Below are 111,551 nucleotides of genomic sequence, written 5' to 3'. Positions count from 1 at the left end.
GGGGTGTCGCGTCACTATTCACGGCCGTGAGCCGACTGTGCAAGTGCAGGCGGGAGAATCCGCGTACGGGGGTGTATAGACGGGAATATGTTTCATTACTGCCCGGCGAGCTGCTGGGAGTTCGGCATGAGGGAGTGAGTTATGGCAGAGGAATATGCCAACGGTGTGCCGGCGCGGTTGATCGATGGGGTCGTCTGGCGCAAGAGCGGTGCGAGCAGTGCCCTGGGCAATTGCGTGGAGCTTGCGGCGTTGGCTGGCGGGGGAGCGGCCTTCCGTAACTCGCGCGACCCGCACGGGCCAGCCCTGGTCTACACGCCGGAGGAGTTCGCCGCGTTCGTGGACGGGGTCAAAAAGGGGGAATTCGACGACCTGCTGTGAGCGCTCCGCGAGTTGTGCGACTCTGAGTGTCTGCCATGTCCCGATGCGGTGACCTGCATGGGGGCTGTTGAGTCTCACGACCCCAAGGAGTACGAGGAATGGTTTCCGAGCCAGCCAGGATCGTGTCGATGGCCGGTCTGCTGGAGCAGGCGACCAGCACGCCGACCGTGCTCAGGATGGGACTGGGTCTCATGCTGCGCGGCAGACGTGAGCAGAAGGGAGTGCCGGCGAGGGCGGCTGCCCGGCATCTGGGCTGCTCGGTGACCAAGATCAGCCGTCTGGAGACGGGGCGGGGCCGCTTCCAGCTCTCGGGGCAGGAAGTGGCCAAGCTCCTGGCCTTCTACGGCGAGGGCGATCCGCGAATGCTGGCCGATGTCCAGGAGTTGGTCTGGCGTGCCAATCAGCGGGGCTGGTGGCTGGCCTACCAGGACCTGGTGCCCGGGTGGTTCGAGCTGTTCGTGGGGCTGGAGTCCTCGGCGTCGATAGTGCGTGTCTTCGAGGCCTTCCACATGCCCGGACTGCTGCAGACTGAAGGGTATGCGCGCGCCCTGATGCAGGCTGGGGTGCCGCTGGCCCAGAACGAGGAAATCGGTCGGCGGATCACGTTCCGCAAGACACGGCAGGAGGCGCTGACGCGCCCACACGGCGCGCTAAAGCTGTGGGTGGTGATCGACGAATCCGTGCTGTGGCGCAGGGTTGGCGGCAAGAAGGTGATGATTGAGCAGCTGGAGCACGTGCTCACCATGATGAAGCGGCCCAACGTCATCGTGCAGGTCCTGCCGTTCGACGCGGACATCCCTGCCCATGCGGGAGTCCCGATCACCATGCTGCGCTTCCAGGCGCCAGACCTGCCAGACGTTGTCTACCTCGAGCGGACGGATAGTGCGGAGTACCTCGACGAAGCCTCCCGCACTGAGACGCACATGCGGATCCTGGACAATCTGAGCGCGGTGGCCATGACGAAACGTGACAGCCGTGCCCTGATCGAGAGCGCGATTGCACGCTTCCGCACCTGATGCCGAGCAGTATGCCGGGACCAGGGTCCTCGGGGCTTCCTGGGCTGCGAATCATGTCCCGCATCGCCCGTGGAGTGTGCTCTGAGGGCGGGTGCCGCTGGGGTACGAAGGACGGAGCCGCGGGCCGTGCGGGGCGCCGCCGGTCAGCGGATCTCCGCGACGCCGCCGTACTCCATCCACTGACCGCCCGTCGCCGCAGGCGGCGACAGCAGCGGATCCGGATGCCAGCCGCAGACATCCACCACGCCGGGCGGAAGCACATGAAGCGGCTGGAACAGCGTTTCGACCTCCCGCCGGGTCCTGACTCGCCCCCAACGGCCGCCGGTGCATCCCAGCATGAGGTCGGTGACCTGAGCGCGCACGGTGTCGACATCGCTGACTAGGTGGCTGATCACCATGGCGCTGCCGGGGGCCAGGCGGCTGGCGATATCCCTGACCATGCGGGCCGGGTCGTCGTCATCGGGGATGCGGTGCAGCACGGACACCAGCAGTACGGCGATGGGCTTTCGGGGATCGATAAGCGGGCGCACATCGGGATGTTCCAGGACCGCATCGAGGTCGCCGAGACGGGCACGCACCACGACTGCGTGCTCGTCCGGTTCCATGCGTGCCCGGCCGTGGGCGGCGATCACCGGATCATCGTCCACGTAGACCGTTCGCACGTCATCTGCCGCCCGCCGGGCGGCATCGTGGGTGTTGTCCAAGTCCGGCAGGCCACAGCCGAAGTCGATGAACTGGCGCAGGTCCCGCTCTGCGGCGAGCATGCGCACGGCACGCCGCAGGAAGTGCCGGCAGGCCGTGGCTGCCGCGCGGGCGGCCGGGGCCAGAGCCAGGAGACGCCAGCACGCCTGCCGGTCGATCTGGTAGTGATCCTTGCCGCCGAGGAGATAGTTCTCCATACGGGCGATACTGGGCACAGCGCTACGAGGGGCGGAAACGGGCAGGGCAGTGTGATCCATGCAGGGGTCGGGCCTCCGTCTGGTTCGCCGTGTGTGAACGGTACGCGGAACGCCCATGCTAGGGCGGCGACAGCCGAGTTGACGGGGAAAAGGGCGAAACCAGCGCGATGCCCGGAAGCACGCGGGTACACTGCGGAGCCAGCCGGGTGTGCGCCTGCCACGGCGCACACCCCGGCGGCTGCCCGGGACGGTGGGCACGAGCCCGGCAACACTAGGGAGCAGGCGTACCGGCAGGGAGGCGCTTTTGCGCCGCCAGCAGGTGCCAGAGCACGTCCTGCACGCCCAGCCCGGTCACGTCGGCCGTCTCCGGGACACTGAGCCCCAGCCACCGGTGCAGCAGCACCACATCGGCCTGCGGCGCAGGCAGCAGCCGGTGCACGGGATCCAGACGGCCGGCCGAGCGGGCTGCGGAGGTGACCCGCTCGTTGAGCAGACGCCAGCCCACCGCGGCCGGTGAACTGGACAACGCCGACCCCCAACACATCGCCAGCTCACCCAGCGTGCCCTCCAGTACCACACATGCCAAGTCCGTATCGCCCAACCGGACCTGGCAGTAGCGCAGATAGCGCTCGCGGTGCAGCTGGCAGAAGGCGGCGAAGTCCACCGGCAGCCGCAGCCGTACCCCCGGAACACCTGCCGCGACGTGGGGAACCAACCGCCCGCCGCAGGAGGAGAGTCCGACACGTGACGACGGCATGCCTATCCTTTCTCGACAGTCGGGAGAGGAATGAACGTCACGCTCACCGTCTGCTGCGCTCCGGCCCGCCGGGGCGTCGGCCGCGCCGCGCCCGCCGACTCGTCACCGGCATGACCGCCCCGGTGCTGCCGCCACCGTCGCTGGCGATCAGGACGTTGTAATCGACGTCCTGCCACAGCCCTGCGAAATCTTCCGGATGGCCGTTGAGAGCCTTGATCAATACCGACACGGTCTCCCAGTCCGGCACCTCCCGGCCCGACAGCATCCGCTCGATCAGATCCTCGGCCAGCGCAACATCTGCCCGCTGCCTGATGACCGCCACAGCAGGCCGGCCGGCGGCAATGTGCAGCCCGCGCAGCACCGAGTGCAGCCGGGTCATCGCCTCCTCCCGTGGCCAGCGTCTGGGCGGCGTGAAGCCTTTGGCGACTTCCCACAGCACCCGCAGGTCGGCCGGCTCGCCTCCCAGCGTCTCCACCAGCGTGCACAGCAGCCGCCAGTCCGGCAGACGCTCACCACTGAAAATCCTGGACACGTACGACGTCGAGACCTCCAGAACCTGCGACAAGTCAGACTGGGGAGTTCCCTTGACCTCGTGCAACTGAGCCAAAGCCCTGCGCACCCCCTCCCGCGCGCGTGCCGCAGCGTCTGCTCCGCTCGCCGTCCCGTCCAGCCCCGCGCTTTCCTTGTGCCCCCGGTCTGGAGTCCGGGGGAGGTCCATCTCCGCCTCCCACTTCTTCAGCCGACGCGTGACGTCGCCTGCCGGCCAGCGGGCGCGAGCCGTCGCTGAGCCGAGAGCCGCCGCCTGAGCCACATCACCCCAGGTGGCACCCTCGTCGCGAGCGTCCTGCACCGCCGCCGCCTGGAAGGCCTCCACGCCCCGGGACAGACTCCGCGCCAGTTTCAGCAGGTCGTTCAGATCCCGCTCTTCTTCCTCAGCTGCTGATAGGCGCAGGGCGAGCACCACCAGATCGCGGGCGACCGACTTCCCCAGGCGCATACCCGGCAATGGCTCCTTTTCGTTGATTTGTCCCCGTTTCCGTGCGGCGCGCCTTCGGCATACCGCATCGCAGTACAGCTTCGGTCTGCCACGCATGTTCTGGGGCACCGGCTTCCTGCATGACCGGCACTTCCTCTCGGCAGGCATTTCGGCCGCCGTCAAAGTCCCTCCCGTGTTTTTATTCTCGGCACGTGCTCATGCTCACGACACCCGACGGGACGAAAAGTGTTGTTCCCGGCGTGTCTCCAGCCCGCGCCGACGGGAATCTTCCGTCGGCGCGGACCGTGAAGGTGTCGCGTCGGCGATGGCGCCGGTCAGAACCGGCGGACCCGCCGGTATGAGAAATATGCAGGTCGGAGGCTACCTGCGACCCCGCTGACCAGACACCAGGCGAGAGGGTCCCGCCAGGCCCCGGTGGCCACGACGACGGCGATCAGAGGGAGTGTCATCGCTCCTGCCGGCACGCTGCAGTACGTCGCAAGCAGTTCCATCCCATCGCGGGATCCGCTGCTAACGTCACGGGATGAGTCAGGCCCCACGGGGCCGGGCTCGGAATTACGTTCGAGCACTAGGTTTCTCTTTCGGTCTCGAATGAACTGGCAGGGCCCCGGTCAAGGCTGACTACCGCCGGGGCCCTGCGTATGGGCACCGTAGCGCCTTGCGCTGGTCACCGTGTAATCACACGAGCCGAAATGCAGAATCCGGCCACCCAGGCAGAAAGAATCGCGGTACAGGCGCGCCCGCAGTGCTCGATGCTCCTGGGCGACCAGATTCGGGCGCTCGATCAAATCCGATCAGATCACGGGCGGAAGAGAACGTGACGGCGTATCCCGATGTGGGTCGCGTCTGCCAGATGCAGTCGTCCAAGTCCGTCGCACCAGACGGTTGGTGACCGAGACGGACAGGCAGTCGCCTCCAAGCTTGGGCAGTTGCCCTGGACCGGTCATCACTGCGGGCAAATGGGGGCCTCGGGTTCCACCATCCATGCCCCTCGCTGGCGCCGCTCTGTGCCGCCCACAGCGAGTCAGGTCGGCACGGGATTGTCGAACTGCGTGATGGGCACCGCGAAGCCGGTCCGGCTCGATCCGGCTCAGCCCCGGGCCAGTTCGGCAGCGAAAGCTGCAGGACGTGGTCGTTGGGGAGTCCGCGGCCCAGCGGTGACCGGCTCCGGTCAGCGGCTGAACGGGAGCGGAAGGGACCGTCAGCTATAGGGCCTGACGCGCGTGCCTTTGCGCGGGTGCGTGCCAGCCCGGGTCGCGCCCCGCCGCGCGCCTCCAGGGCCCGTGCGGATCAGCTCTGGAGCGGCGGGGGCGGGGGCGGTTTTTTTCCGCCCCGCCGGGGGGGGGGGGCCTGCCGGGGGGGGGGGGGGCGTCTTTTTTCCTATTCCCCGCCCCACCGCCAGGAGGACACATCGTGTGGAGCTTTTTTTCGGGGGCGGTGGACGGGCCGGGGGCGTGCGCGGGCGGCGAAGCGGGCTAGGAGGGCCAGGCGGGCGGGGTCGGCGTCGACGGCCGTGAGCCGGCCGGCGCGCAGCGCGCCGGCCCACAGCAGAGATTCGGACCCGGAGCCGAGATCGGCCCACGAGGCGGCCGGGGGCAGGTGGGTGAGGGCGGCGAGGATGTCTTCGGTGCCCTCGCCGAAGCGGAAGGCTCCGGCGTAGTGGCGCTGCCAGTAGGCGTCCGCGGCGGGCGCGGTGGCCGGACGGGTCATGGCGTGGGGCCCGTGGCGGTGGCCAGGATTTCCGTCATCCGGCCTCCGGAGCCGGGCAGCACCCGCCGGGCGCGGAATCCCGCGGTGCGCAGGGCGGCGCCCAGGGCATCGGCGGGGATCAGGCGCAGCTCGATGCTGGTGGTGTGCAAGGGCGTTCCTGCAGCGTCCAGGTAGGCGAAGTCGATGCCCACCACACCGGCGCCGGTGTGGTGCTGTCGGCGCTGCCGCCACAGCGCGCCGGCCGCCTTGGCGGGGTCCAGGCGGCGGTCGGCACGCCAGGTACCGTCCGGCCAGGCGGAGTCGTAGAAGGCGCAGGCGTCCGCCGTCGGGCCGGGGCGGGTACACAGGGCCTGGATGAGCAGCCGGGCCCCGTCGGGCAGAAGGGCGCGCAGGGTGGCGAGGGTCTGCGTCAGGCTGCTTTGCGCGGCGAGCTGGTTGACCGCGGCGTTGGGCACCACCAGGCCGTCGACGCCCTCCAGCGGCTGCAGGTCCTGCAGGAGGGCGTGGTGCAGGTGGAGGGCCCGGGGCGGCAGCCCGCTGTCGGCAGCGCGTTGCGCGGCGGCGGTGAGCATGGCCTGGCAGGCGTCGACGAGCGTGACCTGCGCTCCGGCGCGGGTGTAGGCGGGCAGGAAGTGCCCCGCTCCGGCGGGGGCTTCGGCGACGTGGCGGATGGCGGACAGCAGGTGCGGCAGCAATGCGGGCGGTGGCGGGGGCGGCTCGGCGCGGGCGAACGCGGCCCGCTGGGTGTAGCCGGCGGTCACCTGGCGGGCGGACGCCGGGCTCATGCCGGGACCTCCATCCGGTAGAAGCCGGCGTGCTGCCGGCACACCGGGTGGACCAGCGCGCCGTCCCGCACGATGACCGCGCTCTCGGCTGCCGGGTCGGGGCGGCGGTGCAGCGCATGGCGGGCGATCCGCACCAGATACGGCGCGGCGGCGGTGGTGTAGGCGTGGGCCGCGGTCACCGGCACGAGCGCGGGCAGGGCGTCGAGCTTCACGTGCAGCACGCCGCCGACGATGCGGGGCGGGTCGCCCGGCTGTTGCGCGGGGCCGGCGGTGGGCAGGTAGCCGGGGCCGTAGCCGCAGGTGGCGTCCACGATCACCGCCCCGGGACGCATCCGCGCCACCTCGGCTTCGGTGATCATGGGCGGGGTGTCGTAGGTCGAGACCAGGATCGCGCCGATCACCAGATCGGCTGTCGGCAGCAACTGGGCCAGCGCGCTGGGGGGGTTGACCATGACGTCGACACCGTGGGGGGCGCGGGCGCGGTAGGCGGCGGCCGAGGCGGGGATGTGGGCCAGGACGGTGACGCGCGCCTCCAGCGCAGCGGCGGTCCGGGCGGCGGCCATGCCGACGTTTCCCGAGCCGATCACCACCACATGTGCCCGCTCGGCGCCGGGCACGCCGCCCAGCAGCACGCCGCGGCCGGCCGGGTGCTGCAGCGCGGATACTCCGGCGTGCACTGCCTGGATCCCCGCGATGACCCCGCCGGCCGTCGCGAGGGGGAAACGGCCGTGCTCGGCAAGGAACTCGAAACTGTAGGCGGTCACTTTCGCGCACGTCAGCGCGGCCAGCAGCGCGGGGTCGCCCTCGGCGTGGAAGAGCGCGGCGATCGCCTGCCCTGGCACCAGACGCCGGACATCCCCCGGGTCGGGGCTCTTGTAGCGCAGCAGCAGCCGCGCGCTCCATACGTCCCCGGCGGGGGCGAACCGCACGCCGGCCGCGGCCAGGTCGGCGTCACGGCAGCCGATCCCGGCGCCGATTCCCTGCTCGGCGATCGGCGTCATGCCGGCCGCCGTCAGCGCCCGGGCGGTGGTCGGCGTCAGCAGGGTGCGGCGCTCGGCGGGGCACGATTCGCGGGGGAAACCGATCAGGTTCAGGGAACGGGACGGACGCACAACCCTTACCTCCTGACAACAGGTAGCCGGTGATGCACTCAGGGTCCCGGCTTGGGTGGTGGTCGGCCCAGCTCACTGGTTGCGCACGGGAGTTGCGCATCGCGTTGCCATCCCTTGTTCACCGGCCGCCGCACACGGCGGGCAGGCGCCCGCCGGTAATCTCCCGCTACATTTGGTCACCGCACAACCCGTCACAGCGACCGGCGGACGGGCCGCAGACCCGATGCGAAGGAGCCCAGTGGACGCACTGTTCGACGCCCCTCAAGCGCCGCCCGAGCCGGTGCTGATGTCGCTCAATCCCCAGTACTACGACCTGATCTGGCAAGGGCTGAAACGCCATGAGTTCCGCCGCCGGTTCCTGACCGGCCGGGCGGTGACCTGGTATGTGTACCTGACCGCCCCGGTCTCCCGCCTCGCGGCGGTCATCGACCTCGACCCGGCCGTCGTCGACTCCCCCGAGCGGATCGCCGCCATCGCCGAGCAGGCCCGGCCCGGCAACGGCGACTCCGTCCTGGACTACCTCAAGGACCTGCCGCGCGGCTCCGCCCTGCCGACCCGCGGCGTCCGCGAGCACGAAGGCCTCACCGCCGCCCGGCTCCCCGACATCCTCGGCGCCTTCCACCCGCCCCAGGGCTACACCCTGATCTCCCGCAGTCCCCAGTGGACCCGCGTCTGCCGCCAGATGGCCGCTGGGCCCCTCCTGCGGCAGATGACACTCCCGCAGCCGGCACCGGTCGGCTGACCCTGTCGCAGCTGCCGACCGCAGCCAGGTGCACGCCAGGGGAAGGGGAGCCGCGCGCTGCCGTCCACCCGCCGCACCAGCACGACCGACAGCCCGCTCCGGCGCGCCCGCCTGGCCATCCCCGCCACCCTCGAACAGGTCTGCGCCGACCTTGACCGCACCTCCCCGGGCGGCTCCAGCGGCGTCACCCCCAGCATGCTCTCCGGCTGGGAACGCGGCCGGCACACAACCAGCATCCGCTACCGCACCCTGCTGTCCCACTACTACAGCCAGCCGCCCGACGTGCTCTTCGCCCATCAGGACCTCCCGCTGACCGCAGCCGGCCAGGCACCCACCCTCCTGGCCGGCCACCGAGAACTGCGGCAGGCGATGGTCGCCGTCGTCCGCGGCGCCCAGCAGTACCTGGCCATCACGGGCTCGCGTTCCCGCGACGCCACCTACCTCCAGACCATCGAGACCGTCCTGGCCGAACGGCCCGAGCTGATCCATTACCGCATCCTCTTCGGCCCGCCCCGCCACGCCGAACTCACCGCGCACCTTGCCCGTCTGCTGGCCCTGCGCGACCCCGGTGACCGCAGCTTGGGCCTGAAAACCCTTCACCTCGGCGTGATCCCCGCCGACCGCGACACCCCTGAGCGGTTCTTCGTCGCCTCCGAGAACGCCGCCGTCGCGCCGATCCCTTCCCTGACCTCCGCCTACGCCTTCGACTCCGGAGTCCTGCTCGCCCCCCACGCGGCCGGGCGCCTCAGCGACCCCGCCCGCCAGTGCTACGCCGCCGCCCAGCGGATCGAAACCCCCCACGCCCTCACCCGGCTCGCCTCCTCACTCCCCGGCCAGCGAAAGCAGGACACGCCATGAGCCACACCGCCCCCCTTCCCGACCCCGCGCTGGTGCTGACCTGGGCCAAAGAAGACCACGACAGCGTCCTGGAACTCACCCAGGCCCTCGTGCGCATCCCCAGCCGCGCCGGCATCGACCCCTACGAGGCGATCATCACCGCGCTCAGCACCTGGATGCGCGGCCACCACCTCACCCCCCGCATCCTGCACGACGCCTCCGGCGCTCCCGTCGCCATCACCGCCGACATCACCGGCACCCGCCCCGGCCCGCGATGGGTCCTGGACGCATGCCTGGACACCGCCCCCTACGGCGACGAGACCGCCTGGACCCACCCCCCTGCCTCCGGCCATCTCCAAGACGGCTGGCTGTGGGGACGCGGCAGCTCGGACTCCAAGGCCGCCGTCGCCGTCTTCTGCCACATCGCCGCCCGCCTCACCCACCACGCCGAACACCTCCACGGCACCCTGACCCTGCTGTTCGACCTCGACGAGCACACCGGCGGCTTCGGCGGCGCCAAACGCTACTTCCACAGCCCCGACGCCCCCACCGACGTCGCGGGCGTCATGATCGGATATCCCGGCACCGACCACCTCGTCATCGGCGGCCGTGGCGTCCACCGCGCCCAAGTCCACGTGCGCGGCCACTCCTCCCACTCCGGCGGCAGCAAGACCACCCCCAACGCCATCGACAAGGCCGCCCACCTCATCCGCGAACTCCACGCCGAACGCCTCCCCGACCCCGGCGACGACTTCCCCCTGCCCGGCAAAGTGACCGTCACCGCCATCACCGCCGGCCAGGGCTACTCCGTCACACCCGACCTGTGCACCCTCAACATCGACATCCGCACCACCCCCGCCTTCGACGACACCGCCGCGGCCGAACTGCGGATCCGCCCGCGCTGCCCCGAGTGCCGACTGATGGACAAAGCCGCCACCGACCTGCGCATCACTGCCGACGACCACGCCATCCACCTCGACTCCGCCTGCCCCCACCACGGCACCTACCGCGAGACGATCGACATCCACGGCACCGGCGGCTGGTACGACGCCAACACCCCCATCCGCTCCATCCAGAAGGGCTACCTGCTGGCCGCCGAACGCGACACCCACCACGCCTGTCCCATCTCCATCGACGGAGCCGACTGGGGCGGCGCCTGGCACGCCCACGTCCTCGCCCCCGCCCTGGCCCTGCTCGGCATCCCGCCGCACCGCTGGCCGGTCAGCATCTTCACCCCGATGATCCTGGACCGCACCGGCGGCAAACTCTCCAAAACCCTCTACGTGCGCTACGGCCGCGACTACACCGACCTGCCCGGCGCTTTCCTGGACCTCGACCTCCTGCTCGACCACCACGGCGACCATGCCCTGACCACCCTGTGGAACGAAGCCCGCCGCTGGGCCGCCGAACCCGCACGCCTCCACCGCTCCTACACCACCGACTACCTCACCACCCTGCTGTCCGGCGCCCCCCGTCACGCCGGCGTACCGGCATGACGACCATGATTTGCGTCGCCTACGACCTGCTCGACTGCGCCCGCCCCGATCCCGGCCCCGACGAGCTCATCACCGCCATGCGGAAAGCCGCCGACCTGCTCGGCACCCACATCCGCGGCGAACTTGCCGTCCCCTTCCGCCCCCACGGCACCACATGCGTCCTCGTCCTGGCCGAATCCCACCTCATCACCTCCACCTGGCCCGAACACCGCCTCACTCACATCGACCTCACCACCTGCCGCGCAGACACTCCACCCCGCCAAGAGGTGGGACGGGTCGGGGCTGGTGGCTGGTGTGGGCCTGGCCGAGGGGGTTGAGCGGGGCCGGGCTCTGGAGTAGCTGGTAAAGGTCGGTCATGCTCTCGTTCCATCTCCTGTCAGCGCCGACGTGCTTCATGCCGATCCGTCCTGGATCACCGACGCACCGCACCTGCCCGGCGTCCTGCACCTGGGTGGCCCGAGCTGCGGACCTTCACCCGCCGGGCACCTACCTGCTGGACACCACCGCCTACTGAATCGCGGCCGAGACGATCGGCGTCGCATCCTGGCCGTGCTCACCCTGGACCCACCCGCCGTGCGGATGATTGTCTCGGCCCACATCATCGGCCGCGACGGCACCGCCTGACAGACCACCTATCGGCAGGTCACCGCCGCCTGGCAGACCGCCAGCATCACCCGTTGACCTTCCGGCCGGGTTAGCCGCGATGGCGGGCCGCGTAGCGCTCCTGTCCAGGCCGCCACCCCGGTCAGGAGTAGCTTCCCTTCTCGGTCCTAGCGTACTGGCCCACCATCCTGCGCGGAGGCTCGATCAGCGATAGCCGTACCGCGCGCCGGTTGGTGGGATGCTCAGCCGATGAAGACGAGATTGACCTTCGAAGAGCACGTTGAGATGGGCCGGGCCCTCGCGTCGGTGCGTGACGAACTCCTCCACCGGAGCACCCGGCTCGCCAACGCCTACCGCCGCTCGGGGCGGCTAGCGATCCCGGCGAAGAAGCTGGAAGCAGCGGTCAACGCGATCGACTCTGCCCGGACCGTACTGGAGGACGAGCTGTTTCGGGAGTATCCCGAGGTGGCGCAGGTATCGGTGTACTACCCGCTACCTGAGGAGCGGCTCGCATTCCCGGACCGGCGAGGGGAGTAACAGCCAAGGGCCTGGCCCCAACCGGGAGCTACCTGCGGGTTACCTGTTCCCTGGTGTCCGAGCTAGGAGTCCCGGGACGATCAGGGCGTAGCCGGTGGTCCGGGCCCGCACCCGGGGATCGGTCCCGGTGGCGTGGAGGTTGCCCGGGAGGACCCACCGGTGGTGGCCGGTGGCCACGTCGGCGAGGAGAACCCGGCCGCCGCAGCGCGGCACGAGGAGGACGCGGAAGCGCGTGCTGGTCCCGGGACGGCAGGCCCGGTAGATCTGATCAGGCCGGACCCGGTGTCGCTGGGTCAACACGGCTCCCTCAGGATGCCTGCCTACCGTGGGGGCGTGAAAGACGAGAACGTGACCGGTCCGATGGTCGAGGCGGAGCCGCCGGACGGGCGTGCAGGGGTATGGGCAGTTGGGCCGACACACGCAATGCACTCACACTGACCTCGAGCAGAACCTTCAGCGGGGACATGCCCTCGGCGGCGCAGCCACCATCCCGGCCGCGACCGCCGTGTTCAACACCCACCGCGGCGATGTCCCCGGCACACCTCGCCCGCGAAGCGGCCTCCGGTCTGCTGCTTCTGGTCCTCGTCGTCGGCCCCGCCCTTGAGGGCGAGGTGCTCGACGTGGTTGCGGGGCACGGTGAGGAGTCCTTCGCGGGCGAGGTGCTGGCGGGCGGCGGGCAGGCGTGCGGCGGCCCAGTCATAGGCACGCGGTCCCTTCGCACCGTGGCCGCAGGAAAGGCGTTCCCAGGCGTCCTCGGGTGCCTGGGCGATGGTGAAGTCGATGCGGCCGAAGGGGGCATAAAGCTGCTGGGATTTCGGCACCGCCAGGACGTAGCCCACGCCGGTCCCTTCCAGCATGCGGCGGAGGCGCCACTCCTGGCCGTAGGCAGAATCCGCGGCGCCCGGGCGATCGGCAGGGGTGAGGCTGGCGCCCGGGCCACCATTGCCTTGGCCAGACCGCCGCCCTTGGTGTCGAACTCCCGCCCGACGGGGATCTTCGCCGCCGCGCATCGGCTGGCGTCCCGGGTCCCGGACTTCGGCAGGGACAGCTCCCGGTCCACGAGTGCACGTCCCCTGGTTGAGGAGTAGGCGGAGAAGACGCCGATCTGTACCCCCTCCGGGGGATTCTCCGTGCGGCTGGCGGTGCCGGAGTGCTGGCGCTGTACCCCGGCCGAGGTGGTGCCCTTCTTGATGAAGCCTGTGTCGTCGGTGATCGGCACTGCGCCTGGGGCCCCGAGCCTCGCCGTTACGTATTCCCGCAGGTCAGCATGTATCGGGTGTGTACGCCCTGATCTGTTCTCGCAGATCAGCGATGTCGATGCCCAGTCGCTCGGCCGTCTCGGGAAGCCGGATGCCGGGGACTGCTGCGGCGAGGCGGAGTGCGTCCTCGTGTAGTGCGCACTCCAGCCGGGAGGCGTCCCGCAGGTGTGCCCGGGCCTGTGACGCGGCGTCGCTGATGAGTGTGTGGATCTGCTCTGGATCGGGTGCAGGTGCGGGAGGAGCTGCGGGAGCCGGGAGGCCGGGCACTGGTTCGTCGGTCAGCTCGGGTGTGTAGGTGGGCAGCAGGGGCGGTTCGGCGCATTCGCGGTACCACGCCCATGCGTGGTGGGCGGGGATGTGGATCTTTCCGCCGGGCGTTGTGCGGGTTGCGGTGACCGGCTGGTCCGTGCCGGGCGTGGGGGGCTGGGTGGGGTGTTCGGGAAGTCCGCGCAGCGTGGCGAAGTCGGCGGGGCGGCTGGTCAGGCGTGCCGTGACGGCGTGGGTGAGGGCGGCGATGTGGCGACATGGTGAGCTTCCACAGTCGCAGCTCAAGGTGATCTCTTCGGATGCGGGCCGGGCGGGAACGCCGCCGGTGTGGTCCGGGTTCGTCAGGCAGTCGGGGAGCTTGCCGGTGCGGATGGCTTGGTGGTGGCCGCAGTTGGGTGAGGCTGCGTGCCAGGCTGTGATCTGGTGGTCGGTGAGGGCCGGGAAGGTGATCGTCGGGTGGGCTGGTGTGGTGTGGTGGCGGTCGGTGGCGGTGGCGCTGACTCGGCCGGGTTCGAGGGTGAGGTGGGTGAGGCCGCCTGCGGACAGGTCGTTGTGGCCGGCGAGCCAGAGGGTCTCGTCGTTGATGGTGGCGCGCAGGACGGTCTCCCAGGTGTGGGCCCATGCGTTCGGGGTCATCGTTGTGCTCCCAGGGCGATGAGGTCGATGATCTGGTCGTCGGTGAGTTCGGTGAGGGCGGAGTAGCCGTCGGCGAGTACGGCGTCGGCGAGGGCCCGCTTGTGCTTGAGAAGCTCGTCGACGCGGTCCTCCAGGGTGTTCTCCGTGATGAGCGGGTGCACGGTGACGGTGCGTTGTTGGCCCAGGCGATGGGCGCGGTCGATGGCCTGGCTCTCCTTGGCCGGGTTCCAGGGGCGGTCGAAGAGCACGACGTGGTTGGCCTGGGTGAGGGTGAGGCCGGTGCCGCCGGCTTTGACGGTCATCACCATGAGCTGGCCGGAGCGGGCCTGGAAGGTGTCGATGATGCGCTGGCGTTCGCGTACGGAGGGGATGTCGCCGCTGTAGTAGAGCGGGTCATGGCCGTGGCTGCGCAGGTGTCGTAGGAGGAGCTTGGCCATGGTCCGGTACCGGGTGAAGATCAGTGCGGATTCGTTGGGCGCTGTCAAAGCGGGCAGCAGGTCGTCGAGTGCGCCGATCTTGCCGGACCGGGATGCCGCCTGCGCGGGGTCGTATTCCTCTTCGAGGGGGTCCTTGTGGTACTGGGCAGGCGAGTTGCAGATTTGCTGCAGCTTGTTGAACAACTCCAGCAGCAGGCCTTTGCGGTGCACTCCCTGGGCGTCGCGGATCGCCTGGAACGTGTCGTCGGCGGTCTGTTGGTAGAGCTCGATCTGTTCATGGGTGAGGCTGACGACGCGTGGCCGGATGTCCTTGGGCGGCAGTTCGCTCAGGATGCCCGGGTCGCTTTTGCGGCGGCGCAGCATGAACGCGCTCATGAGGCCGGACAGCCGTGCGGTCCGCTCGGTATCGGCGATGTTGTCCTCGATGGGGCGGGCGAACTGGTCGCGGAAGACGCGCTGTGTGCCGAACAGTCCGGGGTTGAGCCAGTCCATGAGGGCCCACGCCTCGGTGAGGTTGTTCTCGACCGGGGTGCCGGTCAGCGCCACCCGGACGGTGGCCTTGATGCGGCGCAGGGCGCGGGCGGTGGCGGTTCGGTGGTTCTTGACCATCTGTGCTTCGTCGGCGACGGCTAGGTCGAAGGACATGAGGGCCAGCAGGTCGATGTCGCGGCGGAGCGTCTCGTAGCTGGTGATGACGATCGTGCGGGCGGTGGCGTCTTCGAGGGTGCGGTCGGCTCCCAGGTAGCGCAGGGTGGGCACGGTGGGGGCGAAGCGGTGGACTTCGCGTTCCCAGTTGATGACGACAGAGGCCGGGCAGACGATCAGGGTGGCCCCCGTGGCGGTGGACGTGGTTTCCCTGCGGTGAAGGTGCAGCGCCAGGGCGGTTAGGGTCTTGCCCAGGCCCATGTCGTCGGCGAGCATCGCGCCGAAGCCAGCGCCTGTGGTGTTCGCCAGCCAGGCCAGGCCGAGCTGTTGGTAGTCGCGCAGGGTTGCCTGCAGGGCTCCCGGCTCGGGGACGGGTGTCGTGCGGGAGCCGGTGCGCAGGAAGTCCACGAGGTCGGCGAGAGCGGCAGTCGGCTCGCAGGGCATGTCCTGCCCGTCGATGTTGATGGCTCCGGTCAGGGACGCGCGGAGGGCCCGGTCTGACGAGATCGGACCGATGTGACGGTCAGCCGCACGGCGGGCAGTGTCTTCGTCGACCATCACCCACTGGTCGCGGACCTTGGTCAGCGGCCGTGGTGCCTGGCCGATGTCGTCCATCTCCTGGTCGGAGAGGTCGGCGTCGCCGAGCGACATCTGCCACCGGCCGTCCAGCACGTCGTCGAGGGAAAACCGCGGCCGGGGCACAGCCGCGGACGAGTCGCTCGCTGCCCCGACCACGACTCGTGTGCGCAGCAGGTGGGTCCACTGCTGGGGCCAGTGCACGCTCAGGCCGGCCCGTTCGAGTTCGTCCCGTGTGGCGCCGAGCAGCAGGACGGCCTCGCTGGCGAGCAGCGTGAACCGGTCAGGTACCGGGCATTCCAGAAGCCGCCCCGCGGGTGCCCACACCTCGGCGATGCGCCGCAGCCGTCGGCGGATGTGCCCCACCAGGGCCTCGTCTCCGGCTACCTTGGCGGCCTGCTGGAACAGCTGCTGCTGATGGTTGTGGGCGGTGGGCTGGGCGACCAGCAGCTCGGCCCACAGCAGTTCCGTGTCGTCGGGGCTTGCCTTCTTCGGGGCGTGTACGGACAGTTTCAAGTCCACCGGCGGTACCTCGGCGCGATCGTCCTCGGCGCGATCGGCCCACTGGTGCAGTGCGGTGCTGCGCTGCTGCCGCGGAATGGGGTTGGCGAAGGGCGTGTTCCCCAGGACCGCTGACGTGCCGGGGCCGCGCAGTATCGCTTCGGCGACGGCGTCGAGCCCGGCTCGGATCGCGACGCGCGGTGCCCACAGTTGAAAGGGCCGGGTGTCGGTTGCTGCTCCGCAGTGTGCGGCGGGCCCTATGGCCTGACGCAACTGCCGAGCGCGGTTGCGTTCGTGCTCGTTGAGCGGGCCCAGGCGCCACACGTCGGCACCATGGCTGTCCAGCGTCGGATACACCCGGCCGTCGGCCACCACGGCCAGCCCCAGATGGATCGCCTGACGCCACAGCTGGACGGATGGGGCCATCCTGTCGCTGTCGGATGTCCGGGCCAAGGCGTTGGCCAGCAGCCGTACGGGCACCTGCCAGCACTCCACCGGGCGGGGACCGACCGCGATGCCCTCGCCGGGCAGGACGAGTCCGGCCGTGCAGCATCTGATCGGCTTGTGGCAGGAGGCTTCCAACGGGGTTCCGTCGACCCGGTAGAGCAGGAAACGGCCGGCGCCGTCCTGCAGATCAATGGTGATGTCCACGCCGCGCCGCAGTAGCTCGACCAGCGCGTCCTCGGCGGCTGCCGCCTCATCGCGGCCAGCGAGGGGGCCGGACGGATTCCGGTGGGCGCCCACAGCGCCGGTTGCAGCCGCGGTCCCCGGCTCCGGAGCCGTGGGAGCACCGCGGTCACAACTCTGGCCCTCCGCCGGAGTGGCCAGCAATTCGATCATCGCCTCGGCGGCTTGGCGCTGCGCGTCGCGCTTGCTGGGGCCGTGACCGACGGTCTCCAGCCACTCCGCGTAGACCTTGCAGGTGATCTGTGCGACGAATCCTGCGGAATCCTTGGCGGGGTCCGCGATGCTCAATTCGCTGATCTTGCCGGTCTGTTTGAGTTCGTTCAGCAGCATCAGCGGGTTCTTGCCGCCGAGTTCGGGCACCGGGATGCGGCCGAGGCGCAGGCCTCGCCCTGCCTTCACGGCACGCTGAACGGTCTCCAGCAGTTGGCCCGCAGCCGTCAGCCGTGTGCTGGAACGGCCCAGCCCCCGCCCGGTGGCGGTGAGCAGTTCACCCCGGTGCACGCAGGCGGCAACGCACACGAACAGCGGCTCCAGCCCCGTGATGCCGGGCGCGCTCTTGTAGACGAGCTCGCTGATCAATCCGGATTCGGCCAGTATCTTCAGCTGCTCCTGCGGGTTCTTCCCCTGCGCGGGCCCGTTGCCCGTCACGGCGCGGGGTCCGTTGCGCTGAACCGGTAGCGGTGCCTGCACCGGCAGGTCGGCCAGCTGGGCCAGCAGCCGGAGTACGGCAGCTCCGCGCGCCTGCCGCTTGTTGTTGCGCCATGGCCCGAGTTCGCTGATCTCCTCCCCGTCGAGAACGCAGGTCGCGCGCATCCTGAACAGCGATGGACCGGACTCGCTCTTGCGTACCTCTTCCATGTAGGAAGGCGGCGGCCCGTAGCGCAGTGACTGATGCAGCGTCAGCAGCGCCACGGCGACAGCGGGATCGTGAGCCGCCGCCAGGGCTGCCTCGCGAGCGGGCTGCCATGCTGCTGCCCGTGCGGTGAACAAAACGGCGTGCAGGTCGCGCGGGATCAGCTCGCCTGCGTTGATCCGCAGCACGATCTCGGCTACCTCTGCGGGCGCGATCTGGGGGCGGTCCAGTGCCTCCTGCAGGCGGGTCGGGAAGGACACGTCCCGGGCCTGGGCTGGTGGCGAGGACGATGAGAATCGGCCCGCCGGCACCCATCCGGACAGGGTGCTGTCCTGCTCGACCGGCTCGGTTCCGCAGAGGTGTCCCAGCAGGCTCACCGCAGCGCCCTGATGGGCGGCCTTGCGGCTGGGGCGGGTCACAACGGCGCCATGGGCGTTCACACCAGGCTGCCGCCACCCGGCTTGAGCGCTGAACAGATGCGGGTTCGAACCGGGCACCTCGCGGATCACGAAGGCCGACGGGATGCCGATGTCCTGGCAGTGGGTGTGGAGAACGGAGGCGGCCAGCTCGGGGTGTGCCGAGACGATCGCCCACGCACCGGAGACGGCCGCCTGGGCGGAGGGGAGCGAAGCGGCCCGCATCAACAGCATGCGCAGATCCTTGATGCCGAGGCGTCCGGAGCCTCCACGTGCGGCGGCCTCGGCGGCGAGTTCGGCAGGCACATGGCGGTTTTCCCATGCTGCCTCCAACAGCCGGGAGAACACATGCGGATCCACCGATTCAAGAGCAACACGGGAACCGGACGCGGGATGTGGCACGCGAACGGTGGAACTGGACGGGCTCGGCGGTACGGAGGCCATCTCAACCCTCACGGAGAAATACGAGGAAATGGGGCGGCCGATAGCAAAGCACCTTCGACGTGACCGGTCCCCGGAAGTCAAGATCCGCTGCGGTGTGGAACGGGACGCCGTTGACCAGCATGTTCTTGCACACGGCGGCCAGCCGGGGAACCAGAGCATGCCTCCAGCGACCAACTCTTTCGGGGGACGGAGCATCAGGGCTGTACCGTTCACCTGTCAGGAGGACGGCGCACTGGCGCGTCCTTACTCATGCCCCTGCTCCGGCAGCAGTCAGCGCACGCCGAAGGACGCCGCTCGACCGCTCACAGGCGCAGCCACTCGATCATGTCGGCCAGTTCTTGCTGCTCTGGTGAGCCCTGGACGGCGTTGACGCGCTTTCTGTGGAATGCGACCGCTTGGCCCTTCCTGTTCGTGCAGCTCTCGCCCGAGGCGACATCGCAGTAGTCGCATCCCAGAGTCAATGGCAGCTGTTCGAGTTGACTCCGGAGGCTGGCGAGTCGCGCATACTGATGGGTGTGACACGCGAAGACTCCCTCCGCGGTCGTACAGGTGGCGCCGCCGTCCACGGGGTAGCCGCACAGTTCACCATCGCGCGGATCGTGATGTGCGCACCGTTCGCTTCCCCTGCGTCGCTCGAACGGGCAGCGCAGCCCACCGGAGTACCGCACCCAGCGGGAGTCCTCAAGTTCCTCGTCCAACGTCACGGTGCACCGCTTTGGGAAGGGATCCGGGACGTCGGCGGGCAGCGGCCACTGGTGCTCGGCGCAACGCTGGTTCGGCGCGCTGACGAACACCCCGCACGGCCCCCATGCCGGATAGCTGGAGTGGCGTACCGTGCGCGACGATGCCCACAAGCACACCGGCCGGAGAACGGCAGCGAACTTGTCGCGTAGCTGACGGGCCTCAGGACCGGGCACGTACTGCAGGAGCCGGAAGGCTTCCTCGACTTCCTGGGCGGAGATCTCGACGCGCCGAGCGGCACCGTTGCGCCTGCGTGCGATCACGCGTGCCGGCTGGGGCGGAGTGGGCGTAGTCCTCGACATGGAGGCGATTTGTACCGCAGCGCGGCGATGCCGGCACGATGTACACGCCGACACCGCCCACGCTGCAAAAAATCAGCGCCTGAGCGCTGCAAGTGCATCTTAGCCGTAATCCTCCTCAATCCAAGGGAAGGAGAGCGTGTCAGGCCGGCGGATGGGCTGACACGGGTGCTGGAACAGTCGAAAGCCATGCTCGACGCAGAGGGCAACACCGTCTGGTGATTCGGGTCAGAGATTCGTTGGCGGTAGGCGGCGACTTTGTCGAGGATCTCGTCTGCTGTCTTCGTCCAGGCGAACAGTCTGGGGTGTGCGTTCCAGTCGGTGAGCCAGGCCCGGATGTCGCGTTCGAGAGACTGGACGGATCGGTGGACTCCGCGCTTGAGCTTCTTCTGCGTGAGTTCGGCGAACCACCGCTCGATCAGGTTCAGCCAGGACGCGCTGGTCGGTGTGAAGTGCAGGTAGAACCGGGGGTGGGCCGGGCCAGCAGCCACTTCTTGATGGCGGGTGTCTTGTGTGGGTCGCGTAGTTGTCCAGGATGAGAGGGACTTCGAAGCCCGCGGGGACTTCCTTGTCGAGTTTGGTGAGGGACTTCTTGGACTGCGCTGCCCGGTGACGGCGGTGGAGGGAGCCGATGACCTTGCCGGTGGCGACTTCGAGGGCGGCGAAGAGGGTCGTGGTGCTGGTCCGGTCGCCGGTGGCGTTCAGGGTTTCCGTCACCATCGCGGCGACCCGCCGCTTCCTCGACGCCGCACCGCGGCCATCCGGCCACCAGCGCAATCTGCCCGCAGTTCATGGCCGTTCCGCAGGGCCGCACCCGCGATGAGTGGCTGCGGTGCCACGACGAACTCGCCGTGATACCCGGCATCGACCTGATCGGCCTGAGCAAGCTGTCCGTGCCCCGCTGCTTCCAAGCTCCCGCCGCCGAAGCCCGCCTCGCCTGCACCGCCCACCTCCTCGCCCACGGCACCTCCAAGCCGCTCCACCTCCTGGGCGGCGACCGCTCCCTGCCGTGGGAGCTGGCCGAACACCGCCGCCTCGGCCACGACCAACCCGGCGCCGGCCCCAGGGTGCGCAGCAACGACTCCTCCTTCGCCTACTGGTACGCCGCCACCGGTATCCCCATGGACGCCGCGACCGGCCGCGCCGAACGCGAGGCCCCTGCCAAGCCGGACCTGACGGCCGCCCCGCTCGACCGCGCGGTCCTGGCCACCGCGCTCACGCACGTGGCCCTCCTGCGGCACGCCGCCGGACTCCCCACTGCTCCGTCCCCTGCCGACGCGCCCGCCGACGAGAAGGAGGCACCATGCCGCTGAGCCGCTTTGTCCGCCTCACCACGCAGGCCGAGGGCCTCCACCGCTGGCCCGAGGCCCCCGAGCCCGAGAACTACCTGCGCACGCCCCATCGGCACCTCTTCGTCGCCGAAGTCGACATCGAGGTCTTCCATGACGACCGCGAGATCGAGATCCCGCTGCCCGCTGGCTCGACACCCTTCTCCCAGGCTTCGCCGACCAGGCGCTCGCCGCCGAGGGCGGTCCGCTGGACTTCGGCACGCGCAGCTGCGAGCAGCTCGCCACCGGCATCACCACAGCCATCCATGAACGCTACGGCGCCCACCGGGCGATCCGCTGCGCGGTCCTGGAAGACGGCCGCCTCGGCGGCGGCATCGCCTGGCAGCCCGATCCGACACCGTGACCGGCGGCCCCCGTCGCCGCCTACCTTCTGCCAGCCGACCCCAGCGGCGCGGCGAGCCCGGCCGCGGGGAAGCACGTCATGGTGATTCCGTCCCGGGCCAGCCCGGCGTCGACGTCCGCCTCCGGGTAGCCGGCGACCCCGGCGTCGTTGAGGATCCGCATGTCCGTCGGATGCGGACGCATCTCATTCCAACGTGCCTGCCGCACCTCGGTGACGTGGTGCCCGGCGAACCCCTCGGGCACCACAGCCGGCTCATCCGCCAGGAACACATACATCAGAAAGTGGTACGGCCCCTTCGCCCACGACCCACGCATCTCGTACAAGCCCACACCGGACAACGAACCGACCACACAGCCCGCCTCCTCGACCGCCTCCCGCCGTGCCGCATCCTCCAGCGCCTCCCCGAACTCCACCTTCCCGCCCGGCAACAGCCACGACCCCGCGTACGGCCCGCGCTCCTGACGCACGAACGTGACGGTCCCCCGAGGACCGGGCACCACCACCAGCGCACCCGTCGTGACCTTGGCGAATGAACTCAACAACGACCCCCAACGAGACGCAACTCCGCCGATGACATCGCCCGCGCCGCGCCCGTGCTAGCCGGACCGGCCCAGCGGCGAGGAGCCACACGCTACCGCCCCCCTCCGCCACCACCGCGCAACTGCCCCACGACCCCGCCGCCGACACCGAGACGCATACGCTCCGCCGGGTTCACCCTCCAGCGAACGGCTCATCTTCGGGGACATCCGCCTCTCGAACGGAACCTGGCCGGCCACCCATGGCTGACCCACATCACTCTCGCATCCGATACTTCAGTCACTTCCGTCCCCCGGTGAGCCGGTGCCGGGACGGCCCTCCCGGGTCGCCGATGCCGGTGCCGGCGTTACCGGGGCTGTGACCGACGGCGCCGAGGACAGATTCCCTGACTCGTTGACCAACAAGTGGGCGTCCACCCGGAGCTCACGCAGGCGGCCGGTTCGCCCGGCCTCTCCGTTCAGCCAAGGCGTGGTTGGGCCCCGATAACGGGTTCTCACCCGTGGCCTCCCGAGCTACCCCACTGCCGTCCAGCCCCAGGGGCGTTCACCGTGCTGGCCCCGGAGACAGGCGAGTCGAAAGCGGGCCTGCTCGGCGGCGGCCGGGTCGTCGTCGGCGATCTGCAGTGCGAAAGTGGCCTTCCGGAGTTCACGGATGTCCCGCAGGGTGCGGTAGCCGGGCCACGTCGTCACGTCGTACCCGTAGGCGTCGCAGAACTCCTGGTACTCCGTCCGGGAGAGGGAGCCGAAAGTCTCGTGCTCGACGGCGATGGACGCCAGGTCCCACTCCGGGGGTCCTTGGGCGGTGCGCTCGAAGTCCAGAAGTACGGCTCCCTGCGAGGTGATGGCGCAGTTGCCGCCCCAGGCGTCTCCGTGGACCACGCACTCCGGGCGGCGACCGGGAAGGTTCCGCCACTGCGTGTGCAGGTCGTTGAGCCTGTTCAGCAGCCATCGCCGGTCTCTGTCGCTGACGGAACGGGTCGCCGCGAGCCGGTCACCGAGGCGAACGAAGGGGTCCAGCTTGCCGATGGCGAAGGGCGGGAGCGGGAGGTAATGGAGCCGCCGGAGCAGAGGGGCGAGGTCGGCCGGAGTGCCGTCGCGGTGTTCGGGCAGCTCTTCCCAGAAGGTGGCGGCCCGGCCGCCGGCGTGGACGGGCTGCTCGACGGGCAGGGGACGTACGGCGGGGATGCCGTGCTTGTCCAGCCACCGCGCGACCGCGACTTCGCGGGTGGCTGCGGCTTCCTGGCCGCCTCGCGCGATGCGCACCACGACGTTGCCGGGCAGGCGCCACAGGTCGTTCTCGGCGAGCCGGATGGGCTGTGCCCCCGTAAAGGAGAGACCAGCGGCGGCGGCCACCTTTTCCAGGACGGCGCGTGACTGCTCGGTGCGTGTCTTCATTGCGGGATGAGCGTCTTGATCCGCTCGCGCAGTCCGGCCACTTCTGGCTTCCGGGCGTGCTTCGCTGAGGCTCGTGCGAGGTCCTGGACATCGGTGATGGCGCGCTTGGAGCGCAGGTGACCGACCTCATCCAGCGCCCGGTGTGCGATGGCCACGGCTTCCTGCGGGTCTCCGGTGACCATGGTCAGCGTGGCGAGCTTGGTGCCGGAGAAGGCGCGCGAACGTACGTAGGCGTCGCTGTGGTTGTCGATCGCCGTCCTTAGCCGATCGCTCGCGAGTTGCGGTGACTGTCCCGGAAGGAGGGCGATGTCGAAGGCGGCATGGCCGGTGTCCCCGTGATGCTGGGCGTAATCGTGGTACGCCATCCAGGGGGCGTCCTCGCCGTCCGTGGCTCGGCTGAAGGCGTCATCTGCCTGGCCAATGGCGGTGAGGGTTTCCTGGTGGGCTCCCATCTTTGCCCAGGCTCGGGCGCGGGCGATGTGCAGCGTCGCCTGCTCTCGGGGCGTGAGACGGTCGGCCCGCACCAGGCCGGTGTCGGCGTGGGTCAGGCCGGCATCGGGATGTCCGCACCAGATGGCCTGCCGGGCCCGCCAGCTGTAGGCGAGCGCGCGAAGGTGCCAGTTCCCGGCGTGTTCAGCGCATTGAGTCCCGAATTCCCATAGCTGGACGGCCCGTTGATGGTCGTGGGCGTCGAACGCCGAGGCGCCCATCACGATGGCCAGGTGGCCCACCGCGGTGAACAGCTCGGCCTCCAACTGGGGCGGACACGTGAGGTCGAGCAGGTTCCTGGCCCAGATGAGCTGGCCGATCGCCGCTGTCCGGACCATCCCGCCGCCGCCGTACAGGTTGTCCCACCTGGCATGGTCCTGGGCGGCTGAGCGGACCTGTTGCACATCGTCGGGGCGCACGACCGGGCCGAGGTCGGCCGGGCCGATCTGCGGGAGCAGCTCCCCCAGTGGCGTGGGGGTGAGGGCTGCTAAGCCTCCGGCAGCGAGGAATGCTCGTCGTTCCACAGGTGACATCTCCTCGAATGAGGTGGGGTCCCTTCGGAGCATTCCCGTTGCCGGGACGCCGAAGCGGTCAGCAGAGGGGCTGCGGGAGGTGTTGTCCGTATCGGTCTGCTGCTTGTCCGCATCCTCTTCGACCCTGCGCCACAGCCTCTTGAGCGCCCCGCCGGCTTGCAGCACGTCGTCGAACTTGGCCGCGAGGTCTGCGGTGCACGGCCGTTCGGCCTTTTCGATCCGCTCCACGGCGGTGCCGCTGAGGTGAACTGCCCGGCCCAGCGCGGCTGTGGACATGCGCCGGGTGTTCCGCCAGTTGCGTAGCTCGACACCGAACCAGGCGCGCAGGGAGACGGTGTCGTCCAGCGCCTTGGGTTTCTGCGGCATGGCCTTTCCTCTCGGTGTTCTGATGCGGACAGCGGACACCAGCGCTTGTGTCCGCATCACCGGGCTGGTTCCACCGGATGTCGGTGGACTGACTGGGGTCCTACCCGCACGTCGTGCGGGACAACGAAGCGGAGGACGACGGATTCGGCATGGTGTGCCGCACGGCGGCGCGCCCGCCTGTGGCCGCTGCGGTCGTGAGGGCGGCGTGAGTTGGCCCGGAGCCCTCGGGGAGGGTTCCGGGCCGACTTCCGGCGGTATCGACTTGTCAGAGCACCGGAAGGGTGTTGGCGCGAAGCGCCTTGGTGAACTGACCCCATGCCTGGGGGGAGATGCTGAAGTGCGGGCCCTCGGGATCCTTGGAGTCGCGGACCAGGACGTGGTGCAGCGTACTCGCGCACTCCACGCACTCATTGTTCGGCGTGCCGCTGTAAGAACTTTTGAACCACTCGGGCTGGCGCTTGTCGGCCACGGATGTCCTCGCTAGTTAACGGTTCTGCATGTGCATCTTGCTGGCCTCGGCGATCAGTTCCGCCGAAGAATCGGTGTCCAGCGCCTGTTCGCGCAGGAACGCGATAGCGCTGGCGTACTGCTCCCGAGCCCCGGATTCCTCCAGGAACAGAGAGCCTGCCAGTGTCTCGATGAAAATGACGTCCAGGGATGGGTCCGGTCCGCCATAAACAATGAAACTGTTGAGTGCGGCGCTGTACGCACCGGCCGTGTAGGGCAGCACCTGAAGGTTGATGTGCGGCTCCCGGCCTCGCTGAAGCAGGTGGTCGAGCTGAGCGGCCATGACGTTCGGCCCGCCGACGCTACGGCGGATGACAGCCTCGTCCAGCACCACCTGATACGTCGGTGGGCCCTGGCGGTTGAGGACCTGTTGCCGTTGCATCCTCACGGCCAGGTACTCGTCGACATCCTGCGGCGGGAGGGCGCTGGCGGGCGTTGCCTTGATGGCCCGTGCGTACTCCATGGTTTGCAGGAGGCCGGGAACCACGCTCCCGGTGTACTGGCTGATGCGCGGAGCTTCGTTCTCCATGGCGAGCAACAGCCGCATGGGACCGGGCAGCTTGCCTTGGTAGGGGATCCACCAGCCGTCGGTGACCTTGGAGTTCTTCGCCAGCTCGACCAGAGCCGCTCGTTCCTCGTCGGCCGCTCCGTAAACTCTGCAGAGCTGGTCGACCTGATTCCATCGCACATTGCTCTTGGCGCGCTCGTATCTACTGACGGTGGCTTTCGACATTCCGGCCGCTTCGCCGGCGGCCTCGGCTGTCATGCCGACTGCTTCGCGCAGCGCCAGCAGACGGATTCCCAGTTGTCGGCGCCGCGCCGTGGGCCCTGCCTCGTCGGCCGTCTCATCCGACCTGTCCGTCATTGCGTGCTCCCTTGGACGAGCGCGACCAGTGTCATCGCCAGTGTGCAGCCATAGGGAAGTTACACGGCGGAACAAGCCTGGGGCGATAGCGAGCGGAGATCAACCTCGGAAACGGCCATGCGGACACTTGCGCTGTGAGCGTTACACGGAGAGAGGGTCGAGTGCCATACTCCGATCAGTTGCAACTCAAGGAACTCGCAAGATCACGCTGAGTTCCTGAGCGCGCTCCGCGTCTCCGCATCGATGACGAGGACCACCGCTATGTCCCTACATCACGGCTCCGGGCCGACCACCTCCCAAAGACCGGCGGCCCCCCGCGTCACAAGCCACCGGCCGGACGGTGCACCCATCACAGGGAGCCTCAGCAGTCCGCGAGCACGCCACGGAGCTCCCGCTTCGTCTCCAACCCGCCGCTCCGCGCATTCAGGTGAGACCACGCCGCAACTCGGTGGTCGCGACACCCGGCCGGGCTCATCCGGCGTGCGGGGCGGGAGGCCGCCGTGGCCCGGCTCGTCAACTCCCGTACCGGGGCCGCGGGGAACGGCGCCGCAAGCAACGGCCTCCCGCCCCGCAGAAGGCAGCAGCGGCGCTCCCTCTCCCGATCGCACAGGCACCAGCCCCATCTCTATTACGCAGGAAGGTAAAGAGCAGGTGCACACCGAAGAGGACTTCACCGACCCTCCGCGACGGCGCCTCGGAGCGCTCGCCCTGTTTCGCAACCCGATTGGCGACATTCTGCTGGTGGAGAAGAGCTACCGGTCCGGCCGCGCGCGGTGGGGGCTGCCGGGGGGCTGTGCCAAGCAGAACGAACCGGTCCCGGTCGCGTGTCAGCGAGAGGTTTTGGAGGAGACCGGATTGCACGTCGTGCCCGGCCGCGTGCTGGTTCTTCATCATGTACCCGCCAACGGCACGTCGGCGGAAGGGATCAACGCCGTCTTCGACGGTGGCGTCCTCGATGACGGGACCTCGATCACGCTGAGCGCGGAACTCACCTCCTACCGCTGGGTCCCTCCCGCGTCGCTGGACGGCATGGTCGCGCCGTACACCGCCTGGCGCATCACGAGCGCCCTGCGCTCGCTCACCTCGGAAGAGCCGGGCGTACCGCTCCTCGTCGGCCACGGCCCCGGCGCCCCCTAGCCTGCCGTCCTCCCGCGAAGGCATCAGCCATCCCCCTGTTTCTTCCGGCTCGACCCTGCGTGCCGCTCACCCCGAGCTGCCCCGCCTCGGCAGCGAATCAGACAGCGAGATGACGATGGGCCACACCACAGCAGCCCCCGGTGGTGGTGGGCGGGGCGATGGCCGCGCTGATCCTGGCCGGTGTCCTGGCCTGGGGCCTGCTGGCCGATCTGCTGCCCGTCCCGGCCCTGGCCGATCAGCAGGCCCACTTGGGGTTCGCCTCGGATGCCGAGCGGCTGGCCGTCTACCTGTGGACGTCCGTGGTGGAGGAGCTGGTGTGCGCTGCGGCGGTGGTGGTGCTGCTGAGCGCGGCCCGCCGCCCGCTGTGGGAGGCGCTGGTGGTCGCCGCCGTCGTCCGGGGGGTGTGCCACCTGTATCTCGGCGTCGGCGCGGGCCTGGGCGTCACGATCGTGGGCGCCGGCGCGGCCTGGCTGTTCGCGCGCTACGGCCGCGTCATGCCGCTGATCCTGGTCCATCTGGTCTACGACGCCCGGGGCGGCGACGCGCTGGTGTCGCTGGGCGTCACGGACCGGCCCCGGGAGGCGGCGGTGACCGCGCTCGCCGTGGTGATGGCCGCCGCCGCGCTGCGGCGGCTGGAGACCACCCGGCGTCCTGTTCCCGGCGGGCCGGACCCCCGCGCCGACGCCGAGGCCGCGGCGACCGGCGACCAGCCTGATGCCGGGGGCGGTGAAGCCGCCGTCGCATCCGCCGGGCGCGACGGCGGGCGTGAGGGGGCCGGCCGGTGAGCCGCGCCTTCTCGCGGCGGGTGGCGGTAGCCGCTGTGCTGGCCGGGCTCGTGATGGCCGGCGGGCTGGCGGCGGCATGCCCGAACAGCGGCGACGCCCGGGTCCGCGCCCCCGCCCTGCCGCCCGGCAGCCGCCCGTGCGACCCAGGCCCGGCCGCGTACCTCTACGCCTCGCCCGTGTCGTGGGGCGCGTGATGCCGCCTCACCACGTGCGGGTCGCCGGCCGCCAGCGGCACGTCCCGGCCCGGGGTCCGTGTCGTCCTCCGGGGGTTCCGGCGGCCTCCTCCCTTTTCCCTTCGTTCCCGCGGGCTGTTGCGCGGGGTGTGTGGAGTTGTCGAAAGTGACTGAATCCCTGGCCACGCCGATGTGCGTGGTGCCGTGGCGGGCCCAGGAGGTGTATCAGCGGCTGGGTGTGCTGCCCGACGGTGTGTGGGACCGGTGGGACGTCGCGGCGGTGTGCGGGCGGTATGTCCAGGACACCGGCCGGCTGCTGGAGCGGCTGGCCGGGGCGGGGCTGGTCGCGCAGTCCGGGGAGGTGTACGCGATCCCGCTCGGGTTGCGGGGGCACGCCCGGGACTGGGCGGGGAAGCTGCCGCCCGGGGAGCGGGAGGTGGTGCTGCGGCGGTGGCTGGACTGGCTGCTGATGAACGCGACAGCGGCGCAACACCGGCTGTCGCCGGAGCCGGAGGTGTTTGGTCTACCGCGGGAGTACCGGCATGTGCCGCCGGTCGAGCCGCGGATCGGCACGCCGTGGTCGGCGACGGTGTGGCTGGCGGCACACCGTGCGGCGCTGGCCGATGCGGTCCACGCGGCGCACGCCGCCGGGCTGCCGCAGGTGGTGTGGCAACTGGTCGACGCCTTGGGGCCGCTGGCGCTGTCCTGGGCGGAGCCGGAAGTGTGGGCGCAGATCCACGACTTGGCCGTGGAGGCGGCCGGGGCGTGCGGGCAGCAGCGGGCGGCACGGGTGCTGCTGGTGCGGCGCGGTATCGGCCTCGCGGCCACCGACCACCCCCCGGCGCCGACGCTGCCCGCGCCTCACGGCGCCCCCGACCTGGACGTGATGGCGGGGCTGGAGGACCTGCACGAGGCGCTGGACCAGGCGCGCGCCGCGCGGGACGTGCCGGTCCAGGCCGCGGCCCTGCGCGGGCTGGGCCTGGCCTACCAACAGGCTGGCGAAGCCAATGAGGCCGCCCGGTTCTTCCGCCGCGCGGTGGCGCTGTGGGAGCAGGACCCGCATCAGCCGCAGGCCCGCGACATGAAGGCGTGGGCGTGGGCCGCGGCCCGGACCCGCGCAGACCTGGGCATCGCGCTGCTGACCGCTGGCGCCAAGGAGGATGCCCTGGCGGAACTGGGCCAGGCGTGCCCGGCGTTTGGCGGGCCGGTGATCTGCGGGGCGAGGCTACGGCGCTGGTGACCCTGGCGTTTGCCCTGTCCTGGGCAGACAAGCGGGAGCTGTCCGATGACGCACTGGCGCGGGCGAAGCGACGGTTCTCCGAACTCGGGGACGCCTCCGCTTTCACTCACTGCGCGGGTCTGGGGCGTGCCTTGCGGGCTGCCCCGGGGAGTACGGAAGCGGCACGGGCCTGGCTGAGCACGCGGTCGCTGTCTGCCGCTACCCGCGTCCTGTGACCCGCCCCTTGTATTGCCGGACGTCCCCGAACTTTGTGTTGACTGGAGAGTTGCGCATGCTGACTGTGCCCGAGGCGATCACCTGGCTGGACGCGGATTCCCGCCGCGTCCTGGAGGCGGTGAGTGTTCTGCATTCCCCGTGGGACCGCACGGACATGGAGGTGGGGGCCGGGGATGGTGCGTGGCGGTCGCTGCACTGCCTGGAGGGGGGCTGTCTCTTTTAGACCTCTCCGAAACCACGGGGCCAGCAGGAGCGAGATGACGATGGGCCACACCACAGCAGCCCCCGCCCGGCGGCACGTACCCCGTACCAGCCCCCTTCCCAGCAGCATCACCCTGGAGTTCCCGCCGGAGCCGCACCGCGTGAAGCAGGCGCGTCACCTGGGCGTCGCGGCGCTCAGGGAGTGGGGGCTGGGGCGTTTGGTCGACACGGTGGAGATGCTGATCAGCGAACTGGTCACGAACGCCGTCCGGCACGGGCAGGGCGAGCAGGTCGGGGTGCTGCTCGCCTACGGCGACGGCGAGTTGTTCCTCGCGGTGGACGACGGGACTCCCTCGCGGGCGTACGTCAGACAGGTGGGCCCGGAAGCGGAGGGCGGGCGGGGGATGGTCATCGTCCAGGCGCTGTCCGGCTCCTGGGGGACGGACGGACCACGCACCTGGTGCACGGTCCCCGTGCCGGACGCGACCGATCCCCGCGCTCAGCGCGGTACGGATCCCGCCGGAGCGTGACCGCGACAACGAACGCCCGGCCGTCTCCTTGAACAGGCCGCCGGAACGGTGCCCCGCCTGCCCCGGAGGAGGGCCGGATACCGAAGTCGAGCCCCCGGGGCCCCTCGTCTTCCCTCTCTTTCCGTGCGGTGTCGCGTCCCGCACGGCCTTCTTTCCTACGTTGCTGATTGGGAGTACGTCATCTTTCCCCCGACGATGTTTTCCGCGCGTGGTGGCCCGGCGGCGCCGGGCAGGCGCCCGCGTCGCGCGGCGCGCCTGGCTCTGCTGAGCGGGTCCGTGCTGATGGTGCTGTATGTGGTGTGCGGCGTGCTGGTTCTGGCTTTCGCCGCTGTCGGGCGGGTGATGCACCCGTGACGACTCCACCCACAACGGCCGTTGCAGTGTTGACTGGGCGACGCGCGTATGCCGAGGTACTGGCGCTGCTGGCGGTGGGCGCCGGCCCGCCGGCGTTCTCCTCGGCCATCCACCTGGCCGAACTGCACGGTGCGCGGCCCGGGGAGTGGACCGGCACCGTTGGCACGGTGCTGGGCCTGGCCGCGCCGCTGGCCGCCGTGGTGTGGCTGCTGGCGCTGGTGTGGCGGCGCAGCGGCGGTCCGGGCCGTGCCGCGAGTGCGGGGATCGCGCTGGCCGCGGGCGCCGGGGCGCTGACGGCGGACACGGTCCTTGAGGGCAGCAGCCTGGGCCGGGGCCTGGACGCGGCGGCGACGGCGCTGCTGTTGTTCGGGCTGGCCGCCGAGGTGTTGCTGCGGCGCGGTGTCGATCTGGACCAGCCCGGCACCAGCCCGGACCTGTGTCTTATACGCCTCTGACGCTGCCGCCGACGAGGGTTGCGGCGGGGGATGCTGCCGGAGGTGATCCGTGAGGCGGCCGGCGCGGGCGAGTACCTGCTCGCGGCGCGTCTGGCGGAGGCGGCCGGGCCGCCGCTGCTGGAGTACTGGCGGGACTACTCCGTCTGGACGGGGTTGTTCGAGCTGGGGCTCGAACAGGCCCGCGCTGCCGGTGATACCGAGGGGGCGCAGGTCCTCGCGCTGGGCCTGGGTGCCGCGCTGGCCGGGGCCGGCCACACCGAACGGTCGCTTGGCGTGCTGATGCGGGCCCGCTGCGGGCATGACGGGCGGGAGCGCGCCGCGGCGGAAGCGGCCGGGCGGCCGGGGCTGTTGCGCGCGCCGCGGTTGCGGGTGCGGGCTCTGGCTGTGACCGGCCGCGCGTTCCGCACCACTGACCCCGGGCTGGCGGTGGACCTGTCGGTCACGGCAGTACGGCTGGCGGACAACGGTGGTGGTCCGCGTGATGCGGCGCGGGTGCGGGTGGAGGCCGGGCTGAGTGCGCTCGCCGCCGGCGACGCGGATAAGGCGGTGGTGTGGCTGACCCGGGCCCGTGCCGGGCTGGCTCATCAGGGGGGCGGTCCGGCGGCGGCGTGGGCGCTGGCCCACCTCGGTTACGCCCGTGCCGTCAGCGGATTCCGCCGCGAGGGCGACGTCCTCCTCCGGGAAGCGGAGCAGGAGTTCACCTCCCTGCACCATCCGTGGGGCCGGATCGCGTGCCGGGCGGTGCGCGGTGCCGCGGCTGCCGCTGCCGGGCACCCGGGTGTAGCGCGGCAGCGGCTGACCGAGGCCCTGCGGCTGCGCCGGGACACGACCCTGCCCGGCTACGAACAGCTCCACGACGCCCTCACCGCCCTGCGCGCCCACGGTGAACAGGCCGTCACCGGGAAGACCGTTACCGGCGGCCTGTTCCCGCTGCCCGCGTGTGAGCAGTGGTGACCGCGCACGGCGCGCCCGGCGGGGCGGCCAATGAGGTCGGTGGTCACGCGGCCATCGGCGCGGTGGTGCAGGCCGGGGCCATCCATGGCGATGTCCACCTGCACCCGGCGCCGCGGGCGCGTTCGGTGCCCAGGCAGCTCGATGCGCCGCCGGTGCCGTGGGTGGACCGCGACAGTGCCCTGGCGGAGCTGGAACGGGTGCGTGCCGCCCGCCACGCGGCGGGTGTGCGGTGTCTGGTGATGGTGCACGGTCCGGCCGGCAGCGGGAAGAGTGGTCTGGTGGCCCGCTGGCTGGGCGGGATCGCCGGCCACTATCCCGACGGTCAGCTCGCCGCTGCGCGAAGCGCTCAGCATCCGCACCGGCATCGGCTACCGGCGCGGCGCGGCCCTGACCGGCATCCTGCTGGGCCAGGTCGCCGAAGCGAACAAGGACTGGCTCAACGCCCGCCTGTACTACCGGCAGGCCCGGACCGAACTGCTCGGTGTGGGTGATGCCCACGACGCCGCCCGCCAGGGAAACCCGGACGGGGCGATCGAACTGCTGCGCCAGGCCCTGGCCTGCCACACCGCCAGCGCCACCGACACCACCCGCGTCGAACAACAGATCCGAGACCTGGGCGGGCCCACTCCCTGACCCCGGCGCCGAACCCCCCACCGCACCGAGGAGGAACTGTTGTGTCCGCACACCGCACCGCGAGCGGCCTGCCCGACCACCACCCCCTTGCGCGCCGCCCCCACGTCCCGGCGGTCCGCTGCCCGCGCGCACCCACCGCGCTGAACAGCCCGCCCGCGGACTTCCCGCCCAGGACACGCGGCCCCCTTCTCCCCGAGGGGGGTCCCCGGCGGGGCCCTTCCTCCCGGGTCCCGTCCGTGGGGCCCCGGCCGGCACGCATCCCGCCCCGGTCGGCCGAACGCGCTCCGGCCGCCCGGCTGGACGCGGATGCCGGTGAGCCAACCGGCCTTTCCTCCATGCTCCCGTCCGGGATCCAGGGGAGCCCCGCCCGGCGGGGCGATCCCGGGCGGGCCCCCTTTCCCGTGTCCGTTCCAGGAGCGACCGAAGGCGACCATGAGTGCCACCCCCACACCCGCCGTCCCCCAGGACGTCCTCGCCGAGCTGCGGAGCGCCGGCTATGCGCCGGCCGGGCCGTTCCCGGGCGCGTCCAGGCCGTGGGACGTCCGCTGCCTGGTGTGCGGAGGGCTGCGGAGGGTGGTGCTGTCCCAGATACGTGCCGGGAAGCGGCGCTGCCGCCACCGCGCACGCCCGCCCCGGCCGCCGGTCAGCCACGGACAGGCCGTCAAAGAACTCAAGGCCGCAGGCTTCCGGCATCTGGAGCCCTACCCGGGCAACGTCACCGTGCCCTGGCGGGTCCGCTGCACCAGCCCCGGCTGCCCCGCCGGGGAACGGAACATCCCCCTGACCGAGATCCGGCGCGGTACTCGCTGCGCCCACCGCCCCAGACCCCCCGCTCTTATACCCCTCTGTCGCGCCCGACCAAGAGCCTAACCCCGGACCAGGCCGCCGAGGAGATGCGCCGAGCCGGGCTGGAACCTTGCGACCCCTACCCGGGCAACGTCACCGCGCCCTGGCGCTCCCGCTGCACCCAGCCCGGCTGCCGCCGGAGGCGCCTGACCTCCCTGGCCGCCGTACGCCACGGCACGCGGTGCGGCCACCAGCACCCCGACCAGTGGACGGCATGACCGCCCCGCACAGCACCGGCCAGGCGGCGGACCCCGGAGAACTCCTCGTCCCCTATGTCACCCGCTGGAGCGAGGAACTGGCGCCGTGGGACACCCAGTTGGCCGTGCGTGCCGACGGCAGCGGTCTGTGCTGGCGCGACGAGGTCCCCCAGGACCGCGACGACCGCGGAGTGCTGTGGGGACGCCTCCAGCCCGGCCAGGGCCAGGGCCGGCCGGAGTTCGCGATGCTGCATCCCCGGCGGCAACGCGAGGCCATGCGGCAGATGCTGTGCCAGGTCTGCGCCCGGCCCGCCAGCCGCACCTCCCGCGGCCACCTGTTCCTGATGAGCCAGGAGTCCGCCGGGCAGCTCGCCCACACCGGCGACCTGTACAGCCAGCCGCCGCTGTGCCTGCCCTGCGCGGCTACCGCCCGCGACCGCTGCCCCCACCTGCGCGGCAGCACCGTCGCGATCCGGGCCAAGAAGATCTGCCCCCGCGGCGTCGAGGGCGTTCTCTACGCGCCCCGCCGGCACGGCGACACCCCCCGGCCGATCCCCGGCAGCGGACAGTACTACCCCTACGGCGATGTACGCCGCATGCGCTGGGTCCTCGCCTCCCAGCTCGTCGTCCAGCTCGACCGCGTCACGATCACCGACCTCGACGACGAGTTGACGCACGCGGGTGTCCCGTCCCGCTGAACCCGGAACGCCGCGCTCCGGCGGGCGGATCACGGCTCACCCTCTCGTCGTGTCGTTGCCCCTGCCCGGTGAACGGGAGGGCGGGAAGCAAGTCAGGCAGAGCGGCCAGCGTGCGGAGCAACACGGCCGCATCCGGCACCGGTCCGGCAGGGCGGGTCGCGCTGGCGCGGCTGAGGTAGGCCGCGTGACAGCCCGCGTCCAGCGCTCCGCGACATCCGAGTCGAGCGTGTCCCCGACGTGCAGCAGCTCGTGCGGAGCCAGCCCGGCGATGGTCTCGGCGGCGGCGAACGCCGCCCGCTCGGGTTCGACCGCTCCGGAGTCGGCCGAGGAGACGACCGCGTCGAGGTCAGGCGGTGCTGGTCTGGCTGTCAAGGGTCCAGTGGAGGTTGTCGTCGTTGGGCACCCAGGTGTTGCCTGGGCCCAGGTACAGGTCGACTTCGCTGGGCTGGCTGACGTCGGAGATCAGAAGGGTTGTGCACTGGGTGATCTCTGCGCCGACGGGGAGTTCGGCCAGAGGATCGGCGCCGTCCTCGGGGCAGCCGCCTTCCAGGTCCAGCGCAGTGACGCTCAGGACGGGAGTGGCCGGTTCGCCGTCGGCGGTGAATACGGTGAGGGTGGCGCCGATGTAGCTGTAGGGGAGGGGGTCGCCGCTGAGGTGGCGGACCCGTACGTGGACGGACGCCGGCCGGAGGTCTGCGATGTCCTCCGGGTCGAAGAACCCTTCGAGCTGGTCATGCTGTCCGACCTCGACGCGTTCGACCGTCAGTTCCACCATGGCCTGGGCCTCGTCGACTTTGTAAGCGACCGGGTCGCTCGTCTCGCCCAGCATGTAGGTCAGCGTCTGGTCTTCAGCCGGTTGGGACGGGGTCTCGTTCCCGGTGTTCTGCTGAGCCGGCTCCGGGCCGGTCTCGTGGGCGCTGTCGCCCGAGGTGTCCGTCGAGCCGCAGGCTGCCAGGAGGCTTGCCAGCATGGCAGTAGTGGCCCCTGTTAACAGGTGGATTCTCCTGTGCGCCATGTCACCCTTTCCTGTTCCGTGGTAGTGCGGTGATCAGACAGCACCCTACGCATCTCGGCAGCGGTGAAAGAGACCGATCGCGCCTCCAGAACTGTCGTTTCCCGTGTTTCCCGCGTTACCCGACAGGGCAACGGTGGTCATGGCGCCGGTAGATGACGAAGGTTGTATTCGCGAGGTTTAGGGGAACCGGCCGGTCTGCGGTCCAGACCTCGGGGAAGGCCAGCAGCCGGAACGGCTGCTCACGTCGAGGTGCTGTCTTTCGGGGGCCGTTCGGCAGGCAGGAACTGCCCTCGACAGGCTGGCGATCATGGCGACCGCGCAACGCCGCCGAAGACACTGGCGGGCATGGGTATACCCGGGTGCGATATTCCCTCGCGGGAATCGGCTGCATGGCCCCGCGAGCCTAGGCGAGTGTCCCGGCTGAAGTTTCCTATTCAACGACGAGCTGCTGCTTTCTTTCCCTGGCGGGTCGACTGAGCGGGCTCGACGGCTGCGTGACGCCGTTTGTGGATCAAGGGATCCGGGTGGGGAGGTCCGCGAGCGGCTGCCGTCGGCCAGTCCAGCGGGGCGGCTTCCGAGTTCGTGCCGCGCCGGGTGCTCCGGACGGACGCTGGTGGACGGATTCGACCTCGGGGGCGGGGTCGGTAACTGCAGCACCGGCCGGGAGCAGCCGTTCACTGGCGAGGGCGCCAAGCCCACTGCCGGGATTCAGAGAAGCGCGGATTTCATGTGCGAGTCGTGGAGCCGGTCCCGTAATCTCCCGTGTCTCATAGGGGAGTAGTCATATGCTTCAGACACGTTCAGGATAGTGGCCGGCGGGGGCCGGGGGACGTTGGACGGGGCGCGCTATGGCCGTTGCTCCGCTGCCCTGGTTGCTGATCGCGACTGCGGGCCACGGATGAAGCGGGGATGCGGAGCGGATGCGGGTTTCCAGTTCGGGGGAGTTGTCGTTGTTCGGACAGTTATTACGCCGGTGGCGGGAGGAACGGGGCCTGTCGTTGCGGCAGTTGGCCGCGCAGGTGAACTACAGCCCTGGGTGGCTGAGCAAGATCGAGACGGGTGCGGGGGAGCCGACCGTCGAGCTGGCGCGTGCGTGTGACAAGGCACTGGACGCGGGTGGCGACCTGATCGCGCTGGCGCAGGCGCGCGCGCAGGGTATCGGCCGGGACGGAGTGCCGCAGCCGGTGCAGGTGCCGCCTGGCGCCGGGGCGGGCTTCGTGGGCCGCGAGCCGGAACTGGCAGCGCTGGACGGGTTACTGGAAGCGGCGCGGAGCGCGGGCACGGTGATGACCGTGGCCATCGACGGGCCCCCGGGCGTGGGCAAGACCGCGCTGGCCATCCGCTGGGCCCACCGTGTGGCCGGACAGTTCCCCGATGGGGTGCTCTTCACGGACCTTCACGGATTCGCGCCCCAGGCCAGGCGGACCGAGCCGGCGCATGTGCTGGAGGGGTTCCTGGCGGCGCTGGGCGTTCCGGCGGACGCGATCCCGCCGGACACCGAGCAGCGCGCGGCGATGATGCGCAGCATCGTGGCCGGCCGCCGGGTGCTGGTCGTGGCGGACAACGCCGCCGACAGCGCGCAGGTGGAGCCGCTGGTGCTCGGAGCGGCCGGCTGCGCGGTACTCGTCACCAGCCGTCGGCGGCTGACCGGTCTGGCCCTTCGGCACGGTGCGGCCCAGGTCGCCCTGGGCCCGATGCCGCCGCCGGACTCGGTCGCGCTGGTGACGGCGGTGATCGGGGAACGGGCAGCGGCAGAACCTGAAGCGGGGCGCCTGCTGACCCAGCGCTGCGCGCATCTGCCGCTGGCGCTGCGCATCGCCGCCGAACGGGGGGCCGCCCGCCCGCGTCACCGCGTCGCGGAACTGGCCGCGGACCTGACGGCGGACGCGCAGCGGCTGGATGTACTGGAGGCGGGGGAGGACGACTCCCTGGCCGTGCAGGCCGCCTTCTCCTGGTCCTACCGCCAGATCGACAGGGCATCGGCCCGGATGTACCGCCTGCTGGGTCTCCACCCCGGGCCGCGTATCGGCGTCCGGGCGGCGGCGGCACTGGCCGGGCTGCCGGTGGCGCAGACACGCCGGCTGATGCAGCGGCTGGAGAGCGTGCACCTGGTGGAGGCTTCTGTGCCCGACGCCTGGAGCATGCACGACCTGCTGCGCCTGTATGCCGCCCGCCAGGCGCACGAGGAGGAACTGGGTCCCGAACGCGAGGCGGCGGTGCGGCGGCTGACCGAGTGGTACCTGCTCACCGCCGATGCCGCGCACCGGGCGCTGGCCCCGCACTGGCACCTCCCACCCCTGGACCAGGCGTCGGCGGCCGAGCCGACGGTGACCCCGGTGACCTTTTCCGGCGCCGCCGTGGCGCGGCAGTGGTTCGACACCGAGATGGACGCGTTCGCCGCGGTGATCCGGCTGGCGGGCGAACACGGGCTGCGCGCCGCCTGGGAACTGCCGGTGCGGCTGTGGGCCTGGCTGGAGCAGCGCAAGGCGTGGGCGGTGTGGCGCGTCACCCATGAAGCCGGGCTGCGCGCGGCGCGTGCCGCGGGTGAGCGGGAGGCCGAGGCGTGGATCGCGGGAAACCTCGCCCACGCCTACCGTCAACTCGGTGAGGACGCACAGGCCAAGTCCCTGTTCGAGCGGGCGCGGGCCATCCAGGAAGAGGCCGGCTACGAGCACGGCCTGGCGTTCGCGCTGATCGGGCTGGGATGCCTGGACATTGAGCAGGGACGGGCCGACCAGGGGTGCCGGCACGTTGCCCGTGCTCTGGAGTGCTTTGAGCGTCGTGGTGACCGGTTCGGGCAGGCACTGGCCTGGGCCGGATTGGGTGAGTCCTATGGCCGGCTGCACCAGTTCGCAGAAGCAGAACGGTACTTGGGGAAGGCGCTGGACAGCTTCACCGTGCTGGACGACCACTACGGACAGGGCTACGCCCTCCTGTTGTGGGCAACGCTGGCGCACAACAGCGGGGACACGGCCGGGGCTTCGGCGTTCGTCGAGCGAGCCCTGGCTGCCCGCCGTGCCGCCGCGGACACCTGGGGAGAGGCCGAGGCCCTCGAACAGCAGGGCCAGTTCGCTCTGGCTGCGGGACGGCATCAGGACGCACAGGCGGCGTGGCGCATGGCCCTGACACTGTACGAGAGGCTGGGCGATCCGCGGGCCGCGAAGGTCCGTCAGCGGCTCCGCTCCCTGCGGGAGAGCCGGTAGCAGCCGTGCGGATGCGCGGGCCGCGTCGCGTCCGGTCACCCTGATCATCACACAGGCCCGCTGAGACCCCGGCGCTCCGGGCCAGGTGCTCGACACCCCGTCATGGCGCCTACGGCTGAGCCGAATTAGCGCAGTAATTGCCTGATAGCCCATCGGATAATCTGTCCGGAGCCCGCACGCGCTCCGTGAACTACGCGGGACAGGTAATCTCCTGCCGTGATCATCGACCGCACGGCACGGGTGGTGCCGACCAAGTTCCGGGACAAGATGCTGCGTGAGTGGATGGGGGACTGGATCGGCAAAGCCGGTCCAGACGAATTGCTTGCGAGCTTCCTCTGGTGCCTGGAAGGGTATGCCGCGCGCTCTATATGCCAGGACGCCGCAAGACTGGAAAAGAAGGCATCCCTCATGCGAGAGAAGGGCAGCGGGCGCCTCGCGTCGATCAGAGAAGGCCATCCCCTGCCCTACGCCGCAGCCGAGTGCCTTGCCGCTGGCGAGAAAGCTGTCGCCAGGACAGGTGCCGCCGCAGAGAAAATTCGCAGCCTCTGCAAGGATCTTGACGTCCTCTTCCGCAGTCTTCAGGACGAGTTCGGCTCGGATCTGGTCGAGACCCGGCACGGCGAAGCAGGCGGATACATATCGCCGCTCGATGAGATGATGCAGAAGTGGGATCAGGTAATCGATCTTGACCTGGAGATCGAGGAGGCCTGGGAGCAGTTCGCGAGAGATTTCGATGAGGCAGGGTCCCTCCACGGGCGAAGGGAGGAATACATCAAGAATGAGCACAGCTTCCCGCTGGAGAAAATCGACTCATTCGACGCGGGCAACTTCGAGATTTTGATTTCCTGGCTGGCTTTTCGGGACGGGCTGAAGGTCATCAGGGAGAAGGGCGGGGCAGGAGACCTGGGAGCAGATGTCATCGCGAAGGTGCCGGACGGGCGGACAGTCGTGTTCCAGTGCAAGCACACACGGGGCGGCCGGGCCGTCGGTTCCGGGGCGTTGCAGAAACTCAACGGGACGGCGCGCCAAGTGCACGGCGCCGACATCGTGGTGATGGTGGCCAGCGGCGGGTACTCGGACCCAGCCGTGGAGTTCGCGCACTCCCAGGAGATCCACCTTGTCGACCGGCAGGCACTGCAACGGTGGGCGGAGTACGGAGACCCGGTGTACTCGGTTCTGGGAGTGCCACCGCCCGCCGCCGGGACGCTCTGAACTGGTGCTGCCGGGCCTGTTTCGGCTGTTTCCCGCGTTGAGCGACCCGGCAACTCTGGCTTTGCCGAGCGCATGCGCCAAGAGTGATGCGGGTGGAGCTGACAAGCGATTTCTTGGACAGCCGACACCGTTTCCGGTTACGGCTGCTGTACGGCGGACTGTGGGGCGTCATGACGGGCGCCGTGCTGCTGCTGGCGTCCTGTAGTGGTGCCTCCTCACCGGCAGGTGACGAATCGCCTGCCGCGGAAAGCCCGACCGAGGCGCCGCCGGGGGAGCCGTCGGAAACCTCCTCTTCCGAGACTGCCCCGACCGTGCTGGCCGCCGCTGCGGCAGTCGAGGCGTACCTGGGAATGTGGCGGGACATGGCCGAGGCCGCGGTGACGTCGGACTGGCAGTCGCCGTCGCTGGCCCGGCACGCGACAGGTGATGCCCTGTCGGCGATCTCCCGGGGCATGTACGCCGACCGTCTCAACGGCCTGGTGACATTGGGCGAGCCGGTGAACGACCCGCAGGTGACGTCGGTCGACCCGCCCAAGGACCCGACGACGGTACTGATCTCCGACTGCGGCGATTCCTCGAACTGGCTGAAGTACGTGGACGAGACGGGCGAGCTTGCGGACGAGGAGCCGGGAGGCCGCCAGGCCATCACCGCGGAAGTGCAGGAACAGCCGGACGGGGCCTGGCGGGTGACAAGGTTCGCGGTCGAGGGAGTCGGCTCATGCTGAGGCGCGCCGCGGCGGTGGCGGGTCTGACGCTTGCGGTGCTGGCAGCCGGCGCGCTGCCGGCCCGCGCCGAGGGCGGCTGGGGGTCGGTGGACTGCGAGCAGAACCCCTACCCGGGCTGTGAACTCGGCGTCGGCGGAGCCCAGGAACAGCCGGCTCCCGGCGACGGGAGCGCCGACCCGGCGCCCGGGGGCAGCGCAGGCACCGGGAGCAGCAACGACTCCGGCGGCGGGGACAACGAGGAGCCGGAGGAACGCGACCCGGACGTGAACCTGGCCGATTGCTCTTACGAACCCAGCGACTACGAGCCTCCGCAAGGAGCGAGCCCGGCGTCCTTCACCGCTCCGGCGCCCGGCGCGGGGCGCGGCGTGCAGCCGGTGGTCCTCGGTTCGAGCCGGCCGGCGGTCCCGGTGGCCGAGCCGGAGCCGGGGGAGGAAGGCGCCTGGTACGTCTACCGCTGCACCGGTGAGGACGGGGTACGCGACGCCTACTACCGGCCCCCCGTGTGGATTCCTGACGCGCCCGGTGAGGCGACCGAGGCGGGACCGACCCCGGCGCAACTGGCTGAGCAGGCCCGTGACCAGTTACGGCTGCCGTCCCCGCGGATCGAGACCAGCCCGGCCGGGGACCAGCTCGTGCGCGTGCCGACCTGGCTGTGGCTGGAGCCGGAAGGCTGGGAGGAGATCTCAGCGACCGCCTCCGTTCCCGGGGTGAGCGTGACGGCGGTCGCAAGTCCGGTCTCGGTGACCTGGGAGATGGGCGATGGCACGGAGGTGGTGTGCGACGGACCCGGCACTGCGTACGAAACCGGCGGGGCACCGGAGCACTCGTCACCTGATTGCGGCCACACCTACACATCCTCCTCGGCCGGGCAGCCCGGTGAGGCCTACGCCGTCTCCGCGCGGGTGAGCTGGACGGTGACGTGGTCCGGGGCGGGCGAGGAGGGCGAGTTCCCGGGGCTGACCACTCAGACCAGCACGTCGTTCCGGGTGCTGGAGAGCCAGGCCCTGACGGAGTGAACCACGAGGACCCGCCGAGCGGACCGAGGAAGTGAGCGCCTCGATGAGCACGAGTACGAGAACGTCGGTGCCGCACGGCAGCGCCATCCCTTCCGGCGCGGCCGGGGGCCGGGAGGGGTCGCGGCTGACCGGGGTCGCCCGGCGCCGGCGGGTGCCCTACCTGGGGGCGGGGGGGCTGCTGGGGGTCGGGTGCGCGGGCGGCGGCGTGCTGGTCGCCACGCAACTAAGTGAACGGCAGGCGGTACTGGTCCTTGCGGAGCCGGTGTCGGCGGGGCAGGAGATCACCGCCGCGGCGGTGCGCGAGGTGAGCATGGCGGTCGACCCGGGCGTGAACATCGTCCGTGCTGACGCGCTGGAGGAGGTGGTCGGCCGGCCGGCCGCCTACAGCCTCCCGGCCGGCACGATCCTCACCCCCCAGGCGCTCGGCGAGCCGGCCGTCCCCCCACCCGGCCAGGCAGTCACCGCGGTACCGCTGGAGGCGGGGCAGTTCCCGCCCGGCCTCCAGCCGGGCAACACCGTCCATGTCGTCCCCCTGACCACCGCAGACACCTCCACCGGTGAACACATACCGGCCGGCACATCGTGGACGGCCGTAGTGACGGCAGTCACGGACAGCGGCGACCGCGAAGACGCCGCGGTCGCCACGCTGCAGATGGACACCGGCGACGCCCAGGCGATGGCCGCCTGGCCGGCCGACGAACTGCGCCTGGTCGTCGTGGCGGGGAGCGATCGATGACAGTGGTGGCGCTGTGTTCACTGAAGGGCTCGCCGGGAGTGACGACGACGGCGGTCGCGCTGGCCGCCGGATGGCCGTCCGGCACGCAGCCGGTGCTGGTGGAGTGCGACCCGGCGGGCCGGGACATCGTGGCCCGCTACCGCCTGGACCTGACCCCCGGACTAGTGACGCTGGCCGCCGCCGGACGGCGTTCGGGCGATGATGCGGGCCTGATCTGGCAGCACACCCAGCGTTTGCCCGGCGGGCTGCCGGTGGTGGCCGGCCCGCCCGCGCCCGGGCAAGCCCGCGCCGCCCTCGTGGAGCTGACATCCGGCCCGAACGGTCCGCTGCTGCGGCGGGCGGTCTCCCGCCCGGGGGTGGTGGTCATCGCCGACTGCGGCCGGGTGGACGCCGATTCACCCGCGCTCGGGGTGGTGCGCGACGCGGACGTGATGCTGCTGGTCGCCGGAGCCGGGGATGACGCCCTCGCACACCTCGCGGTGATGGTGCGCCCAGCGGCCACCTGGTCCCCCCGCCCCAGGCTGGTCCTCGTCGGCGACGGCTACCCCACCGGCGAAGTCACCCAGGCCCTGGGAACCACGGAACTCGGCATCGAGGTGGCCGCCCGCATCCCGCATGACCCCGCCGGGGCAGCCGCATTCGCCGGGAAGCCCGCCCCGCGCTGGGGCCCGGCACGTTCCCGGCGGGGACAGGCCACCGCCGAACTCGCCGCCCGCACCGCCCGGGACGCCCTGATCACCCCGCCACCCTGGCGCTGGCGGGCCTCGCAGACACCACCCGGCGCCCACGACGTTCCCGAGTTCACCGCACCCTCGACGCACCGGATACTGCCATGACCCACACAAAAGGCCCCCAGCCCGGCGAACACCGCGATCCGCGCATCCTGCCCCCGGACGGCGTCTTCCACGCCCCACCACCCGGACCACCGCCCCAGCAACCGGGCATCCACATCCCGGACGCGACCACGATGGCGGGCACCTGGCTGTCCCTTGAGGACACGGCCGAGGGGCTGCGCCGCTACCTGCGCCAGGAACTGGCCACCAAGCTCTCCGAACGGATCCGCGCGGACGAACAGGCCAACCGTCCCCAGCCCACGGCCGAACAGCGCCGGGCCCAGGCCGAGACCATCGCCCAGGACGCCGCCGAAGAGTTCGCCGGCGCGCTCCTGAACAGGGGGCGGCGCATCGTCTCCGAGCAGGACGAGGCCGCGGCCATCGCCCAGGTGCTGGACGAATTCTTCGGAATGGGCGGACTGGAACCACTGCTGCGCAACCCGGCGATCGAGAACATCAACGTCAACGGGCACGACCACGTCTTCGTCCGCTACGCCGACGGCCGACGCGAGCAGGCCCCACCCGTAGCGCGGTCGGACAACGACCTGGTGCGGCTCGTGCGCGCCCTGGCAGCCCGCAGCGGGACGGAAGAGCGGCACTTCGACCGCGGCAGCCCCGGCGTCAGTTTCCAGCTCCCGGGCGGCGAGCGCGCCTTCGCGGTGATGGCTGTCTCCGCCCGCCCGGCGCTGGCCATCCGCCGCCACCGCCACCAGCAGGTCACCCTGCACCGGCTGCGGCAGCTCGGCACGATCGACGACCGGCTCGAAGCCCTGCTGGCAGCCATGGTCCGCGCCCGCAAAAACCTGTTGATCACGGGTGGTACAGGCATGGGCAAAACGACGCTGCTGCGCGCGCTGGCCGCCGAAATCCCCCGCCAGGAGCGGCTGATCACCATCGAGGACACCTTCGAACTCGGCCTGGACGCCGACCGCCGCGCCCATCCGGACGTCGTCGCGCTCCAGGCGCGGGAGGCCAACATCGAAGGCAAAGGGGAGGTGCCGCTGGCAGAACTCGTGCGGTGGGCACTGCGGATGTCCCCAGACCGGGTCATCGTCGGGGAGGTCCGCGGCCCCGAGGTGGTGCCGATGTGCAACGCCATGTCGCAGGGCAACGACGGCTCACTTGGCACCCTGCACGCCAGCACCAGCGCTGGGGCGTTCACCAAGCTCGCCGCCTACGCCGCCCAGTCCGCCGAGCGGCTGCCGATGGAAGCCACCAACCTGCTCGTCGCCTCCGCGATCCACTTCGTGGTCCACCTGGACCGGCCGCGTGCCGCCGGGCACCAGCGGGTCGTCTCCTCCATCCGCGAAGTCGTCGGCGCGGACGAACGACAGGTCATAACCAACGAGATCATGCGCCCGGGCCCCGACCGGCGAGCGGTCACCGGGGTGCCGATGCGGGTGGAGACCCTCGACGAGCTGCGGGCGGCCGGCTTCTCGCCGGGACTGATGGAAAGGCGGCGGCCATGAACACCGCGGCCCCGCTGCTGGGCCTGTGCGGCCTGGGCATCGGCGTGGGCAGCCTCTTCGTGGCCGCTGGCTGGCGCGGGTATTCCGGAATCCGCCAAAGGCCGCCGCGCGGCAGCATGTTCCGGCCCGGTGGCGCCCACCACCGCGCACACGCCCGGCGGTGGGCGTCGGCCGCCGCAGCCGCCGGCCTGGTGGCGCTGGTGCTGACCCGCTGGCCGGTTGCCGGTCCGCTGGCCGCCGCCGCGGTGTGGAACCTGCCCCGCCTGGTCGGTGGTTCGTCCGGCCGGCGGCAGACCGCGCTGATCGAAGCGCCCGCGGGGTGGGCGGAGATGCTGCGCGACCCCCTGGCCGCCGGCGCCGGCCTGGAACAGACCATCACCGCCACCGCCGCCACCGTGCCCGAAGCCATCCGGCCCCACGTCCGCTCCCTGGCCGGCGAGCTGGAAGCCGGGGAGGAACTCGGCCTGACGCTGCGCCGTCTCGCCCAGAAGGTGGCGGACCCCACCGCGGATCTGGTCATCAGCGTGCTGATCATTTCCGCCCGGTATCAGGCCCGCCAGCTCGCTCCCCGCCTGGGTGCCCTGGCCGAGACGGCGCGCTCGCAGGTCGAGATGCGCCGCCGTGTGGCCGCCGCGCAGGCCAGGGTGCGCACCACGGTCCGCATCGTCACCGGCACCACCGCCGTGTTCATCGGCGGCCTGGTGCTGTTCAACCGTGAGTTCCTCACCCCCTACGACTCGGCCGGCGGGCAGGTGATGCTGCTGGTCGTCGCCGCCATCATCGCCGTCGCCCTGGTGTGGCTGGCCCGGCTGACCCGCATCGAACAGCCCGCCCGCTTCCTCACCGTCGAGGGCAGGGAGGCCCGGTGACCTGGCTGGTGGTGATGTCAGCCGGCACCGGTCTCGGGCTGTGGGCACTGGCGGCGTGGCTGTTCCCGCCCCGTCCGGCCCTGACCACCCTCGTCGACACGGTCCGGGCCGACACGCAACGCCGCCGTACGCCTCCCCTCGCCGGGAGCGATGCACCCGTGGCGGGCGGGTGGGGGACACGCCTGGGCCGGCCTTTGATCCCGGTGCTGCGCGCCGCCGGTCTACCGCGCCCAGGGCTGGACCGCGACCTGGCCGTCACCGGCCGGTCCCCCGAGACGCATCTGGCGGATCAGGCCGCCCTCGCGGCGGCCGGGCTCCTGCTGCCCACCACCCTGGCCACCCTGGCGGCCCTCGGCGGCAACCCGCCCGGCGTGCTGATGACCACCGGCACGGCCCTCGTCCTGGCCGTCGCCGGATTTCTCCTGCCCGAGGTGTCCGTGCGGACGGAAGCCGCCCGCCGGCGAGCGGCGTTCCGGCACGTGCTCAGCGCCTACGTCGACATCGTGCACATCCTGCTCGCCGGGGGCTCCGGCGTCATCGGTGCCCTTCACGACGCCGCCGACCTCGGTGACGACTGGGCCTTCCGGCACCTGCGCCGCGCCCTGCACACCGCCGAGGCCACCCGCGTCTCCCCGTGGGAGACCCTCGGCCGGCTCGGCGGCGAACTCGGCGTCCGCGAGCTGTCCGAACTCGCCGCGGCCCTGTCGCTGGCCGGCACCGAAGGCGCCAGAATCCGCGCCTCCCTCGCGGCGAAAGCCACCGCCCTGCGCACCCAGGCCACCGCCGAGGCCGAAGCTGCCGCCACCGCCGCCAACGAACGCACCGCCTTCCCCACCTCCCTGATGGCGCTGGGCTTCGTGCTGTTCATCGTCTACGCCGCCATGGCCCACGTCACCGGCTCGCTGTAGAAACCACCCCTGCTGAGAGAGGGAGAACCTCATGAAGAAGCGCCTGCTCCGGCTGCGGACGCGCATCATCCTGCTCCTGAGCCGCCTCATGAACGACGACCGCGGCTACAGCACCGAGGCGGTGATCCTCACCGGCGCCCTGGTCGGCGTCGCCGCCGGCGTCGGCTGGGTCTTCGACGAGGAGATCATCGCCGCCGCCGAAAACATCAACTTCACCACCCCGTCGGCCCCCTGACAGCGCCCATGCCTACATATGAAGACCGAGGTACCGCCCGGCGAAGGCTGCCGGGAAGCTGGCGGCAAGTGCTGCGGGAGGACCGGGGCGCCGCCGCCATCGCCGAGACCGTCGTCATCTTCCCAGTGCTGATGACCGTCATCCTGCTCATTGCGCACGTCGCGGTGTGGGCCCAGGCCGTCCACGCCGCCCAGGCCGCCGCTTCCCAGGGCCTGTCAGCCGCCCGCGCCCAGGACGGCACCGCCGACGACGGACGCAGGGAGATCGAGACTGTCCTCCGTCAACTCGGCGGCCCGCTGCAGAACGTCACTGCCGATATCGACCGCACGGCAGAGCGCACCGAGGTACAGGTCGACGGGGTGGCCCTGCCCCTCCTGCCCTGGCTGCGTCTCCCCGTCCCCGCCGAAGCCGCCGGCCCCACCGAAACCTTCCAGCCCCCCGCCGAAACCGGAGCGGCGCAATGACCGCCCAGGAGGCGACCACCCAGCAGCGGCGCGCTCCCCGGCCGGTACGGCGGAACCGGTTCGGGGATCGAGGGTCGGCCAGCGCCGAACTAGTGCTGCTGCTCCCGGTACTGATCCTCGTGCTGTATGTCGTCGTCTACTGCGAACGCGGCTCGGACACCCGGATGCGACTCGATGACGCCGCGCACCAGGCCGCCCGCGCTGCCAGCCAGGCCCGCACCCCGGGCCAGGCGGCCGACGCCGCCCGGGCCACCGCCACCGCCGCGCTCGACGAGGCGGGCGTCGCCTGCCAGGCCGTCACCGTCCAGCTCGACGGCACCCTGGAACCCGGCTCCACCGTCACCGCCACCCTGACGTGCACCATCGGCCTTCAGGACCTGGCCATGATCCCGATGCCGGGCACCACCACCCTGGACGCACGCTTCACCGCCCCCGTCGATCTCTACCGCAGCTCCACCGCCACGCCCGCCACGACGGGCGGTGAACACCCATGAGACGTCCGGGCCTTTCCCTCCGGACGCACCTGCGCAGGGACCGGGGGCAGATCACCGCGTTCGTCCTGCCGCTGATGGCCACCCTCATGGCGATGGCCGGGCTGGCGCTGGACGGCGGGCTCGCCCTGGCCGCCCAGGTGCGCGCCCTCGGCGAAGCCCAGGAAGCCGCCCGGGCCGGCGCCCAGGGGATCGACCTGGCCGCCTACCGAGCCGACGGCACCCTCCGCCTCGACCCCGCACAGGCTCGCCAGCTCGCCGAGAACTACCTCTCCGACGTCGGTACCGAAGGGGCGGTCAGTGCGACCCAGGAGAAGGTCACGGTGACCGTGACGGCCGTTCAGGACACCCAGCTCCTGGACCTGATCGGCGTCGAGACGCTTACCGTCACAGCCTCCGGCGCCGCCCAGCCGCAGCCGGGCATCACCGGCCCGCAACCGTAGAAGAGGGAGACGTTCGCGATGCCCGGACCGACACGGGCCCGCGCCCGAACCGGGACCGGCGTCCGGCTGGTCTGCCTGTCCGCTCGCCTGCTGCGCGCCGCTATCGCCGCCGTCGTCCTGGCCGTGCTGCTGGCCGGCATTCCCTGGGGCCTGGCCCACTACGTCGGTCAGCCCCTGCCCACCCGCGTCCCCAGCGGCGATGAACTCATCACCACCCTCTCCACTCCGCTCAGCACCCGCGACACCCTGCGTATCCTCGCCTGCGTGCTGTGGCCCACCTGGGCATGGTTCGTCCTCGACGTCGCCCGCACCACCCGTCACGCCGCCAGCGCCTTCCCCCGTCCCCACCTCCTGTCTCTTCTCCCCCTTCCCGTCTCTTCCTTCTCTCTCACACACACCCCCCCCTCGCCCCCCCCCCCCCCCGCCCCCCCCCCCCCCCGGGCGGCCCCCCCCCCCCCCCCCCCCCGCCCCCCCCCCGCCCCGCCGCCGGACCAGCAGCCCGGGACTGCGGCTCCCGACGCCGGTGACCCCGACGGCGACCAAAGGGTCGTGACGCCGACGGGGGCGTTCGTCGGCCTCGGGCTCGCCGCGTTGATCACCGCCGCCTGGGCAACTCTCTTGCTGCGCCGCCGCATCCACTACCGCCCCGGCCACGGGCAGCGCAAGGAACTGCCCATGGCCCCGGTCGTGCGCACCCTCCGCCTCGCCCACGACCGCGCCAACCCACCGGCACCGGACGACCGCGGCCTCGTCGAGCTTGAACCGGCGACATCGCGGGCGGCGCCCGTTCCCGAGGCCGCTTTGCGCGACCGCGCCCGCCACCTCGCCCAGACACACGCCGTCGACGACCGCCCTGCCGTAGGCATCGCGGACGGCCGCGCTATCGCGCTCGACCTTGCCCGCACCCGCGGGCTCGGCCTGACGGGGCCCGGAGCGCAGGCCGCAGCGCGCGCCCTGCTGGTGGCCATACTGGCCGACCACCACCGCCCCGGCTCCCCCCAGACGCGGCTCCTTACCCCCGCCCCGGACGCGGCACTGCTCCTGGGCCCAGAGATCACCGCTCCGCCACAGGCGCTGCGGTTGTGCGTCACCCGCGACCTGGAAGAGGCCCTGGAGGTGATGGAGCGCGAACTCCTCACCCGAAGCCGCGGCGCCGTCAGCGCCGATTCGGCGGGCGAACTCGTTCTCGTCGCCACGTCCCAGCCGTACGCGGACCGCCGCCTGCAGGCCATCCTCGACAACGGCTCGTCCCTGGGCCTGAGTGGTCTGCTGCTGGGGCCGTGGCACCCGGGCACCACCGTCCGCGTCCGCCAGGACGGAACGGTCGCCGCCACTAGCCCCACGGCCCCCGGGGCGCCTGGTGTGCGGCTGTTCACCCTGCCGGCGGACGAAACCCGGGACTTGATCCGCCTGCTGAGGGAAGCGATCCCCCCGACGGCTACCCGGCTGACGCCCCGTCGTGAGCCCGCCGGCACCGACGGCCGGGCAGAAGAGGGGCGCCGTGGGCCGGATGGCTCCCTTGGGCCAGTGGATGACGGTTCGACACGCTCCGCCAGCCCACCTGCCGGGGCCGCCGCGCCCGTAGCAGCGGCCCACCAACCGTCCGAGGGTGCCACCGGCCGACCGCAGGAGGCTGGGAAAGCGGCACGCCTCGTCGTCCTGGGCCGGCTTCGTCTCACCCGGCAGCCACCCGGTGGCGCGGAGCCGGAAATCTCCCTCGCCCCTCGGCACCGCGACCTGCTCGCCTTCCTGGCTCTCCACCCCGCTGGAGTACACCGGGACGTCCTGTGCGCCGCACTGTGGCCCGAGGCCCGCCGCCCGCACAACGCCTTCCACGCCACCGTCAGCCAGCTGCGCAAGACACTGGCCGCCGAAGCCCCTTCGCACGAAAGCCTCGTCCTCCACCACGAAGGCCACTACCGCCTGGACGCCGGGCGTCTGTCGGTGGACCTGTGGCAACTCCAGACCGAACTGGCCGACTTCGCCTCCCGTACCACCGAGCAGCAGGAGAGGGCGCTGCACCGGATCGACGAGCTCTACCAGGGCGAGCTGGCGGCCGACCTGGCCGGCGACTGGCTCGACGCACCGCGGGAGGCGCTGCGCCGGGACATCCTGAACGCCCACAGCCTGCTCGTCCGCTCCCTTCGCTCCTCCGCCCCGCAAAAGGCACTGCACTTCCTGGAAATCTCCCGCCAGCTCGACCCGCACAACGAGACCATCTACTGTGAAATAGCCCGGCTCCAGGTTCATCTCGGCCAGCGGGACGGAGTGCCGCGGACACTTGCACTTCTCACCACTGCCCTGGCGGAGATAGACGAAGAGCCCTCAGGCGAAGCCATCAGGTTCTCCGACAAGGCCCGGAGGCCAGGCATCCACCACCCCGGCGAACCCTGATAGGACAGTCGGGCCCGGCGGAATCCGCGGTCCGGCATTATGGGGTAATCTGCTAGTTGGGGAGTCGAGGAGAATGTTGCGGCCCTGTTTTCGTGCCGAGTATGCAATTCGTTTCCCTTTCCTTCCCCGCGAGTGTGGATGCGTCATCGGTGCCGATGCGGGTGAGTGCGCATAAAGCACATTGCGTCGATGCCCCTGGAAGCCTGAGAAATGGCGACGGTCGGCATTTCTTTGCTGGCCAATCGGGGTTCCTGTCTGCGGGCCGATCTGCGGGCCGATCGGGGGGCCTCTCAGGCAGGAACCCCCCTCGCGTCGCCTTGTCGCAGGTCGGTGGACGTTTGTCTCGTTCCGATGTGGCGTCCGACTCACTGCCCCCAGGGGTGTGAAAAATAGTTTGGCGCGGGGTTGTGCGGCGCGAATACGCGTCGATCTACACCTTGTTATTAGTGCTGTCGGTGTGTTGATTTTCCCTGCTGCTCTTTGGGTATTGATTGGCCGGCTGGCTGTCTCTTCGCTTCCTTTGCCTCTTCCGGCTTTCCTTGTGATTCTCCTTGTGTGGCCTGTCGTCCCGTGGCCCTTCATTGTTCGCCGACCGACAAAGAATCTTGGAATTCTCTCGGTCGGGGTGTTTCCTTGCGGCTGAATGCGGTAGAAATAGAGGTATCGAGGCGTAAAGCAGAGAGCTACGCCGCGAATGATCGGAGTCGATATCATGGCGGAGCAGATTTCCGCAACGGCACGCAGGGAAGCCGCTGAAAGCTGGGACGGAATCAGCCCGGAAGACATGGCGCGGGTTACTGAGGACGACTTCCGTACCCTTCAGGATCTGGCGCAGCGTTACTGCCGGGTGGTGGACTCCACCCGTTCGCGGAAGCGGATGGACGGCAGCGCCACGGCGGCGCCGGGCGGACGCGCGCTGTACGGCACGGACGACGTGAGTGCGGACGTGACACAGGACTCGGTGCTGATCTTCACCAAGCGCCTAGCCAAGATCATCGCCACGTGCGAGCCCGCCGCCCTGTGGGTGGACACCCGGGAAGTGTCCGCGTGGCAGTACGTTCGCAGGGACGAAACGACCATGATCATCACCCGGTCCACCCTGCACCGCTGGGCCGTGCGCGATGCCGCCGCCCGCAACGGCTACCGGCTGGACGTGGCCCCGGAAGAGATCGACACCATCCCGGGGGCTCAGATCATGCGCGGGGTCCCCCACGCCGACACCCTGACCGTTCTGGCCGTGATTCCCTACCTGTCCGGCCAGAGTGACACGATTTTCCGCGCCGCATGGCGGGACGGTGCCGAGTACCCCACGCTGGGAGTCATGTTGCGTCTCGCGGGCAACGCGGATGACCTCGGCCGGGCCGGAGTGATGAACGGTACTGCGCAAGAGATCTACGGCGGGGCGCGTCACTCCAGCTACAACCTGAAGCGCACCCGCGAGCGCGCCCGGGAGGAATGGCGGACCCTGCGCGCCGCCCTGGACTCCGTCCGCGAGGACATGATCTACGAGTCCACGCGTCGCCGGTAGAGCGGGCCGCGCCGCAAGGGACAGCCCGGGTGCCGCAGTTTGGCATCCGGGCTACACCCCTGCCCGGAAACCGGGCCGATAGGAAACCGGGCCGGCGTCGGCGATCGGGCACTTCCCGTCGCCGTATTCAGGTGAGAACGCCTTACAGACGCTCACGGGCACCCGGACGTTCCGGCGCCCGTATGAACGCCTTGGGAGTGCCCCGGGTGGGGGCGTTCTCCCGGCATGCGCGGGGATTCCGACCGGATGGTTGTCCGGACGGCTTTCCAGCGCGCGCCGGAAGAATCTTGAAAGAACGCCAGGAAGGCTCGGCGATCGGGCGCTTCCGGCCGCCGTATTAAGGTGAGGGCATCCTACGGCCCGCCAACGCGGCACGCCGCGCCGGTCGTTACCGGCGGACACGCCGCGCCCCCTGCACCATCGCGGGCAAGGAATTGACGGCCCGTAGGAATGGCGCCCGTCGCTAGGCAGACAAGAAGAATCTTGCAGATTCCCTCTGCGCGCTCGGCGATCGGGCGCTGTGCCGTCCCGTATTCAGGTACGGGCGCCGCACGGCGCGACACGCAATGATCCTGGGCACGAGAGGTATCAGCTCAGTTGGCGCAGTGCCGTGCTTGAGCGGGCGTGCGACTGGATGCGTGCAAGATCCACCAAATCGCCGGTCACGAACGCCATGTTCGCCTTCCCGCCCGATGCGGCGCCGCCTGAAAACCCGCACGCCCCGCAGTTCGGTTCGCAGCGCTCCTGTGGGACGCGGCGGAAGCGTTCCGGACAGTATCCGGAAAAACTTCGGGCACGCTCGGCGATCGGGCGCTTCGCGGCGCCGTATTTAAGTGAGGCCAGCTCAACGCTGGCACAGGTCAGCAGCGCCCACAGAGGCGGCGGGGAAATGGAGGACTTCGCGCCGGAGGGAGGATCATGAACATTCGCGGAGTTTCCCTCAGTACTTTCTACGACATCGTGGATGACGTCTCACGATCGGACTATGCGGGCAACGTCGTCGTCAACCGTGACGCACGTTGGTCGGGCCGCAGCTCGATTACCGCCCGCCTGCGCGTCACGGACTCCCGGGGCCTTGGCGCGCGAACAGCCGCGTCGGGACGCCACGGCCCGTATGCCTGCTGGCACGCCTACCGGGACGTGCTGCGGCAGGTATTCGCCGTCGCGCCGGACGCCACGGTCCGCACCGTGCTGGAGACCTACCGGGGAGAGCCCGGCTTCCGGCAGAACTACCCGGCCACGGCCTACCGGAACGTCGGCAGCCGCGACTATCCGGCGTACATGCCGGAGTTGTGCGTGCGCGCCGGATGCGGGCAGGAGTCGGCGCCGGTTGAGTGGCCGCCGCCGCAGACGCCCGCCCCGGACCTGGACGGCGGCGACGTGCTGGAGCGCATCAACCGCGAGCTTCGGCAAGCGGACCGGATGCGCCCGCAGCCGCTGGTCTTCGAGGGGCCGGAGTCCCTGCTGGACGCCCCAGACCTAGCCTACAGCGGCCGGTGACCGGCCCCCACGGCGCCCCCCCCGGCCCCGGTCTCCCCACCCCGGGAGGCCGGGCGGGGCCCCTCCTTCCGTGCACCGCCTCGACCGTCCTGCCGGGGCCGGTGGCGCGGGGTGGGAGCGGCGGCTCTGAACGGCTCTGCCGTGCGCCTGGCTGGCCGGGCGCACTCACGGCTGTTCAGCGACGAACAGTTGGCCGGAGAAGGACCAGTGCGAGGGAGAGCACGATGTGTGACATGTGCAGGCTGCTCGACGGCAGCAGCGGCGGCGCGGCCGGTCCGGCCCAGCCGGACGCCGGAGCGGCGCCGGAGCGGAAGGCCATTGCGGCTGTGGAGAACGAGGACGGCAGCGTGACGCTGACGCTCCCGCCGGGCGCCTACGACGCGCTCCAGCTCCAGCTGGCGGTCGGTGCGGCCGTCATGGGCCCGGACGCGCCGTTCATCCCCTGACCACCCAGGTCGGCCCTGCTGCCGCCACCCCCGGGGAGCGCCATCCCCCGGGGGCGGCCCCCTGGAGTTCGGCGCCGATCCGTTAAGGCGAGGGAGAGATGACGGACCTGTTGGAGCTGAAGGTGGCCCGGTTCGGCGGGCAGTGGCATGCGTGGAGCGAACTACTGGGCGAGTGGCTGCCGCTGCCCCTGACGCCCGAGGCCAGGGCGGGCGACGTGAAGAGCTTCTACGCCCGGCGGGGCATGAGCGTGCGGATCGTGGCCGGCCGCTAGGCCGTGCGCGCCGTACGCGAGCAGGGCTCGGTGCGCCGGGTGCGTGGGAGGAACCGCGCGGCCCGGCGCACCGGCCTGATACCCACCACCGTGCGGGCCCGGGAGCGGCTTTCCCGGGCCCGCGCTTGTGTCCGGTGACCGTGGAAGGGAGTCGCGGACATGACCGACACCAGCAAGACCTGGGACGCCGCCCCCAGGGGCGCGCTCTGGTACGGGGAGATCATCTACGGCCGGGACGTCACAGACGATGAGGGCGCGGTGATCGGCTCCGAGACCGACTACGCCTACGGGTACAGCACCGACCCGCTGCCCGACCCGGGGCTGATGTGCCCGCCGGGGGCGACGGTGCTGGAGGAGGCACTGACCCATCTGGCGTCGAGGGCCACCCTGACCAGGCAGGAAGAAGACGACGCGCCCGAACGGGAGTTCCGGGTGTGGTGCGAGAGCGGCGACCTGATCGCCGCCACGGACACCTACGAGGACGCCGCCGACGCGCTGCGCGAAGCCGTGCGCGCCGACATCGCCCGGCACGGCCCGGCGGAAGCCGCGTGCGGGGTGCTGTCCAGCTACGGCTACTCGATCCAGGTGACCGAGGACGGCGCCGACATCACCCAGGACTTCGCGAACAACAACCCCGATCGGCCGCTGGACGACGGGGTGATCGCCGGGGAGGGGGAGTAGCCGTGCACCTGCACGTGGGCAGTAACGCTCCCGGGTACCTGCCGGACTCGGTGCCGGAGTGCTTCGGCGACCTCATCAGCGCCTTGGACGCGCTGCGCACGGAACTGCGCTTCCTGCAAGCCGACTTCTACGAGCGCTGCGACGGGGAAGAGTGCCCCGGCGGCGCGGGGGAGGCGTGCGGGTGGTGCGAGGCGGCCGGGGAGGTGGAAGCCGCGCTGTCGGCCATCGCGGACGGAGACGCCGCCCGGCACCTGGACGAGGAACAAGAGTTGGGCTGGACGTTCCGCCCGCCGGAAGGCCCGGACGTCCACCACTGGTGCGCCCGCCTCGGCACGTCGGCTGACGCCTGCGCACCGGCCGGAGCACTGACCCTCTGAGCCTCGCCCCGCCGTCCTCACCGCGCTCCGGGACAACCTGCCCCGTACGACCAGCGGGGCCGCCCGCGGAGGACCGGCTGCTGCCCGCTGGCTCGCTCCCGAGAGCGCCCGTGACCGGACCTGAGGAGGTTCATGTCCCACGTGTCCACCGCCCCGCCTCAGCGGGCCATGACCGTCGCGCGGCTGCGCAGCCGCCTGGCGGCCCTGCCCGGCGACCTGATGGTTGTTCTGTCCCACGACGCGGAGGGTAACCATTACTCCCCCCTCACGAATCGCGGTGTAGCGGCCGGGCTCTACCACACCGGTAGCGTCTATCCCACTCATGAGGAACTGGCCGAGGATTCCGAGGCGCGGGAACTCGTTTACCCGGATGGTATTCCGGAAGGTGCTGCGCCAGCGGTCGTTCTGTACCCCCAGAGGTGACCCCTGCCCCTCGCCCCGCCTGCTCCGGCACGGCGCCGGAAGAATCCCGGAATTCTGCTCTCTGCGCGGTATTCGGGGCTCGCGGCGCGCCGTATTGAAGTAAGAGCAGCGCAAGGGCATGCGGCGGCTGCGGCCCGCCTTCCTGATGGCGGGAACACGATTTCGCTTGCCGCAAGGCGGGTGCGCCGCCCACTCGTGACGACGGCAGAAACAGAAAGGGGTGTGGCCCTGATGATTGAAGCAGTGCGCGTCCGGCGCCGTACCAAGGGGAAGAAGGCGCCGGGCACGCGGCGGCGTTCTCCGCGGCGCGGGTTCGCCGGGCGGACGCACGGCGTGCGTCGTTGGCTGAGCGCGCTCCCGTATCCCGGTAAGCAGCGTTCGTTCAGTTATGTCGAGGTCTGGCAAGCCGTCAACGATGGAGCTGATCTCATCACCGGCGCCCTTGGCCTGGGAGAGGAAGGGCCGGAGACGGACGCCATCAACTTGGTCGTGAATGCGACACTGGCCGTGCTGGAAAAGCCTGACTCCTCTTTCGAAGACGTTATCGCCGAGTTCTATCCGGGCGTCACCCCTGACGAGGTGCGAGATTGGTGGAGTTGGGGCTGAAGTGAACGGTGACAACCCCTGGCAGGGGCTGGCGGATGCGCTGAACGCGCTGGAGTCCGCTGGGAATGACCTGCACTTCGGTGATTTGGGTGACGCGTCATCCGGCCGCTACCGGTACACCCCTTTCGTCTGGGCGATCAACAAGGCTCACGGCACGCGGGTGCGCTGGGATTACCGGCTCCGGCTGTGGCTCGTGGAGCACTGACAGTAACCCCCTTGCCGGTGCTCGGAATTTCGCGCGCCTGGCCTCAGCGAACGATGACTATCGAGAAACCGAAGGAAGGAGGAGGCCAATGCACTCCAGCCGTGATGGGCAGCCCTGCCACGTGGAAATCGCCCGGCGCTGGCAGGGCCCGGTGTTCGCCGATGGCGGCGATGACCAGGAACCTCTGGCCGGAAAGGTGCAGGACCTGCTGACGGAACACGGTTTCGTCGAGCAAAAGCGGGCGCACTACCGCTGGTTCGAGCTGCCGTCCGGCCTGGACGAGGGTGAGGAGAACGCGCGGGCCACCGCCGCGTACGCGGCGCTCACCCAAGCGGGCTACCGGGTGGCCCTCGACCCGGACCTCTACGTCCCCGCCAGCGACACGGCGGACGTGTTCCCGCCGGACGACCGGCAGAAGCCGACCGCCGACTGACCCGGTCTGCCCGGCTCAATGACGGCGGCGGGCCGCTGCTCCCGCCTGGGGGGTGGCGGCCCCGCCGCGCTCAGGAATTGTCTACGGAAGAGAGGAAGGAGCCATGTCGTCGCAGAACATTGCCCGCGCTCCGGAGGTCCTTACCCCTGAGCGGTTCGCGGAACCGCTCTACTGCCTGCCCGAGGAGGGGGCGAGTCCCGAGCTGAGGGACTACACGGTCGCGGTGGCCGGTTCGTCGCGGTTCAACGGGGAGGAACCGTTCTTCTACGTGCTGCGCGCTCCGACCACCGAGGACGCGTGGAGGCTGGCGCTGGCCTGGCACATGGTCATCGAGGACGACCTGGATGCTTACGTCGTCGCCTCCCGCTCGCACGAGGGCGCGCCGGGGGAGCACGCTGGGTACGCGTGGAACGATCTGCGGCCTCAGCAGGACCGTGTCCGTGAGCGCCGGGAGCTGCTGGACCGGGCGTGGGACCTGGACCGGCGGTTCGAGAACGCCTCGGCCCGCTACCGCGGCCCGGACGGCGAGGTGAAGCCCGAGGACTACCGCCGACTCGACGAGGTGCGCTCGGCGCTGGGCGAGGAAGCCCTCGACCTCATCCACGCTCTGGCCGGGTTCGCCGAGGGGGCTTCGTGAGCCGGATCACCGGCCGGGAGCCCCGCCACTGGCACACAGCCGACGGTCGGCATGCCATGCCGGACCCCCGGAAGATCGACGGCTACCCCAGGCAGGCATGGAGCGGGGACGAACGCGCCTACGTAGAACACCTGGTGGCCCACCGCCATGCGGCCGAGCAGCCCGAGCCCAGGGAGGACGATCCGCAGACGGTGCGGCTGCTCTTCGAGCTGCTGACGGCTCAGCGCAGGATCGCCGCCGGGCTCACCGAACTGATCACGGCCCTTCGGGAAGCGGCCGGTCGGCCGGACCCGAGGACGGGCCGGTGAGGACCCGCCCGCCCGAGGTCTGCCGCCAGGCACGGGGCCACCCGTTCTACCCGCCGGATGATGAACTCGCCGCCATCCCCGGGCTGTACGCCACGGACGGCCACCCCGCTGAGGACGCCATCGTCCACCTACGCTACGTCGCGGCCTGGGGGGAGTGGTACGTCACCGAACTCGACCCGGACACCGGCGCGGCGTTCGGCCGGCCGGCGCTCGGCCGGGACGCGGCCGGGGGCGAGTGGGGCTTCATCGACCTGCCTGCCCTGGAATCCACCGGCAGCGGCCCGAGCCGTCTGGTCGCGCGCGACCTGTACCACCAGCCCGCGCCCGCACGCGACTGCCTGCCCGCCGGCCGACCGCGCTGATCCCGCCCACCGGCGGCCCCGCTCGGACCCGCCGGTGGCCTCGTCAACTCCGGCAGCCCACCCGCCTGGCCCACGGTGCTGCCGGACCTTCTGCCCGTACAGCGGGCGGGAGACCGGTCCCCCAGACCCCAGCCCCGGGAGGGGACCCCTTCGCGCGCGCCGCCGACCGGTCGAGGAGCACCACCTCCGGAGCACGGTCAGCGGCACGCGGCCGGGCCGCCCCATTCCGAATCCCGACAGGAGAGGACGCCTTCCCATGGCCAACGCCGAACTCCTTCGCACCACCCTGCGCCACATCCAGCAGAACCCGGACAGCTGGGACCAGGCAAGCTGGCGGTGCGGCAGCACCGGCTGCTTCGCCTTCCACGCCGCGCTGCTGGCCGGGGCCGAGCTGGCCGATCCCCAGACCACCGTCCCCGGACCCGGGGGGACCACGCCCAACTACGACAGCTACCTGGCGTGCAACACCGCCGCCCGGGACCTGGGATTCACCCAGCCGCGGATCCACATCAGCGACTTCGCCCAGGCCGCCCTCGGGCTCGAGACAGAAAAGGCGACCGAGCTGTTCGCCTCGTGGCGCGAGCTGCCGGATCTCGAAGCGCTCGTGGCGGATCTCGCCCCGGAGCCTGCCGCGACTCGCTGAACGCACAGCGAGCGAGCCGCCGCCCGCAGCCGTCCGCCGGCCGGTGCGCCCAGGCGCACCGGCCGGCGCTGCCGGGCCGGTGGGCGGTTATCGCTGCGCGTGGTGCCGCACGCCCGCACGCCCGGCCCCTGGCCGATCCCTCCCTCGCCCAGCCGGGGCGGGCGTGCGGGTCTGCGGCGCTACGCCTCCCACGACCCGAAGCTTCAAGGCAAAGAAAGGAGAAACGATCCCTCATGCCCAATGCCGCGCTGCTGCGCGCCACCCTGCGGCATATCCGCACCCACCCCGAGACCTGGATCCAGATGGACTACCGCCGTGGTAGTGCGGGCTGCTTCGCCTATCACGCTGCCCTGCTGGCCGGAGCACAGCTCGCCAGCCCGGCCGCCACCGTCGAACGGCGGCCAAGCGGCAAGCCGTGGCCCAACCACGACCCCTACCTGGTCCCCAACCGGTCGGCGCGCGACCTGGGCTTCACCCAGGACGAGAAGATCCACCTCGCCGACTTCGCGCGCCGGGCCCTGGATCTGGACGATGAGTCGGCATGCACCCTGTTCGACGCGGCCAACAGCCTCGCCGACCTGGAACGCCTCGTGGATGCCCTCACCTCCCAGTCAGCCTCCGAGAGGAGCGAGGGATGACCGGCGGTCCCCCCGAGCCGGCGAGCGTGCCGACGCCCCCCGGCCAGGGCAGCGGGTCCACGGCCGGAGACCGGGAGTTCTTCCAGTTCCTCACCTTTCGGTGGGACGTGACCCGGGCGAAGGAGATTGCCGCCGGAATCACACCGGTCAGGCTCAACCCCGAGCCGTTCTACGGCCTTCTGAGCGCGATCGAGATCAACGAGCAGCACGCGGCACGCGTCGATATCACCCGGCCCCTCCTCGCAGTGAAGATCCGGGACTTCGACGGCGCCGCGCTGATCATCGACGGGTGGCACCGCGTCGCCCGCGCCCAGCGAGACGGCATCACGGACCTGCCCGTCATCGTGCTCGACGAAGCCCAGGAATGGGAGGCCCGCGTTTTCGGCGGGACCAAGACCAGCTCGCGGAAGCCCAACCGCTGAGCGCGACGGCCTCGTGCGAAGAGAATCTCCAGCCGGGCGTTGCCCCGTCTCCCGCCCTCCGGGCGCCGCTGACCCGCCGAGCAGTACGCCGTGCTGCTCGACCGCCCGCTGATAAGCACCGCGTATCTGAGCCTGTTTGAGTCGTGCCTCCTGAACTATCAGCGGTTGCCAGGCTGAGAGCCCGGGGAAAAGGGCAGAAGATTTCCACCGTGCGGTCGGCGATCGGGTGCTTCGGCAACCCGTATTTAAACGGAGGCAGTTAGTCGTTCCGCGACCGCTCCTGCGCTGCCCTTCCGGAGAATTGTCCCCTGTATAGAGAGGACTCATTTGGCATGTCCCGTGAAACCCTGGACTGGCTGAACAAGAACACTCTGATCGGCTTTACGGAAAAGCGTGGAACGGCCTGGCATTACCACCGTGGTATGCAGGGCACGGAGTCCAATCACTACCGTGGCGCGATCCCTCTTGAGGACGTGCGGCGCCGCCTGTTCGACTGGGAGGCTGTGCGCGGCGAGGTTTTCGTGACCAGCCCGCTGACCGGACGCCCGGAGCGCGACCTGGAGCGGGTGGCGTTCTCCCGCAGTGACACCGGCCGCGTCCTGGGCTACTTCGGCCCGGGCTACGAGCCGCACCCGTACGGCGAGTGGCTGCTGAACAAGGTCGCCAACCTGCTCGACGACAACCTTGCGGTCGGCTCGGCCGGTCTGCTGAAGGGCGGCGCGGTCGCGTGGGTCTCGGTCGAAGTCCCCGAGACGATCACCACACCGGAGGGAGTGGCCTTCCGGCCGCACCTGCTGGCCACCACCAGCTTCGACGGTTCGCTGGCGACCACGTACAAGCCGGTGGTCACCAACGTGGTGTGCGACAACACGATGCACGCCGCGCTGAACGAGTCCGGCCAGACCGTGAGGGTCAAGCACTCCCGGAAGTCGGAGTTGAAGCTGGCCGCCGCCCGCGACGCGCTGGGCATGGTCCACCGCGTCGCCGACTCCTTCACGGAGGAGGTCGCGCGCCTGTGCCGGACGGACGTCTCCGAGCGGCAGTGGCAGCGCTTCCTGGACGCGCACGTCGAGCTGCCCGCCAAGCCGGGCCGAGGGCGGACGCTGGCGGCGCGCAAGCGCCAGGCGCTGACCAGCCTGTGGACGGACGACGCGCGGGTGGCGCCCTGGCGCGGAACCGCCTTCGGCGTGGTGCAGGCGGTGAACACCCACGCCCACCACGCGCAGGCCGTACGCGGCGCCACCCGGCCCGAGCGCAACGCCCTGCGGGCGGTCACCGGCGACTTCGACACCCTCGACCGGTCCACCCTGGCCACCCTGGCCCGGGTCCTCGACCACACCGAACTGGTCCGCGCCGCCTAAACGCCGCCGGGGCGGGGTGCGCTGCCCGGCGCACCTCCGCCCCCGGCACAGCGCCACCCACCTGCCTGCGTGTACGAGAGGAGTTGCATCACCGTGCTGTCCCACTACGGCCCGCTGCCGCACCATCCGTACCTCGATGGCTCCGACACTTTCGAGACCACCGGGGACTCGCGGGGGTTCCACCACCTGCTCGAAGCGGCCCACTGGATTGGTGAGGACGACGACTACTGCGGCCCGGACGGCTGGCAACGCTTCGACAGGGAGCGTGCTCCCAGCTTCGCAGGAAGCGTTGTCGCGGACCTGCTGATCTACGTCCACGACGCCGCAGGCCCCCTCGGGCTGGCCCGGTGCCTGATTGACGCTCTGGAGCACATCGCCGCCGAGCTGGCATCTAACGACCCCGAGCCGGGCGGCGGTCCGCGGCATAACCCCGTAGTAAGCCTGGCGATCAGCGAGGCGCTGACTGCAGCCCTGGCGGATGTGCTGGCCTGTACCCGCGTCCGGGCCACCGATGCCGACGGCAGCGTGGTCGAGGGCGTGATCATCGGCTGGCGTCCGGCGCTGAGCTTGCGCCTGGACGACGGCGAGTTGGTCACGGACGTCCCGCCGGAACGGGTTCAGTCCATCGAGGTGATGACCTCATGAAGCCCCGGTGCGACGGCCACTTCATCAGGCGCTACCGCTACCTGGACGAAGAATCGATCCGCTGCCTACACGATGCCGTCTTCCGCGTGGAGTGGATCGCGACACCGATTTACCCCGGCGTCGCGGAGCTGGTCCGCAAAGCGGCCTGCGGCACCCACCTCTCCAAGATCACCCGGCAGGGCCTGGAACACCGCGCGGAAGAGGTCCACGTCCTGCCGCTCGACTCACCCCTGGAGTGGTGGAAGCCGTGAACGGCGAGCCCAAGCCGATCCGGGTGCACATGACCGCGCACTTCGCCACCAGCGAGGAGGCCCTGGTCTGGTTCGACGAGCTGCGCCGCCACGGGCTGATCTCCGTGACCGCCGAACTCTACGTGCCGGACGCCCTGGACAAGAACCGGCACGGCCTCACCAGCCAGGACCTCCTCATCCGCCGCGACGGCGACCGGCCTTGGGGCCGCGTGCGGGACCAGCTCCCGTCAGCACCTCTCTTCTCAAGCATATAGATCATCAACATCTTAACACTACTACAACTCACTAGAAGCCACAATACGACATTACTAATCGTGATTAAAGGAGCCGGGCACCCACGCCACCACCCGTTTCCGCTTCGTCGGCAGCGTCAGATGATTATAAGAGCTCACCTCGGAGGGAGGAAGCCGTGACCCCCATCGACGTACCCGCTCGGACCCGCCGCCGATACGTACGCAACATCCTCGACGTGTGGCACTCGGCCACCCCTGAGCAGCAGCAGCGCGGACGCACCTGGTATCGCGCCGCCCACGACCTCGCGGCGATGCTCACCGGCGGCGACGCCCGGACCGGTGCCGGCGTGATCGCCGCGCTGTCCGCCAACAAGTCCTGGGAAGCCACCGTGGAGCTGGCGCGGGCGGCCTGCGACACGGGGCTGGACGGCGGGCACTTCGCCGACGCGCTTGCCAAGGCCGCCGCGATCCTCGCCGGTGCCGACCCCGCGGACGTTCTGCCGCCCGGGCGCAAGACCGGGCAGTTCTTCCGCTGCATCGCCGACCCCGACGACCCCGACGCGGTCGTCGTCGACCGCCACGCCCACGACATCGCCGTCGGCCGCACCTATGGCCAGCGCGACCGGGGCCTGTCCAGCCTGCGCCGGTACGCCCTGCTGGCCGACTGCTACCGGGAGGCCGCCCGGCTACTGGGTGAGCGGCCCAGCACCGTGCAGGCCGTCACCTGGGTCGTCCACACCGACCGCATCGCCGGCACCGGAACCCGCCGCCCGCGCCACCGCCCCCAGGCAGCGGCTGCCGCGCCCGGCCTCGCCGCACGGGCAGCCGCAGCCTGACCGGCCCCGCTGGACGCCCCGCGACTCCGCCCGAGCCGGCAGTAATCCCCGGGCCCGTAGCTCAGTGGCAGAGCAGGCGCCTTATAAGCGCCATGGTCGCCGGTTCGAACCCGGCCGGGTCTACACGATCCCGGGTTTCCGGCGGCCGTTCCCACTGGCCGCTACCGGGATTCCGCTAGCGCAGATATCCGCGCCGCGCACGGGCGGACTGACCCATTCACGCCAGCAGAAAGTAAAGGAGCAGCACGGTGAGAAAAGTCTGCCCGCCGGGGTCCTTGGCCTGCCTGGACATCGCCGCCTCGGCCTACGAGGAGATACGCGGCGGCCCCGGTCCGGCGCTCGGTAAGGTGATCGAGGGCGGCGACGCGCTGCGCGCCCGTATTGCCGCGGAACTGGCCAGCGGATCCTACGACCACGCTGCGCAGAACGGCCCGGTCATCCTGCTGCGCGCCCGCGCGCACATGCCCCGCGGAGACGTGGAATTCGCGGCGCTCAGCTACGGCCACTCCTTCGAGCACCACGCCCACCAGCTCGTCCGCGCCGTGGTGACCGCCTTGCGGGCGAGCGGACTCCAGCCGCAACTCCAGCGAGGTGTTCAGCCCGCCGGAGACGGCTTCCATGTCCGCCCGGGCGCGAGCCCTGACACCGTCCACGTCGTCGTCCACGGCGGGATCGAGGCGGACTTCTACGGGGCCGCCTCGGTCCTGCGCACCGCAGGATACCGGGTCGGAGGCGAACACGAGGGCGCAGGCGTACTCGACGTCATGGAGGTGCATTGACGTGGCGCGCCCTCCGATTCCAGTCCGTTGCGCCGCCCGCCCGCTGGCCGGCGGACTGGTCGTCCCCTGGATCACCCTCATCCATAACGGCCTCCCTGCCTTCGGCGCCATCGACGCGGCCAGGCGGCACGGGGCGTTCGTCCACCGGCTCTGTCAGATCTGCGGACAGCGGCTGGAGGAGCGGATCTACTTGCTCGTGCGGCCCATGGACGTGCACGTCGGCTACGCCCCGGAACCTGCGGTCCACCCCGAATGCCTCGGCTACGCCAGGCAGCACTGCCCTCACCTCAACGGTCAGGCGACGCACTACCGACGCTCGCCCGTGAGCATCGCTCATCCGGCCGGGCGCCCGTGCGAAGACTTGAACTGCCCCTGCCCTGACACGGGTTCGTCTGCCGATCAGGCCGCACGGGCGGGAGCGCCGGCCGATGACTGGGACGCCTGGCTCATCGCGCCGGACAGCTACCGCCTCAAGCACGGTTCCCGGGGCGAAGTCCTTGGCCTGGACCTGGCCATTCCTGTGCTGAGGAAGCGGACCATCCGCCGTAACGACCGGAACCACGTCGAGCTGGACCAAGCACTCGGCCTGCTGCGGCAGTTGCTCGACCTCCCCGGCGAGGACGACGCGTAGCAGATGGAGGTCAACCATGCCGTTCACCGTGAGGGAAGACATCGTCCGCAACTGGCTGACGGAACTCATCGTCTGCCGGGAACTGCAAGAAGCCTTCACGGATGTGGGAACGTCCCCTTCGGCTGCCCGCCCGCCCATCGACATGGCCTGGAGCCCGGCGACGCAATGTTTGTACTTTTCTGGGGCGGATGTTGTCTTTCTGGACACGGTGTGATACAGTCGCTGCAGATTCCGCTTCGTCGGCAGCGTCAGATGGTTATAAGAGACAGGGCCTGGAGCCCGGCGAAGGTCGGGGAGGAGGACACGGCAGTCCTGCTGATCCGCGCCGCGCAGACCGAAGGCATCCTCAGCGGCCCGCAAGGCGAGGTGGTAGACGCGGAGTTCGTCGACGACGGCGACGTGGGCTACTTCCGCTTCTTCCTCCACCTCATTTCGCCAGCGCCCCTGACCCTGGCCTCGCCCCCCTGCCCGGTTCCGCGCATGGCGGACCCGGCAGCGACGGGGATCGAGGCTGGCGTGGCGACGTTGCTGACCGCCGCCGACCACGGACGGCGCCTGCACCACCAATACGCCGCCGCCATCGCGGCGACCGGCGGAGACCGCTAGCTACCGCCCGGCCCCGGGAACCGGGGCCGGGCGGAGCAAGTGCGGACATTTCTTCCCGTGAAGTCGGCGATTGGGGCGTTCGCAGCCCCGTATTCAGGCGAGAGCACATCATCCACCGACGGCAGCCGCCATGAATCGAGGTGAGCGATGACGGAAATCCGCAACCACAGCATCTGGACCACATCGAAAGATCCCGAATGGCTTGCTCGCAACGCCGGAGTTCCCGATGTCCTGATCGTGCATGGCCTCACGGAACAGCAGGCCGAATCCGCGCTGGAGCGACTGCGGATGCTGTACGGCGATGAGCACCTGGAGATCAGGTGACGGCGCGTTACCGGGCATGGTATCGAGGCGCGCCGTCGCTTCGCGCGCATCTGCCGTGACCGGTCCGGCGGACGGAAAGGACACTGGCGGTCCTGGGGGAATTCGCGTCCCCGCAATGGTATTTGTCTATGCAGCCCCCGAGAAGGGAGGAAGAAAGTGGCGGAGAAGGTAGGACGGCGGGGCTGGTTCTTTCTAGATTGCGGATGCGTCGTCTACGTGGTTGCGGACTGGCGTCTCCACTCCCAGACGCCCAATTCGGTGGAGTGTCCGGAGTCGAAGCAGTTGCACGACGCCTACGCCAAGGCCGTGATGGAAGGTGATATCGGCGACGCGCTGCCGCAGCTACGGGCGATCGACGAGCACTACGGGATACCTGAGGAGATCACCGCAGCATTCGAGGCCCTGGTCGCCAACCGGCTGCCGTCCTTTGCCCGGACGCGGACCCTGGTGGACGCAATTGGCATGCAGACCGGCTGGTACGACCTGCGGTGCGGCTGCCGCGTCTTCGTGAAGTACCCCGGCTGCCACGTCCACGTCGTCGACGCGGTCAAGTCCTGTGAGGAACTGGGCCGGTTGCAGCGCTCCTACCGAACCAGGGTGCGTGACGCCCGCCCGACCCCGGCGGAAGCCTGGGCCGACTTCATCGCGATGTACCGCCATGTCGGCGCCCCTGCCGAGGCGATCGCGGACCTGGAATCCGCATCGGGCGTGCGCCCGGCGGCCGGAAAGGGGCGATGACCGTGCACGCCAAGCGGCCCGCTGGCGACCGCGACACGACTGGCATCGCCCCGCCCGATTACACCTTCCCCGACGAGAAGGAGTGCGAGCAGGCGAACCGCAGCGCGGTCTTCCACCCGATGGTCGAGGCCGAAGGAGTCCCCTGCACTGAGGTCGGCGGCGTCTTGGTGTTCACCTGCCTCGACCCCCTGACCGGCACGCTCCTGGTCCACATCGATCTCGACACGGCCGATGACCGCCTCATCCGGCGCGATGGGACAGTGCCGCTTCGCATTGAGGTCCAAGGCGACACGGTGCTGGACGGCAGCGCGGAAGGCACTCTCCGGCGTGGTGTGTTGCGCGAACTGCTGGACGCGGCCGACGACCACCAGCAGCAGGCGATTCGCGACGCCGCGCTCGCCGCCGGCGTTCTGTGGCGCTGCCCTTCGTGTCAGTGGGACAACCCTCGCGAGGCCGCCCACTGCCAAGCTGGTGACCCCTGCCGGGCCCCGAAACCAGCGCAGACCCGCTGACGAGCGTCGCGGGCTGGCCACGTGACACCAGGGCTGGCCGCACGGTCCTGCGCGAGCCGAGCTGATCCGCGAGAGGGATGCCGGCGCCCGCTGCCCGGCCGGTGGCCAGCTCGCTGGGCATCCGGCCAGCCGTCGGGCGGAAGGGTTCCATAGCGCATCCGCCTGCTACCGGGGCCTTTCGACGAGACGCCCCCACTTCCCCCCAGCCCTGCGGCCGTTGGCCGACGGCCCCGGCGGCGTGTGGTCGCGCCGGGCACGCACCCAGCGGATACCAGCAGATTCCCTGACGAGACAGGAAAGGAAGGAAGAACGTGACCTCGATACGGCGAAGCGATTATCTGGCGGCGCCGGAGATCTGGGGCGATCAGGAATACGAAAGCCACGACGTGCTGGCGGAGGAGGTCAAGCCCGGCGACCTGATCGTCTTCGAGAGCGACCTCGGCAACGCCTACCGGGTGGTGTCGGTCGATGCGCTGGACTCGCGGCCGAACGACGAGCGCATCCTGTACCGCTACAACTGCGTCGGCGGCGCAACGGCCGGCCGCTACGAGGGCACCACGATCCCGGTGGTCGTCACGGTGGCGGGACGGAAGGTCAGCCGGGCGGACGACCCCGTGATCACCATGCCCGCCCTGTGGGCTCTGCAGAACGGTCTGGGCCCCGATCAGCAGATGCGCCTGCGCGTCATCACCGCTCAGGGTCAGGCGCATGCCGGCGTCGTCACCGGCCTGGGCGCCACGCTGACCCTCCGCCTGGACGACGGGGAACTCCTGCGCGAGGTCCGGGCGGAGTGGGTGCAGGCGGTCGAGGTGGTGGGCCGGTGACCCGGCGCTGCGACGGCCGTTCCGCTCGGCGCGGGGCGCCTGCCTGCGCCCGGGACGCGATCGCGCGCGTCGAGTGGTTCGCCAACCCCTCGGCGCTGCCCGGCGTGGGGCGACTGGTACGCAAGGCAGCCTGCGGCCAGCACCTGGCCCAGCTCGCCCGGCACGGCCTGCTCGACCACCCCCGGCACGTCCACATCCTCCCGATCGACACGGCCACCCGCTGGTGGCGCACCTGAGCACCGCGCCACCGGTCCGCCCCATGCGGCTCGGCCGACCAGCGCACCGCAAATTAGGAGAAAGGGGAATTACGGTGAACCCGGCCGGGATGGCGTGCGCGGTGAGCCAGTCCTGACCGCACCCGCAGTGGCGGGCGTGGTAGCGGGACCACTTGCTTTCCAGCGGCTCGTACACCAGCCGGTCACCGTAGTACTTCGTATCCCTTGCGAATCCAGACACAAGCCGCAGTGTCCCATCGGTGGCCCGGCCGGCGTGCGCTCCTCACCCGTACGGCAGACCTGCCCCGGCGCCGCGTGCGGTCCGGTGCGGCTTCGGTCCGGTTGTTCACTCGCGGGTGAGGGCTTGGAGGTGGTCGCGCAGGGCGGTGGCTTCGGGGTCGGTGAACTCCGCGAGGAGGGTGAGGGCTTCGGTGCGGCACTGGTGGGCGTGGTCGGGCTGGTGGTTGTCGGTGTGGGCGTCGGCGAGGTGGGTCAGGGTGAGGGCCAGGTGCCAGGGGTGGTGGTGGTCGCGCAGGAGGCGGGCGGCGGTGCGGTGGAAGTCGGCGGCCTGGTCGGGGCGGCCCAGGGCGCGCATGGTCTGGCCGATGCCGTCGTAGGCGAGGGCCTGGTCGCGGGTGTTGCCGACGGTGCGAAGGATGGTGATGCATTCGCGGTAGGTGGTCAGGGCCTGGTCGTGGTGGCCTTGTGCCTGTAGCAGGTGGGCGTGTTCGAGGCGGACCAGGCCGTCGATGACGGGGGTGTTGGTCCGTTCGGCCATGGTGAGGGCTTCGTCGATGTGCTCGTGGGCCTGGTCCAGGCGGCCGGCTTGCCGGTCGATGCGGGCCAGGAGGCACAGGATGTCGGCGTGGAAGGGCGGGTCGGCGTCCATCGCGCGGTAGGTCTGGAGAACTTGGCGGGCGAGTTGCTTAGCGTGCTCGGTGTTGCCCGCGCCGACTTCGGTGTAGGCCAGGCAGCACTGGGACACCGCGGCGCGCAGGGGGTTGTCCTGTCGCCGGTAGAGGGTGATGGCCTGCTGGAGGTAGTCGCGGGCCTGGTCGTGCTGGCGTCGTTGCATGTGGATCACGCCCAGCCCGTTGGTGGACTGCGCGACCCCAGCCGTGTCCCCGGTACGGGTGCGCAAGGCCAGGGCGGCCTCGTGGTGTTCGGCGGCCTGGTCCAGGCGCTGGGACGTCCGGTGGGCGATGGCCAGGGTGTTGTGCATGAGGGCCTGGGCATGGAGGTCGTCCAGTCGGGTCGCGGCGTCCAGGCCGGTGCGGGCCATGGCAGGCCAGTCGTCGGCGGGGTTGATCGTCTCGTGGAGGGCGTGGAGGGTGGCGGGCAGTTGCCAGGCGATGGTGTCCAGTCCGGCGTCCGCGGCGGCTCGGGTGACCGTGAGGAGGTTGGCCCGCTCGGCGTGGTACCAGCGCAGCGCTTCGGCCCGGCCCGCGAACGCGGGCACGGGGAGCTTGGGGCTGGGGTGCGTGGTCAGGACGGAGGCGTGGTAGTGCTGCGCGGCGCCGCGTGCGGCGTCGGCGGCGTGCAGGTACCAGGACGCCAGCCGTTCAACGGCGGCGTGCTGGTCGTCGGGGGGTTCGTGCTGGTGGGCTTGGTCGGCGGCGTACGCGCGCAGCAGGTCGTGGAATTGGTAGCGCTCGGGGGCGGTCTGCTCGATCAGGTGTGCTCCGGCGAGCAGGTCCAGCAGGCTCCGCGCCCGCCCGGGCTCCTGGTCGGCCAGGGCGGCGGCAGCCAGCACCGGAACGTCCGGCCCTGGGTGGAGCCCCAGGAGTCGGAACAGGCGGGAGGCCGCAGGGGGGAGGGCGCGGGAGGACCAGGCGAAGACGGGGCGCACCGCGTCGGCTTCCTCCTCGTCGGGGCTGGACAGGGCGTCCCACAGTGCGGACTCGTCCCGCAACTGGGCGATCAGTTCCCGGAGCGGGACCAGGGGGCGGGCGGCGGCGCGTTCGGCGGCGATCCGCAGCGCGAGTGGCAGATGTGCGCACAGCCGCGCCAGCTCGGCGACGTCCGCCGGGTCGTCGCCGGTGCGGTAGCCGCGTGTCGCCTGGGTGATCAGGTCGGCGGACTCACGCTCGCTGAGCATCCCGAGGGTCAGGCGGCGGGCGCCGTCGCGCACGGCCAGCCCCGACAGGCGGTGGCGGCTGGTGACCAGGGTCAGGCAGCCGCCGGTGCCGGGCAGCAGCGGGCGGACCTGCCCGGGGGTGGCGGCGTTGTCCAGCACCACCAGCACGCGCCGTCCGGCCAGCAGCGACCGGAACAGCTCCGTACGTTCCTCCAGACCGTCCGGGATGCCCTGCGGGGGGACGCCGAGCGCGCGCAGGAACCGTTCCAGTGCGGCCTGCGGCGCTACCGGGGGGCCGGAGTCGTAGCCGTGGAGGTTGACGAACAACTGCCCGTCGGGAAACCGGCCGCTGATCCGGTGCGCCAGCCGCACCGCCAGGGAGGTCTTGCCCACCCCGGCCGTGCCCGCGATCACCACCACCGACACCGTGTCCTCCCCGCCGCCCGGCGCCGCTCCCGCACCACCGCTGGCGCCCGTCTCGCTACCGGTGCCGGTGGGGATGTTCAGCAGAGCGTCCAAGCGGGCGTGTTCGGCCGCCCGGCCGACGAATCCAGAAACATCACGGGGAAGCTGACGCGGCACCGGAACCTCCGAGGCAGCAGGGACAGCGTGGTGGAAGTGGACACCGCCGTGGACCTGGCCGGCCTGCACCACATCCCGGGCCGCACCCGACATCTGCGACCACACTGATCTGCGCTGTCCTCCTCGTCGGCGGCGGCAGATGGGGATAAGGGCCGGCGCCGGGCCCCCCGGCCCGGGCCCCCACGGCGGGCCCGGTCCGGGGGGCTCGGCGGGCTTGCTGATGGTGGCCGACTACGCCGAACGCTGGCCTGCCGACGACCTCGCCACACTCCTCGGACACGCCGGCAGACAGGGCCGCCGGGTGCGGGTCCTTCTGGTGGCGCGTCCGGCGGGGGTGTGGTGGCAGGCCCTGGCCAACCGCCTGGACCGCCTCGACATCACCGTCACCGACCTCCCGCTCCGCCCCCTGGGAGACGGCCCCGGCACGAGCAGGACGGAGCTGTTCACCGCGGCGTGCGGCCGGTTCGCCACCGCCCTCGACACCCCCAGCACCGACCACATCGCGCCACCCGCGGCGCTGGAGGACGATGAGCAGTTCGGGCTGGTCCTGGCCGTCCACATGGCCGCCCTCGCCGCCGTCGACGCCCACCGCACCGGCAACCCGACCGAAGACCTCGACTCGCCGGGGCGGATCGCCGCCTACCTCCTGAACCGCGAACGCGACCACTGGCAGACCCTCCACGCCAACCGCCGCACCACCACCGACCCGGCCGCCATGACCCGCGCCGTCTTCACCGCGGCCCTGACCGGCACCCTCACCCACGACCACGGCACCGACGCCCTCACCACCGCCCGCGCCTGCCCACCCGACACCGCCGCGACCGTACTTGCCGACCACGCCACCGCCTACCCACCCGCTACACCGCACACCGGCACCGTCCTGGAACCCCTCTACCCCGACCGGCTCGCCGAGGACTTCCCGGTTGAATTCACAGGTGTTGTTTTTTTTCTTTGCAAGCAGAAGCAGGGATTTTTTTTTTTTTTTGGACGCGGGGGCGGGGAGACGTGTTTCCGCCCTGTGTTGGGGGCCGGAGAGTGTATAGAGGAGACGGGGGTGGCCCCCGGCACCGGCTCCCCGTGCTGTTCCGCCGGGGCCCACCCTCGTGTGCGCCCCGGCGCACACCGCCGCAACGGCTCGCCCCGGTACGCGTCTTGTGAGCGCCCCCACCGCCGCGTAAACGTGACCATGCCATCAACCGTGCGCGCCTGGCCCGGGGCAGCACCTGCCCGAAGGGCAGGCCCGTGTTCGCGCGGTCGGGAACCGTGACGCAGGGGGACGCAGACGGTGAACGGCTCAGGCAGTGGCCGGTTAGACGACCAGGGCGCCGTCGTGCCCGCCCGCCCGGACCGCCGCGACAGCACCCTGCCCGCTCCGCTCCCACCCGCTGGCGGCCTGCCCGCCGAGGCCGGGCCCGGCATGCCGCCGGCCACCGCCGCACCGGACCGTACCCCGGCCCCGGCCGGGCCCCAGGAAACGGATCCCGTGGAGGAGGCCGCTGCCCTGTTCGTCCGGGAGCTGGTCCGGCTGCGTACGGGGCGCGGGTGGTCGCAGCGCCAGACGGCGGCCCGCATGGGCTATCACAGGTCCTACGTCTGCCACATCGAGAACGGCAACGAGGGCCCCACCGAGTCCTTCGCGAAGGCGGCCGACAAGGCCCTGGGCTCCGGCCACACCCTGACCGCGCTGTGGCGCGTCTACGACACCGCGCGCATCGCTGCCAGGGGGGACGCTCCGGCGCCGCTGGCGTCCGGCACCACGGACAGCCGGCCCGAACCGGCGCCCCACCCGCCCGCCGAACCTGAACGGCCTCCCGCCGGGCAGGCTGTCAGCGGCAGCTCCATCAGCGCGGGGGTCGTGCAGATCCGGGGCGCGGGCGGGAGCGTGCGGATCGTCCACCGCGACACACCTGCCTCCCCGGCTGTTCTTCCGCCCGCCCTGGCGGGTGATGTACCGGTGGACGCGGAGGAGGGCGGGCAGGCGGTCCTGGGCTCGGCCGTGGCCGGGCCGGTCTACCACTGTCTCCTATACCAAAATGGCGCCGCCGCCTAAGTGGAACGAGCATATCGCGGTTGCACGGCGCATTATTCATAAACCACGATCACGCAGTTCAGCCTTAGATAACCGCCAACCCCTCTCCCCTCTTCCTCTCTTCTTCTTCACCGTCTCCCGCGTCCTCCCCACTCCCCCCTGCCCCCTCCGCCGGCACCGTCAGATGTGTATAACAGCCACCCCGGGGCCGACGGCGACCACCCAGGGCCCCAAACCGACACTACCCACCACCAAAACCCCCAACGCCCGCCACCAGCACCGCTCGTCGTTCCGGCCACCGGCCACGGCGGCCCGGGATACCCAGGCACCACAGATCCCCTGGTCCTCAGGCGCCCCGCGCGGATGCCTCACCCGCAGATGCGGGCATGGCCCAGCGCCCCTGCCCGAGGGGCAGGGGCGCCTGCGACCCGAACGCCCGCGTCAGAGGGGCATGTCGAACTCGCCGTTCCACACCCCCAGCAGGAACGCCTCCCACTCAGCCCGGTTGAACTCCACCACCGCGCCGTCCCGGTTCAGCGTGCTGCGCACATAGGCCAGCCCCCGCTCGAACCGGACCTCGACACACTCCCCCCAGCCTCCGCTGAAGCTGCTCTTGACCCAGTCGCCCGCCGCCGACGCCATGACCACCGCCATCACTGCCTCCCTCCCCAGCCCCGCACCCGGTGTGCGGCGGCCGGTGACCCCAGCACACCGGCGAACCGCCAGGTGAGACCACGGTGAGACCCGCTCACTCACCCTTCACTCACCCCCGATCCGCCGCACCGTGGACGCAGACCGGGCAGGGGCCGGCCCAGGCGAGACGCCACTGCCCGCCGGACAGCCCCCAGCAGCACGGCACCTGCCTCCTATACCCCTCTGCCGTAGCCGACGAAACCGGTAACGGTAGACCCACCCAGCGCCGCACCGTTATGATAACCCTCATCTGTCCAGCACTAGTTATCACTGTCGCTTCCTTGCCGACGCTCGCTCTCCCCATCCCCCGCCCGCGCCTCCGGCGCCGTCTCGCGACGGCCAACCCCGCCGCGCACGAACCCGCCCTCGCCCGTTCGCTGACCGGCCTGGCGGCCCGGCTCGGGGCGGTGGGGCGGCGGGAGGAGGCCCTGGCCCCGATCGAGGAAGCCGTCACCATCCGGCGCCGTCTCGCGACGGCCAACCCCGCCGCGCACGAACCCGACTTCGCCCTCTCGCTGAACAACCTGGCGTCCCACCTCGGGGGGGTGGGGCGGCGGGAGGAGGCCCTGGCCCCGATCGAGGAAGCCGTCACCCTCTACCGCCGTCTCGCGACGGCCAACCCCGCCGCGCACGAACCCGCCCTCGCCCGTTCGCTGACTGGCCTGGCGTACCACCTCGGGGCGGTGGGGCGGCGGGAGGAGGCCCTGGCCCCGATCGAGGAAGCCGTCACCCTCTACCGCCGTCTCGCGACGGCCAACCCCGCCGCGCATGAACCCGACTTCGCCCGCTCGCTGAACAACCTGGCGGTCCGCCTCGGGGCGGTGGGGCGGCGGGAGGAGGCCCTGGCCCCGATCGAGGAAGCCGTCACCATCCGGCGCCGTCTCGCGACGGCCAACCCCGCCGCGCATGAACCCGACTTCGCCCGCTCGCTGACTGGCCTGGCGGCCCGGCTCGGGGCGGTGGGGCGGCGGGAGGAGGCCCTGGCCCCGATCGAGGAAGCCGTCACCCTCCGGCGCCGTCTCGCGACGGCCAACCCCGCCGCCCACGGACCCGACCTCGCCGAGTCCCTCCGCACGTCGGCACAGGTCCGGCTGGCAGTCGGGGAGCAGCTTCCGCAAGCTCTGGAGGAGGTGCGGGAAGCTGTGCGTATCCTCCGGCCGCTGGCCGGGCAGCTGCCTGCGGCGTTCGCCGGGAAGCTGGATGAGGCGGCGGGTGTAGAGGCGGATGTCCTCCACGCACTGGGCCGTGATGAGGAAGCCCGCGAGGTCCGCCAGCAACTCTCCGAGTCCACAACGTCCTGACCGTTGCGCCGGCCCCAGACCCATCACCCGCAGAGCCGCCGAGGCCGGTGGCACCGCCCCATCCCAGGGGCACAGAAACAGACGGTGCGCCCACCGGGCCCGCCCACTTGTCGTGGCTGAGCGCCCGCCCTCACAGCAGCGCGTCGTGCGGCCTGGAGCTCGCCGTGCTGATCGCTCCCCAGAGCGGCTCGCATAAATGACCATCTGTGAGAGTTCTGCGACAGCCCCGGGACGCGGCCACGTTTCCCCAGGTCGCCGCTCGCAGAAGTCCCCTCAAAACCCGGGCGTTGTGCGACGGGGTTCTGAGAGACTGCCGCCATGGATCTCACGCCCGATCAGGCCGCATCGGCGGTAGAACGTCACGACTGCCCAAACTGTGACGCGCCCGCCGGCAGCGCCTGCCGCACCCGGGGCGGGAAGACCGCCGCGAAGTACCACACCCCGCGTTTCGTCCTCGTCCCCGCGCTCCGCGAGGAACTGGAGATCCCCGTCCCCGCCGACCGGATCCCCGGCCGGCCCTGGCGGCAGGGCCCCGCGCTCGCCGCCGTGCCCGCGCCCCGCACCGAGCGGCCGGTCCGGATCGGGTACGCCCGCACCTCCACCGCCCGCCAGGAACTGACCAGCCAGCTCGAAGCCCTCCGCCGCGCGGAGTGCCACGAGATCTTCTCCGAGCAGATCAGCACCCGCGTCAAGGTCCGGCCCGAGCTGGAGAAGGCGCTCGCCCTGGCCCACCAGTTCAAGGAAGCCGCGCCCCAGACGCCGGTCATCTTCACTGTCCACGAGCTCAAGCGCCTGGCCAGGAACGCGGCCGAGCTGATGACCCTGTCCGCCGAACTCCAGGCCGGCGGCATCCAGCTCGAACTCCTCACCGGCCCGCTCACCGGCATCTACGACCCCAACGGCATGGGCGCCATATTCTTCGCCGTGCTCGCCGTCGCCGGACAGATCGAGCGCAACTACATCCGCGAGAAGACCCTCGAAGGCCAGGTCACCGCCGCGGCCAGGGGCAACCACGGCGGACGCCCGAAGGTCATCGACGACGACATGCTCACCTTCGCCGTCGCGCTGAAGGACAAGGGCGTCCCCGTCCCCGAGATCGCCAGGAAGCTCACCATCAAGACCGGGAAGAACGCCGGCAAGCACCCCTCGGTCGCCTCGCTCTACCGGGCGCTCGCCGAAGCCGACCAGGCCGCAGTGGATGACGGCCTGCCACGGCGGCCCAAGCCCGTGCGCATCCGCCGCCCCGGAGAGCCACTCACCGCAGAGGAGATCGACCTCCGCGAACGCCTCCAGACCCAGCCCCACCCGAACACCGAGCTGCGGTAAGCCTGCGGACTGGCGCAACCGTCCCCGAATGCCGTACAGGCCACGGATGTCAGACCGGCCTCCGGTGAAGGTCCCCTCCGGGACAGTGCCGCAGAAGGGACTGGCGGTCGAACTTGCCAGACTTGATGTAGTCGGCCATGTAAGGGGCCAGAGACAGCACGTCGTCCGTGATGGCAGCCGGATGGTTGGCCAAGTCGCCGTTCGGATACAGCACCGCCAGCGTGCGGACGGCCAGGTTCAGGGCTTGGGCACGGATCTCCTGCTCTTCATTCACAGGCCGGACGCTACCCAGCCCTGACTCCGCCAACTACCGCTAAAACCCGTTCGGACACCAACCGGCCCGGTGCCCGGAACCCCTCCCGCATGGGAGGCTGACGGAACGTCACCCGCCCCTCAACCCGAGAAAACCCGATGGCACCCACCCGCACCCTGTCGCTGCCCATCGTGCCGGACGCCTTGGACGGCTTGTACGAGCTGGAGGACCCGCTGCTCCTGGCGCTCCGGCCCAGCGCGCTGATCCCGGGCCACGAGGGGGTACCGATCCCCGCGGCGCCCATCGAGGAGGTCTACCAGGCGTACCGGCGCGTCCTCGACGCGCTGCCCGAAGGGACAGTGGAGCTGATGGAGGAGCTGGAGGACGACCTGCCTGGCGTGCCCCTGCTGCTCGGCGCCGACGGCGGACGGGTGGTGCACCTGGCCGCCATTGAGGTGGCCGAAGCAGACCTGGCGCCCCTGACCACGTTTGCCGACGCCCTCGACCGCGCGGCCAGCCCGTGCCCCGGGCCGGGATTCGAGGCGCTGACGCAGGCGCTGAGCGAACTCGCGCCGGAGCACGGCTACCAGTGGCCCCAGGGGGAAGCGGCCAACCTCGCGCACTGGGCGCGGCAGGCGCTGTCGCCGGTCCTGTGCTCGCCTTTCGAAGGCCCGCGCGGCGCCGCGAACCACGCGATGCTCTCCGAAGTGCTGCGACGTGCCGGGAACAGCCCCGTCCACCTCGACCAGGACGAGGAGGCGGCGGTCCGGCGCGTGATGCTGAGCATGGAGCGCGCGGCGATCGGCGACCAGGACGAGGAGGCGCTGACGACCTGATGGCTTCGCGCGTGGCGCGACCCCCGCCGGGCCTCGCGCGAACCAGCAACTCGCCGGCGGAGATGAAGGAAGAGACGGCGACTGTTCCTCGACACAGCAGATCGCCGACCTCTTCGGCGTGCCCCGGTCAACGGTGTACGGACACCTCGACAGAGCCAAGACCGTCCCCCGCCAGCCGAAGAAGGCCAAGGTCACGAAGTCCTGACCGCCACCTTGCGGCTGGTGTCTGAGCAAGGACTCCGGGGCCAACTACTGGCGGCTTCCGGGCGTATCTGGGTCAGACCCCATAACCGCTGTACCGATGTTCCCGACGCCGGACCCCAAGCCAGCCTGAGAAGGGCTGGGCCCCACGGCGCACGCCGAGGGCCCGGTCTGCAGGGCGGGAGCCCGCGCTCACCTCAGCTTGTTCAGGTCGCGCTGGCTCATGCCGAACCGCACGTTCGGCTGGTCATACCTGAAGGGATACCCGACGATGAACGCGGAGGCGATGAGCACGCCGTTGGGCAGGTAGGCGCCAGTTTCCCGCTCGATCAAGTGCTTCACACCGTAGCTACCGGCGGTGGGGGGCTTGATCGGCCTGATGTTGTCGCGCAGCCACAGGGCCGGCTTCACGACGAGGTCCTCATTGCGCCGCAGGCGCTCGCGCTCGACGGCGAGTTCGGCGCGCCGCTGCTCGGGGGCCAGGCGAGGGGAGCTGAAGACGCCGATGCCGAAGTTGCCGAGCCTCTCGTGCTCCTCCATCACTTTGGCCAGGGTCGGCCAGTTGAGCTGGCGGCGTCGAGCGTTCAAGTACGTCGTACCGGTGGCGGCCTGGTAAGCGCGAATCCACAACTTCTGACGGTGGTTCTGGGTCATCGGGTGCTCCTAGCAGGGCTGCCCACGTTCCCCGCACGGATGTCTGATGACCTGGCGGAAGTGCTGGGCGCGATTCGGAGAACCTTGTCTTCGCCGCCACGGCGGACGTGGGCCACCGTGACTCGGAGCGGGCAGGCGCTATCTGCCATGAGCAGCATACCCATCTGCTACTCATGAGGCCCGCCGCGAGTACGAAACCCGCGTCAGCGCCCTCGTCCCGACAGGACCATGATCCAGGTCAGCGGCTACCGCTAATTGCCGTTCGGATACTCCGAGCGCCGCCAATTGCATCGGATGCGAACTCGCGACAGTCAGTGAATCTGCCCGGAGGAAGAGGGTAATCGTGCTGTGGGCCTGCGGACTTGAGCGCGGCTTCTGGCGGTGACAATACCCGTCTCTCGGGCGTCGCTGCGACCCGTGCAGGGGGCTGACCTGGGGCTTCGCTGACGTCTCGCATAGGATGCGGTTTTCTCGCATCTGATGCGAGTCACGGAATGTGGTGAAGCGGTGGGGTTCAACGAGTCGATACCGGGGGCGGCGAGGCTGCACTTGGTCGACGGGGTCGCGTTGCTGCGGCCGGAGGAACAGGTCTTCGCGGCGATGCTGACCGGGTTCGCCAACCAGCAGCTCGCGCGGAATCTGGCCCGGACGACCGTGGAGGGCCGGGAGAACACGGTCAAGGCGTTCGCGGCCTACGTGAACGCCTACCCCTGGCACTGGACGCCGGCGATGGTCGACGAGTGGCTCGGTGACCTGCGCTCACTGCGAGAACTGAAGCGCTCGACGATCCGCTCGTACTCCGAGGCCGTGCGGTCGTTCTGCCACTTCATCACGGATCCGCTCTACGAGTGGACGGCGACCTGCGAAGAGCGGTTCGGCACCCACCCGGTGCAGGTGGTGCACGAGTGGAACACCGCGGTGCACGTCCAGGACAACGAGGCAGACGCTAAGAAGCGCGCGTTCACCAAGGCCGAGCTGCACGCCTTCTTCGCGCACTGCGACGACGAGGTCGCCCGCATCCGGGCCTTCGGCCGCAAGGGCTGGCTGCCAGCCTTCCGCGACGCGACCCTGTTCAAGACCGCCTACGCCTACGGGACGCGGCGCAACGAGACGCGGATGCTCGACGCCGCCGACTTCGGCCGCAACCCGCACGGCGGCGAGTACGGCGAGTACGGCCGGTGCCAGGTCCGGTTCGGAAAGGCCAAGAAGGGCTCGCCGCCCAAGCGCCGCGGAGTGCTGACCGTGTTCGACTGGACCCCCGACGTCCTGGACGAATGGTTCACCGAGGTCCGCCCACTGTTCGGCACCGACAACAACCCGGCGGCCTGGCCCTCCGAACGGGGCCTGCGGATCGGTTGCCAGCGGCTCAACTCCCGCTTCATCGCCTACCGCAAGGCCCTCGGCCTGGACGACGGCCTGGACTTCCACTCCTTCCGCAGGTCCTACGTCACCCACCTGATCGAGGACGGCTGGGACCCCCGCTTCGTCCAGGAGCAAGTCGGCCACGAGCACGCCAGTACCACCTCGCTCTACACCTGCGTGTCCTCGGACTTCCGCACCCGCACCTTGCGGCGGCACCTGGACTCCACCATCGCCGCGGCCCTCCAGACCCAGCCCGGGAGGCAAACATGAAACGCAAGGTCGGATACACCTGGCGGCTGCGCGAGGTCATGGCCCAGCACCAGATCTTCACGGCCACCGAACTGGTGCCGCTGCTGCACGAACGCGGCATCGACCTGTCCGCCTCCCAGGTCCACCGCCTGGTCTCCGGCACCCCGGAACGCCTGTCATTGCAGGTCATGGCCGCGCTCTGCGACATCCTCTCCTGCACCCCGGCCGACCTCGTGGCCACCACCGCCGAGAACGCCGGGGTCCGCAAGACCGCCACCGGCGACCTGCCCACCCCGCCCGCGAACGTCGCGAAGCTGCGACCCCGCGCCGCCCGCATCCTGCCCGACGCATGACCCGCACCTACGCCACCGACGACCAGTACGAGCGCTGGTACATGGCCGAGTGCGGCCGCTGCGGCCGCCACAGGCACAAGGCCGGCACCTGGCCGGACGGATACGTCTGCCGGACCTGCTCGGACCGCGCCGTCCGGACACGGGGCACCTGCCCGCGATCGACAAGTACCTCTGCTCTTTCCAGCGCTGGCTTCCCGGCCACCTGACCAGCATCACCGACCCCGGGCACGCCAAAACGATCAGGCTCTTCGCGACCTGGCGCGTCCTCCCTCGACTGCGGACCCGCGCCGAGCGCAGCCACATCACACCCAGCATCCGGCGGTTCGCCGCCGAGCAGATCAAGTACGCGACCGCCTTCCTGCAATGGCTCGGTGAGCGGAACAGCACCCTCGCATCCTGCGGCCAGATCGACGTCGACGCCTGGTTCGCCGAGAACACCGAGCACGCCCGCACCTGCCTGAGAGCCTTCCTCAACTGGGCCATGCAGGGTCGCCACTGCCGACGTTCCCTCTCCATCCCCGCCATGAAGGTCTCCCGGCGGGCCGCACTGAGCCAGGACGAGCGCCTCGATGCCCTCGGCCGACTGCTAACCGACACGGAGATTTCGATGCGTCTCCGTGTCGCCGGGGCCATCGTGCTCCTCTACGCACAACCCGTGAGCCGCATCAGCCGGCTCACCGTCGACGACGTGATCCGCGACGGCGACACCGTGCTGCTGCGGCTCGGGGAGCCAGCCTTGCCCGTTCCCGAACCGGTCGCCGACCTGCTGCTGGAGCACATCGCGAACCGCGACAACATGAGCACCGCCGCCAACCCGGCGTCCCGCTGGCTCTTCCCGGGCCGCCGGGCGGGCCAGCCGTCCCGCCCGGATCATCTCTCCGCGCTCCTGAACGAGGTCGGGGTCCCGGTCGCCGCAGCCCGCGGCGCCGCCATCCGCCAGCAACTCCTCGAACTGCCCGCTCCCGTCGTCGCGGACGCCCTCGGCTACCACCACAAGACCACCACCCGGCTCCGCAACGAGACCGGCGGAACATGGAGCCGATACGCCCCTGGAGATCACACAAGGTCACCGGCCGGTTGGGCTCCTCGGAGAACCGGCGACCGCAGTTGAAGGGGAGGTCAGGAAGAGGTGGTGGGCTCACCGCCCAGCTCGGCGAGGTAAGCCTCAAGCCCTTTCAGGGTCTCGACCAGGTGAGGCATCGCCACAGTGGGGAAGAACGACGGCTTGTCGATCTCCGGATTGGACCACTCCTCGATTCCCTGATCCACCATCCTCAGTCCCTTGTTCATGCTGTCCACCCAGCCAGTGAGGTCGGGGCACAGTACGCGCACACGGGTCCCGTTCTGCTCGACGACACGGCCTAGTTGGGCAAGCCTCTCGCGGTCCCATCGGGGAACCAGCGGGTTGGATTCCCATGGGAGGTGAGCCGCCTCCGCGAACTCCCAGCTCGACTGGAGGAAGGCAATGACAGCCTCGTTCGCCCTCTCGTTGGGGTCATCTCTGTGACAGGCACCCTGTGCCACGTGTACTTGCACGGTGGTGATGTCGCCGCTGTGACTACCGCTAATCGACACCCCTCCGGGTCCGGAAGTGGCCGCCCCGGTGTCCCGAACCTCGACGCGTCGCTGTCGTCCCACCACGTCGAACGGCCTCCTATCGGCGTCACTTCTCGCTGTATCCACTGATGGCGTTGCCTTCACCTGTAGCTTCGGCAGGACCCGTTCGCTCAACAGTGACGGGGCCCGAAGACTTCTTTCCCTGGTATCCGCTGACCGCGTCACCCAGACCTGTTGTCCTCGCAGGACTGGTGTAACGGACGGCAGTACCGCCTTGCCCAGCTCCAGGGAGCGCTGCCCAGATCCCGATGCCGACCGCCGCCACACCTCCGAGTGCGGAGGCCACCGTCGCGATCCGGCTCGCTGTCTCCCACTGTGAGACGGCGAACACCCACCCCAAGATGGCGACCACCGCACACGTCACGATTGCCACCACACGCTTAATCGTCATCCCTCATCATTGCCCAATCTGGTACGCGGCGGAGCACTTCGAGTGACCTGCCGGGGCGGACAGACGGCCTCGGTGGCTGCACGGCGTCGACCAGGCACAGCAGTGAGCAACAGCCTCGGCAACCACACAAGGTGATCGGCAGAGCGGGCTCCCAGCAGAACTGACGACAGTTGAATACGAGAGCCCACCAGTACCGAGGGCCAGCTCCGAGCCGTCCGGAACCTACGGCGACTACACCATCATCGAACGCTACCGACTGCCCGAGGCGGACAAGTTCGTGCTCGCCCACGCCCCCGGCCGGAACCAGCCCTGGGCCGTGGGCGGCGGCAGCCGCCAGGGCCGTTACTTCGACGACGAGCAGCGGGCGCGGACCGAGTACGCCGACCGCATCGCCGATTCCCTCGGCCTGGTGGTCGGCCCGCCCGGATCGGTGATCATCCCGGCCGATGAGCGGCACCTGCTCACCCGGCGCGCCACCGCCTACCGGGACGCGGCCCGGGCCTTCGAGCAATCCGAGCCCGGCCCTGACGGGAACGAGACCGAGACGGCGGTGGCCATGCGGGACGCCGCCGACGCCTTGGCCGGCCAGCTCCAGCACCTCGGCGTCATCGCCGCAGTCTTCGAAAGCTGGGAGATCTGACCCGCCGAGTCCACGCTGATCACCGCCCAGCGCACCCTGGAGTCGGCGGCCGTCAGCCCGCCCCCGGTGCGCTGCTCAACGACTGCGACGCCCGGGGCAGACAGAGCGGCGGCCCCTCATGTCCGAGGAAGCCGCCCGCGTCCGGCCGACCACCAGGACAAGGCGACCGCCGCCATCGGGCCCGGTGACCCGGCCCCGGCCGTTGCTCTCGCGCAGACGCTGATCGCCGCGTTCACCGTGCTGCGGGACGACCGGCTCAGCACGCTCTGCCCCTCGGCCAGTTGCGGGAGGCGTTCGCCGCGGCCCGCGCCGGGTATGGGAACACCCCTGCGGTGACCGAGCAGCGCGGCCCGCTGAGCGCCGTGCTGTGCGCGGCGCACGGCCACTTCGGCGGTGACGAGGACCGGCCGCGCGCCTATCCGGACGCCGCCGTGGGCCCGGGCGGCGCCTGCTCGCCGTCCGCGTTCCGCGCCGTCGCCCAAGAGGCCCACGGCGCGCGAGGGGCGGAGGAGGGCGATGCCGGATGACCTTTCCCCAGCCGAGCCCGACACCGGCCCCGGCGTCCTCTACCGGCTCTGCTCCACCTCGACCCCACCGCCCGTTCCCCGATCGGCTCAGGCCCCCGACACCTGACGCCGACCCCCTTAGCACGCCAGTACGTCCCGCGCGCTCGCACCAGCGGGACGCCACTTGCCCTGGACGGGACTTCGCCCATGCCGCTCAGCCTCGCGGAGTTCAAGCGCCGCGCCCGCGCGTGCCGCGAGTTCCGCTGCATCAACCACCGCTACCCCGAACGCTCTGGACCCCGGCAGATCACTTCCATCGGCCCCCGCGTGATGACCTACGACGACGGCTCCCCGCCTGGCGGGCGGGCCGTCTGGCCGTGGGCCGGCGGTGCCGCATCGACGGCAATGCGATTACCTGGCTCCACGACCGGGACGGCAGTGACGCCTTCACCTTCGTCTTCCCCTTCAACCCCGCCCCCTGAGCCCCCGGCCTGTCGGCGCAAGCCCAGCAGCGGCGTCGGCCACCGCGCCCATGGGAGGCATCCTCCGCGCGTGAAGTTCCTCGCCTTCGCCGCCCGGCGTCTGGCCACACCGGGCAGCTCAGCCGCCGCACCCGGCCCCGCAACCCCCGGTGCCGTCAGGAGGGAAGAAGGCGGGCCTCGACGAGGACATCGAACAGCACTTGGCCGCCGAGGAACAGCGCCTGGCTGCCGAGCTGAAGGGAGTCCGGGTTGAGCTGCACACCGTAACCGGCTCGCGATGGAAGGCGCCGCGGCCAGCCCACCGGAGGCGCCGCAAAGCCGGGCCGAGGCGGAGGCCGGCTGCTGCACGAGCTCCGCGTCCGACGTAACGCAGCGGTGAGTGCGGCAGCGGTCGTGACGTGCTTCCAGCACGAGGGTGCCCCACCCGGACGCCTCAGCAACGTCGGCGGCAGCGCTCGCAGGTGAACCGGCTTGTCACGCCCTGCGGATGCGGCAGACTGCCGGTAAGCCGAAGGGAGAAGCCGGGTGAAGATCGACTTGGACCAGGCCGTGCAGACCGCCGAAGAGCTGCTGTCCGCGCTGAAGGAACTCAACGGCGCCGAGCCGGATGACGCCCGCAACTGGATGGCGCGTCAGCAGCGAGCCGAGATCACGCGGCAGTTGCTGTACCTCGCGCACCTCGGCGACCGCGCCCGGGTGGAAATCATGGACGCCTACCATGGCTACAAGAAGGATCACAGCCCCGGAGCGGGAGGTGAACCGGCCAGTGAATGAGCCCACGCTCGACGTGCTCGACGATGTCGTCGGCCGGCTGGAGCGAGCCATCCACGCCCGCGACTGTCCCGCGATCGTCGTCGTGCAAGGGGAACGGACGCTCACCCTCTCCGACTTCGACTACCTTCGCGACCAGGAGACGGCCGAAGCCTTCGAACGCCGGGTCGCCGACCACGCCCGCCGCATCCGGGCTACACGCTGGGTCTTCGCCGTGCCCCAGGTCTGGCTGCGCACCCCGGAGGGCGTCGCCTCCCGCGCGGTCTCCAACCACCCGCTGCGGGAGGGCGAACAGGAGGCCATCACCTGGACGGCCTTCGACATCACCGACGGTGTGGACTACGGCCTGGTGCCCTACACCCGTCGCCCCAACGGCGAGCCCGTCTTCGGCGACGCGGAAGTCTTCACCGGCAACCTCATCCCCGGCGAACGCGCACCCGGCTACACCCTGCTGCGCATCCTGATGAGCGACGAGGACGACGGCCTGTCCCCCAGCGCCTGATCCACCGGCCCGGGCATACCAAAGGCCCTCAACGATCAGCGAAAGCCCGCTGAGGACTCGGTGCAGGTCACGCTCCGCGCGCGGGAACCTCGCCGGCAGCAAGTTCCGCGCAGTACATGGCGAACTTGCCGCTGTAGTCGGAGTGACCCACCGCCCGCTCCTCAGCGACGGCGACGGCCTCCAGGCCAACAGCGGGCAGAGCGAGTTCGGCGCGAACGCGATTGACCTCCCGGTGCATCACCGAACGCTCGTAGGCCACCCACGCGCTCTCGTTCCGCCCGCACTCCAGGACAACACGCCCAGGCCGGGCGGACCGCTCGCCCGGCGCTGCGGTGAGAACCGACTGGAACCGTCGCACGAGTTCCCGCCGATGCTCCTGCGTGACTGCCACGAAGACAGCAGAGAACCGACGCCTCTTCGAAGGTGGACGGTTCGGTGACCCTACCGGCCCGGCCGCCGCTGTCACGCACGAGCCACGGCCTGCCACGACCGGCGCCATCCCACATGTCCGGCGCCCCGCCGCAAGGGGCCCGAAACCGGCCGCCCACCGGGCCCGCCGCGTGATGTCGCCGGCCGACTCCCCGCACCAGTCTTCCGTCCGAAGAGTCCCGGGCCGCGCGCCGCGGCCCGGGACAGCTCTGCACCCCCCCGGAGCGGTTCCTCCGCTCCAGCGGCTGCGACAGTCCGAGCCCCCGGCACCCCAGCGCACGACGAAGGAGAACTGCGGCATGCCCGAACCCCCTCTCAGCGGCTGTGTCCCAGCCTTCGGCCGGCACGGCTCCTACCCGATCCGGCTGGGCTGGCTGGCGAAGGTCTACTCCGCTCTGCGGGACGACCCGCTGGCCTTCTCCCGGCCCCAGGCGCCCGTCGTGCTGGGCGTGGGCGCCTCCATGGTCCGCGCCATGCAGTTCTGGTCCCGGGCCGCCGGCCTGGTCCGCGACGGCGAGCGCACCGCCGCGGGCCGCCCGGCCATTCTGACCCGCCGCGGCACCTGGCTCCTGGACGACGAGCACGGGGCCGACCCCTACCTCGACGACCCGGCCACCCTGTGGCTGCTGCACTGGTGGCTGCTGAGCGCGCGTCCCTGCCACCTGCCCACAGCCCGCTTCCTCTTCGGCCACTGGTGGCAGAGCCGCTTCACCCGCGCCGAACTGCGCACCGCCGTCCAGCGCGCCGCACGCGTCAGCGGCTGGCGCGAACCTTCCGCGACGCTGGTCGGCCGGGACATCACGGCCCTGACCGCCATGTATGCCACGCCCCGCCCGCCGGTCCCGGCGGCGGCCTGGGAAGAGCTGCTGACAAGCCCGTTCCGGCAACTGAGCCTCCTCGCCACCGATCCCGGCGCCACAGAACAGGACCGATCACCCGGCGAACTCCTCGTCCTCCACCGGCACCAGGGCAACACCGCTCCGCGGGCCATCCTGGCCTGCGCCTGTCTGGAGTACGCCGAGACCGTCGGCGCCCAGCAGCACGGCAGCATCACCCTCGGCCGCCTGCACACCGACCCCGCCGGCCCCGGACGACTCCTGCTGGCCGACCGCGCTGCCCTGCGCGCCGCCCTCACCTGGGCCGCCGACCAGCCCCTGGCCGGCCGCATCGCGCTGACCGACTCCGCAGCCGCGGACGACCTGCTGACCTTCACCGAGACCCCGCTCACGCTCGCCGGATACCTGCTCGCTTCCCGCTACCACCGCCTGGATGGACCAGGCGAGCCCCTGTGAGCAGTCCGAACGAACGGCACCGCGCCGCCACCATACGAACCCGCCACGGCTACACCGCGTCAGGCGCCGCCCTCCGCCCTCCAGGCCCGCCCCGTTGATCCAGCGAAAGGAGAACAAGCCCATGTCGGCATCTTCCGACTACTGGCCCACCGTCGGCACCGCCGCCGTCGTCTACACCGATGCCGTCATCCACCATGACGACGGTTCCACCGGCCTGGGTGTGCTCAACGCCCTCGCCGCTCGTTACGGCCCGCACAGCCTGCTCGACCTCGCGGCGGTCCTGCTGCTGGCCGCCGCCCACAACTGCCCCACCGACCGCTACCGCACCCCCGACGGACGCCCCGACGCAGCCGCGCTCACCGACGACCGTCCCGTGGACGCGCTGCGAGTCCTGGACGCCGCAGCACTGATCAGCCCCTTCCACCAACGAGCGGTCACCGCCCAGGACATCGCCGCCGCCGAGCGGCAGGCGGACGCCGTCAACCGGGCACGCCCGCTGATCCAGCCCGCCCTGGATGCCGCACCCCGCCTGGCCGACATCGCCGCCGCGCTCCGACCCGCTGGCGACTCCCTTCCCGTTATCTCGGCCGTCGTCAGCTTGAGAAACGCCACCCGTCCGCCGGACTGACCGCGTGGCCCTCCGCTGCGCCCGCCCCCTGACGCCGACAGAGCACCGCCCGGCAGCCGAACACAGGCGTCGGCGAAGTGCCCTGGACTGGGCGGCCCGTTGCGGTCCGTCTATACCTGCTGCGCTGTGGGTTCCGGATGCTCTTGTCGTCCGGCCGCGCTGTGAGCTGGGATTTTGCGGGTGTGTCTCAGTGGTTTGTCGCGGGTTGTGTCCGGCCGTTCTGTCGTTTTCTTCGGCCGTCGATGCGGTGTTGGAGTTCGTGGGTGACTGCTCGATGCCCGTCGTGAGGGCGTAGTAGATGCGGCGTCGGCCCGCGCCTCGTCCTTCGGGCGCGCGGTCGAGTCAACTGGCGTCGTCTCCGGGGCGGCTGGTGATCCATTTTGAGTGTGCGAGTCGGCGTAGCCACGGGGGACCGGCTGCTTCCGTTCCGGATGGCGCGATTGTGATGGGGGCCGTGCGCCAGGGTCAGCGGTCTACCGATGGCGCCGGGTGGTGAGGAGCTGGCCGTCCCGGAGGTGATGGGTGAGGTCAAGTCCGCTGTTGAGCATCGCGAGCACATCGAGGTGCCGGTCGGCGGGGACCGCGCCCAACTGGTGTCTGTCGCGGCCGATCCAGAGCATCGGGTCCCCGGTGCCCAGCGTCCCGATTTCGACCGGCCCGTCTGCTGCGCGGGGCATCAGCCGGACCAGAGGGATGGTCACCTTGCGGTCGTCGAGCAGCTCGCTGACCAGGTTCGAGGGGGAGCGGACGTAGTCGAGGAGGTCTTCGATCTCGTACTCGTTCGCCTGGAACAGAGTGACCCAACTGTCGATATGCAGTAGCGCGAGCCACTGGCGCAGGCGAGATGGCGGACACCCCTGGGCTGCTGCTCTCCGGCCAATGGTATGGGCCAGGCGGCGGGAAGTGATGCCGGATGTGAGCAGTGTCAGGGCGTGCTCGGTGTCGACGCCATGCCGGATGTACCAGGCCGTGTGCGTGTTCAGCCGGGGTGCCGTGGGGGTCAGCAGAGGACTGGTGTTGACCAGGTTGATCAGGGCGCCGGTGACCCAGCTCAGGGCATGCTCGAAGCCGCTACTGATATTGCGAACCGTTTGTTCGAGTGCCCACTCGGCGGGGACGCTGGGCAGCCATGCGCGGGCCAGGGCGGGGATGGTCTCGCCGGAGATCCAGGACTGGATCGCTGTGGCGAGCGGGACGTCCACCTGCGTGCCCCGGCTCTCTTTGTCGGTGAAGCGCCAGGTGCCGGCGACCTCGGGCAGCGCGAGGAGGCGCTCGAAAACCTGGTGTTCGGTGAGGAAGCTGAGCGTGCGTTGAAGGGGCCATTCCTCCGGGAAAGCGAACCATGCCGGCCCACTGGCCGAGGTGCCGTCATCGGCTGACTGCTCGGCGAGCCGACGGGCCAGGTCTTGGGCGAGCTGGTCCAAGTGACGGGCTGACCCGAGGCTGGTACCGGTGCTGGACCAGCGGCCGGCCAGGTCGGGATCGGTGGCTCTATGGTCCTGTGCCACCCGCTCCGCGAGGCTGAGCCACCGGCCAGCGGCCCTTCCATCGTGGGTCTGGTTCATTGCGAACAGCGACCGGACGGCGTCGAGGGGGTCCCCGTCCAGGACCGGTGTCGTGGCGTGGGCCTGCAGGACGAACCACACGAACGCGGCGAAGTCCGCCGCGACGCTGCCCGCCAGGGCGAAGACGCCGTCGGCCTCCTCGCGGAGCTTGTCCTCGGCGGCTGCGAGCGCGGCCAGGGCCTTGTCGGTCAGCAGCGCGGAGGTGACCTTGAGCTGTTCGGTGTCGGGGGTGATGCAGATGTGCCAGATTCTTGACTAGTCAGTCAGAATAAAACGAGAGTCTCTAATGGCTGTGGTATTTGGATAGATACGGAGTCCAGCTGAAACACGACTAGCCTCTCCGTCGGCAGCGTCGGATGTGTATAAGGGACAGGGCGGGTCAGGATGATCCACCCCTCACTCTCCCGGCCGGCACGCCCCGCCCGGCCGATTGCGTTGACGAGCTCGGCCGGGGACAGGCTGCGCTCGTCGTCGTAGGCGAGGCGATCGCCCTGGACCTTGCTGTGGACAATGACCGTGCGTACGGGCAGATTGACACCGTTGGTGAGGGTGGTGGTGCAGGCAATGGCGATGAGCTGGTCGTTCCGTAGGGCGTTCTCGATGGCCTGGAGAACGTCGTCGGGGAGGTCTCCGTGGTGGTAGGCGACGCCGTGGCGGGTGCAGCGGACGAGAGGATGCTCCGGCCCGAGGGTTTCTGCCAGGTAGTCGGAGAGCACAGCTGCTTGGGGGCGGTCGTCGAGGTGTTCCGCGATGGCAAGCGCGGTGTTGCGGGCCACCTTCTTGGTGTCAACGACCATCAGAACGCTGCCGGCCGAGGTGAGCGACGCGGCCCCGGCCGCGAAGACCTTGTAGTCGGCGACTCCTCCTGACAGGCGAGTGTGGCGGTTCCACCTGTTCGGATAGCTGGAGGCAAACCGTCGCGTCCCGACTCCGCCGGTGGTCGGCAGGGAGGTGATGTCGGAGGTGGTGGTCGGCCGGACGTGCAGGCTGGCCATGACCGGCACGGTGGCGGCCGTCGTGGAGGGATACTTCGCCGACGGCAAGTGTTTCTTCAGCTCAGCTTGGTCCCTGATCGGCTCTGGGTAGAGAAGTCCGTGCAGGCGCCGCGGGCCCCTCCATGTGTCGGTGAAGGACACCTCGTTCGGGGGCTGGTCCGGGGCGAGCCAGGATGCGATGTCGCCCCGGTTGCCGACCGCTGCGGACAGCAGCACCAGCCGGACGTCGTTGGTGCTCGCCCGCAGGAGCGCGAGCAGGCTCTCCAGGACGAAGCCGCGCCGGTCCTGGGCGAGATGGTGGGCTTCATCCACCACGATCAGACCCACTCCGTCCAGCGCGGCCTCGGCGTCACTGCGGATCATGTGCATGAGCCGCTCGGGCGTCACGATCGCCACGTCCCCGCTGCCCTGCTCCCGCCCGGAGGGCAACGGGAAGTCTGGCTGCTCCGCGACCAGACTCCGCTCCAGCAGCCGCAGCCGGCCCCGCAGAGCAGAGCGCATCTCCCGCCCCAGGCTCCGCATCGGCGACACGTACACCACCCGCCCCGGCCGCTGCGCCAGGCGGGAGCAGATCACCAGCTGGGCCATCAGCGACTTGCCCGCGCTGGTCGGCACGCTGATCAGGCTCCGCGGGGTCGACGGGTCGCCCGGGTTGCCCTGCTCCCGCCTCAGCATCTGCCGCTGCGGGGGCCACAGAGTCATGACCGGCGGGGGCGACAGCGCGAAACTCCGGGCGCCCGCCGGGGGTGTTCCCGGGGGCAGCAGCGAATACAAGCTGCTGGCCGCCATGTCCGAGCTCAGGTCGAGCAGGTGCGCGGCCACCCACCGCGCCAGCTTGTCACCACGGCCTGCCCTCTCATGGACCACGTCCTCAAGCAGCCGCTGTCCCACGGCGAGGTGCCCCTGCTCTCCGAAAGCAAGGAACTGGTAAAGACGGAAGATCGCCCCCACGACTGCTTCTGCCGGGCCGTACAAGGTGCCGGCCAGCGACTCGCGGTGCATCAACCGCTGCAACTCCCTGAACTGCCGCCGCCACGCCCGCAGCGCACGCCCCAGCCAGGGCCGGTCGAAGCCGAGGAACATCACCCCAGCCTCTACCGCCAGGGTGCCGATATGGACGCGAAGCTCGTTGCTGTAGTCCACCAGATCACGCACCTGCCGATAGACCGCAGTGGCGTTCGGGTCCTGCTCGCTTCGCCGATACCCGGCCTGGGCGGCGAAGGCAATCTGAAGCCTCTCGGCTGGCGATCGCCGGGCATCGCCCAGGGCGAGGTCCATCAGGTGCGCGCTGACGGCGAAAGCCTGCCGGACACGTACCGCGTCGAACCCAGGAACCCCCGGGTCGAGCGCGGCCAGCCCATGCAGGAACCACGCCGTTCCGAGCGTCTCATCCGTGATATCCCGCTCGCCGCGGAACGCGGCGATCTCCAGCTCGGTCATCCTCGCCAGCAGCTCCTCCGTACTGGGAAGCACACCACCCAGCCGGTACTCACCGAGCACCGATTCGAGCACAGCTGGATCTAGAGTGCGCTCCACACGTACTCCCTCACGTCATCGGCGAAGTCTTCAAGCTCCTCGACCGCCACCACCAGGCCCTGCAGAGCCCCGGCATGCGTGTGCGTGGTGAAGTGCTCGTGGGACCGGTCGAACGCCGTGCTCGGGGCGTCCGCGGCATTCAGCGCCAGACTGACGCCGCCGCTGCTGGACTCCTGCGCGCTAACCCACTGCCGCACCAGCGAACTGACGAACTGCTCGGTGTCCGGGGAAAGGCGCCGTCCGCCCCACGCCATCTGGCCCAGATACCGTGCTCCGTTCTTATTGAGCTGCTTCCAGGCACCACGGATCGTGTCGCTGGGCTTGGACGCGGTGCCGGTCAACTTCTTCACCTCCCACAGCCGGAACACGAACCCCAGCGCACTACCCTCCAGGCGGTGGATGACCAACCCGTCCGGCCCGCTGTCGGTCACCGTCCCCGAAGGCGGATCGATGATCTCTACGCTGCGCCCCGGTTCGGGGGTTAGGTCCCGCGTGGAGAGGTACCAGAGCCACTCACCGATGTAGCCGGTGACCTGGGTACGATCGTTGGCCTCAAAGACGGGGCTTGCGTAAGACAGAACGTGCTGCCGGTCCTCGTCGGCCAGCTTTTCCCCGTCCAGGGCGGCCTCACGCCACAGCCTGTAGGCGAGGGTGTCCAGATTGGTCCGGGCGAGCATGATCTCGTCGGCGATGATCCAGGCTGCCGCCGCGCGGTCGCTGGGCTCCTGGCTGATGGCCATGACCAGATCCCAGGTGCACTTCTGATTACGGCCGTGCGGCTCACGTCGGGTCAGGTCAACCAGGCGACCTCCGGCCGATGCGCCGCGCTCCATGGCTTGACGTGCAGGTATCTGCAAACCGATCTCACCTCCCGTTCCTGGCCAGGCGCCGAGCCCCGAGAGTGAAGACGCAGCCCATCGAAGCACCCTACCTACCTGCGGGATTCCCTCCCCCCTGCGGTGGGCGACGAGCGCGCGCACCGGACTTTCGTGGCGGCACCGAGCGGCTCGTCCAAGTCCGCCAGGAGATCACCGGATCACACCAGGCGAAGCAGCATGGGAAGCACCACCTCCGCCGGGAACTGACTCGCTAGGGCCGCCTCGATGCCGCCGATCGTCGACTGCTGCCGGGCCGAGGCCAGCACCTCGGGAGCAAACTCGGCCCGCAGCAGAGGTGAGAGCCGGTATTCGGTGAGGGAGCGCACGATCGAAGTCCCAGGAGTTTCCGGGCTAATTGCAGATGGCTCTCATACGCCACAAGCCGACCCGCCGTAACGGCATGGTATCAGCCGGAGTAGTGCCTCAGCTCCTTGTGTCAGCGGAAATCCCGCACCGGCAGCCAGCCACCACCTCCGCGGCGAGCAGGCGATCCCGAGCCGTCTCGACCAGCTGGCCATCAGTCTGCCGATGCGACCCCGACGCGTCCATCTCTTGGTTAATCCCCGTCGTGCTGAACGGCGTGCTACAAAGGCCCCCGTGTGCTGGTGAGTCCGACGCAAGGCCATTGGACCCAACCAGCGCGATCCTGCCGGGAAAGCACGGAAAACCCACCGAAGGTCTGATTCGCAAATCGAGAACCTGCCCGAACCCGCATGGCGGCGACTATCCAGTGCTCCGTGATTTACGGCAAGTAGATGGCAAAAGAGTGAAAAACTGTCATCTCTAATAGGAAACTACATGTGCTGATGCGGAGGGTCGGGTGGCGCCCGCAAAGTCGTCCCCGGCGTACCGGTAGGGGGCGATCTGTATGAGTTCACCTGTGCGGGGTGCGTGGATCATTTGTCCGCCGCCGATGTAGAGGCCGACGTGGTGGATGTTGTCGGGGGTGCCGTAGAAAACGAGGTCGCCGGGCTGGAGTTGGTCTTCGGGTACGTGTGGTCCGGCGTTGTACTGGTCCTGGGCGACGCGGGGGATGGGGATGCCGGCGGCTTCGTAGGCGGCGCGGGTCAGGCCGGAGCAGTCGAAGCCTTCCTCGCCCGCGGCCGGTCCGTCGCCGCCCCAAAGGTAGGGCAAGCCGAGTTGGCCTTCGGCGTAGTTGATGGCCTGCAGGGCCGCCGGTGTGGCGTCGTTCTCCCCGCCGAGGGTGGTGGGGCTTTCGTACTGGGCGGCCTGGGCGAGGACGTCGGCGACGTACCAGTCGGCGTGGTTGTAGGCGAAGATCGCCGCGTTGAGGTCCTGGCCGTTGCGGGCGCCGGAGTCGCACAGGTACGCGGCTGCTGTGTAGACCTGCCTCTTATCCACATCTCCGCGCCCACGAGACAGGCTCGCCAGGCGCGGGTGAGGTGGGCCAGGGGCAGGCGTCCGCCGCGGGTGGGGAGCGGGAGCCAGCGGGCGGCGGCCGGGTCGTTCCCCGGGGCGACCGCGGCGGTGCTGGTGGTGGCGACGGGGACGAGAGCGGGGTCGTCGAGCGCTTGGTGGACAGCGGCCAGCGCGGTGCGGGCGCCGGCTTCCCGCTGGGTGCTGGGCAGCCAGATGAGTACGGGGGTGGTGACGCCAGTTGCGCGGGCGAGCTGGTGGTAGTGGCGGAGCTTGTTCGCCAGCTTCTCCAGGGGTTCGGTGCCGCGGTCGTACTCCAGGAACCATTCGGTGGTGCCGGTGCGCTGGTCGTGCCAGCGGCCGTAGGCGTCGGGGCGGACGATGTCGCCGAAGTGTCGTGCGCAGCGGGTCTCGGACCACCAGGCGGTCAGGCGTTCGGGGGAGCCGGGGCGGCGGGCGCGGGCGATGAGCGTGGTGAACAGGCCGTTGATGCCGGTGGTGTGGGGCAGGTGCAGGGAGTGGGCGATGGCCATGGCGGTGTGGTGGCGGTAGGGCAGGGCGCGGGGGTTGAGGCCGTCTTCGGCGGCGAGGATGGCGGCGCCGGCGATGTCGAGGACGTAGTGCATGGGGGCGGTGCCGGTGGCGGTGAAGGGCTGGAAGCGGTCAGTGACCCGCCAGCGGTAGAGCTGGATGAGGCGCTTGTTGGCGGCCCGGATGGAGGGCCAGCCGATTCGGGCTATCTGGTGGGTGGTCAGGACTTTGTGTTCGTGCAGGATGCGGGCCAGCCCGGTTTCTTATACTCATCTGCAGCACTCCAGGAAGAGGCTCGTGTGTAAAACCATTTTTTAAATAAACGGTACCACTAGAGACGTATAGGTCCGAGGTTTCTGCCTGTCTCGTGGGCTCGGAGATGTGAATAAGAGACGGGGTGCGGGCGGAGCGGGCGGCGGCGGCCCGGATGGCGCGGGCCCGGCCGTCGATGGCGGGCGGCAGCTTCTCGGTGACCGCGGTGAACGCCCCGGTCTCCGCCCCGTGCAGCATGGGGCGGACGGCGATGGTGAAGGCGCCGAGGTTGGCCAGGTCGTGCTCGGCGAGCTGCGGCGCGGTGTGCCGGGCCAGCAGTCGCGCGTCTTCCGGCGAGGCGGTGAAGAAGACCTTGGTGCGGGCGTTGGCGGAGATGCCCTCTTCGAGTTCGCGGGGGAGCTGGCGCAGGTACTGGTGGGCCAGGGTGATGGACAGCCGGTAGCCGCGGGCTTCGGCGAGCATGTCTTCCAGCGGGTAGGGCAGGTTGAGGAAGTTGTGCGCCTCGTCCAGATACAGGCTGGCGTCCGGGCGGCGCTGCTGGGGAAGGCGGGCGCGGGCGGTGGCGGCCTGCCAGGTGCGGGCGACGACCAGCGACCCGAACAGGCGCGAGGTGTCCATCCCCAGCGCGTCGCGCCCGATGCGCACCAGGCAGATCCCGCCCTCGTTCAGGACCCGGTTCATGTCCACCGTCGAGGCGCCACCGGCCAGGGCATTGCGGACGAACGGTCGTAGCAGCAGCCCCCGCAGCTTGTTCATCAGGGGGGCGGTGATCTGCGCGCGGGCCGGGTCGGACAGCTTCCCGTACCAGGCCCAGAAGCCTTTCAGTAGATCGTCATCGAGCTGGGCGACGGCGCGCTGGCGGGCGGCCGGGTCGGCAAGCAGAGCGGGAAGATCGGACAGCAGCGGCGTCTCCTTCCCCGGACGGGCGCGCAGGGTCAGCAGCCCGGCGCGCAGGATGTCGTCTGTCCGCGGTCCCCAGGAGGAGGCGTAGACCCGGGAGAAGACCGACAGCAGGTTGTCGACGATCCGCGCCGTGTCCGTCTCGGGTCCTTCCAGTGGGTTGAGGACCGGCGGGCGGGCGGAACTGTCGGCATCGAAGAGCACCACCCGCGGCCCCAGTTCCTCCGGGAGGCGGGCGAGCACGTCCTGGATCATGTCGCCCTTCGGATCGACGGCGACCACGCCGCGCCCGGCCTGGGCGTCGTCCAGGATCATGCGGGCCATCAGCTCGGACTTGCCCGAGCCGGTGGCGCCGAGGATGTGCAGGTGGTGGCGGGCGTCCGCCACGTGCAGGCCCACCGGGCGCGAGCGTCCCGCCTCGGTGCGGCCCAGCGGCTTCACCGCCGGACCAGGAGCTGGGATGCCCGGCGGCGGGGCGACGGCACGCGCCCCGGCCCGCTCAAGCTGGGGGATGTCCGTATCCCACGGCAAGTGGGCGAGCACCGCGACTTCACCAACGGACATCAAGTCGCCCCTGTCCAGCCGCCGCTGCTCAAGCCGGGGCAGCGCCCGTGAGGCACGCAGCCGGGCACGGCGGTAGTAGTTGTGCTCGCTGAACGTCGCGAAAGCCGCGGCCAGGGCGTGCGCTCGGCCCGTGAGCCGCTCGCGGACCTCGCGCCGCTGCGTGCTGTCGGCCGACCGTGGCAGTGGGCTGGAGACCGCGAAGCGGATGCCCACCTCGTAGTGGGCGCCGCGGGCCTTGGCCACGATCGCCCTGTCCTCGGCCGCCGCCTCCAGCGCCGTATGCCGGTCGCGTACCGCCGCCGTCTTCGGCGAGCGCCGCGCCGACGGCCCCGGGCCGGGCAGCAGCATTTCCAGAAGCCGGCCGATCAGGTGCGGCGAGTGCCCGGAGCGCAACCGCCGCGCGGCTCGCCGGGCGGCGCGCCCCCGCCGTCCGGCCACCGGCCGGGCCAGGATCTGCACGACCGCCCGTTCCCCCGGCCCCAGCCCGACCGGTGCCCCAAGCAGTGCCCTGATCGGGTCGGTGTCGAAGTCGGTGCGGATCGGCAGGGCTTCGCTGCGGGCCAGCCGCACCCGGCCGGCCACCAGGTCGAACGCACCGTCCTTGACCAGCGGGCCGGGAAGCGGCGCGGTAGCCGGCGTGGTGCGGGTGTGGGCGCCGGGCCATGCCGACTCGATGGCGCGTTCCACCAGGTCCGGAGGCACGACGCCCGGTACCCACATCTGGACGGAGAGCGTTTCCCGGTCGGTGACGTACTCGAAGACCACATGCGGCTGCCCCGCCAGCCGCTTGAAGGCCGGCCGCAGCAGCCCCACCAGGTTGGCCCACAGGGCGGCGGCTCCGGCCGGATCGGCCTGCGGAGGCGGAAGGATCCGCACGATCCGGGCGTCGGCCGCGATTCGTGCGCGGCAGCGCCGCCGCCACCACACCCACACACCGGCGAGTCCTGCGGTGACGACCATCGCGGCGGTGCCGGCCAGCAGGCCCCAGGCGGCGGCCCATTCCCCGAGGCCGTCCACCAGCCGGTGCAGGCCTCCGGCCGGGTCGCGCAGATACTCCCGCAGCGGGGATTCCCGGTCACCGGTGCCGTCCGGAGAAGGCGAGGAGAGGGACAAGAAGAAGCGATTCACAACGGGCCTCCTCAGGGGCGAGTGGTCGAGTCGTCGTGGCGAGCCGGGTACGGACACCCGGCCCGGGGCGGGAGCACCCGCGTCCGCTAGGCCGCGGCCTCGTCCGGCCGATCGGCGACGGACGGGCTGCTGGCCGGGGCCGTCCCCTGTCCTCCGGGCAGGAGACGGAGGTGTCCGCGCCGCGCGGCGCGGGCGCGGTGTTCGGCGCGTTCGGCGTCGACCTCGGCCTGCCAGGAGCGGAACGTCCGCCCGGCGAGGCGTTTGAGGTAGTGGGGGATGCGGTTGGCCGGGATGCCGACAAGCCGGGGTCCGAGCACGGCCAGGAGGTCGCTGGCTTCCTGGGAGTGCCAGCCGGCCTCGGCGATGGCGGCTTCGTCGGGGAAGACGTCCGCCACCCGGTCGACCGCCGGGTCGAGGGCGGCGTCCTGGGTGCCGCCGTAGCTGTAGACCCACAGGAAGTTCTCCGGAGGGTCGGGCTCGATGAGGGTCCGGAAGCGGCTGATCTCCTTGGTGTAGGCGTAGAAGGCCACCTCCGGCCTGGCGCGGATGATCCGCAGCCAGGCGAGGGTGTAGGCGTCGGAGAAGAAGTCGCCTGAGTCGTGAATCCTGATCCAGGCTCCGTGGAAGCGGCGAGCGCCGAGTTCGGCGGTCATCGCGCGTTCCCAGCCGGGCAGGTCGTCCAGGACGAACGCGAGGTTCGCCTGGTGCTTGGCGCGGACCTGGGGCCAGTTGTAGGTGCCGTGGCGGGCGTAGCAGACCGCCGCGCAGACGCCAGCCGAGGGACAGGTGTTGTAGGTGCGGCCGTCCGGGAATCTGCCCGCCCATGCCGGGAGGGTCCAGTTCCACACGCCGAGCGGCTTGAGTTCGCGGTTCTGGGTCAGCAGCCGCTTCGGGCGGAGCGGGGCGCCGGTGGTCGTGGGTGTCGGAGGGGTTTCCGGGTGGGGCATGGGAGATCACCTCCGGGCGAGAGAATGGAGAGCGAGGCGGTCGGCGGCGGGCCGGGAAGACGATGCGGACGTCGTTAGAGGCCGGTGTCGTCGGCGGGGCCGAGGTCGAAGAACGGGCCCTCCTCCGACGCCTGGGTGTCCGCGGGGTCGTCGGCGGCCATCTCGGCGAGTTCGGCGGGGTTGGTGGTGATCAGCTGGTGCTCGGCCGGGGAGGCGATGGCCTCGAAGGCGACGCGTTGGTTGCCGGCTGCGAGGAGGCCCTGGCCGCGTTCGGCGGAGAGGAGGAACTGCCGCTCGCCGTCGCTGAGGTTGAAGGTGGCGGCGATTTCGTCGATGGCCTGCGACGCCTGCCGCAGCAGGATCTGCGTCGCCGCATTCGCGACGACGGCCTTGCCCAGTTCGGTGCCCAGCACGTCCGCCGCATCCTGGGTGGCGAGCGTGAGCCCGGCCCACTGCTTGCGGCTGGCTTTGGCCATGCGGAAGAGGAAGTCGGCGCCGGCCGGGTCCTGCATCAGCAGCCACGCTTCGTCGACGACCACCAGGCGGGGTCGGCGGATGGCGGGGTTGGACAGCCGCCGCCAGACGGCGTCCAGGGTCAACAGGGTGCCGATCGGTTTGAGTTCGTCGGCGAGGTCGCGCAGGGAGAACACCACCAGGTGGCCTTCGGGGCGGCTGGTGGTGGGCCCGTCGAACAGTCCGGAGAACGCCCCCTTCACGTAGGGGTGGAAGCGGGCGGCCAGGTCAGCGGCCTCGGTATCGCCGGACGTGCTGAGGGTGTGGGCGAGGTCAGCCAGCAGCGGGGCGGACCGGGTCCAGGTGCGGGGGTCGGCGGTGATTCCGGCGTGCTGGTAGGTGGCGGTGATCGCCCGGTCGAGGGTGGCGCGCTCCCCCGGGGTGAGCTGGGTGCCGAGGAGGAGGCCGATGACGGTGTGCAGGAACAGCGAGCGGCGGACCAGGGCGTCGCGGGGGGCGGTGCGGCGTCCGTCCGGGCGGGTGTGGATGGGCAGGTCGAAGGGGTTGAGCCGCACCCCGTCGGCGCCGAGGTGGAGGTAGGTGCCGCCCACCGCGTGGGCCAGGCGGGCGTACTCGTCCTCGGGATCGATGACGTGAATCTCGATCCCGCGGTAGAGGTTGCGGAGGAGTTCGAGCTTGACGAGGTAGGACTTGCCGGCGCCGGAGCGGCCCAGGATGACGCTGTTGTGGTTGTCCAGGGCGAAGCGGTCCCAGTGGACCAGGCCCTGGCTGCCGATGTTGTAGCCGTAGAGGACGCCGGTGGGGGCGGCGACCGAGGTGGGGTCGGCCGGAGGCAGGTCCGGGCTGGTGAACGGGAACGCCGCGGCCAGGGCCTGGGTGTCGAACGTGCGGCGCATGCTCAGGAGGTCCAGGCCCATGGGCAGGCAGGTCACCCAGCCTTGCAGCGCCCGGTAGGAGGCCGGTTTGGCGTCCATCAGCAGGGACGCGGCCAGCGACCGCACGGCCCCGACCTCGGTGGCCAGCTCCTCCCGGCTGGCGGCGTGCACGGTCAGGTACAGGCCCAGCCGGAACAGTCTGCCCTCCCCCCGGGCCACCCGCGAGCTCAGGTCGTAGGCGTCTTCGGTGGCGGCTTCGACGTGGGGGTCGGGCAGACGTCCGTGCTCGTCCGCGGACCGGCGGCCGGACTCGAACTTCGCCAGTTGCTTCTTCAGCCGGTTGGCGGCGGTGACCGGGTCGATCGGCTCGACATGGAGGGAGACGTCGACCCGGCCGGGGTAGGTCAGGAGCGGCTGGAGCCAGCCGGGATGCACCTCGCGCGGGTAACCGATGATGGCGAAGCTCGCGACCCAGTCGCCGCCGACCTCCAGGTGGCGGGCGCCGATGGCGAGAGAGTCCGGGGCGAACACCCCCGACTCCCCGCCACCGGGCACCGTTCGGGCACGGTCGGCCACGGCGGGCGCGGGGCGGCGCGGCAGGAGGCGGCGGATCACAGCCCCTCGCCTCCCCGGTCCCACTGCCGGGTCCCGGGTGCCTGCCCGGTTTCGGCCGCGTCGGCCGGCTCGTCGGCGGAGGGCTGCTGGACGGGATCCTCGTCGAAGACGGGAGCTGTGGTGGTGATGACGTCGTGGGCGCCGGCCAGGCCGGAGGAGGGCGGCAGGAGGCTGTCGGGGTTGCAGGCGGCGGCCAGCACGGCCGTGGCCTGCCCCGCGTCCAGCGCGGTCACGGTGATCCCGACCGGCCCGAGCAGCTCGGAGGCTTCCTCGGCCCGGCGGGCGAGCCGGGCTTCGGCTGCGCGCCGCGCGGCGTCATCGGCCTCGGCCTGCCGGTTCCGGCCGCCATGCCGGGCGCGGCGCGGGCCGCCGAAGTCCAGCTCGGCCGGGGCGGTGCTGCGCAGCGGCTCGCGGATGACCAGTAGCACCTGGCGGCGCAGCAGAGTGCTGCTCTGCCGCAACTGCTCCAGGTAGTCGGCGTGCTCCAGGGCGGCGTGCTCCAGCGCCGGGTGCGGCAGATGCGGGGCATTCTCCTGGAGCTCGGCGATCTGGGCGGAAACGTCCAGGCGTTCGGCGCGCACCACGATCTGGACCGGGGCGGTCAGCGAGTGCAGGTAGCGGCCGAACGCCGCGACCAGCACCTCCTGCTCCGTCGGTGTCCGCAGGGCGAAGTTGACGGTGGAGCACACGGCGACGAGGGCCATGCCGTCGCGACCCAGGTCGATCACGCCCGCTTCGGTGACGGACTGGGCGGGCAGTTGCAGGGGCGCGGGGGAGACGCGCCCGGTGGGCTGCCCGGGCTCGTCGGCCGGGTGGGATGGGAACAATGGCAGCAAAGAAGGGAGAGTGGGGGAGAATGGGTCGAATTTGGTGTTTTTTTTTTAAAAGAAAAAGACGCAATCCGAGATTTCTGCCTGCCGCGTGGGCCCGGAGAGGGGTATAGGAGACAGGCCATATGCTGCCGGATCGCGGCGAGTACGAGGCGGTCCAGCGGCAGGCCGTCCCTGCGGCCCCGCGCCAGCAGCGCGGCGAGGCCCGCCAGTGGCACGGCGGCGATGAGGAAGACGGCGACGGGCAGGAAGGGGCGGGTGGCGGTGAACAGGCCGTAGAGGATGGTACCGGCGCCGGAGAGCAGCAGGAGCTGGCGGGCGGTCAGCCCGGCGAGGATGGTGTCCTCGCGCTCGACATCGGCCGGGATACGCACCGGGGTGCTCACGACGGGTTCCTCCTAACCGTTCCTCGGGGAGCGCCGACTGGGCGGCGGGGAGCTGAAGGTGGCGGGCGGGGGCGCCTGACGGCGCTGCGGCGCCGGAACGCTCCCCCCAGGCGGAGCGGGGGAGCGGAACGTCGTCGCGGCGGGCGGCCTGAGCACGTGGGTGGACCGCGGCTGCGGCGAGGCCGGACCGGTGGTCGGCTGGCGGAAGACGGGCCGGGCCGGAGGCTGAGCGGGCCGCTGCCGGACGGGCTGCCCCTGGCTCTGGCCGGGGGCGCGGAAGACCGGGTTGCCCGGCGGCCCTGCCGGACGGGCCGGGCGCTGAGCCGCCTGGCCGTGTCCGGTGGCGTTGGGGGCCTGGAAAGTCGGCATGCCCGGTGCGCGTCCGGCACGGTAGGGCGGAGGACTGAATTGCTGGTTGGGCGGGCGGAACGGCGGGCGGCCGGGCGGACGGCGCGGCGGCCCCGGCAGACGTGCGGGCATGTTCGGGCCTCCAGGACGAGGACCCCGGCGGCGCGCGGCGGCGGGCGGACCGCCGGGTCCAGGAGAAGGGCCACGCCGACCCGGGCCCGGACCTGGGCCGCGGCGGCCGGGGGCGAGGCGGGTGGCTGTTCCTCCACTGCTCGCGCCGCGCAGCAGGCCGAAGGTCTTGTAGGCGAGGTAGGCCCGGGCGAGTCGCCCGGCGATCGAGGGGCGGCCGGAGGTGAGGCGGGTGGCCGACAGGATCCAGAACGGGATCTTGAACAGGATGTACATCAGTCCCAGCGCGACCAGCATGTTCGTCAAGCCGGTGGGGTTGGAACCCAGGAAGGTGAACCCGTCGGAACTGAGGAAGACGTTCAGGGCGGCGATCAGCGTCAGCGACTGGGCGACCTGGATGCCCAGCAGCCCGGCGAACGCCTTCCACCACCAGCGGGCGATCGCCTCCGTGGTCGGCAGGGCGTGGCACATCAGCGCCAGCGGGGCGCCGGCCAGCAGGATCGTGATCAGCGCGACGCGGATCACGTAGGTCACCAGCACCGCCACCAGGAACCCGGCAATGGCCAGGCCGAGGAGAATGGTGAACATTCCCGAGTCGTTGAGCGCGTTCAGGACCATGTCGGTCAGGGCCACGCTCGGGGCGTCCGGATCCAGGCCCTGCCCCATCACCGCGCCCGACAGCGCGTTGGCGGTGACGATCATCCGCGTCGCGAAGTAGAGGCTGAGCGCGGAGGCCAGGAACCCCACGGCCAGACGCGGGGCGATCTCGCGGACCGAGTACTGGGTCTGGAGGGTCTGGTAGCTCATCACGATGATCCCGCCGGCCATCACCAGGACTGTGTAGGCGGACAGCGCGATGTACCAGGAGTTCGACCACAGCCGGTCCACCTGCGGCAGCTCATCCGGCGTCGGGGTGGTCAGCAGCGTCTGGCCCAGCAGCTCCAGCAGCGGGTTGAGCGCGGCGGTGGCCAGCTCGACGAAGAAGCTGTTGATCGCCGAGGTGATCCCGTCGAAGACCCACCCGGCGATCCCGCCGGGACCGTCCGGCGTATCCGGCTCCTCCGGCTCCTCGCCCTCATCCGGTGCCTCCGGCGCGGGGGCGGGTTCCTGGGGCAGGGGCTCGGGGATGCAGTTCCAGTCCTCCACCGGGTCGCACGGCTCCTCCGGAGCGCGGGCGGGTCGCGGCCGCCGCCCCGGGGCGGGGGGGGTGGGCGGCGGGGGGGGCGGGGGGAGGGAGGGGGGCGCCGCGGGTGGGGGGGCCGGCTGGCGGGTGCCGGCCGCGCAGTACGCGGCCCGCCCGGCGTGCGGCAGGGGGTGCTTCCGGGGTCGGAGCTTCCGGTCGGTGGGGCGTGCTTCGCCCGCACTGGAAAAGGCCGGAATCCGGGCCCCTTTTGGACACCGCACCCGCAACTTTCTTGCTTTGCCTACTCCTCGCCCCGCTGGGCAGGCTGATCACCTTGTGTGAATCGTGCAGGGTGCCGGTGGCGCGGGTGGCGGTCAGGTCGGCCGCGACATAGTCGGCGACCGGGTCGGCGGAGTCGGCCGCGACGCCGCTCTGGCGCAGGTAATCGGTCAGGCGGTGCTCGGCGCGGCGGCGGGTCTTGTAGGCCGACTGGAGCGTGACCTGGTGGTCAGCCGCCCACCGGCTGACCGGAACCTCCTCCAGCCGGGTCGTCCCGATCAGGTCCGCCTCGGTCCGGGTCAGGACTCCTTCACGCACCGCCCGGGCGAGCACCAGGTCCGGGTGGCCGAACGGCGGACGCGGCGGGGCGGAGCGGAAGCCGGGCGGCATCGGCGTGGGCGCGTCCAGCGCCTCGGACAGGGCGGCGATGCCGGCCCGGTAGGCCGCCCACCGCATGCGGGCCAGCACCTGCGGGCGCTCCACGTCGACGGTGGCCACGGCGGTCAGGAAGCCGGAGAGCACCTCGGCCTGGATGTCGAACGGGTCGCCGGGGAAGCGGGCTGCCAGCCAGCCCACGGTCGAGGCGAGCGAGGGCAGCGCCATCCCGGCACAGGCCAGGGTCCAGGTGGCCCCCTCGCGGCGGGCCCGGGTGACGAGTTCGGCCCACACCGCGTCCCGGGCTGCCTGCGGGCAGCGGCGGTGCAGCAGCCGGTCACGCAGCTCATCCAGCGGCACCTCCCGGTCCGGCAGCCCGGGGATCGCCTGCCCGTCCAGCGCCAGCGGCGCAGGGCCGGTCACCAGCCATCCGAAGCACTCCCGCGCGGTGTCCAGCGGCAGTTGCCGCATCTCCGGTCCGGCCGGGCCGACGGTCGGTATTGCGGTCATCGCAAGCGTCTCCTTCTCGAAGCTGAGAAATGACACCCACCAGGAATGCACTCACGCGACAAGAAAAAGACAAGAAAACGACAGCAAGTGACAAGGAGATCGCCTAGGCGTCGGGCAGCACACTTAAAGATCGCTTAAAAAAGGGGTTCCTTCCGGTCCTGCTGAACGAGTTGTGCCGGGCGTGGAAAGGTGGCCTGTCGACAGGCTTGAACGGCCTCTGAACTGCGGCTTTAAGCGGATCGTCACGGATCTTCAAGCGGCATTGCGGGGCTGCGCCCGCGACGTTCCGCTTCCTCTTCGGCCGGGCCCGCACGTATGGGGGAGAGGCGGCTCCCGTCTTCGGGCCCGCCGCAATGCCATCCGGGTGGCAGGCAAGGCGGCGGGAGACCGCTATCGACCCCGGCCGGCGGATGGGGAGAGGTGAACGAGCGCTCCCGGCGCGCGGCAGCGAGCCCCCGCCAAGGTCAGGCGGGCGGGAGAAAGTTCGCTGGCCCGTGTCCAAAACCGGCCCGGATTCCGGCCTTTTGAGTGTCAGGACTCTCCCGCACTCGAAACCCGGAGGGGCGCATGACCGAAGGCCCTGAGCACCACCGCCCGCCCGCCAACGCCGACACCCCCGCCAGCACGGTCCGGCGCCGGCGGATCCGCCGACGTCCGGCCACCGTGTGGACCCTTCCCCAGCCACCCGCCGCAGCGCCCTCGGCGCCCTTGCCAGGCTGGCTGGAGACAGCCGTGCGCCGCATCGCCACCACCTACACCAGCCGCGGCGACCGCATCCTCCTCCTCGCGCTGCCCGAGCCCGACACCGGGCACTCGCGCCCTGGCCGCGGCGGGGAGGGGACGCTCCCGGGCCTGGCGTCCGTGGCCCGGAGCCTGGCCCGGGAGGGCCACCAGGCCCACGTGCGCACCCTCGCCGCCCCCGCCCCGCCGACCGACTCCGCCACGCCGGAACCCGCACCGGGGTCCGGACACCGACTGGTCATACCGACTCCCTTGGAGACCGGCCCGGACCGGCCCGGACCGACCGACGGACCCCGACCGGCCGACCGACCCCGACCGGCCAACCCGCGATCCGGGCTGACCGGACACCGACCCCGACCGGCCGACCGGTCCGAAACGGTCGCTCCGGCCGGCCGGCCCGACGGCTACGACCTGGCGATCACCTTCCTGCTTCCGGACACGGCCGACTGGACTGCCTTCGCGCCCTGGACCGGCCTGCTGGCCCCGCACGGCATCCTGGCGCTGATTACCCAAGGTGACGCACTGTGGGAGTCGCACGACGGTCACTTCTATTTGCTGGAGCACATAACGGGGCGGAGTGGGCTGGCGCTGCTCGACCGGATCGCCCTGCTGGCCGCTCCGGCGACGGCGGCCTCCAGTGCACCGGCCCAACCGCCGGGCGCGGCCCGCGGACACACCGAGCTCCTGGTCCTCGCCCGCCCGGGCGCGGTCGGCGAGCCCGGCGCCGCAGCGGCGGGGTCGGGGGTGAGCCAGTGACCTCGCGCGCACTGCCCGAGCTCCCCTCCGGGGCGGCCGGGGTACCGCACGCCGGGATGGTGCCGGTGGTGTGGCCCACCGGCCAGCGCGGCGAACACCTCGTCGAGCACGGCTACACCTCCGGCACCGAACGGGACCACCTGCGGGTGGCCCCGGAAACGGCCGCATACGCGATCCGCGCGTTCACCCAGCCTGGCGCCACCGTGATCGATCCGGACTGCGGCGCCGGCACCGTGCTGGTCGAGGCCTTGCACTGCGGCCGGCACGCCGTCGGTGTCGCCCGTGGCCGCCGCTGGTGGACGCTGGCCCGCGCCAACCTCACCGCCGCCAAGCGCCAGGGCGCAGTCACCGACGGCATGGTGCTGCCCACCAGCCGGGCCGGGGACCTGACCGCCAGCGCGGACCTCGTCCTGACTGCCTGGCGCCCCGCCGCCGACACGACCACGCCGAGCGACGCCTCGGACGGCACCCGCCCGGGCAGCGTGGAGTGGCTGGCCGGGATGCTCACCTGGTCCCGAAGCCTGCTCAGGCCGGGCGGGCACCTGGTCGTGGTCGCCCGCCCGCAGCGCCGCCACGGCTACCTGCTCGACGGCCCCGGCCACATCCAGCGCGCCGCGCGCGCAGCCCGGCTGGTGCCGGCCGCCCGCTGCATCGCCCTGCAGGTCCCGCTGCGCGAGAGCGAACTCGTCCTGCGGCCCAGCCTCGCGCAACGGCGTGCGGTGGCCCGCTGCGAGCGCCTGACCGGCCACCCCATCGGCGTGACGGCCCACCACGACGTGCTGGTCTTCCGCGCCCCGGGCACCGCCGCCCAGGCGGCTGCCGCCGCGGTGCCGGCTCCCTCGCGGATTCCGCCCCGGCTGCGGGAGCGGGCCGACGCGGGCCTGCGTGAACTGGTGGGAGGCGCCGCGTGACCACACCGTACTTCGACGGCCCGGGAGTCACCCTCTACACCGGCGACGCCCTGGATGTCCTTGCCCAGCTCCCCGGCGGCAGCGCGGACTGTGTGGTCACCTCGCCCCCGTACTGGGGCCTGCGCGACTACGGCACCGGCCGCTGGGACGGCGGCGACCCGGCCTGCACTCACTCCGTCAGCCGGACCGCGACCCCGATCCGGACCGAAGCGCCCGGCGTTCATGACGCCGCCCCGGACGCTCATCGTGCCGGGGGCGCGCGGATCTGCCGGCGCTGCGGGGCCGTGCGCCACGACCGGCAGTACGGACTCGAACCCACCCTGGACGAGTACGTCGACACGCTGCGGCGGGTCTTCGCGGAAGTCCGCCGCGTGCTGGTGGACACCGGCACGGTGTGGCTCAACCTCGGCGACTCCTACGCGGCCACGCCCCCGGGCCGGGCCGCCGACCCGATGCGCACCAGCACCCTCGCCTCCCCGGCCGCCACCGGCCATCTGCGGACCAGCGTGCAGCACGCCGGCATCGACCGCACCGCCGAACTGCCGCCGAAGAATCTGCTGGGGGTGCCGTGGCGGGTGGCCTTCGCGCTGCAGGCCGACGGCTGGATCCTGCGCAACGCGGTGGTGTGGCACAAGCCCAACGCCATGCCGGAATCGGTGACCGACAGGCTGTCGTGCCGATATGAGCTGCTGTTCCTCCTGGTCAAGCAACGCCGGTACTTCTTCGACCTGGACGCGATCCGCGAACCACTGGCCCGCCCCGAAGCGCTGGGGGAGGGCATCGTGGTCGGCGGGGCGCACAAGGGCCGCCGGGCCGGCATCGACGCCACCGCCCGACGCCGCGGCTCAAGCGTCTACGGCACTGGCAAGTACGCCGACACCGCCCCGTTCACCCAGCAGCACGGTGCGGCGCTGCGCCCCACCGGCCGCAAGCACACCGCCGCCCACCCACGCGGGAAGAACCCCGGGGACGTGTGGCCGCTGCCCACCCGCCCGCTGAAAGCCGCCCACTTCGCCGCGTTCCCCCTCGACATTCCCCTGCGGTGCATCGCCGCCGGCAGCCCCGAGGGCGGCGCCGTGCTCGACCCGTTCTCCGGGGCCGGCACCACGGGCCTTGCCGCCCGCCAGCTCGGCCGCGCCTACACCGGGATCGACCTGCGTGCCGACTTCCATGACCTCGCCCTTCACCGGCTCGGCCTGGCGGCGCCCGGCACCACCGAGGAGCGGAAGGAGCAGGCATCGTGATCCCACCGGGTTCTCACCAACCCCACCGATCCACGCAGCCCGGCTCGTTCGAAAGCGGACAGACGGCGACCACCACCACCGGCACGGAGAGCCAGGCCCCGCCCACAGGCCGTGCGGGGACCGGCACCCGCACTCCCGCACCGTCCGCAGCGGCGCGTGAGTATTACGCCGATGAACGGACCCGGCTCCTGATCGGCGACGCGCTGACCGTGCTGCGCGAGCTGCCCGACGGCAGCGCGGACTGCATCGTCACCTCCCCGCCCTACTTCTGGACCCGCGACTACGAAGCGGCCGACCAGTACGGACTGGAAGCCACCCCGCAGGACTACCTCGACCGCCTGCGCGCCGTAATGGCGCAGGCCCGCCGGGTGCTCGCCGCGCACGGCACGGTCTGGCTCAACCTGGCCGACAGCTACTCCCAGCGCACCGCCATCCGAACTTCCTCCCACCAGGAGGGCCTTCACGGCGCGCGCGGAGCCCGCCCCGCCTGGCGGGACCTGACTCTGGCCGGCCGCACCCGCCTGCCAGCCCACAACCTCATCAACAACCGGCCCGTCCCGGAAAAGAGCCTCCTGCTGCTGCCCGAGCGGCTTCTGACGGCGCTGGCCGAGGACGGCTGGCTGATCCGCTCCAAGATCGTGTGGGCGAAGACCGCGTGCCTGCCCGACCCGGCGACCGACCGGCCCGCCCGCCGCTGGGAGCCCCTCTTCCTCCTCACCAAGCACCGCCACTACTCCTACGACCGGGCCGCCGCGCCGCACGGGGACGTGTGGAGCCTGCCGGCCAGCCGCGGCGCCGGAGCACATTCCGCCAGCTACCCCGTGGACCTGCCGCAGCGCTGCATCGCCGCCTCCTGCCCCGAGGACGGTGTCGTCCTGGACCCGTTCTCCGGCAGCGGCACCACCGCCCTGGCCGCCCACCGCCTCCACCGCCGCTACCTCGGCATCGCCCTGCGCGCCGACTACCACGCCCTCGCCCTGCCCCGCCTCGGCCTGCCCCGCCCCACGGCCGGACACCAGGCAGGGGGCGCAGCCGCATGACCGCCCGTCACCCCGCGCTGCCGCGCTTCCCGGGCGTGGTCCGGCCGCCGTTCGCTTACTTCGGCGGCAAGACCCGCCTCGCCGGCACCATCGCCGCCCTGCTGCCCGACCACGACCACTACGTCGAACCGTTCGGCGGCTCCCTGGCCGTTCTGCTGGCCAAACGCCCCGCCCGTGCCGAGACCGTCAACGACCTCGACCGGCACCTGGTCACCTTCTGGCGCGTCTTGCGCGACCACTCGCATGACCTCGCCCGGGTCTGCGCGTTGACCCCGCACTCCCGCGCCGAACACCGCGACGCCCGTCAGCCCGCTCAGAGCGATCTCGAACAAACAGGCCAGGCGGGTGTGGGTGGAGCTGACCCAGGGCCGCTCCGGAGGCCTGAAAGCCACCGGCTGGAAACGCTTCACCGGCCCCGGCCCGCACGCGATGATGCCTGACTACCTCAACGGCTACCGCCAGCGCATCCCCGCCTGCGCGCAGCGCCTCGCTCGCGTCAGCCTGGAATGCCGCCCTGCGCTGGAGGTCATCCGCGACTACGGACAGGCCCCCGGCGCGCTGCTCTACCTCGACCCGCCCTACCTCGCCACCACCCGGCGTGCCACCGCCTACGCCCACGACATGCCCGGCGAAGAGGAGCACCGTGCCCTCGCCGTGGCAGTACACGCTGCCCGCGCCCGCGTCATCATCTCCGGCTACGACGCCCCGCTCTACGAGGAGCTGTACGCCGGGTGGCACCGCACCACCCTGACCGCCACCTCCCACCGCCACTCCGGCGGCGGCCACCAGCGCACCGAAGTCCTGTGGAGCAACATCCCTCTCCGCCCGGTCCAGCAGCCGCCCCGCCCCGCGCCTCACCCGGCCCGGCTCGGGGAAACAGACGAGGAAGGGCGAGCATGACGATCACGCCTTCCACCCGATGCGCGCCGCCAGGCACCGCCCGGCGCACGCAGCCCCGCGCCCCGGTCACGCTGCTGACCGGCGACGCCGTCGAAGTGCTGCGCACCGTCCCGGACGCCACCGTCGACTGCGTGGTCACCTCCCCGCCCTACTGGCGGCTGCGCGACTACGCCACCGGCACCTGGACCGGCGGCACCCCCGGCTGCCCGCACCCGGCCAGCGCTGGCACCGGGCGGAACGGGCGCCGGACCTGCCGCCGGTGCGGGGCGACGTGGAACGACGCCCAGGTGGGCCGCGAAGTCACCCTGAACGAGTACATCGACCACCTGCGGCAAGTCTTCGCCGAGCTCCACCGCGTCCTGGCCCCGGCCGGTACCGCGTGGCTCAACCTCGGCGACAGCTACGCCGCCAACAGCGACGGCTACGCCAACACGCGCCCCGGTCAGTACCGCCAGCCCGCGTTCCGGCCCCGCGCGGGCCTGCCGGACAAGAACCTCATCGGCCTGCCCTGGCGCACCGCCCTCGCCCTCCAGGCCGACGGCTGGCTCATCCGCAACGCCGTCATCTGGCACAAGACCAACGCCGCCCCCTTCCCCGTCCGCGACCGCCTCGCCACCCGGTACGAAACCGTCTTCCTCCTCGCCAAACAGGCCGGCCACTCCCTCGACCACAGCCAGCCCCGCCAGCCCAGCACCATCACCGCCGCCGGGCTCCCCGGGAACGCCGACGCCCGGGGAGACGTGTGGCCCGTTCCCGTCACCCCGCACCGCCACCAGCACCATCCGGCAACCTCCCCGCTCCAGATCCCGCTGCGGTGCATCCAACTCGGCAGCCCGCCCGGCGGCCTGGTCTGCGATCCCTTCAGCGGCACCGCAACCACCGGGCTCGCCGCACTCGGCCTGGGCCGGGCCTACCTGGGCATCGACCTCAACCCGTCCTTCACCCAACTCGCTCTGCACCGCCTGGGCCTGCCCCGCCCCACGGCCGGACACCAGGCAGGGGGCGCAGCCGCATGACCACTCATGCCAATTCCGTCACTACTCTGGTCACCCAGCCGAGGGGGGACGGTCCCTCCGGACGGTTTTCGGTAACTGTGGGCTCTTGCCGCGACTACCGCAGGCAGGGCTCGGCTAAGGGTTTCACCATTCACACAGCGGCCGAACGACGGCGCGAAGTGCGTCAGCGGCAGGTCACCCCAAATACCGAAGATATGCATCCCGATGCCCGTGACGGGCGATCGACTATCCAGTCGCTCCAGTCCGACGCGGCATACCACAGCGCAGCCTCCGCGCGGCACCGGAAGGGAGCGCGTTCGTGACCGCGTTCATTGACAAGTTGACTGCGGGTTTGTCGCGGGTGTGGTCGGGGTTTGTGCGGGACTGGGAACGGTCGCTGCGGGCGGGGAACTACCCCGAGACCACCCGCTACAACTATCTGCTGGCCGCGTGCCAGCTGGCCCGGTACCTGGCCGAGCACTCCCCGGACCCCGACGCGGACGACGCGGCCGAGGACCCGACCGCGGTGACGCGGGCGCACATCGAGGCGTTCCAGGCCTGGATGATCGACACCCGCTCGGCATCCACCGCGCTGAACAAACACAAAGCGCTGCAGCAATTCTTCAAATGGCTGCAGCTCTCGGAGGAAGAGATCGACCGCTCCCCGATGGAGCGCGTCAAACAGCCCAAGACCCCCGGCCGGCTCGTCCCCGTCATGCCCGAGGCCGACACGGCGAAAGTGCTGGCCACCTGCAAGGGCAAAGCGTTCACCCAGCTACGGGACGAGGCCATCATCCGGCTGCTGTGCAACACCGGCGCCCGCCTGTCCGAAGTCGGCCGGCTGACGGTGGAAGACATCGACCTGAACACCGACTCCGTTCGCTACCACGGCAAGGGCAGCAAGGACCGCCGGGTCCGGTTCGGCCCCCGCACCGCCCGCGCCGTCTCCCGCTACCTGCGCTCCCGCGCCAAGCACAAAGGAGCCGACCTGCCGCAACTGTGGCTGGCCGAACGCGGCGGACGACCGCTGGAACCCAACGGCATCAAGATCATGCTTAAACGCCGCGGCCTGGCCGCCGGCCTGAGCGGGGTCCACGCCCACCGCTGGCGCCACACCTTCGCCCATGCCTGGAAACGCGCCGGCGCGGACACCGGCGACCTGATGCTCCTCCTCGGCTGGACCTCCGAGGACATGCCCCGCCGCTACGGAGCCAGCGCAGCCGCCGAACGCGCCCAGGAAACCCACCTCCGCATCGGAATCGGCGACCATG

At 70.8% G+C, this 111,551-nt stretch carries 120 protein-coding genes, 1 tRNA gene and 3 pseudogenes; 87 read left to right on the top strand and 37 right to left on the bottom strand.

Features of this window, described 5'->3' with window-relative positions:
- The first annotated feature begins 141 nt into the window (after positions 1-141).
- Positions 142-378: a DUF397 domain-containing protein gene (locus tag BN2279_RS08430; protein WP_059008014.1), complete on the top strand. Its 237-nt coding sequence runs from the start codon at positions 142-144 to the stop codon at positions 376-378.
- 128 nt (positions 379-506) lie between these two features.
- Positions 507-1,394, top strand: a complete 888-nt coding sequence (locus BN2279_RS08425; RefSeq protein ID WP_159037140.1) for a helix-turn-helix domain-containing protein — start codon at positions 507-509, stop codon at positions 1,392-1,394.
- Positions 1,395-1,537: 143 nt separating this feature from the next.
- Here the strand turns inward: BN2279_RS08425 and BN2279_RS08420 are convergent, their stop codons facing one another.
- The 6 genes from BN2279_RS08420 to BN2279_RS08395 form a co-directional block, all read right to left on the bottom strand.
- A complete protein-coding gene (locus BN2279_RS08420; protein ID WP_059008010.1) occupies positions 1,538-2,353 on the bottom strand; it encodes an SAM-dependent methyltransferase in 816 nt (271 codons plus the stop codon).
- 211 nt (positions 2,354-2,564) lie between these two features.
- A complete protein-coding gene (locus BN2279_RS08415) occupies positions 2,565-3,050 on the bottom strand; it encodes an RNA polymerase sigma factor (protein ID WP_159037138.1) in 486 nt (161 codons plus the stop codon).
- Positions 3,051-3,093: 43 nt separating this feature from the next.
- Entirely contained in the window at positions 3,094-4,047 is a 954-nt protein-coding gene (locus BN2279_RS08410) for a helix-turn-helix domain-containing protein (protein WP_059008005.1), read from the bottom strand.
- Positions 4,048-5,427: 1,380 nt separating this feature from the next.
- Positions 5,428-5,757, bottom strand: coding sequence for a hypothetical protein (locus BN2279_RS28475; RefSeq protein ID WP_059008003.1), 330 nt, complete (start codon positions 5,755-5,757; stop codon positions 5,428-5,430).
- Complete coding sequence (locus BN2279_RS08400) at positions 5,754-6,542, bottom strand: methyltransferase domain-containing protein (protein ID WP_059008001.1); 789 nt, start codon at positions 6,540-6,542, stop codon at positions 5,754-5,756. The genes BN2279_RS28475 and BN2279_RS08400 overlap by 4 nt, the downstream gene beginning before the upstream one ends.
- Positions 6,539-7,654: an NAD(P)-dependent oxidoreductase gene (locus tag BN2279_RS08395; RefSeq protein ID WP_059007999.1), complete on the bottom strand. Its 1,116-nt coding sequence runs from the start codon at positions 7,652-7,654 to the stop codon at positions 6,539-6,541. Before BN2279_RS08395 ends, BN2279_RS08400 begins: the two co-directional genes overlap by 4 nt.
- A gap of 238 nt (positions 7,655-7,892) precedes the next feature.
- Between BN2279_RS08395 and BN2279_RS08390 the strand changes: the two genes are divergently transcribed.
- The 5 genes from BN2279_RS08390 (at position 7,893) to BN2279_RS08370 (ending at position 11,869) form a co-directional block, all read left to right on the top strand.
- A complete protein-coding gene (locus BN2279_RS08390) occupies positions 7,893-8,396 on the top strand; it encodes a hypothetical protein (protein WP_199827672.1) in 504 nt (167 codons plus the stop codon).
- Between the two features lie 195 nt (positions 8,397-8,591).
- On the top strand, positions 8,592-9,254 hold the full coding sequence (locus BN2279_RS29820) for an XRE family transcriptional regulator (RefSeq protein WP_199827671.1): 663 nt from the start codon (positions 8,592-8,594) through the stop codon (positions 9,252-9,254).
- Positions 9,251-10,729, top strand: a complete 1,479-nt coding sequence (locus tag BN2279_RS27425) for a M20 family metallopeptidase (protein ID WP_079031982.1) — start codon at positions 9,251-9,253, stop codon at positions 10,727-10,729. Before BN2279_RS29820 ends, BN2279_RS27425 begins: the two co-directional genes overlap by 4 nt.
- Entirely contained in the window at positions 10,726-11,046 is a 321-nt protein-coding gene (locus tag BN2279_RS08375; RefSeq protein WP_199827670.1) for an S-adenosylmethionine decarboxylase family protein, read from the top strand. Before BN2279_RS27425 ends, BN2279_RS08375 begins: the two co-directional genes overlap by 4 nt.
- Before the next feature lie 535 nt (positions 11,047-11,581).
- Positions 11,582-11,869, top strand: a complete 288-nt coding sequence (locus tag BN2279_RS08370; RefSeq protein WP_159037137.1) for a hypothetical protein — start codon at positions 11,582-11,584, stop codon at positions 11,867-11,869.
- A gap of 39 nt (positions 11,870-11,908) precedes the next feature.
- Here BN2279_RS08370 and BN2279_RS08365 read toward each other — a convergent pair whose 3' ends face one another.
- From BN2279_RS08365 to BN2279_RS30435, 6 genes and pseudogenes are all read right to left on the bottom strand, one after another.
- The gene (locus BN2279_RS08365) at positions 11,909-12,166 is read right to left on the bottom strand and encodes a hypothetical protein (protein WP_159037136.1); all 258 of its coding nucleotides are present in this window, start codon (positions 12,164-12,166) and stop codon (positions 11,909-11,911) included.
- 374 nt (positions 12,167-12,540) lie between these two features.
- A pseudogene (locus tag BN2279_RS31705) lies at positions 12,541-13,133 on the bottom strand (IS701 family transposase); the annotation flags it as partial.
- Positions 13,132-14,031, bottom strand: a complete 900-nt coding sequence (locus tag BN2279_RS08355) for a hypothetical protein (protein WP_059007991.1) — start codon at positions 14,029-14,031, stop codon at positions 13,132-13,134. The gene BN2279_RS08355 and the pseudogene BN2279_RS31705, both read right to left, overlap by 2 nt.
- Positions 14,028-18,506 (bottom strand): SNF2-related protein, encoded by a 4,479-nt coding sequence (locus BN2279_RS08350; RefSeq protein ID WP_234347621.1) that lies wholly within the window; start codon positions 18,504-18,506, stop codon positions 14,028-14,030. The genes BN2279_RS08355 and BN2279_RS08350 overlap by 4 nt, the downstream gene beginning before the upstream one ends.
- Before the next feature lie 386 nt (positions 18,507-18,892).
- On the bottom strand, positions 18,893-19,594 hold the full coding sequence (locus tag BN2279_RS08345) for a hypothetical protein (RefSeq protein WP_059007986.1): 702 nt from the start codon (positions 19,592-19,594) through the stop codon (positions 18,893-18,895).
- Between the two features lie 254 nt (positions 19,595-19,848).
- Positions 19,849-20,317, bottom strand: a pseudogene (locus tag BN2279_RS30435) (transposase); the annotation flags it as partial.
- 104 nt (positions 20,318-20,421) lie between these two features.
- Between BN2279_RS30435 and BN2279_RS08340 the strand changes: the two are divergent.
- Positions 20,422-20,943, top strand: a complete 522-nt coding sequence (locus tag BN2279_RS08340; protein WP_059007984.1) for a hypothetical protein — start codon at positions 20,422-20,424, stop codon at positions 20,941-20,943.
- A gap of 399 nt (positions 20,944-21,342) precedes the next feature.
- On the opposite strand, the gene BN2279_RS08335 is transcribed toward BN2279_RS08340, so the two are convergent.
- From BN2279_RS08335 to BN2279_RS08315, 5 genes are all read right to left on the bottom strand, one after another.
- Positions 21,343-21,825, bottom strand: coding sequence for an NUDIX hydrolase (locus BN2279_RS08335; protein WP_267887120.1), 483 nt, complete (start codon positions 21,823-21,825; stop codon positions 21,343-21,345).
- A 546-nt stretch (positions 21,826-22,371) separates the two neighbouring features.
- The gene (locus BN2279_RS08330) at positions 22,372-23,253 is read right to left on the bottom strand and encodes a phosphotransferase family protein (RefSeq protein ID WP_059007982.1); all 882 of its coding nucleotides are present in this window, start codon (positions 23,251-23,253) and stop codon (positions 22,372-22,374) included.
- Positions 23,250-24,641 carry a helix-turn-helix domain-containing protein gene (locus BN2279_RS08325; protein ID WP_059007980.1) on the bottom strand — a complete coding sequence of 464 codons (1,392 nt, stop codon included), beginning with the start codon at positions 24,639-24,641 and terminating at the stop codon, positions 23,250-23,252. Before BN2279_RS08325 ends, BN2279_RS08330 begins: the two co-directional genes overlap by 4 nt.
- Positions 24,642-24,906: 265 nt before the next feature.
- Positions 24,907-25,110: a DUF397 domain-containing protein gene (locus BN2279_RS08320; RefSeq protein WP_059007978.1), complete on the bottom strand. Its 204-nt coding sequence runs from the start codon at positions 25,108-25,110 to the stop codon at positions 24,907-24,909.
- A gap of 15 nt (positions 25,111-25,125) precedes the next feature.
- A complete protein-coding gene (locus tag BN2279_RS08315) occupies positions 25,126-26,013 on the bottom strand; it encodes a helix-turn-helix domain-containing protein (protein WP_059007976.1) in 888 nt (295 codons plus the stop codon).
- A gap of 651 nt (positions 26,014-26,664) precedes the next feature.
- Here BN2279_RS08315 and BN2279_RS29200 point away from each other — a divergent pair.
- From BN2279_RS29200 to BN2279_RS08270, 12 genes are all read left to right on the top strand, one after another.
- Positions 26,665-27,150, top strand: a complete 486-nt coding sequence (locus BN2279_RS29200; protein WP_059007973.1) for an NUDIX domain-containing protein — start codon at positions 26,665-26,667, stop codon at positions 27,148-27,150.
- A 158-nt stretch (positions 27,151-27,308) separates the two neighbouring features.
- A complete protein-coding gene (locus tag BN2279_RS08305; protein WP_159037135.1) occupies positions 27,309-27,935 on the top strand; it encodes a CPBP family intramembrane glutamic endopeptidase in 627 nt (208 codons plus the stop codon).
- A 20-nt stretch (positions 27,936-27,955) separates the two neighbouring features.
- A complete protein-coding gene (locus BN2279_RS29195) occupies positions 27,956-28,129 on the top strand; it encodes a hypothetical protein (protein WP_234347615.1) in 174 nt (57 codons plus the stop codon).
- A gap of 145 nt (positions 28,130-28,274) precedes the next feature.
- Positions 28,275-29,348, top strand: a complete 1,074-nt coding sequence (locus BN2279_RS08300) for a tetratricopeptide repeat protein (RefSeq protein WP_159037133.1) — start codon at positions 28,275-28,277, stop codon at positions 29,346-29,348.
- 271 nt (positions 29,349-29,619) lie between these two features.
- Positions 29,620-29,787: a hypothetical protein gene (locus BN2279_RS29190; RefSeq protein WP_159037132.1), complete on the top strand. Its 168-nt coding sequence runs from the start codon at positions 29,620-29,622 to the stop codon at positions 29,785-29,787.
- A gap of 34 nt (positions 29,788-29,821) precedes the next feature.
- On the top strand, positions 29,822-30,295 hold the full coding sequence (locus BN2279_RS08295) for an ATP-binding protein (RefSeq protein ID WP_059007966.1): 474 nt from the start codon (positions 29,822-29,824) through the stop codon (positions 30,293-30,295).
- A gap of 383 nt (positions 30,296-30,678) precedes the next feature.
- Positions 30,679-31,104: a hypothetical protein gene (locus BN2279_RS08285; protein WP_159037131.1), complete on the top strand. Its 426-nt coding sequence runs from the start codon at positions 30,679-30,681 to the stop codon at positions 31,102-31,104.
- 42 nt (positions 31,105-31,146) lie between these two features.
- Positions 31,147-32,058 (top strand): hypothetical protein, encoded by a 912-nt coding sequence (locus BN2279_RS08280; RefSeq protein ID WP_159037130.1) that lies wholly within the window; start codon positions 31,147-31,149, stop codon positions 32,056-32,058.
- Positions 32,059-32,328: 270 nt separating this feature from the next.
- The gene (locus tag BN2279_RS08275) at positions 32,329-32,691 is read left to right on the top strand and encodes a hypothetical protein (RefSeq protein WP_059007959.1); all 363 of its coding nucleotides are present in this window, start codon (positions 32,329-32,331) and stop codon (positions 32,689-32,691) included.
- Positions 32,692-33,123: 432 nt separating this feature from the next.
- Positions 33,124-33,561 (top strand): hypothetical protein, encoded by a 438-nt coding sequence (locus tag BN2279_RS29185; protein WP_159037129.1) that lies wholly within the window; start codon positions 33,124-33,126, stop codon positions 33,559-33,561.
- 23 nt (positions 33,562-33,584) lie between these two features.
- On the top strand, positions 33,585-33,755 hold the full coding sequence (locus BN2279_RS29180) for a hypothetical protein (RefSeq protein WP_159037128.1): 171 nt from the start codon (positions 33,585-33,587) through the stop codon (positions 33,753-33,755).
- Positions 33,752-34,432, top strand: coding sequence for a hypothetical protein (locus BN2279_RS08270; RefSeq protein ID WP_159037127.1), 681 nt, complete (start codon positions 33,752-33,754; stop codon positions 34,430-34,432). The genes BN2279_RS29180 and BN2279_RS08270 overlap by 4 nt, the downstream gene beginning before the upstream one ends.
- Before the next feature lie 346 nt (positions 34,433-34,778).
- Here the strand turns inward: BN2279_RS08270 and BN2279_RS08265 are convergent, their stop codons facing one another.
- On the bottom strand, positions 34,779-35,402 hold the full coding sequence (locus BN2279_RS08265) for a hypothetical protein (RefSeq protein ID WP_059007955.1): 624 nt from the start codon (positions 35,400-35,402) through the stop codon (positions 34,779-34,781).
- A 965-nt stretch (positions 35,403-36,367) separates the two neighbouring features.
- Here BN2279_RS08265 and BN2279_RS08260 point away from each other — a divergent pair.
- The 45 genes from BN2279_RS08260 (at position 36,368) to BN2279_RS08050 (ending at position 67,902) form a co-directional block, all read left to right on the top strand.
- The gene (locus BN2279_RS08260; RefSeq protein WP_079031980.1) at positions 36,368-38,650 is read left to right on the top strand and encodes an ATP-binding protein; all 2,283 of its coding nucleotides are present in this window, start codon (positions 36,368-36,370) and stop codon (positions 38,648-38,650) included.
- Between the two features lie 216 nt (positions 38,651-38,866).
- On the top strand, positions 38,867-39,862 hold the full coding sequence (locus BN2279_RS08255) for a restriction endonuclease (RefSeq protein ID WP_059007951.1): 996 nt from the start codon (positions 38,867-38,869) through the stop codon (positions 39,860-39,862).
- An 86-nt stretch (positions 39,863-39,948) separates the two neighbouring features.
- A complete protein-coding gene (locus tag BN2279_RS29815) occupies positions 39,949-40,587 on the top strand; it encodes a hypothetical protein (RefSeq protein WP_199827669.1) in 639 nt (212 codons plus the stop codon).
- Complete coding sequence (locus tag BN2279_RS30430) at positions 40,581-41,603, top strand: hypothetical protein (protein ID WP_059007949.1); 1,023 nt, start codon at positions 40,581-40,583, stop codon at positions 41,601-41,603. Before BN2279_RS29815 ends, BN2279_RS30430 begins: the two co-directional genes overlap by 7 nt.
- Positions 41,604-41,646: 43 nt before the next feature.
- Positions 41,647-42,339: an SAF domain-containing protein gene (locus BN2279_RS08240; RefSeq protein WP_104530967.1), complete on the top strand. Its 693-nt coding sequence runs from the start codon at positions 41,647-41,649 to the stop codon at positions 42,337-42,339.
- Positions 42,336-43,175 carry a P-loop NTPase family protein gene (locus BN2279_RS08235; RefSeq protein ID WP_159037126.1) on the top strand — a complete coding sequence of 280 codons (840 nt, stop codon included), beginning with the start codon at positions 42,336-42,338 and terminating at the stop codon, positions 43,173-43,175. Before BN2279_RS08240 ends, BN2279_RS08235 begins: the two co-directional genes overlap by 4 nt.
- Positions 43,172-44,641, top strand: coding sequence for a TadA family conjugal transfer-associated ATPase (locus BN2279_RS08230; RefSeq protein ID WP_324612828.1), 1,470 nt, complete (start codon positions 43,172-43,174; stop codon positions 44,639-44,641). Before BN2279_RS08235 ends, BN2279_RS08230 begins: the two co-directional genes overlap by 4 nt.
- Complete coding sequence (locus BN2279_RS08225; protein WP_059007940.1) at positions 44,638-45,510, top strand: type II secretion system F family protein; 873 nt, start codon at positions 44,638-44,640, stop codon at positions 45,508-45,510. The genes BN2279_RS08230 and BN2279_RS08225 overlap by 4 nt, the downstream gene beginning before the upstream one ends.
- Positions 45,507-46,418, top strand: a complete 912-nt coding sequence (locus tag BN2279_RS30970; RefSeq protein WP_159037125.1) for a type II secretion system F family protein — start codon at positions 45,507-45,509, stop codon at positions 46,416-46,418. The genes BN2279_RS08225 and BN2279_RS30970 overlap by 4 nt, the downstream gene beginning before the upstream one ends.
- 31 nt (positions 46,419-46,449) lie before the next feature.
- The gene (locus BN2279_RS08215) at positions 46,450-46,653 is read left to right on the top strand and encodes a hypothetical protein (protein ID WP_059007938.1); all 204 of its coding nucleotides are present in this window, start codon (positions 46,450-46,452) and stop codon (positions 46,651-46,653) included.
- 68 nt (positions 46,654-46,721) lie between these two features.
- Positions 46,722-47,117 (top strand): TadE/TadG family type IV pilus assembly protein, encoded by a 396-nt coding sequence (locus tag BN2279_RS08210; RefSeq protein WP_199827668.1) that lies wholly within the window; start codon positions 46,722-46,724, stop codon positions 47,115-47,117.
- Entirely contained in the window at positions 47,114-47,611 is a 498-nt protein-coding gene (locus tag BN2279_RS30965) for a TadE/TadG family type IV pilus assembly protein (RefSeq protein ID WP_059007934.1), read from the top strand. Before BN2279_RS08210 ends, BN2279_RS30965 begins: the two co-directional genes overlap by 4 nt.
- The gene (locus BN2279_RS08200; RefSeq protein ID WP_059007932.1) at positions 47,608-48,051 is read left to right on the top strand and encodes a TadE/TadG family type IV pilus assembly protein; all 444 of its coding nucleotides are present in this window, start codon (positions 47,608-47,610) and stop codon (positions 48,049-48,051) included. Before BN2279_RS30965 ends, BN2279_RS08200 begins: the two co-directional genes overlap by 4 nt.
- A gap of 18 nt (positions 48,052-48,069) precedes the next feature.
- On the top strand, positions 48,070-50,445 hold the full coding sequence (locus BN2279_RS08195; protein WP_059007930.1) for an AfsR/SARP family transcriptional regulator: 2,376 nt from the start codon (positions 48,070-48,072) through the stop codon (positions 50,443-50,445).
- 712 nt (positions 50,446-51,157) lie between these two features.
- On the top strand, positions 51,158-51,973 hold the full coding sequence (locus BN2279_RS08190; RefSeq protein ID WP_059008252.1) for a hypothetical protein: 816 nt from the start codon (positions 51,158-51,160) through the stop codon (positions 51,971-51,973).
- A 918-nt stretch (positions 51,974-52,891) separates the two neighbouring features.
- Positions 52,892-53,473 carry a hypothetical protein gene (locus tag BN2279_RS29170; protein ID WP_159037124.1) on the top strand — a complete coding sequence of 194 codons (582 nt, stop codon included), beginning with the start codon at positions 52,892-52,894 and terminating at the stop codon, positions 53,471-53,473.
- Between the two features lie 224 nt (positions 53,474-53,697).
- A complete protein-coding gene (locus tag BN2279_RS08180; protein WP_159037123.1) occupies positions 53,698-53,919 on the top strand; it encodes a hypothetical protein in 222 nt (73 codons plus the stop codon).
- 98 nt (positions 53,920-54,017) lie between these two features.
- Entirely contained in the window at positions 54,018-54,191 is a 174-nt protein-coding gene (locus BN2279_RS29165) for a hypothetical protein (RefSeq protein WP_159037122.1), read from the top strand.
- 159 nt (positions 54,192-54,350) lie between these two features.
- The gene (locus tag BN2279_RS08175) at positions 54,351-54,872 is read left to right on the top strand and encodes a hypothetical protein (RefSeq protein ID WP_059007924.1); all 522 of its coding nucleotides are present in this window, start codon (positions 54,351-54,353) and stop codon (positions 54,870-54,872) included.
- Positions 54,873-54,874: 2 nt separating this feature from the next.
- Positions 54,875-55,249, top strand: a complete 375-nt coding sequence (locus BN2279_RS08170) for a hypothetical protein (protein ID WP_059007922.1) — start codon at positions 54,875-54,877, stop codon at positions 55,247-55,249.
- A gap of 132 nt (positions 55,250-55,381) precedes the next feature.
- The gene (locus BN2279_RS08165; RefSeq protein WP_059007920.1) at positions 55,382-55,672 is read left to right on the top strand and encodes a hypothetical protein; all 291 of its coding nucleotides are present in this window, start codon (positions 55,382-55,384) and stop codon (positions 55,670-55,672) included.
- Positions 55,673-55,903: 231 nt separating this feature from the next.
- Positions 55,904-56,278, top strand: coding sequence for a hypothetical protein (locus BN2279_RS08160; protein WP_159037121.1), 375 nt, complete (start codon positions 55,904-55,906; stop codon positions 56,276-56,278).
- A gap of 1 nt (position 56,279) precedes the next feature.
- Positions 56,280-56,483: a hypothetical protein gene (locus BN2279_RS08155; protein WP_059007916.1), complete on the top strand. Its 204-nt coding sequence runs from the start codon at positions 56,280-56,282 to the stop codon at positions 56,481-56,483.
- An 88-nt stretch (positions 56,484-56,571) separates the two neighbouring features.
- On the top strand, positions 56,572-56,916 hold the full coding sequence (locus BN2279_RS08150) for a hypothetical protein (RefSeq protein ID WP_059007914.1): 345 nt from the start codon (positions 56,572-56,574) through the stop codon (positions 56,914-56,916).
- A 103-nt stretch (positions 56,917-57,019) separates the two neighbouring features.
- The gene (locus BN2279_RS08145; RefSeq protein WP_059007912.1) at positions 57,020-57,553 is read left to right on the top strand and encodes a hypothetical protein; all 534 of its coding nucleotides are present in this window, start codon (positions 57,020-57,022) and stop codon (positions 57,551-57,553) included.
- Between the two features lie 56 nt (positions 57,554-57,609).
- Positions 57,610-57,861, top strand: a complete 252-nt coding sequence (locus tag BN2279_RS08140) for a hypothetical protein (protein ID WP_159037120.1) — start codon at positions 57,610-57,612, stop codon at positions 57,859-57,861.
- Positions 57,858-58,223, top strand: a complete 366-nt coding sequence (locus BN2279_RS08135; RefSeq protein ID WP_059007908.1) for a hypothetical protein — start codon at positions 57,858-57,860, stop codon at positions 58,221-58,223. Before BN2279_RS08140 ends, BN2279_RS08135 begins: the two co-directional genes overlap by 4 nt.
- A gap of 256 nt (positions 58,224-58,479) precedes the next feature.
- Positions 58,480-58,866: a hypothetical protein gene (locus tag BN2279_RS08130; RefSeq protein ID WP_059007907.1), complete on the top strand. Its 387-nt coding sequence runs from the start codon at positions 58,480-58,482 to the stop codon at positions 58,864-58,866.
- Between the two features lie 233 nt (positions 58,867-59,099).
- Positions 59,100-59,504, top strand: a complete 405-nt coding sequence (locus BN2279_RS08125; protein WP_059007905.1) for a hypothetical protein — start codon at positions 59,100-59,102, stop codon at positions 59,502-59,504.
- A complete protein-coding gene (locus BN2279_RS08120; RefSeq protein WP_059007903.1) occupies positions 59,501-59,926 on the top strand; it encodes a ParB N-terminal domain-containing protein in 426 nt (141 codons plus the stop codon). The genes BN2279_RS08125 and BN2279_RS08120 overlap by 4 nt, the downstream gene beginning before the upstream one ends.
- A gap of 332 nt (positions 59,927-60,258) precedes the next feature.
- Positions 60,259-61,287 (top strand): DUF932 domain-containing protein, encoded by a 1,029-nt coding sequence (locus tag BN2279_RS08115; protein WP_059007901.1) that lies wholly within the window; start codon positions 60,259-60,261, stop codon positions 61,285-61,287.
- Between the two features lie 93 nt (positions 61,288-61,380).
- On the top strand, positions 61,381-61,932 hold the full coding sequence (locus BN2279_RS08110; protein WP_059007899.1) for a hypothetical protein: 552 nt from the start codon (positions 61,381-61,383) through the stop codon (positions 61,930-61,932).
- A complete protein-coding gene (locus BN2279_RS08105) occupies positions 61,929-62,183 on the top strand; it encodes a hypothetical protein (protein ID WP_059007897.1) in 255 nt (84 codons plus the stop codon). The genes BN2279_RS08110 and BN2279_RS08105 overlap by 4 nt, the downstream gene beginning before the upstream one ends.
- Positions 62,180-62,437 (top strand): hypothetical protein, encoded by a 258-nt coding sequence (locus BN2279_RS08100; RefSeq protein WP_159037119.1) that lies wholly within the window; start codon positions 62,180-62,182, stop codon positions 62,435-62,437. Before BN2279_RS08105 ends, BN2279_RS08100 begins: the two co-directional genes overlap by 4 nt.
- Positions 62,438-62,592: 155 nt before the next feature.
- Positions 62,593-63,252, top strand: a complete 660-nt coding sequence (locus tag BN2279_RS29805; RefSeq protein WP_199827667.1) for a DUF7178 family protein — start codon at positions 62,593-62,595, stop codon at positions 63,250-63,252.
- 50 nt (positions 63,253-63,302) lie between these two features.
- A tRNA-Ile gene (locus tag BN2279_RS08090) sits at positions 63,303-63,375 on the top strand.
- 125 nt (positions 63,376-63,500) lie between these two features.
- On the top strand, positions 63,501-64,031 hold the full coding sequence (locus BN2279_RS08085; protein WP_159037118.1) for a hypothetical protein: 531 nt from the start codon (positions 63,501-63,503) through the stop codon (positions 64,029-64,031).
- Between the two features lies 1 nt (position 64,032).
- Positions 64,033-64,662, top strand: coding sequence for a cell envelope biogenesis protein OmpA (locus BN2279_RS08080; RefSeq protein WP_104530966.1), 630 nt, complete (start codon positions 64,033-64,035; stop codon positions 64,660-64,662).
- Positions 64,663-64,678: 16 nt separating this feature from the next.
- A complete protein-coding gene (locus tag BN2279_RS08075) occupies positions 64,679-64,876 on the top strand; it encodes a hypothetical protein (protein ID WP_059007891.1) in 198 nt (65 codons plus the stop codon).
- A 38-nt stretch (positions 64,877-64,914) separates the two neighbouring features.
- The gene (locus tag BN2279_RS08070) at positions 64,915-65,268 is read left to right on the top strand and encodes a hypothetical protein (protein ID WP_159037117.1); all 354 of its coding nucleotides are present in this window, start codon (positions 64,915-64,917) and stop codon (positions 65,266-65,268) included.
- Between the two features lie 147 nt (positions 65,269-65,415).
- Positions 65,416-65,592 (top strand): hypothetical protein, encoded by a 177-nt coding sequence (locus tag BN2279_RS29160; RefSeq protein ID WP_159037116.1) that lies wholly within the window; start codon positions 65,416-65,418, stop codon positions 65,590-65,592.
- Positions 65,593-65,748: 156 nt separating this feature from the next.
- Positions 65,749-66,330 (top strand): hypothetical protein, encoded by a 582-nt coding sequence (locus tag BN2279_RS08065; RefSeq protein ID WP_059007888.1) that lies wholly within the window; start codon positions 65,749-65,751, stop codon positions 66,328-66,330.
- Positions 66,327-66,842 (top strand): hypothetical protein, encoded by a 516-nt coding sequence (locus BN2279_RS08060; protein WP_059007885.1) that lies wholly within the window; start codon positions 66,327-66,329, stop codon positions 66,840-66,842. Before BN2279_RS08065 ends, BN2279_RS08060 begins: the two co-directional genes overlap by 4 nt.
- A 311-nt stretch (positions 66,843-67,153) precedes the next feature.
- The gene (locus BN2279_RS08055) at positions 67,154-67,666 is read left to right on the top strand and encodes a hypothetical protein (protein ID WP_059007883.1); all 513 of its coding nucleotides are present in this window, start codon (positions 67,154-67,156) and stop codon (positions 67,664-67,666) included.
- The gene (locus BN2279_RS08050; protein WP_059007881.1) at positions 67,663-67,902 is read left to right on the top strand and encodes a hypothetical protein; all 240 of its coding nucleotides are present in this window, start codon (positions 67,663-67,665) and stop codon (positions 67,900-67,902) included. Before BN2279_RS08055 ends, BN2279_RS08050 begins: the two co-directional genes overlap by 4 nt.
- Positions 67,903-68,227: 325 nt before the next feature.
- On the opposite strand, the gene BN2279_RS08045 is transcribed toward BN2279_RS08050, so the two are convergent.
- Complete coding sequence (locus BN2279_RS08045) at positions 68,228-70,477, bottom strand: tetratricopeptide repeat protein (RefSeq protein WP_059007879.1); 2,250 nt, start codon at positions 70,475-70,477, stop codon at positions 68,228-68,230.
- A gap of 277 nt (positions 70,478-70,754) precedes the next feature.
- On the opposite strand from BN2279_RS08045, the gene BN2279_RS08040 reads away from it, so the two are divergent.
- Together BN2279_RS08040 and BN2279_RS08035 are read left to right on the top strand one after the other, a co-directional pair.
- A complete protein-coding gene (locus tag BN2279_RS08040; protein WP_159037115.1) occupies positions 70,755-71,807 on the top strand; it encodes a hypothetical protein in 1,053 nt (350 codons plus the stop codon).
- 63 nt (positions 71,808-71,870) lie between these two features.
- A complete protein-coding gene (locus BN2279_RS08035; protein ID WP_079031977.1) occupies positions 71,871-72,590 on the top strand; it encodes a helix-turn-helix domain-containing protein in 720 nt (239 codons plus the stop codon).
- A 420-nt stretch (positions 72,591-73,010) separates the two neighbouring features.
- On the opposite strand, the gene BN2279_RS08030 is transcribed toward BN2279_RS08035, so the two are convergent.
- Positions 73,011-73,223, bottom strand: coding sequence for a DUF397 domain-containing protein (locus BN2279_RS08030; RefSeq protein WP_199827666.1), 213 nt, complete (start codon positions 73,221-73,223; stop codon positions 73,011-73,013).
- A gap of 320 nt (positions 73,224-73,543) precedes the next feature.
- Here BN2279_RS08030 and BN2279_RS08025 point away from each other — a divergent pair, with 320 nt between their 5' ends.
- Together BN2279_RS08025 and BN2279_RS08020 are read left to right on the top strand one after the other, a co-directional pair.
- Entirely contained in the window at positions 73,544-74,563 is a 1,020-nt protein-coding gene (locus tag BN2279_RS08025) for a tetratricopeptide repeat protein (protein WP_059007873.1), read from the top strand.
- 318 nt (positions 74,564-74,881) lie between these two features.
- Positions 74,882-75,889, top strand: coding sequence for a recombinase family protein (locus BN2279_RS08020; RefSeq protein ID WP_059007871.1), 1,008 nt, complete (start codon positions 74,882-74,884; stop codon positions 75,887-75,889).
- Between the two features lie 49 nt (positions 75,890-75,938).
- Here the strand turns inward: BN2279_RS08020 and BN2279_RS08015 are convergent, their stop codons facing one another.
- Positions 75,939-76,163, bottom strand: coding sequence for a hypothetical protein (locus tag BN2279_RS08015; protein ID WP_059007869.1), 225 nt, complete (start codon positions 76,161-76,163; stop codon positions 75,939-75,941).
- 137 nt (positions 76,164-76,300) lie between these two features.
- On the opposite strand from BN2279_RS08015, the gene BN2279_RS30410 reads away from it, so the two are divergent.
- A complete protein-coding gene (locus BN2279_RS30410; protein WP_234347612.1) occupies positions 76,301-76,978 on the top strand; it encodes a hypothetical protein in 678 nt (225 codons plus the stop codon).
- Between the two features lie 393 nt (positions 76,979-77,371).
- On the opposite strand, the gene BN2279_RS08005 is transcribed toward BN2279_RS30410, so the two are convergent.
- Complete coding sequence (locus BN2279_RS08005) at positions 77,372-77,833, bottom strand: hypothetical protein (RefSeq protein ID WP_059007867.1); 462 nt, start codon at positions 77,831-77,833, stop codon at positions 77,372-77,374.
- Positions 77,834-78,313: 480 nt separating this feature from the next.
- Here BN2279_RS08005 and BN2279_RS08000 point away from each other — a divergent pair, with 480 nt between their 5' ends.
- Genes BN2279_RS08000 through BN2279_RS07990 form a run of 3 tightly spaced genes read left to right on the top strand, consistent with a single transcriptional unit; the run spans position 78,314 to position 80,908 of the window.
- Positions 78,314-79,465 carry a tyrosine-type recombinase/integrase gene (locus BN2279_RS08000; protein WP_059007865.1) on the top strand — a complete coding sequence of 384 codons (1,152 nt, stop codon included), beginning with the start codon at positions 78,314-78,316 and terminating at the stop codon, positions 79,463-79,465.
- Positions 79,462-79,797: a helix-turn-helix domain-containing protein gene (locus BN2279_RS07995; RefSeq protein WP_059007864.1), complete on the top strand. Its 336-nt coding sequence runs from the start codon at positions 79,462-79,464 to the stop codon at positions 79,795-79,797. The genes BN2279_RS08000 and BN2279_RS07995 overlap by 4 nt, the downstream gene beginning before the upstream one ends.
- Positions 79,798-79,846: 49 nt before the next feature.
- Positions 79,847-80,908 (top strand): site-specific integrase, encoded by a 1,062-nt coding sequence (locus BN2279_RS07990; RefSeq protein WP_234347611.1) that lies wholly within the window; start codon positions 79,847-79,849, stop codon positions 80,906-80,908.
- Between the two features lie 8 nt (positions 80,909-80,916).
- On the opposite strand, the gene BN2279_RS07985 is transcribed toward BN2279_RS07990, so the two are convergent.
- The gene (locus BN2279_RS07985) at positions 80,917-81,528 is read right to left on the bottom strand and encodes a hypothetical protein (protein ID WP_159037114.1); all 612 of its coding nucleotides are present in this window, start codon (positions 81,526-81,528) and stop codon (positions 80,917-80,919) included.
- A gap of 554 nt (positions 81,529-82,082) precedes the next feature.
- Between BN2279_RS07985 and BN2279_RS28465 the strand changes: the two genes are divergently transcribed.
- From BN2279_RS28465 to BN2279_RS07960, 4 genes are all read left to right on the top strand, one after another.
- Positions 82,083-82,445, top strand: a complete 363-nt coding sequence (locus BN2279_RS28465; protein ID WP_059007858.1) for a hypothetical protein — start codon at positions 82,083-82,085, stop codon at positions 82,443-82,445.
- A 332-nt stretch (positions 82,446-82,777) separates the two neighbouring features.
- Entirely contained in the window at positions 82,778-82,972 is a 195-nt protein-coding gene (locus tag BN2279_RS29155) for a hypothetical protein (protein ID WP_059007856.1), read from the top strand.
- A gap of 986 nt (positions 82,973-83,958) precedes the next feature.
- Positions 83,959-84,207 (top strand): hypothetical protein, encoded by a 249-nt coding sequence (locus BN2279_RS07965; protein WP_059007855.1) that lies wholly within the window; start codon positions 83,959-83,961, stop codon positions 84,205-84,207.
- The gene (locus tag BN2279_RS07960) at positions 84,200-84,706 is read left to right on the top strand and encodes a hypothetical protein (protein WP_059007853.1); all 507 of its coding nucleotides are present in this window, start codon (positions 84,200-84,202) and stop codon (positions 84,704-84,706) included. The genes BN2279_RS07965 and BN2279_RS07960 overlap by 8 nt, the downstream gene beginning before the upstream one ends.
- A gap of 67 nt (positions 84,707-84,773) precedes the next feature.
- On the opposite strand, the gene BN2279_RS07955 is transcribed toward BN2279_RS07960, so the two are convergent.
- Positions 84,774-85,097, bottom strand: coding sequence for a hypothetical protein (locus BN2279_RS07955; RefSeq protein ID WP_159037113.1), 324 nt, complete (start codon positions 85,095-85,097; stop codon positions 84,774-84,776).
- Between the two features lie 337 nt (positions 85,098-85,434).
- On the opposite strand from BN2279_RS07955, the gene BN2279_RS07950 reads away from it, so the two are divergent.
- A complete protein-coding gene (locus tag BN2279_RS07950; RefSeq protein WP_059007848.1) occupies positions 85,435-86,427 on the top strand; it encodes a DUF4007 family protein in 993 nt (330 codons plus the stop codon).
- A gap of 121 nt (positions 86,428-86,548) precedes the next feature.
- On the top strand, positions 86,549-87,055 hold the full coding sequence (locus BN2279_RS07945; RefSeq protein WP_059007847.1) for a hypothetical protein: 507 nt from the start codon (positions 86,549-86,551) through the stop codon (positions 87,053-87,055).
- Positions 87,056-87,528: 473 nt separating this feature from the next.
- Here BN2279_RS07945 and BN2279_RS27385 read toward each other — a convergent pair whose 3' ends face one another.
- From BN2279_RS27385 to BN2279_RS28450, 13 genes and pseudogenes are all read right to left on the bottom strand, one after another.
- Complete coding sequence (locus BN2279_RS27385) at positions 87,529-88,701, bottom strand: hypothetical protein (RefSeq protein WP_079031971.1); 1,173 nt, start codon at positions 88,699-88,701, stop codon at positions 87,529-87,531.
- A 182-nt stretch (positions 88,702-88,883) separates the two neighbouring features.
- The gene (locus tag BN2279_RS27380) at positions 88,884-91,055 is read right to left on the bottom strand and encodes a DEAD/DEAH box helicase (protein ID WP_234347610.1); all 2,172 of its coding nucleotides are present in this window, start codon (positions 91,053-91,055) and stop codon (positions 88,884-88,886) included.
- An 80-nt stretch (positions 91,056-91,135) separates the two neighbouring features.
- Positions 91,136-91,891, bottom strand: a complete 756-nt coding sequence (locus tag BN2279_RS07935; RefSeq protein WP_059007845.1) for a hypothetical protein — start codon at positions 91,889-91,891, stop codon at positions 91,136-91,138.
- A gap of 296 nt (positions 91,892-92,187) precedes the next feature.
- Entirely contained in the window at positions 92,188-92,355 is a 168-nt protein-coding gene (locus BN2279_RS29150; protein ID WP_159037112.1) for a hypothetical protein, read from the bottom strand.
- Between the two features lie 457 nt (positions 92,356-92,812).
- Positions 92,813-93,391, bottom strand: a complete 579-nt coding sequence (locus BN2279_RS31160; protein WP_059007844.1) for a C40 family peptidase — start codon at positions 93,389-93,391, stop codon at positions 92,813-92,815.
- A gap of 299 nt (positions 93,392-93,690) precedes the next feature.
- Positions 93,691-94,137: pseudogene (locus tag BN2279_RS31425) on the bottom strand (replication-relaxation family protein); the annotation flags it as partial.
- Positions 94,070-96,802, bottom strand: coding sequence for a type IV secretory system conjugative DNA transfer family protein (locus tag BN2279_RS07920; RefSeq protein WP_199827664.1), 2,733 nt, complete (start codon positions 96,800-96,802; stop codon positions 94,070-94,072). The pseudogene BN2279_RS31425 and the gene BN2279_RS07920, both read right to left, overlap by 68 nt.
- 86 nt (positions 96,803-96,888) lie before the next feature.
- Positions 96,889-97,749, bottom strand: a complete 861-nt coding sequence (locus BN2279_RS07915; protein ID WP_059007839.1) for a GP88 family protein — start codon at positions 97,747-97,749, stop codon at positions 96,889-96,891.
- A gap of 74 nt (positions 97,750-97,823) precedes the next feature.
- Positions 97,824-99,713, bottom strand: coding sequence for a VirB4 family type IV secretion system protein (locus tag BN2279_RS07910; RefSeq protein WP_199827663.1), 1,890 nt, complete (start codon positions 99,711-99,713; stop codon positions 97,824-97,826).
- Entirely contained in the window at positions 99,710-100,441 is a 732-nt protein-coding gene (locus BN2279_RS07905; protein WP_079031968.1) for a hypothetical protein, read from the bottom strand. Before BN2279_RS07905 ends, BN2279_RS07910 begins: the two co-directional genes overlap by 4 nt.
- Positions 100,438-100,929, bottom strand: a complete 492-nt coding sequence (locus BN2279_RS27370) for a PrgI family protein (protein WP_079031967.1) — start codon at positions 100,927-100,929, stop codon at positions 100,438-100,440. The genes BN2279_RS07905 and BN2279_RS27370 overlap by 4 nt, the downstream gene beginning before the upstream one ends.
- Positions 100,930-100,941: 12 nt before the next feature.
- Positions 100,942-102,552, bottom strand: coding sequence for an ABC transporter permease (locus BN2279_RS07900; protein ID WP_059007835.1), 1,611 nt, complete (start codon positions 102,550-102,552; stop codon positions 100,942-100,944).
- Entirely contained in the window at positions 102,482-103,693 is a 1,212-nt protein-coding gene (locus BN2279_RS28450; RefSeq protein WP_199827662.1) for a hypothetical protein, read from the bottom strand. The genes BN2279_RS07900 and BN2279_RS28450 overlap by 71 nt, the downstream gene beginning before the upstream one ends.
- A gap of 567 nt (positions 103,694-104,260) precedes the next feature.
- Between BN2279_RS28450 and BN2279_RS28445 the strand changes: the two genes are divergently transcribed.
- The 8 genes from BN2279_RS28445 to BN2279_RS07860 all read left to right on the top strand — a co-directional run.
- A complete protein-coding gene (locus BN2279_RS28445) occupies positions 104,261-105,190 on the top strand; it encodes a hypothetical protein (protein ID WP_159037111.1) in 930 nt (309 codons plus the stop codon).
- Positions 105,187-106,101 (top strand): TRM11 family methyltransferase, encoded by a 915-nt coding sequence (locus tag BN2279_RS07885; RefSeq protein WP_059007831.1) that lies wholly within the window; start codon positions 105,187-105,189, stop codon positions 106,099-106,101. Before BN2279_RS28445 ends, BN2279_RS07885 begins: the two co-directional genes overlap by 4 nt.
- Entirely contained in the window at positions 106,098-107,345 is a 1,248-nt protein-coding gene (locus BN2279_RS07880) for a DNA-methyltransferase (RefSeq protein ID WP_059007829.1), read from the top strand. The genes BN2279_RS07885 and BN2279_RS07880 overlap by 4 nt, the downstream gene beginning before the upstream one ends.
- The gene (locus tag BN2279_RS07875) at positions 107,342-108,385 is read left to right on the top strand and encodes a DNA-methyltransferase (protein WP_059007827.1); all 1,044 of its coding nucleotides are present in this window, start codon (positions 107,342-107,344) and stop codon (positions 108,383-108,385) included. The genes BN2279_RS07880 and BN2279_RS07875 overlap by 4 nt, the downstream gene beginning before the upstream one ends.
- Positions 108,382-108,825 (top strand): DNA adenine methylase, encoded by a 444-nt coding sequence (locus BN2279_RS30400; RefSeq protein WP_234347606.1) that lies wholly within the window; start codon positions 108,382-108,384, stop codon positions 108,823-108,825. The genes BN2279_RS07875 and BN2279_RS30400 overlap by 4 nt, the downstream gene beginning before the upstream one ends.
- Positions 108,818-109,285 carry a DNA adenine methylase gene (locus BN2279_RS30395; protein ID WP_234347605.1) on the top strand — a complete coding sequence of 156 codons (468 nt, stop codon included), beginning with the start codon at positions 108,818-108,820 and terminating at the stop codon, positions 109,283-109,285. The genes BN2279_RS30400 and BN2279_RS30395 overlap by 8 nt, the downstream gene beginning before the upstream one ends.
- A complete protein-coding gene (locus BN2279_RS07865; protein WP_059007825.1) occupies positions 109,282-110,301 on the top strand; it encodes a DNA-methyltransferase in 1,020 nt (339 codons plus the stop codon). Before BN2279_RS30395 ends, BN2279_RS07865 begins: the two co-directional genes overlap by 4 nt.
- 298 nt (positions 110,302-110,599) lie before the next feature.
- A partial coding sequence (locus BN2279_RS07860; RefSeq protein ID WP_199827661.1) for a tyrosine-type recombinase/integrase occupies positions 110,600-111,551 on the top strand: 952 nt, incomplete at its 3' end.

This window comes from Streptomyces specialis, assembly GCF_001493375.1.
Taxonomy (GTDB): domain Bacteria; phylum Actinomycetota; class Actinomycetes; order Streptomycetales; family Streptomycetaceae; genus Streptomyces; species Streptomyces specialis.
The sequence above is the reverse complement of the archived record's forward strand: the minus strand, read 5'-3'. Positions and strand labels throughout refer to the sequence as shown.

Bases quoted from the DNA above. Each gene is read 5' to 3' on its own strand.
- BN2279_RS08130 (WP_059007907.1), top strand. From the start codon at position 58,480: ATGGCCAACGCCGAACTCCTTCGCACCACCCTGCGCCACATCCAGCAG.
- BN2279_RS08140 (WP_159037120.1), top strand. From the start codon at position 57,610: ATGCCGGACCCCCGGAAGATCGACGGCTACCCCAGGCAGGCATGGAGC.
- BN2279_RS07995 (WP_059007864.1), top strand. From the start codon at position 79,462: ATGAAACGCAAGGTCGGATACACCTGGCGGCTGCGCGAGGTCATGGCC.
- BN2279_RS08370 (WP_159037137.1), top strand. From the start codon at position 11,582: ATGAAGACGAGATTGACCTTCGAAGAGCACGTTGAGATGGGCCGGGCC.
- BN2279_RS08005 (WP_059007867.1), bottom strand. From the start codon at position 77,833: ATGACCCAGAACCACCGTCAGAAGTTGTGGATTCGCGCTTACCAGGCC.
- BN2279_RS29170 (WP_159037124.1), top strand. From the start codon at position 52,892: ATGAACATTCGCGGAGTTTCCCTCAGTACTTTCTACGACATCGTGGAT.
- BN2279_RS30965 (WP_059007934.1), top strand. From the start codon at position 47,114: ATGACCGCCCAGGAGGCGACCACCCAGCAGCGGCGCGCTCCCCGGCCG.
- BN2279_RS08000 (WP_059007865.1), top strand. From the start codon at position 78,314: ATGCGAGTCACGGAATGTGGTGAAGCGGTGGGGTTCAACGAGTCGATA.
- BN2279_RS08215 (WP_059007938.1), top strand. From the start codon at position 46,450: ATGAAGAAGCGCCTGCTCCGGCTGCGGACGCGCATCATCCTGCTCCTG.
- BN2279_RS08145 (WP_059007912.1), top strand. From the start codon at position 57,020: ATGTCGTCGCAGAACATTGCCCGCGCTCCGGAGGTCCTTACCCCTGAG.
- BN2279_RS08415 (WP_159037138.1), bottom strand. From the start codon at position 3,050: ATGCCGTCGTCACGTGTCGGACTCTCCTCCTGCGGCGGGCGGTTGGTT.
- BN2279_RS08195 (WP_059007930.1), top strand. From the start codon at position 48,070: ATGCCCGGACCGACACGGGCCCGCGCCCGAACCGGGACCGGCGTCCGG.
- BN2279_RS08075 (WP_059007891.1), top strand. From the start codon at position 64,679: ATGCCGTTCACCGTGAGGGAAGACATCGTCCGCAACTGGCTGACGGAA.
- BN2279_RS29185 (WP_159037129.1), top strand. From the start codon at position 33,124: ATGAGTGCCACCCCCACACCCGCCGTCCCCCAGGACGTCCTCGCCGAG.
- BN2279_RS29820 (WP_199827671.1), top strand. From the start codon at position 8,592: ATGCTCTCCGGCTGGGAACGCGGCCGGCACACAACCAGCATCCGCTAC.
- BN2279_RS08030 (WP_199827666.1), bottom strand. From the start codon at position 73,223: ATGGCGGTGGTCATGGCGTCGGCGGCGGGCGACTGGGTCAAGAGCAGC.
- BN2279_RS08260 (WP_079031980.1), top strand. From the start codon at position 36,368: ATGCGGGTTTCCAGTTCGGGGGAGTTGTCGTTGTTCGGACAGTTATTA.
- BN2279_RS08105 (WP_059007897.1), top strand. From the start codon at position 61,929: ATGAAGCCCCGGTGCGACGGCCACTTCATCAGGCGCTACCGCTACCTG.
- BN2279_RS29165 (WP_159037122.1), top strand. From the start codon at position 54,018: ATGACGGACCTGTTGGAGCTGAAGGTGGCCCGGTTCGGCGGGCAGTGG.
- BN2279_RS28475 (WP_059008003.1), bottom strand. From the start codon at position 5,757: ATGACCCGTCCGGCCACCGCGCCCGCCGCGGACGCCTACTGGCAGCGC.
- BN2279_RS08430 (WP_059008014.1), top strand. From the start codon at position 142: ATGGCAGAGGAATATGCCAACGGTGTGCCGGCGCGGTTGATCGATGGG.
- BN2279_RS30430 (WP_059007949.1), top strand. From the start codon at position 40,581: ATGCTGAGGCGCGCCGCGGCGGTGGCGGGTCTGACGCTTGCGGTGCTG.
- BN2279_RS08340 (WP_059007984.1), top strand. From the start codon at position 20,422: ATGGCCGTTCCGCAGGGCCGCACCCGCGATGAGTGGCTGCGGTGCCAC.
- BN2279_RS08315 (WP_059007976.1), bottom strand. From the start codon at position 26,013: ATGACGGACAGGTCGGATGAGACGGCCGACGAGGCAGGGCCCACGGCG.
- BN2279_RS08200 (WP_059007932.1), top strand. From the start codon at position 47,608: ATGAGACGTCCGGGCCTTTCCCTCCGGACGCACCTGCGCAGGGACCGG.
- BN2279_RS28450 (WP_199827662.1), bottom strand. From the start codon at position 103,693: ATGACCGCAATACCGACCGTCGGCCCGGCCGGACCGGAGATGCGGCAA.
- BN2279_RS08400 (WP_059008001.1), bottom strand. From the start codon at position 6,542: ATGAGCCCGGCGTCCGCCCGCCAGGTGACCGCCGGCTACACCCAGCGG.
- BN2279_RS08225 (WP_059007940.1), top strand. From the start codon at position 44,638: ATGAACACCGCGGCCCCGCTGCTGGGCCTGTGCGGCCTGGGCATCGGC.
- BN2279_RS08270 (WP_159037127.1), top strand. From the start codon at position 33,752: ATGACCGCCCCGCACAGCACCGGCCAGGCGGCGGACCCCGGAGAACTC.
- BN2279_RS08295 (WP_059007966.1), top strand. From the start codon at position 29,822: ATGACGATGGGCCACACCACAGCAGCCCCCGCCCGGCGGCACGTACCC.
- BN2279_RS08420 (WP_059008010.1), bottom strand. From the start codon at position 2,353: ATGGATCACACTGCCCTGCCCGTTTCCGCCCCTCGTAGCGCTGTGCCC.
- BN2279_RS08265 (WP_059007955.1), bottom strand. From the start codon at position 35,402: ATGCTGGCAAGCCTCCTGGCAGCCTGCGGCTCGACGGACACCTCGGGC.
- BN2279_RS07915 (WP_059007839.1), bottom strand. From the start codon at position 97,749: ATGCCCCACCCGGAAACCCCTCCGACACCCACGACCACCGGCGCCCCG.
- BN2279_RS08425 (WP_159037140.1), top strand. From the start codon at position 507: ATGGCCGGTCTGCTGGAGCAGGCGACCAGCACGCCGACCGTGCTCAGG.
- BN2279_RS07945 (WP_059007847.1), top strand. From the start codon at position 86,549: ATGTCGGCATCTTCCGACTACTGGCCCACCGTCGGCACCGCCGCCGTC.
- BN2279_RS08235 (WP_159037126.1), top strand. From the start codon at position 42,336: ATGACAGTGGTGGCGCTGTGTTCACTGAAGGGCTCGCCGGGAGTGACG.
- BN2279_RS08180 (WP_159037123.1), top strand. From the start codon at position 53,698: ATGTGTGACATGTGCAGGCTGCTCGACGGCAGCAGCGGCGGCGCGGCC.
- BN2279_RS08070 (WP_159037117.1), top strand. From the start codon at position 64,915: ATGGTTATAAGAGACAGGGCCTGGAGCCCGGCGAAGGTCGGGGAGGAG.
- BN2279_RS29815 (WP_199827669.1), top strand. From the start codon at position 39,949: ATGCGGGTGGAGCTGACAAGCGATTTCTTGGACAGCCGACACCGTTTC.
- BN2279_RS08330 (WP_059007982.1), bottom strand. From the start codon at position 23,253: ATGAAGACACGCACCGAGCAGTCACGCGCCGTCCTGGAAAAGGTGGCC.
- BN2279_RS27380 (WP_234347610.1), bottom strand. From the start codon at position 91,055: ATGACCGAGCTGGAGATCGCCGCGTTCCGCGGCGAGCGGGATATCACG.
- BN2279_RS30410 (WP_234347612.1), top strand. From the start codon at position 76,301: ATGGCACCCACCCGCACCCTGTCGCTGCCCATCGTGCCGGACGCCTTG.
- BN2279_RS08410 (WP_059008005.1), bottom strand. From the start codon at position 4,047: ATGCGCCTGGGGAAGTCGGTCGCCCGCGATCTGGTGGTGCTCGCCCTG.
- BN2279_RS27425 (WP_079031982.1), top strand. From the start codon at position 9,251: ATGAGCCACACCGCCCCCCTTCCCGACCCCGCGCTGGTGCTGACCTGG.
- BN2279_RS30400 (WP_234347606.1), top strand. From the start codon at position 108,382: ATGACCGCCCGTCACCCCGCGCTGCCGCGCTTCCCGGGCGTGGTCCGG.
- BN2279_RS08190 (WP_059008252.1), top strand. From the start codon at position 51,158: ATGGCGGAGCAGATTTCCGCAACGGCACGCAGGGAAGCCGCTGAAAGC.
- BN2279_RS30395 (WP_234347605.1), top strand. From the start codon at position 108,818: ATGCCTGACTACCTCAACGGCTACCGCCAGCGCATCCCCGCCTGCGCG.
- BN2279_RS28445 (WP_159037111.1), top strand. From the start codon at position 104,261: ATGACCGAAGGCCCTGAGCACCACCGCCCGCCCGCCAACGCCGACACC.
- BN2279_RS07950 (WP_059007848.1), top strand. From the start codon at position 85,435: ATGCCCGAACCCCCTCTCAGCGGCTGTGTCCCAGCCTTCGGCCGGCAC.
- BN2279_RS08325 (WP_059007980.1), bottom strand. From the start codon at position 24,641: ATGCCGCAGAAACCCAAGGCGCTGGACGACACCGTCTCCCTGCGCGCC.
- BN2279_RS08165 (WP_059007920.1), top strand. From the start codon at position 55,382: ATGTCCCACGTGTCCACCGCCCCGCCTCAGCGGGCCATGACCGTCGCG.
- BN2279_RS29190 (WP_159037132.1), top strand. From the start codon at position 29,620: ATGCTGACTGTGCCCGAGGCGATCACCTGGCTGGACGCGGATTCCCGC.
- BN2279_RS08240 (WP_104530967.1), top strand. From the start codon at position 41,647: ATGAGCACGAGTACGAGAACGTCGGTGCCGCACGGCAGCGCCATCCCT.
- BN2279_RS08125 (WP_059007905.1), top strand. From the start codon at position 59,100: ATGCCCAATGCCGCGCTGCTGCGCGCCACCCTGCGGCATATCCGCACC.
- BN2279_RS07935 (WP_059007845.1), bottom strand. From the start codon at position 91,891: ATGGCCATCAGCCAGGAGCCCAGCGACCGCGCGGCGGCAGCCTGGATC.
- BN2279_RS29160 (WP_159037116.1), top strand. From the start codon at position 65,416: ATGACGGAAATCCGCAACCACAGCATCTGGACCACATCGAAAGATCCC.
- BN2279_RS08305 (WP_159037135.1), top strand. From the start codon at position 27,309: ATGGCCGCGCTGATCCTGGCCGGTGTCCTGGCCTGGGGCCTGCTGGCC.
- BN2279_RS08020 (WP_059007871.1), top strand. From the start codon at position 74,882: ATGGATCTCACGCCCGATCAGGCCGCATCGGCGGTAGAACGTCACGAC.
- BN2279_RS08355 (WP_059007991.1), bottom strand. From the start codon at position 14,031: ATGACCCCGAACGCATGGGCCCACACCTGGGAGACCGTCCTGCGCGCC.
- BN2279_RS08120 (WP_059007903.1), top strand. From the start codon at position 59,501: ATGACCGGCGGTCCCCCCGAGCCGGCGAGCGTGCCGACGCCCCCCGGC.
- BN2279_RS08060 (WP_059007885.1), top strand. From the start codon at position 66,327: ATGACCGTGCACGCCAAGCGGCCCGCTGGCGACCGCGACACGACTGGC.
- BN2279_RS08175 (WP_059007924.1), top strand. From the start codon at position 54,351: ATGACCGACACCAGCAAGACCTGGGACGCCGCCCCCAGGGGCGCGCTC.
- BN2279_RS08150 (WP_059007914.1), top strand. From the start codon at position 56,572: ATGCACTCCAGCCGTGATGGGCAGCCCTGCCACGTGGAAATCGCCCGG.
- BN2279_RS08230 (WP_324612828.1), top strand. From the start codon at position 43,172: ATGACCCACACAAAAGGCCCCCAGCCCGGCGAACACCGCGATCCGCGC.
- BN2279_RS08160 (WP_159037121.1), top strand. From the start codon at position 55,904: ATGATTGAAGCAGTGCGCGTCCGGCGCCGTACCAAGGGGAAGAAGGCG.
- BN2279_RS29180 (WP_159037128.1), top strand. From the start codon at position 33,585: ATGCGCCGAGCCGGGCTGGAACCTTGCGACCCCTACCCGGGCAACGTC.
- BN2279_RS08375 (WP_199827670.1), top strand. From the start codon at position 10,726: ATGACGACCATGATTTGCGTCGCCTACGACCTGCTCGACTGCGCCCGC.
- BN2279_RS08115 (WP_059007901.1), top strand. From the start codon at position 60,259: ATGTCCCGTGAAACCCTGGACTGGCTGAACAAGAACACTCTGATCGGC.
- BN2279_RS07865 (WP_059007825.1), top strand. From the start codon at position 109,282: ATGACGATCACGCCTTCCACCCGATGCGCGCCGCCAGGCACCGCCCGG.